This window comes from Prosthecobacter gellanilyticus (assembly GCF_007992435.1).
GTDB classification, from domain to species: domain Bacteria; phylum Verrucomicrobiota; class Verrucomicrobiia; order Verrucomicrobiales; family Verrucomicrobiaceae; genus Prosthecobacter; species Prosthecobacter gellanilyticus.
On the sequence record NZ_BKAG01000029.1, the window covers coordinates 1 to 89,076 of the forward strand.

The 89,076-nt window shown below is 59.5% G+C and carries 73 protein-coding genes, 1 tRNA gene and 1 pseudogene; 40 read left to right on the top strand and 35 right to left on the bottom strand.

All coding sequences use genetic code 11. The features are described 5' to 3' along the window. Positions 1-53: 53 nt before the first annotated feature. Positions 54-128 (top strand) — tRNA-Glu (locus tag BGE01nite_RS18080). 5 nt (positions 129-133) lie between these two features. On the opposite strand, the gene BGE01nite_RS18085 is transcribed toward BGE01nite_RS18080, so the two are convergent. The 7 genes from BGE01nite_RS18085 to BGE01nite_RS18115 are packed head-to-tail and all read right to left on the bottom strand — an operon-like array spanning position 134 to position 7,298. Beyond that, positions 134-1,366, bottom strand: coding sequence for a glycosyltransferase (locus tag BGE01nite_RS18085; protein WP_170266867.1), 1,233 nt, complete (start codon positions 1,364-1,366; stop codon positions 134-136). Continuing rightward, the gene (locus BGE01nite_RS18090) at positions 1,363-1,920 is read right to left on the bottom strand and encodes a hypothetical protein (protein WP_146852217.1); all 558 of its coding nucleotides are present in this window, start codon (positions 1,918-1,920) and stop codon (positions 1,363-1,365) included. The genes BGE01nite_RS18085 and BGE01nite_RS18090 overlap by 4 nt, the downstream gene beginning before the upstream one ends. Further along, on the bottom strand, positions 1,917-3,167 hold the full coding sequence (locus tag BGE01nite_RS18095) for a glycosyltransferase (RefSeq protein WP_146852219.1): 1,251 nt from the start codon (positions 3,165-3,167) through the stop codon (positions 1,917-1,919). The genes BGE01nite_RS18090 and BGE01nite_RS18095 overlap by 4 nt, the downstream gene beginning before the upstream one ends. Continuing rightward, positions 3,164-4,132, bottom strand: a complete 969-nt coding sequence (locus tag BGE01nite_RS18100) for an NAD-dependent epimerase/dehydratase family protein (protein WP_146852221.1) — start codon at positions 4,130-4,132, stop codon at positions 3,164-3,166. Before BGE01nite_RS18100 ends, BGE01nite_RS18095 begins: the two co-directional genes overlap by 4 nt. Continuing rightward, on the bottom strand, positions 4,129-5,424 hold the full coding sequence (locus tag BGE01nite_RS18105; RefSeq protein ID WP_170266868.1) for a F390 synthetase-related protein: 1,296 nt from the start codon (positions 5,422-5,424) through the stop codon (positions 4,129-4,131). Before BGE01nite_RS18105 ends, BGE01nite_RS18100 begins: the two co-directional genes overlap by 4 nt. Beyond that, positions 5,417-6,283: an MBL fold metallo-hydrolase gene (locus BGE01nite_RS18110; protein ID WP_146852225.1), complete on the bottom strand. Its 867-nt coding sequence runs from the start codon at positions 6,281-6,283 to the stop codon at positions 5,417-5,419. Before BGE01nite_RS18110 ends, BGE01nite_RS18105 begins: the two co-directional genes overlap by 8 nt. A 13-nt stretch (positions 6,284-6,296) precedes the next feature. Next, on the bottom strand, positions 6,297-7,298 hold the full coding sequence (locus tag BGE01nite_RS18115) for a 3-oxoacyl-[acyl-carrier-protein] synthase III C-terminal domain-containing protein (protein WP_146852227.1): 1,002 nt from the start codon (positions 7,296-7,298) through the stop codon (positions 6,297-6,299). Between the two features lie 239 nt (positions 7,299-7,537). On the opposite strand from BGE01nite_RS18115, the gene BGE01nite_RS18120 reads away from it, so the two are divergent. The 12 genes from BGE01nite_RS18120 to mdoH all read left to right on the top strand — a co-directional run bounded on the left by BGE01nite_RS18120 (position 7,538) and on the right by mdoH (position 22,443). Further along, positions 7,538-8,539, top strand: coding sequence for an AAA family ATPase (locus tag BGE01nite_RS18120; protein WP_146852229.1), 1,002 nt, complete (start codon positions 7,538-7,540; stop codon positions 8,537-8,539). Positions 8,540-8,573: 34 nt separating this feature from the next. After that, a complete protein-coding gene (locus tag BGE01nite_RS18125; protein WP_146852231.1) occupies positions 8,574-8,783 on the top strand; it encodes a hypothetical protein in 210 nt (69 codons plus the stop codon). Then, positions 8,780-9,046, top strand: a complete 267-nt coding sequence (locus BGE01nite_RS18130; RefSeq protein ID WP_146852233.1) for a type II toxin-antitoxin system RelE family toxin — start codon at positions 8,780-8,782, stop codon at positions 9,044-9,046. The genes BGE01nite_RS18125 and BGE01nite_RS18130 overlap by 4 nt, the downstream gene beginning before the upstream one ends. Then, positions 9,046-9,939, top strand: coding sequence for a DUF58 domain-containing protein (locus BGE01nite_RS18135; protein WP_146852235.1), 894 nt, complete (start codon positions 9,046-9,048; stop codon positions 9,937-9,939). The genes BGE01nite_RS18130 and BGE01nite_RS18135 overlap by 1 nt, the downstream gene beginning before the upstream one ends. After that, a complete protein-coding gene (locus BGE01nite_RS18140; protein ID WP_146852237.1) occupies positions 9,936-10,478 on the top strand; it encodes a hypothetical protein in 543 nt (180 codons plus the stop codon). The genes BGE01nite_RS18135 and BGE01nite_RS18140 overlap by 4 nt, the downstream gene beginning before the upstream one ends. Then, positions 10,475-12,601, top strand: a complete 2,127-nt coding sequence (locus BGE01nite_RS18145) for a BatA domain-containing protein (protein ID WP_146852239.1) — start codon at positions 10,475-10,477, stop codon at positions 12,599-12,601. Before BGE01nite_RS18140 ends, BGE01nite_RS18145 begins: the two co-directional genes overlap by 4 nt. A 60-nt stretch (positions 12,602-12,661) precedes the next feature. Further along, entirely contained in the window at positions 12,662-15,028 is a 2,367-nt protein-coding gene (locus tag BGE01nite_RS18150) for a VWA domain-containing protein (protein WP_146852241.1), read from the top strand. 191 nt (positions 15,029-15,219) lie between these two features. Next, positions 15,220-16,875, top strand: a complete 1,656-nt coding sequence (locus BGE01nite_RS18155) for a TolC family protein (protein WP_218033031.1) — start codon at positions 15,220-15,222, stop codon at positions 16,873-16,875. Further along, positions 16,872-18,725 carry an efflux RND transporter periplasmic adaptor subunit gene (locus tag BGE01nite_RS18160; RefSeq protein ID WP_146852244.1) on the top strand — a complete coding sequence of 618 codons (1,854 nt, stop codon included), beginning with the start codon at positions 16,872-16,874 and terminating at the stop codon, positions 18,723-18,725. The genes BGE01nite_RS18155 and BGE01nite_RS18160 overlap by 4 nt, the downstream gene beginning before the upstream one ends. A gap of 47 nt (positions 18,726-18,772) precedes the next feature. Next, entirely contained in the window at positions 18,773-19,483 is a 711-nt protein-coding gene (locus BGE01nite_RS18165) for an ABC transporter ATP-binding protein (RefSeq protein ID WP_146852246.1), read from the top strand. Between the two features lie 234 nt (positions 19,484-19,717). After that, complete coding sequence (locus tag BGE01nite_RS18170; protein ID WP_146852248.1) at positions 19,718-20,296, top strand: hypothetical protein; 579 nt, start codon at positions 19,718-19,720, stop codon at positions 20,294-20,296. Next, the gene (gene mdoH / locus BGE01nite_RS18175; protein ID WP_146852250.1) at positions 20,293-22,443 is read left to right on the top strand and encodes a glucans biosynthesis glucosyltransferase MdoH; all 2,151 of its coding nucleotides are present in this window, start codon (positions 20,293-20,295) and stop codon (positions 22,441-22,443) included. Before BGE01nite_RS18170 ends, mdoH begins: the two co-directional genes overlap by 4 nt. Before the next feature lie 239 nt (positions 22,444-22,682). Here mdoH and BGE01nite_RS18180 read toward each other — a convergent pair whose 3' ends face one another. The 3 genes from BGE01nite_RS18180 to BGE01nite_RS18190 form a co-directional block, all read right to left on the bottom strand. Beyond that, positions 22,683-23,906, bottom strand: coding sequence for an FtsW/RodA/SpoVE family cell cycle protein (locus tag BGE01nite_RS18180; protein ID WP_146852252.1), 1,224 nt, complete (start codon positions 23,904-23,906; stop codon positions 22,683-22,685). Positions 23,907-23,932: 26 nt separating this feature from the next. After that, the gene (locus BGE01nite_RS18185; RefSeq protein WP_146852254.1) at positions 23,933-24,715 is read right to left on the bottom strand and encodes an ABC transporter ATP-binding protein; all 783 of its coding nucleotides are present in this window, start codon (positions 24,713-24,715) and stop codon (positions 23,933-23,935) included. Between the two features lie 112 nt (positions 24,716-24,827). Next, positions 24,828-26,762, bottom strand: a complete 1,935-nt coding sequence (locus tag BGE01nite_RS18190) for an immunoglobulin domain-containing protein (protein WP_170266869.1) — start codon at positions 26,760-26,762, stop codon at positions 24,828-24,830. A gap of 390 nt (positions 26,763-27,152) precedes the next feature. On the opposite strand from BGE01nite_RS18190, the gene leuA reads away from it, so the two are divergent. After that, on the top strand, positions 27,153-28,817 hold the full coding sequence (gene leuA, locus BGE01nite_RS18195; protein WP_146852257.1) for a 2-isopropylmalate synthase: 1,665 nt from the start codon (positions 27,153-27,155) through the stop codon (positions 28,815-28,817). A 323-nt stretch (positions 28,818-29,140) separates the two neighbouring features. Continuing rightward, entirely contained in the window at positions 29,141-30,100 is a 960-nt protein-coding gene (locus BGE01nite_RS18200; RefSeq protein WP_146852259.1) for a Gfo/Idh/MocA family protein, read from the top strand. 184 nt (positions 30,101-30,284) lie between these two features. On the opposite strand, the gene BGE01nite_RS18205 is transcribed toward BGE01nite_RS18200, so the two are convergent. The 3 genes from BGE01nite_RS18205 to BGE01nite_RS18215 all read right to left on the bottom strand — a co-directional run bounded on the left by BGE01nite_RS18205 (position 30,285) and on the right by BGE01nite_RS18215 (position 33,671). Continuing rightward, a complete protein-coding gene (locus BGE01nite_RS18205; protein WP_146852261.1) occupies positions 30,285-31,205 on the bottom strand; it encodes a bifunctional riboflavin kinase/FAD synthetase in 921 nt (306 codons plus the stop codon). A 174-nt stretch (positions 31,206-31,379) separates the two neighbouring features. Beyond that, positions 31,380-32,246, bottom strand: coding sequence for a helix-turn-helix domain-containing protein (locus tag BGE01nite_RS18210; RefSeq protein WP_146852263.1), 867 nt, complete (start codon positions 32,244-32,246; stop codon positions 31,380-31,382). A gap of 222 nt (positions 32,247-32,468) precedes the next feature. Next, positions 32,469-33,671, bottom strand: coding sequence for an AMP-binding protein (locus tag BGE01nite_RS18215; RefSeq protein WP_146852265.1), 1,203 nt, complete (start codon positions 33,669-33,671; stop codon positions 32,469-32,471). A gap of 128 nt (positions 33,672-33,799) precedes the next feature. Here BGE01nite_RS18215 and BGE01nite_RS18220 point away from each other — a divergent pair, with 128 nt between their 5' ends. Together BGE01nite_RS18220 and BGE01nite_RS18225 are read left to right on the top strand one after the other, a co-directional pair. Continuing rightward, complete coding sequence (locus tag BGE01nite_RS18220; protein WP_246145754.1) at positions 33,800-36,094, top strand: beta-ketoacyl-[acyl-carrier-protein] synthase family protein; 2,295 nt, start codon at positions 33,800-33,802, stop codon at positions 36,092-36,094. Between the two features lie 186 nt (positions 36,095-36,280). Further along, the gene (locus BGE01nite_RS18225) at positions 36,281-36,883 is read left to right on the top strand and encodes a 3-keto-disaccharide hydrolase (protein ID WP_146852269.1); all 603 of its coding nucleotides are present in this window, start codon (positions 36,281-36,283) and stop codon (positions 36,881-36,883) included. Positions 36,884-36,889: 6 nt separating this feature from the next. Here BGE01nite_RS18225 and BGE01nite_RS18230 read toward each other — a convergent pair whose 3' ends face one another. Next, on the bottom strand, positions 36,890-37,702 hold the full coding sequence (locus BGE01nite_RS18230; RefSeq protein WP_146852271.1) for a lipopolysaccharide kinase InaA family protein: 813 nt from the start codon (positions 37,700-37,702) through the stop codon (positions 36,890-36,892). A gap of 229 nt (positions 37,703-37,931) precedes the next feature. Between BGE01nite_RS18230 and BGE01nite_RS18235 the strand changes: the two genes are divergently transcribed. Next, the gene (locus BGE01nite_RS18235; RefSeq protein ID WP_146852273.1) at positions 37,932-38,249 is read left to right on the top strand and encodes a hypothetical protein; all 318 of its coding nucleotides are present in this window, start codon (positions 37,932-37,934) and stop codon (positions 38,247-38,249) included. 138 nt (positions 38,250-38,387) lie between these two features. Here BGE01nite_RS18235 and BGE01nite_RS18240 read toward each other — a convergent pair whose 3' ends face one another. Continuing rightward, positions 38,388-40,778 carry a serine/threonine-protein kinase gene (locus tag BGE01nite_RS18240; protein ID WP_146852275.1) on the bottom strand — a complete coding sequence of 797 codons (2,391 nt, stop codon included), beginning with the start codon at positions 40,776-40,778 and terminating at the stop codon, positions 38,388-38,390. A 217-nt stretch (positions 40,779-40,995) separates the two neighbouring features. Between BGE01nite_RS18240 and BGE01nite_RS18245 the strand changes: the two genes are divergently transcribed. Next, the gene (locus BGE01nite_RS18245; protein ID WP_146852277.1) at positions 40,996-41,907 is read left to right on the top strand and encodes an RluA family pseudouridine synthase; all 912 of its coding nucleotides are present in this window, start codon (positions 40,996-40,998) and stop codon (positions 41,905-41,907) included. Between the two features lie 129 nt (positions 41,908-42,036). After that, positions 42,037-43,017 carry a permease gene (locus tag BGE01nite_RS18250; RefSeq protein ID WP_146852279.1) on the top strand — a complete coding sequence of 327 codons (981 nt, stop codon included), beginning with the start codon at positions 42,037-42,039 and terminating at the stop codon, positions 43,015-43,017. A gap of 45 nt (positions 43,018-43,062) precedes the next feature. On the opposite strand, the gene BGE01nite_RS29720 is transcribed toward BGE01nite_RS18250, so the two are convergent. Continuing rightward, positions 43,063-43,554 (bottom strand): hypothetical protein, encoded by a 492-nt coding sequence (locus BGE01nite_RS29720; protein WP_218033032.1) that lies wholly within the window; start codon positions 43,552-43,554, stop codon positions 43,063-43,065. 96 nt (positions 43,555-43,650) lie between these two features. Here BGE01nite_RS29720 and BGE01nite_RS18260 point away from each other — a divergent pair, with 96 nt between their 5' ends. From BGE01nite_RS18260 to BGE01nite_RS18270, 3 genes are all read left to right on the top strand, one after another. Then, positions 43,651-44,364, top strand: a complete 714-nt coding sequence (locus tag BGE01nite_RS18260) for a TIGR03943 family putative permease subunit (RefSeq protein WP_146852283.1) — start codon at positions 43,651-43,653, stop codon at positions 44,362-44,364. Between the two features lie 265 nt (positions 44,365-44,629). Continuing rightward, positions 44,630-45,502 carry a tetratricopeptide repeat protein gene (locus BGE01nite_RS18265; RefSeq protein ID WP_146852285.1) on the top strand — a complete coding sequence of 291 codons (873 nt, stop codon included), beginning with the start codon at positions 44,630-44,632 and terminating at the stop codon, positions 45,500-45,502. Next, entirely contained in the window at positions 45,499-50,997 is a 5,499-nt protein-coding gene (locus tag BGE01nite_RS18270) for an Ig-like domain-containing protein (RefSeq protein WP_146852287.1), read from the top strand. Before BGE01nite_RS18265 ends, BGE01nite_RS18270 begins: the two co-directional genes overlap by 4 nt. Before the next feature lie 69 nt (positions 50,998-51,066). Here BGE01nite_RS18270 and cysS read toward each other — a convergent pair whose 3' ends face one another. Beyond that, positions 51,067-52,479, bottom strand: coding sequence for a cysteine--tRNA ligase (gene cysS, locus BGE01nite_RS18275; RefSeq protein ID WP_146852289.1), 1,413 nt, complete (start codon positions 52,477-52,479; stop codon positions 51,067-51,069). A gap of 119 nt (positions 52,480-52,598) precedes the next feature. Between cysS and BGE01nite_RS18280 the strand changes: the two genes are divergently transcribed. The 3 genes from BGE01nite_RS18280 to BGE01nite_RS18290 all read left to right on the top strand — a co-directional run bounded on the left by BGE01nite_RS18280 (position 52,599) and on the right by BGE01nite_RS18290 (position 55,300). Beyond that, a complete protein-coding gene (locus tag BGE01nite_RS18280; protein ID WP_146852291.1) occupies positions 52,599-53,318 on the top strand; it encodes a 3-keto-disaccharide hydrolase in 720 nt (239 codons plus the stop codon). Positions 53,319-53,391: 73 nt separating this feature from the next. Continuing rightward, on the top strand, positions 53,392-54,102 hold the full coding sequence (locus BGE01nite_RS18285) for a hypothetical protein (protein WP_174770054.1): 711 nt from the start codon (positions 53,392-53,394) through the stop codon (positions 54,100-54,102). Positions 54,103-54,172: 70 nt separating this feature from the next. Next, positions 54,173-55,300 carry a tetratricopeptide repeat protein gene (locus tag BGE01nite_RS18290; RefSeq protein ID WP_146852293.1) on the top strand — a complete coding sequence of 376 codons (1,128 nt, stop codon included), beginning with the start codon at positions 54,173-54,175 and terminating at the stop codon, positions 55,298-55,300. 77 nt (positions 55,301-55,377) lie between these two features. On the opposite strand, the gene BGE01nite_RS18295 is transcribed toward BGE01nite_RS18290, so the two are convergent. The 3 genes from BGE01nite_RS18295 to BGE01nite_RS18305 form a co-directional block, all read right to left on the bottom strand. Continuing rightward, entirely contained in the window at positions 55,378-57,876 is a 2,499-nt protein-coding gene (locus BGE01nite_RS18295; RefSeq protein WP_146852295.1) for a CehA/McbA family metallohydrolase, read from the bottom strand. Positions 57,877-57,986: 110 nt separating this feature from the next. After that, positions 57,987-58,541: a helix-turn-helix domain-containing protein gene (locus BGE01nite_RS18300; protein WP_146852297.1), complete on the bottom strand. Its 555-nt coding sequence runs from the start codon at positions 58,539-58,541 to the stop codon at positions 57,987-57,989. A gap of 68 nt (positions 58,542-58,609) precedes the next feature. Beyond that, positions 58,610-59,644, bottom strand: a complete 1,035-nt coding sequence (locus BGE01nite_RS18305) for an alkaline phosphatase family protein (protein WP_146852299.1) — start codon at positions 59,642-59,644, stop codon at positions 58,610-58,612. An 82-nt stretch (positions 59,645-59,726) separates the two neighbouring features. On the opposite strand from BGE01nite_RS18305, the gene phnA reads away from it, so the two are divergent. From phnA to BGE01nite_RS18330, 5 genes are all read left to right on the top strand, one after another. After that, complete coding sequence (gene phnA, locus BGE01nite_RS18310; protein ID WP_146852301.1) at positions 59,727-60,953, top strand: phosphonoacetate hydrolase; 1,227 nt, start codon at positions 59,727-59,729, stop codon at positions 60,951-60,953. Between the two features lie 5 nt (positions 60,954-60,958). Further along, positions 60,959-62,236 carry an MFS transporter gene (locus BGE01nite_RS18315; protein WP_146852303.1) on the top strand — a complete coding sequence of 426 codons (1,278 nt, stop codon included), beginning with the start codon at positions 60,959-60,961 and terminating at the stop codon, positions 62,234-62,236. Continuing rightward, positions 62,233-63,258 (top strand): zinc-binding dehydrogenase, encoded by a 1,026-nt coding sequence (locus BGE01nite_RS18320; RefSeq protein WP_146852304.1) that lies wholly within the window; start codon positions 62,233-62,235, stop codon positions 63,256-63,258. Before BGE01nite_RS18315 ends, BGE01nite_RS18320 begins: the two co-directional genes overlap by 4 nt. Positions 63,259-63,270: 12 nt before the next feature. Continuing rightward, positions 63,271-64,686: an aldehyde dehydrogenase family protein gene (locus BGE01nite_RS18325; protein WP_146852306.1), complete on the top strand. Its 1,416-nt coding sequence runs from the start codon at positions 63,271-63,273 to the stop codon at positions 64,684-64,686. A gap of 61 nt (positions 64,687-64,747) precedes the next feature. Further along, positions 64,748-65,782: a BPSS1187 family protein gene (locus tag BGE01nite_RS18330; RefSeq protein WP_146852308.1), complete on the top strand. Its 1,035-nt coding sequence runs from the start codon at positions 64,748-64,750 to the stop codon at positions 65,780-65,782. A 2-nt stretch (positions 65,783-65,784) separates the two neighbouring features. On the opposite strand, the gene BGE01nite_RS18335 is transcribed toward BGE01nite_RS18330, so the two are convergent. The 14 genes from BGE01nite_RS18335 to BGE01nite_RS18400 form a co-directional block, all read right to left on the bottom strand. After that, positions 65,785-67,485, bottom strand: coding sequence for a beta-galactosidase (locus BGE01nite_RS18335; protein WP_146852310.1), 1,701 nt, complete (start codon positions 67,483-67,485; stop codon positions 65,785-65,787). Positions 67,486-67,519: 34 nt separating this feature from the next. After that, positions 67,520-68,812, bottom strand: a complete 1,293-nt coding sequence (locus BGE01nite_RS18340) for an NPCBM/NEW2 domain-containing protein (protein WP_170266870.1) — start codon at positions 68,810-68,812, stop codon at positions 67,520-67,522. Between the two features lie 239 nt (positions 68,813-69,051). Continuing rightward, positions 69,052-69,468 carry an ATP synthase F1 subunit epsilon gene (gene atpC / locus BGE01nite_RS18345; RefSeq protein WP_146852314.1) on the bottom strand — a complete coding sequence of 139 codons (417 nt, stop codon included), beginning with the start codon at positions 69,466-69,468 and terminating at the stop codon, positions 69,052-69,054. 89 nt (positions 69,469-69,557) lie between these two features. Then, positions 69,558-71,015 (bottom strand): F0F1 ATP synthase subunit beta, encoded by a 1,458-nt coding sequence (gene atpD / locus BGE01nite_RS18350; protein WP_146852316.1) that lies wholly within the window; start codon positions 71,013-71,015, stop codon positions 69,558-69,560. A 55-nt stretch (positions 71,016-71,070) separates the two neighbouring features. Continuing rightward, the gene (gene atpG / locus BGE01nite_RS18355) at positions 71,071-71,952 is read right to left on the bottom strand and encodes an ATP synthase F1 subunit gamma (protein WP_146852318.1); all 882 of its coding nucleotides are present in this window, start codon (positions 71,950-71,952) and stop codon (positions 71,071-71,073) included. Between the two features lie 46 nt (positions 71,953-71,998). Then, entirely contained in the window at positions 71,999-73,528 is a 1,530-nt protein-coding gene (gene atpA, locus BGE01nite_RS18360; RefSeq protein WP_146852319.1) for a F0F1 ATP synthase subunit alpha, read from the bottom strand. 52 nt (positions 73,529-73,580) lie between these two features. Continuing rightward, complete coding sequence (locus tag BGE01nite_RS18365; protein ID WP_146852321.1) at positions 73,581-73,976, bottom strand: F0F1 ATP synthase subunit delta; 396 nt, start codon at positions 73,974-73,976, stop codon at positions 73,581-73,583. Positions 73,977-74,019: 43 nt separating this feature from the next. Then, on the bottom strand, positions 74,020-74,577 hold the full coding sequence (atpF, locus tag BGE01nite_RS18370; RefSeq protein ID WP_246145755.1) for a F0F1 ATP synthase subunit B: 558 nt from the start codon (positions 74,575-74,577) through the stop codon (positions 74,020-74,022). A 101-nt stretch (positions 74,578-74,678) separates the two neighbouring features. After that, the gene (locus BGE01nite_RS18375) at positions 74,679-74,936 is read right to left on the bottom strand and encodes an ATP synthase F0 subunit C (protein WP_246145756.1); all 258 of its coding nucleotides are present in this window, start codon (positions 74,934-74,936) and stop codon (positions 74,679-74,681) included. A 77-nt stretch (positions 74,937-75,013) separates the two neighbouring features. Next, entirely contained in the window at positions 75,014-75,895 is an 882-nt protein-coding gene (gene atpB, locus BGE01nite_RS18380) for a F0F1 ATP synthase subunit A (RefSeq protein ID WP_170266871.1), read from the bottom strand. A 111-nt stretch (positions 75,896-76,006) separates the two neighbouring features. Next, positions 76,007-76,198, bottom strand: a complete 192-nt coding sequence (locus BGE01nite_RS18385) for a FeoB-associated Cys-rich membrane protein (protein ID WP_146852324.1) — start codon at positions 76,196-76,198, stop codon at positions 76,007-76,009. Further along, positions 76,195-77,394: a molybdopterin molybdotransferase MoeA gene (locus tag BGE01nite_RS18390; RefSeq protein ID WP_146852326.1), complete on the bottom strand. Its 1,200-nt coding sequence runs from the start codon at positions 77,392-77,394 to the stop codon at positions 76,195-76,197. Before BGE01nite_RS18390 ends, BGE01nite_RS18385 begins: the two co-directional genes overlap by 4 nt. Next, positions 77,394-77,978 (bottom strand): hypothetical protein, encoded by a 585-nt coding sequence (locus BGE01nite_RS18395; RefSeq protein ID WP_146852328.1) that lies wholly within the window; start codon positions 77,976-77,978, stop codon positions 77,394-77,396. Before BGE01nite_RS18395 ends, BGE01nite_RS18390 begins: the two co-directional genes overlap by 1 nt. A 9-nt stretch (positions 77,979-77,987) precedes the next feature. Next, the gene (locus tag BGE01nite_RS18400) at positions 77,988-79,226 is read right to left on the bottom strand and encodes a PQQ-like beta-propeller repeat protein (protein WP_146852330.1); all 1,239 of its coding nucleotides are present in this window, start codon (positions 79,224-79,226) and stop codon (positions 77,988-77,990) included. 152 nt (positions 79,227-79,378) lie between these two features. Between BGE01nite_RS18400 and BGE01nite_RS18405 the strand changes: the two genes are divergently transcribed. From BGE01nite_RS18405 to dprA, 4 genes are all read left to right on the top strand, one after another. Next, the gene (locus BGE01nite_RS18405; RefSeq protein WP_146852332.1) at positions 79,379-79,798 is read left to right on the top strand and encodes a hypothetical protein; all 420 of its coding nucleotides are present in this window, start codon (positions 79,379-79,381) and stop codon (positions 79,796-79,798) included. Positions 79,799-79,895: 97 nt separating this feature from the next. Beyond that, positions 79,896-81,113 (top strand): outer membrane protein assembly factor BamB family protein, encoded by a 1,218-nt coding sequence (locus BGE01nite_RS18410; protein ID WP_170266873.1) that lies wholly within the window; start codon positions 79,896-79,898, stop codon positions 81,111-81,113. A gap of 185 nt (positions 81,114-81,298) precedes the next feature. Next, positions 81,299-82,252 (top strand): class I SAM-dependent methyltransferase, encoded by a 954-nt coding sequence (locus BGE01nite_RS18415; RefSeq protein ID WP_146852335.1) that lies wholly within the window; start codon positions 81,299-81,301, stop codon positions 82,250-82,252. 177 nt (positions 82,253-82,429) lie between these two features. After that, positions 82,430-83,530 (top strand): DNA-processing protein DprA, encoded by a 1,101-nt coding sequence (dprA, locus tag BGE01nite_RS18420; RefSeq protein ID WP_146852337.1) that lies wholly within the window; start codon positions 82,430-82,432, stop codon positions 83,528-83,530. 138 nt (positions 83,531-83,668) lie between these two features. On the opposite strand, the gene BGE01nite_RS18425 is transcribed toward dprA, so the two are convergent. Further along, complete coding sequence (locus tag BGE01nite_RS18425; protein ID WP_170266874.1) at positions 83,669-84,769, bottom strand: BPL-N domain-containing protein; 1,101 nt, start codon at positions 84,767-84,769, stop codon at positions 83,669-83,671. Between the two features lie 79 nt (positions 84,770-84,848). Here BGE01nite_RS18425 and BGE01nite_RS18430 point away from each other — a divergent pair, with 79 nt between their 5' ends. From BGE01nite_RS18430 to BGE01nite_RS18450, 5 genes and pseudogenes are all read left to right on the top strand, one after another. Further along, entirely contained in the window at positions 84,849-85,922 is a 1,074-nt protein-coding gene (locus BGE01nite_RS18430; protein WP_146852341.1) for a dipeptidase, read from the top strand. Between the two features lie 282 nt (positions 85,923-86,204). Beyond that, positions 86,205-86,639 carry a 50S ribosomal protein L13 gene (gene rplM, locus BGE01nite_RS18435; protein ID WP_146852342.1) on the top strand — a complete coding sequence of 145 codons (435 nt, stop codon included), beginning with the start codon at positions 86,205-86,207 and terminating at the stop codon, positions 86,637-86,639. Between the two features lie 34 nt (positions 86,640-86,673). After that, positions 86,674-87,066: a 30S ribosomal protein S9 gene (gene rpsI / locus BGE01nite_RS18440; protein ID WP_146852344.1), complete on the top strand. Its 393-nt coding sequence runs from the start codon at positions 86,674-86,676 to the stop codon at positions 87,064-87,066. A gap of 287 nt (positions 87,067-87,353) precedes the next feature. Then, the gene (bioB, locus tag BGE01nite_RS18445) at positions 87,354-88,406 is read left to right on the top strand and encodes a biotin synthase BioB (protein WP_146852346.1); all 1,053 of its coding nucleotides are present in this window, start codon (positions 87,354-87,356) and stop codon (positions 88,404-88,406) included. A 16-nt stretch (positions 88,407-88,422) separates the two neighbouring features. Beyond that, positions 88,423-89,076 (top strand): annotated as a pseudogene (locus BGE01nite_RS18450) (hypothetical protein); the annotation flags it as partial.

Consider the following 89,076-nt stretch of genomic DNA (forward strand, 5'->3'; position numbering starts at 1 on the left):
ACAAGAGAGGGGTTTTTTATGTACAGCCACCAGCGCTGAAGCTCAAAGAGCACGACCCCTTCGTCTAGCGGTTAGGACACATCCCTTTCACGGATGCGACACGAGTTCGATTCTCGTAGGGGTCGCCAAATCATCAGGCCATGGCCGCCACAAGGCCGCTGATATACTGCGCGCCATCCTGCTCGGCATGGATCACTTTCAAAGCCTGGCATCGTGCCTTCAGGGCATCATCTGCCAGCGCCTGGAGCAGCACCGCTTCAATGTCCGCATGGCTGCGCGCACGCAAGGCCAGGCCATGCTCAACAAGACGCGTCGCATAATCAAACTGATCGTAATCCAGCGGCATCACGACTGCCGGTATCCCATGCCTCAGGCAGTGATTTAATATGCCCGTGCCTGCGTGATGAATGACGAGGTCATACTTCGCCACATGCCTGACATAAGAGACCAGGTGATACTCGTGAAAATTCTCCGTGCCCGGCAGCAACTTCGCCTTCCGGCTGCCATGCGTGAAATGAAACATGATCTCCGGATGCCGGGAAGCGATCTCCCGCATCGTCTGGGCCATCCCAGCTTTTGCATGAGGAAGATGAGTGCCTAGCGTGATCAGAATTTGAGGACGGCCATCCGTGGCAAACACAGGATCATGCACATCGTCTGGAGGTGTGTAGAGCACAGGCCCCGTAAATTCAAAATGCTGCGGATAAGTGCGTGGAAACTCAATCTCTGGAATCCCAAGACCAAACGTGCGGTGTGGTGAATACACCGCCTCAGATCCATCGCTGCGGTAGATCGCAGGAAAGCCAATGGCCTGCAGTTCACGCCGGAAAAGCAGATGCATGCTTCTTTTGAAGACGCGTGTGGCCTTTCGCATCAGGGCATGTTTCAGCTCCTGCAGTGATGTCTCGGCCGGTGCAAGCCCGCCAAAGTAAGATGGCGGTCCATCCACTGTCTCAAAAACGCAGGGAGATGGCACCGTGGTCCACCATTCGATCCCCATCTCTCCCGCCACAATGCCGGCCACCGGCACTGTGAAATCCGCGATGATCAGATCAGGCTTCTCCTGGCAAAAAAGTGCTTCCAGCTCCGCCTTCAGATCACCGAGCAAGGCGATGTTGGCCTTGAGCTGACGATACAGCAGCAGTGGATTGCTCTTCACATCCTTCCCGGGCTCCGCGATCGCCCACACGGACTGCTCATGCTGCGGCAGGATGGGGTGAAAAGGCAGCTGGCATGCCCTCGCTGCGCCTGGAGTGCTCAGCACCCTGACATCAGCGATCTCGCGCAGCGCCTCACCGATCCCCAGCAGCGGATGCAGGTGCCCGCTGAAAGGTGGCGCGATGAGGAAGATCTTTCGACGGCTCATGAATGCAGAATCCGTTGATAATACTCGTTCAGCAATCGCCGGGTCTCCGGCGCCTCCAGATAGCCCATGTGCGGGCATGGATAGCGATGATCCGCCCTGGGATGGTAGAATCGCGAGAGCCAGTCATGCCTGCCTTGCACGAGCAGATGAGATGCAGCCTTCGGCAATCGGCGTGAAACCGGCCCATAGGCGAAAATGTGAATCTTGCCGCGTAGTTCGTTAGGTAGCTCCAGGTTGTTGAAAAGTTCCAGACCACAGCTTCCCGCGAGCAGCAGCACGGCGTCATACGGCGTGAGGAGTTGAGTCACCGCCTCGCGGTGCTGCTCCGCAAAGACCGCCTTTCGTGAGCGGAGATAGTGCCGCACATTGTTCACGCTCGCGGAGAGCAGCCGAAACGGCTCGGGAAAAGGAAAAGTCTCATGCCAGGGAAAGTTGTGCGGCAGCCAGCACTCGGGCGGGATCTCCGACCTGCGCTGAAAGTCCACCTGCTCCCGCGAGAGCCCGGTGCATCCAGGCACGCTATGCCCGGTGATGAATCCCGCGATGAAGTTCATACAGCGGAGAAGCCATGCGTGTCCCGCACCTTGTAGAGCCGGGTCCTCCAGCGAATGGTGCGGATGGCCAGGGCATGAACGAGATGGACTGGCTGGATGAGCTCTGAGAGCACTGAGACCACGGGCCTGATGAGCGGCATGCCAAAGAACTTCTTCTGCATCTCTCGAGTGACGATTTCTCGCATCCCCAAAACCAGGAGGAGCACAGTGGCCGTGCGGTCATGTGTGAAGAAATAGGCCAGGAGGACGGTGAGGACGGGAAACAGGAGAAGCATCAGGAACAGGTGCAGTCTCATGGTGAGCAGTGTGACCAGCACCGCTAGAAACCGTACGCCGAACTCTCCGCCGGCCACCCCGAGCATCACGGTGCTCGTCAGCAAAATGGGCGGCAGCCCGTGAAGCAGGAAGATGATTGCCTGCGTCGAGATCGACTGCCGCTTGATCAGCAGCAAAGTGAAAACATACCAGCGATGCATCATCTGGAAGTAGTGGCTCAGATCACGCACTCCCGTGCGCACGTGCAGAGGTGCCTGCGACTGGTGAATGCTGCCTCCGAGCTTCAGCACGAGCGTGGCAAGAGCGAGATCATCCGTCAGTTCATGAAGGATCGGCTTGAAGTGCTCGATGCGCTCCAGCTCCTCCGTCCGCATGACATAGCCCATGCCATTCAGGGTGAATGGCGGCAGCAGTCGCGAGGTGCCCAGGTAGGTGAAGACAGAATTGTTGTTCACGAACTGCGCGAGCAAGCCTGAAGACACATCGCCACTGTCTTGATAGCAGGGCAGGCCAGTTGCCACGGTGCAGCTCTTCGCAGCTTCGACCAGCGCTGCCGCACTGGAAGTTGGGAGAGTGGTGTCATCATCGATCACCGCAAAATAGGGCGTCTTCACCAGCCTCGTCGCAATCTCCAGCTTCCACAGTTTCGGGTTCGTCGCGTCTGGGCACGGAGGACATAGCTCAACCCTTAAATGTGCGTGCTTCACACTCTGCGCGATGCGCCGCGCCTCGTCATCGCTTTCATCAATGAGCCAGATGAAGTGCTGATCGGGAAAGGTGGTTAGATTGGCCTCCAGCCGTGACTGCAGCAGCGGATCACCACTGAGGATCGCCTGCGCGATGGTCAACGTCTCTGGCGGCAAGGGCTGCGTGGGCAGCGGTGGCAGGCTCTCTGCATAGGAAAGCGCAAGCCAGCGCCTCAACAACAACGACACGGCGTAGATCGAGATGAGAGTGACGAAAAGACTCATGCGGCGAGAAGCGGTTTTTGCCAGTCGATGAAGCTGCGCAGGCCATCCTCGATGCTGACGGACGGCGGGCCAAGCACACCCAGGCTTTTGCGGACATCGAAGGTCTTGCTGTAACCCAGCACCCCCACACCGAAGCGCGTGATCGGCGGCTCCTTCCAGGGGATGAGCAGCTTGAAGACGTTTTCGATGATCGTTCCGATGAGCATGGCCTTGTCTCTCGGAATGCTGCGCCTGGTCTCGGGTAATCCCAGCTCGGCAAAGATGCGTCGCAGGAAGGCCTGAAGCTCCACAGGATCATCGTTCGTTAGGTTGAAGCTGCCAGTGACGCTGGTGTCCAGTGCGGCGCGCAGCATGTAGTCGCATAGGGAGTCGATGTGAATCAAATCACCGATGGCTGGCGGCTCTCCAGGCCGGCTGATGAAGGCCATCTTGCCCTGCTGCGCCGCCTTTAGAATGCGTGGAAACAAGACCGTGTCTCCGGCCCCAAACACGGCCCTGGGCCGCAGCACGCAGCTTGAGGCGGAAAACTGGCGCACAAGTTCCTCGCCTTCATATTTGGTTCGGGCGTAGTGGTTGACGAAGTCGGGACCGATCGGGCTCTCTTCCGTCATGCCGAGCTGGTCAGCCTCCCGGTAAAAGACGGAGCTGGAGGAGATGTAGACCAGCCGCGGCACCTTCCGCGCTTCGCAGAAGTGGATGACGTTTTGAGTGACCTCCACATTCTGCTTCCTGAACTCCTTCAAGCTCCCCCAGGGAGATGAGCGTGCCGCCGCATGGATGACCACGTCCGGCTGCCAGTCGAGCTTCAAGGGGTGGGTGAGATCCGCGCGAATGTAGTTCGGCAGATCCGTGGCCCTGCGGCCGATGCCACGAATCTCCAGGTCCTCACGCGCAGCAAAGCGCCGGCAGAAAGAGCTGCCGACAAAGCCCGAGGCACCGGTGATAAGGATTCGCGTGGGATTCATGACAGGGGAGTGATGCAGCGGAGACGCTTTTGCTTCTCCTCGGGCGGCTGATCCGTCCAGGGTAAAAAGCGCAGGATCGGTGGAGACAGTTTCAACCCATGAATGATTCGAGTGAGAGCATCACGAACCGCCGTCTCGATCACAGGTGTGGAGTCACGCAGATGAATACGCCACTCCTCGCCATGTTGCTCGATGCGGTAAAGATCCAGGGCCTGCGGAATACTGTAGAGCGCTTGCCTCAGGACATCCGGGAACACTGGCTGTGGCTTGCCCGCGGCATCACGGCACCACAGCACCTCCTCGGCACGGCCTTCGATGCTGTCCAGGCTCGTCGTCGTGCTGCCACAAGGGCAGGGACCTTTGGCTGGACGAAGGATGTCGGTCAGACGATGCCGCACAAACCACTGCGTGCGCCGTGAGAAGTCCGTGATGACAGGCTCGAAGCGGTCACGCCTCTCATCCAGCCACTGCTTCTCGATGTGCAGATCATCTTCATTCAGATGGATTCGTCCATGACGGCAGGTGGCCCCCAGGAAGCCCTCGGTTGCTTGATAGATCTGCTCCACCGGTAGATGAAAAGCTTCCTCAATCAGTGATCGATCTCGTGAGTCGAGCACCTCCGCCACGGAGATGATTTGCTGAAGATCTGAAAAGGCTGCCGAGTGACTCTGACTCTGCCTCGCGATCTCCGCCAGCACCGTCGCTGGAGCCACCAGGATGTGCGGCTGCTGTTTCGTTAGTTCGTCCAGCAGTGAAGCGAAGGGCCGTGTGAGGTCGTAATAACTGAACTGCACACGACGACTGCGCAAGGTCGTGTAGAGATTGCTGTTCGCCCTCAAGAAGAACGCGATGCGAAGCGCTGCACGAAATGGATTCGCCAGCTGCTGCAGTGAGCGTGTGGAAAGCATCCGCGCCAGCATCTGTCCGGCCCAGCGGCAGCGGTCCTCGGGTCCGACGAGAAACACATGTCTGGCTCCTGAGGTTCCTGATGACAAACCGATAGTTATACCTTTGGGGAGCTGCGGTTTGAAGTCGCGCTCCTTTTCGGCACGCAGAGCCACCGAAGTTGCCTCTTCGAGAGTGATGCCATGCCGGTTCAATGGAGCGAAGTGGGAGAGGTAGTCCCGCTTCGACACGATGGGAAAGGCTTCCAACTCTGGCTTCAGTCCCTGGTAGTGCCGACACTCGCGCACAGTCTCTTCAAGAAAGCGCCGCAGCTTAAGATGCGGACACCGCGAAGGCAGCCAGCGGGTGCGAACGAAGTGCCAGAGGATGTGGAGCGGCTCAATCACGATGGATGTGTCGTGTGCCACCCCGTTGCTTCCAGAGAGTTGAGCAGTGGGACGGAATGATGATGGGCGCTGCCGCCGAAAGATGAAGCTGCCGCAGCTTCGCGAAGGTGTCGTTATAGCTCTTCGTGTCGTGAAACAGATTGTAGGCCAGGCGTGAGGGCGGGCGGTCTTCGTTCAGTCCCTCGATCTTCCAGCAGGCATCTCCGACGAGGAAGATAGGCGCGCTTTCACCCTCCACGGCAAACATCAAGCCGAGTTGTGAGGCGGTGTGCCCTGGAAGATCAATGCCAAGCATGCTGACATCACCGAGCAGATCATGCGCAGCGCTGAAGGGTTGCCAGTCCTGCGAAAGCCTAACCGAAGGTGTGTTTTCAGCCAGGGTTATGCGCTGGTCCATGTCAGCCGGAAGCAGGTCACGCAGATAAGCCCGGCGCAGACGTCCGATGCGGCCTTTGCTCTCCACAAGACGCCGCTCTGCCGAGGTGGCGATGAATCGCGCTTTCGGAAAGTCTCGCAGGCCAGCCACATGATCCGCATGGAAGTGGGAGATGAAGATCGTCTCGATGTCCGAAGGCGAGAGACGACGCGCTTCGAGCTGGTTCAGCAGTTCATCCTCCGGCGGCAGCTGCACCGGCGTGACCATGCGATACAGGCACTCTGGAAAGCTCCGCGTGGCTTCATGGAAGTGCCGTGAGTAGCCCGTGTCATACAGCATCAGCCCATGCTGCGGATGCTCGATGAGCCCCACCAGGGCAGGGAAGTCGATCGCCCGTCGGCTGCCCCCGCGCAGCGCGGCGCATTCCGGATGCTGGCAATGGCCCACCTTCAGCAGATCAAATTTCAGGCGCGTGGTGAGCATGTTTAGTGGTGGATTAATACTCGAAGACAATGCCACCCACGCTCACTCCAGCCCCTGAGCCCAGCAGCAGCGCCTTTTGACCACGCTGCAAACCATGGCGCTGAATGGCGAAGTGCAGTGCTGTGGGCAGCGAAGCGCCGACCTGATTCCCGAACTCACCAAACACATCCACCATGCGGCCATCATCAAAGCCCAGCATCTTCGCCACATGGTCCAGGGCCTGCCGGCTGGCCTGATGCGGGATGAGCAGGCTGATGTCTTTTTTATCGACTCCGGCCTCGGCTAACAAATCATCCACAAACGCAGGGAGATGTCTCCCCACGAGAGCGAAGAGCTGCTTGCCCTTCATTTCAAAGAGAGCCTCAGAATGCTCTGGAAAACCTCGGCGATGCCAGCGTGAGCCACCGGAACGGATCTGACATAGATCCGCGCCCTCAGGCAAGGTGATGCTGCGACTTGCCAGGATGCGTGCTGAGCTACCTATTGGCGTGCGCCGCAGCACCGCTGCTGCCGCACCATCGCCAAAGATGCCGTTATCGCGCAGACTGCGGTGATCCGTGGTGAAGGTGGAGATGTCCGCGGAAGCGATCAGCACGGTTTCAAACCGCCCCGCCTCCAGAGCAAAGCTGGTTAGGTCCACGGCCTGCAGGAAGGACAGGCAGCTGGCGCCTACATCTAGGGTGGTGATGCGCTTCGGGTGCTCTCCCAGCTCCGCATGCAGCATGGCGGCATTGTAGGGCAGGGCTTGGTCCATCGTGGCAGAGGCGCAGACAAGGCAGTCCACCTCTTCCCAGCGCACCCCAGCCGTTTTCAAAGCCGCATGGCAGGCCTGGGCCGCCAGTTGGGAGGCCGTCTCACCGACTGTGACATGGCGCTGGCGGATGCCGGTCACGCGTTCGGATTCGCCAGGAGGCAGGCCTAGCTGCTCGTCCAGGGCCGCTGCCGTCAGCACTTTTCCGGGCACGGCCACCCCTGTGCCAAGGATCGAAATCGAGCGGGAGAGGGCGGCTGGCATGTCGGATGCAGGAGAAACTGGCCCATCTGCGGAGATAGACATCTGCAAATTCGCTCTCCTCCGCCTAAAGTAGGATGAAGACCGTCGCGGAGAGCTCCTGGCCGGGGGATTTGAAGTTCCTTGCAAAGAACCCCGTGATCTCTGGAAAGAACCCTGCTTAACTGGCCGTGTTCACGCGTTCCTTTTTTGCTCGCTGGACCCCATTCCGCGTTCTCTTTTCGTCCGCTCCCCCTTTTCCCATGTCCGATACCGCTGCTGCCGCCGCCCTTGTCAATGGTTTCAACAAACTCAAAACCGCTCTGAGCAAGCGCATTGTCGGTCAGGATGCCGTGATTGAGCAGGTCTTCATCGCCATGGCGGCCGGAGGCCACAGCCTGCTGGAAGGCGTGCCCGGCCTGGCCAAGACTCTCCTCGTGAAGTCGCTGGCAGATGCCATGCATCTGAGCTTCCGCCGCATTCAGTTCACACCGGACCTCATGCCGGCGGACATCACCGGCACGGAAATCATCCAGGAGGATGCCGAGACCGGCCGCCGGAAGCTGGTTTTCATGAAGGGTCCCATCTTCTCCCAGATCATCCTCGCGGACGAGATCAACCGTACGCCCCCGAAGACCCAGGCAGCCCTGCTGGAAGCCATGCAGGAAAAGCACGTCACGGTCGGCCAGGAAACCTATGAGCTGCCAAAGCCCTTCTTCGTGCTCGCCACGCAGAACCCCATCGAGCAGGAAGGCACCTACCCGCTGCCCGAGGCGCAGAAAGACCGCTTCCTCTTCCTCATCAAGGTGGACTATCCCAGCCGTGATGAGGAGCGTGATATCGTCGCCCGCACCACCGGCGGCGTTCAGGAGGAGATTGAGGCTGTGATCACCGCCGAGGAGCTTCACGCGGCCCAGCAGCTCGCCCGCAAGGTGCCCGTGCCGGATCATGTGACCGACTTCGTGCTGGATCTCGTCCGCGCCACCCGCCCGAACGAACCTGATGCCCTGCCTTATGTGAAGGAGATGCTTGGTTGGGGCGCCGGTCCGCGTGCCAGCCAGATGCTCGTGCTCGCCGGCAAGGTCCGTGCCCTCCTTCAGGGCCGCACCCATGTGACCACAGATGATATCGAGGCTCTCGCCCTTCCTGCTCTGCGCCACCGGCTCGTCCCCACCTTCCATGCCGAAGCCGAAGGCGTCTCGGTGGACATGATCATCAAGGAACTGATCCAGAAGGTGAAGAAAGGCGCGGCGAAGGTGCTGTGAAGTGATAGATTTTTATGCAAACCAACACCTTCTCATGAGTGCCATCACCATTGATTCTGCGGAGCTTCAGTCGCTCATCCGCTCGGCCGTGAATGAGGCTTTTCAGGCGCATCTGGACGAGTTGCAAAGCGACTGGGATGATGAAACAACGGACGGTGCCCTGGCACGCGCGATGGATGAAGTCCGCTATTCTCCCCGGATGTCCTCGGAGGAGTTCCTCAAACGTCTGAATTCTGCTTCGTGAAGCTCGAACTCACCGAGGCGTTTCTCAAGGATGTGAAATCTACGCGTGATGCGGAGCTTGAGCATCGTGTGCGCAAAATGATCCTCAAAATCGAACAGGCGTCTTCTCTCTCCAGCCTTCCCCAGGTCAAGGCGATGAGCGGGCACCCTGGCTATTACAGGCTGCGTTTAGGCAACTACCGTGCTGGCTTTGAGGTTGAGAACGACACCCTCGTCTTTCTCCGCTGCCTGCATCGCCGGGACATCTACCGTTACTTTCCCTGATGGCCGCCCTCTCTGACATCCTCCACGCTGAAGACATCACAAGTCTGCAACACTTGCAGCTCTTTGCTCGCACAGTGGTGGAAGGTTTCACGACGGGGCACCATGCCTCGCCGCACAAGGGTTTTAGTGTCGAGTTCCGCCAGCATCGCCCCTATGTGCATGGGGATGACATCCGTCGTCTCGACTGGAAGATCTTTGGCCGTGCGGACCGCTTCTACATCCGCGAGTATGATGAGGAGACGAACCTGCGCGCCACGCTGGTCCTCGATGCCAGCGGCAGCATGGCCTATCGCGGCACCAAGGGCGTGCTGAAGTATGACTATGCGCGAAAGCTCGCAGCAGCCATGGCCTACCTGCTCATGAGCCAGCAGGATGCCGTGGGCCTGATCACCTTTGACACCAAGATCCGCGAGTTCATTCCCAACCGCACCAAGATCACCCATCTCCATCACCTGCTGGAGACCATGATCAAGACAACACCGGGCAAGGAAACCACCCTGGCTCCCGTGCTCGAATCCCTCGCACAGCGTCTGAAGCGTCGCGGCCTTGTCATCATCATCAGCGATTTTTTTGATGATCCGGCCGCCATCCTGAAATCCATCGGCGTGTTGCGCAAGCAGGGGCATGAGATCATCGCCATCCAGCTTTGGGATCGTGATGAGCTGGAGTTCCCCTTTGGGCAGTGGTCACGCTTTGAGAACTTGGAAAAGGATGATGACTTCCTCCTCCTGGATCCCGCCACCGTCCGTCAGCGCTATCTGGAAGTACGCAATGCCTTCCAGGATCAATTGAAGGAGGGCTTTCGCAAACACCAGGTCGACTTCCTGCCTCTGCCGACTGACGAACCCCACTCCGCCGCGCTGAGGAGCTATCTGGCGTTGAGAATGAGATGATGAAAAAGATCATCCTCCAGACTCTTCAGGCCACTGCATGGACATTGCAGGCAGCTTTTCTTGTTTTTAGTGCTGGCTTTTGCGTTTGGGCTGCCTGGCATAACCTCAATGATCAGCGCTTTGTGAGTCCGACGGAAGTGCTGTATCCACTCATGTATTTCATGTTTGGCTACAGTCTCCTGGATGGCTGGCGTCTGAAATCTGTTGCATCATCACCTCCCGAATGGAGGCTGGCGCTCCCTAAATTCCCCGCTGGCTTTCGTCTCGTCGAACTGTGTGTGTTGGCTGGCCGGATCACATGGCTTCTCGCCCTTCCATATTCTTCCCTGATACTGGTCATCGCGAACAACATCGGTCGAGGTGGCTTTGTTGATTTGAAGGTCGTGGTTGGCTGGCTGCTGATGGTTGCCGTCTTTGCAGGCGGTTATTGGGTGAGCGGAAGACTCGCTCCTCGTCTCGTGACGTTTCTTGCCTCCCTATGGAGAGTCAGACCCTCGCGCACCTTTGAACTTTTAACCCCTCTCCCCGCACTCCGTTGACCTTCCTCAACGCCATTCTCCTCGCGGGCGCTGCGGCCTTCCTCATCCCGCTCCTGATTCACCTGCTGAACAAGCGCAAGGTGAACATCGTGCATTGGGGAGCCATGCATCTGCTGCAGGAGGTGATGAAACAGCGAAAACGGAAGTGGAAGATTGAGCAGTGGCTGCTTCTCGCGGTGCGCATCGCCATTCCCATCATCCTCGCGCTTTGCCTCGCGCAGCCCGTGCTGACGGCATTACGCGCTTTTGGTTTGGGCAAAACCTCGCTCGTCATGCTGCTGGATGACTCTTTCTCCATGCGTGCGCCTTCGGCCGGTGGATCGCCAGCGGACCGGGCTCGGCAGGACATGACACGGATGCTGGAGTCACAGCCGAAGGGCAGTGATGTGCAGGTCGTGCTGGCAGGCGGGAATGCGCACAAGCTCCTGGATCAATCGACCACGGCCCTTGATTTGCTGCCGAAGCAGCTCGCCGATGTGCCGACCCAGTCCGGCCCGGTGAAGGTGAATGATGCGCTGCAGGCAGCCGCGGCTTCGCTTTCCAAAGCCACCAGCGGCGCCCGTGAACTCGCCATTGTGTCAGACTTCCAGGCCAGTGACTGGCAGAGCGTGGCGGACGGTGCGCCGCTACCGGCTTTGGAGGCGCTCCTCAAGCAGGAGCCGAAACCTCAGGTGACCTTTTATCGCCTCGCCAGTGATCTTTCGGAGAACCTCAGCATCGCCAGCGCAGATCTCTCCGCGCTGGTGGTGGCAGAGCAGCAGCCCGTGGGCCTGCGAGTGCGCATCCAGAACCATGGCAAACGTCCCTGGCAGGATGTGGCAGTGCATCTCGAGGCGGACGGTGCCCGTCTGCGCACCTCGCGTGTCAGTTTGCCGTCAGAGGGGGAGGCCATCATCGCCTTCACGCATGCCTTTGATAAAGTGGGGGATCACTCCCTGGCCGTCCGGATTGAGGGAGACAGCTTCCCGGATGACAATGCCTTCTATTCCATCGTCCAGGTGCGTAACCAATTGAATGTTCTGCTCGTGGATGGTGACCCGAGTGATGAGCCTCTCGGCGGCGCTGCAGACTTCCTGGAGCTGGCGCTCACACCCTATCAATCCGCCAGCGCCACGCTCAAAGACCTCATCCGCACCACGAAGGTGGACTCACGTCGTCTGCGGGATGAGGACATGAAGGGCAAGGAAGTCATCATCCTGGCTGATCTGGAGCGCTTCCGCGGCAACCTGCAGAACCTCGAGAAATTCGTGAAGGCAGGCGGCGGGCTCATCGTCTTCGCCGGACCACATGCGGACATCAACTGGTATGGCCGCGACTTCTTCCGCAAGGGCGAAGGTCTCTTTCCTGTCGGCATCAAAGGGCTGCAACATGCCACCAGTGCAGCTCCCGCGCGCATCCTCCAGCAGCGCCTCACGCATCCGGCCACGATCTACTTCAACGATGCGCGCGGCGGCCGCCTGCAGGACGCGGAGTTCCAGACGTGGTGGGAGTTTGAGGCCAGCCCGAATGCCAAGCCCATCATGCAGCTTGATCGCGGCACGCCGCTGTTCATCGAGAAGGCAAACGAGCGCGGTCGCGTGATCGCTGCCGCAACCTCGGCGGATGCGGAGTGGTCGAACCTGCCTTTGCAGCCCTTCTTCGTGCCGCTCATGCAGCGCCTCGTCACCTATCTGGCCACGCAGAGCACCATCAGCGCCTGGGACCAGGTCGGCGCGCCGCTGCGCGTGGTGATGGGCAAGGAGCGCGTAGGCGTGGAGTACACCCTGCGTGACCCGACGGGGCAGGTGGAGACGATCAAAGTGAAGGCGGATGGTGACAAGTCACTGCTTGAGTCCAAGCCCATCGCCGCACCAGGCATCTACAAGCTCACGCAGGGCACCGAGACGCGCCTGCTCGCTTACAATCTTGATCCCACCGAGTCGAACCTCGCTCCGCTCGCCGCGGACAAGGTTCAGGAACTCGCCAAACGGCACGATGCCTCCTTTGTCGATAGCTTTGACTCATGGCAAAAGGTCGACCGCACCCGCCGCCATGGCAGCGAGCTCTGGCAGCCCTTCCTGATGGGCCTGCTGGCACTGTTGTTCCTTGAGGTGCTGCTTGAGCAGCGCATCGCCAGGGGATGATTTTTTGAAGTAACCTTTGTTAGTCTCTCGCCCCAATTTTCCCTCCCTTCGATTTCCTGAATGAACCCCACCACCGAAACCACCCTCCGCTTCGCCGGTGACTACTCAGTCATCACGGTGTGGGCGCTGGCGTTCGGATTGTCGGCATTGATGTGGTTGCTTTATCGCCGTGAGCTGAAGTTCCAGACGGGACGTTTCGCCTGGGTTCCGGCAGCATGTCGCACGCTTGCGGTGTTTATCCTCGTCCTGGCACTCTCAGGCCCCGTCTTGCGTCGGGAGACCACCCAGCGTCAGCTCGGGCGCGTGGTGCTGGCGGTGGATACCTCCGCCAGCATGAAGCTGGAGGATGACGTAGACCGAACTTTCCAGTTCGGTCCGGGTGAGGATGGAGAAGCCACCAGGAAAACGAACTCGGAAGTTCATTCTGCAGATTCGCGGCTCACGCGGGCTGAAAAGATCCTCCTCGGTGGCAACACACCGCTTTTGAAGAAGCTCACGGAAACTCAGGATGTGGAGCTGGTGCTCCTGCGCGGCCAGCAGACACAGCGCGCATGGTGGTATCGCCAGCAGGGGAAGGACACCTCGGGGGAGATGCCGCAGGCCTTCCAAACCCAGGCGGATGCTCCGATCACCAATCTCGACAGCGTCTTGCGTGATGCGCTCGGGCCCGCGACACCGGGCACGGCGCTCGTGGTGCTCACAGACGGCCAGCACAATGGCCCGGGCTCGCCTGAAGAGTTTGCCGCCACGATGAAGCAGGCGAACACGCCCATCTTCACGGTCGGATTCGGCACAGAGGTCCCGCCGCCGGACGTCAGTGTTTTGAATGTGATCACCGCCGAGTCCGTGTTCTCCGAGGAGGTCCTCCAAGGCCGCATCGTGGTTCAGGATTCGCTGCCCAATGGTACTCCCGCCCAGGTTCGTGTCAGCAGTGGTGGGAAGTTGCTTTGGGAGCTGAGCTTTAATGGCGAAGGCAAAGGCGAGCGCCGCTTTGACTTCATGTTCCCGGTGAAAAACCTGCCTGCGCCGCCGCCCACGGAACGCGACAAAACGCTGCGCCTGCTCAATGTGCAGGTGGCCGTGCAGGGAGATCGCGCGAACATTGAGCGGACCCGCGCCAACAACAGCCGTGAGGTCGCGCTGCATCTGCTCACGAAGAAGCGCAAGGCTCTGATCCTCGATGGCCGTCCGCGCTGGGAGACACGCTACATCCATAACCACTTTGACCGTGATGAGCGCTGGGAGGCGAAGCTCGTCTTCGACGACTATTCGGACAAGCCGGAGGATGGCGCCATCCAGAAAAACTTCCCCAAGACCCGCGAGGAACTGCTCAGCTATGACCTTGTCTTGTTAGGTGATGTTTCCTCCGCCCGCTTCTCTCCAGCTCAGTTGGACTGGCTGGTGGAGTTCGTGGAAAAGCGCGGCGGTGGCTTGGTTCTGATCGATGGCGTGCGCGGTTCTCTCAAAGATTGGGCCAAGGGCAAGTCATCCACGCTCATTCCGGTGAGCTGGTCGCCTAACAATGCCAAAGCGAAGGGCTACAACTGGCAGCTTGCTTCTGAAGGCGAGCGCCAGACAGCCCTGCGTCTGAGTGACAGCCCAAGCGCCAATGCCTCCCTCTGGCCAACCATGCCCGAGATGCTCTGGGCTGCGCAGGTGAAGGAGCTTCCAGGTTCGCAGATCCTGGCCGAGCTGAAAGCGACAGGGAGTGATGTCCGCACTCCTGCGATGATCTTCCGTCAAGTCGGTGCCGGGGCTGTGCTCTATCTCGCTTCCGATGATCTCTGGCGCTGGCGCTATCAGGTGGCGGATCTCTATCATCAGCGTCTCTGGATGCAGATCGCCGCATGGATCGCCGCGCCACCCTTCCAGGCGGAGGACAAGACTCTCTCCATCGGTACAGATCGCCTCCGCTACACTCCTGGAGAGCAGAGCGAACTGCGCGTCCGCGTTCGCAATGCCAAGGGCGATCCTGTGAGTGATGCCGAGCCGCGTGCCTTTGTGCTGCTGGATGGCAAGGAAGTGGCCAGCCTCCAGCTTGAGCCGGACCCCACGCACTTCGGTGTCTATCGTGCCCAGACACCGCCTCTGAAGGCCGGTGCCTATGAGATCGCCGTGGCTGAGAGCGCCTCCGCCCCTCAGAGTGACCTGCGGCTGACGCTTCGGGTGGCTGATGCCGGCAATCCGGAGTGGGCCACCCTCACAATGAACCGCCCGCTGCTTGAATCCATGGCCAATGCCAGCGGCGGCCGTTTTCTGCGTGAAGAGCAGGCTGCCACGGAGCTTCCTAACTTGCTTCAATCGATTGATCGCAAGCAGGTTACGGTGAAGGAAACCATTTTGTGGTCGAGCTGGTGGTGGTTTGGCGCCGTGATTCTGCTGCTGACCATTGAGTGGCTGATGCGCAAAGGATTGCGCTTGGTGTGAATAAAGTACTCAAAAGTGACGAAGAAAGAGCACTTCGCTGAAAGATTTGTTTCGGACGTGCTTATTAATCGTCCCCCCAATTCCTTGACTGACCGCTGCTTGCAACCTCCCGAGCGCAGAGGGTCGGTACCGTTTCTCCTACCCCTTCTTACACCATGCTTTGCTCCCGTACTACCCGCTCAGTTCTGCCCTTGGCTGCTCTGAGTGTGTTGCTGGTCGGATGCAGCCAGGGCTTCTACAAGAAATGGGCGGACAAGCAGGTGTTTGGCATCCTGAGCAAGAAATCCCAGCTGGTGGCTGGAGCTGATGATGATGTCCTCCAGAGCATCACCCCTCCTGGGCCGGCGAAGCTGGATGTCTTGATCAAGCAGTCTGAAACCGCCGACTTCCTGGGTGAGCGTGCCTTCGTTGAAAAAGGTGCCCGTGTGGTGAGCCTGCCGGGTGCGCTGGAGTTCGCCGTGCATCGCAACCGCGTGTATCTCGGCCGCAAGGAGCGTGTCTATCTCAGCGCGCTGGCTCTCACGGAAACCCGCCAGCAGTACGGCCCGATCGCCGATGGCAATGGAGGTTCCGTTTACCGCGAAACGCAGGTGCATAACCGCGTGAACGAGTTTGTCCGCACATCCACCTTGGATTCGGATGGCGGTCTGGGAGTGGATTACCTGATGAAGACGGGAGCCCGTCTGGCGCTGGATCTCACCACGGACTTCACCCGCTTCTTCACCGGCGGCGTGCGCCATGTCAGCGACTCCCGCGCTGCTGCGTCCATCACGCAGCCATTGCTTCGCGGGGCAGGGGTTCTAGTCGCTGCCGAGCCGCTGCGTCAGGATGAGCGTAACGTGCTCTATGAGATCCGCGACTTCACCCAGTATCGGAAGACCTTCGCGGTGGACATCACGCGCCAGTACCTGCGCGCCATCCAGGCCCGTGAGCAGACCCGCAACCGGTTCATCGCTTACAAGGCATCACTCGGCTCCCTGGAGCGTGATCGCGCTCTGGCAGAGGCCAACCTTCGTTCCCAGTCCCAGCTCAAGCAGATCGAGCAGGGAAGCATCACCTATGAGCGGAACTGGATTTCCGCCATCCGGACCTATGAAGAGGCGCTGGATGATCTGAAGATCTCCCTCGGCCTGCCAGTGACGGAAAAGATCGTCCTGGATAATGACGAGCTGAAACACCTGAGCGTCATCGACCCTGAAGGCAATCTGGACCAGCTCATGGACGTGGCCCTGATCACCCGTCTGGACCTCTTCAATCAGCGTGACCGTGTGTATGACACCGAACGCCGGGTCAAGATCGCCCACCAGAGCACGCTCCCCACGGTGAATGCCCTCGCCGGTTATGACATCCGCACTCCCACGGGAGGCAGCACCACGGGCTTCGGCCTCAATCACCGCCAGCGTCAGGCCTTCGGTGGCGTGGATATCGACCTCAACCTGAACACCTTGCCAGAGCGCAATGACCTCCGCGCCGCGCAGATCTCAGAGCAGGCCACCCGCCGTGCCCTGGACCTCGCTGAGGAAGAGTTGCGCAGCACCATCCGCAGTGACTGGCGTGCCCTGCTGGTGGCCCGCCGTCAGTATGATCTGGCCGTCAAGGGCCTGGAACTGTCCCAGAAGCGACTGGAGATCGAGGAAGCGCTCATGGCCGAAGGGCAGGGCACCGCTCGTGACATCGTGGAATCTCAGGACCGTTTGATCGTCGCCCGCGACCTTGTCATTTCCACCCTGATTGACCACAACCTCGCCCGTCTCCAGCTTTGGACGGACATGGGGGTGCTGTTCATCCGGAAAGATGCCCGCTGGGTAGACGTTTTAAAACAAGAAAAGCCACAAGGAAACTCATGAAGAAGAAGGCAAACTGGAAAACATGGACTTTGGGCGGCACTGCTTTCATTGGCATTGCGGCTTGGCTGCTCCTGGCTCCGGGGGGCGAAGAAGTCACCACCGTGCCGACATTCTCAGCCACCCGCGGCCCTCTTCAGGTAGCCGTGCTTCAGGGCGGCGAAATCCGCGCCCTGCAGAACTACGAGGTCAAATCCGAGATCGAAACACCCACGAAGATCCTCAGCATCATCCCTGAAGGTTACCTCGTGAACGAGGAAGACATCAAGGACGGCAAGGTGCTCGTGGAACTCGACAGCACGGACATCAAGACCCGCATCCAGAATCACGAGATCGAGTTCCAGACCACGGTCTCGAATTACATCGACGCCGACGAAGGCCGCGAGATCCAGAAGAGCGAGAACCAGAGCCTGGTCCGCGACATGAAGGAGAACAGCACCTTTGCGCTCATGGACTTTGAGAAGTACCTGGGCCGTGATCTCACGACGAAGCTCCTTGAGGATGCTGGCCTGCCGAGCTCCGTCGAGTCGCTCGACAAGTATGCCGTCATGCTGGACAACCAGGCGAACACTCCGGTGGACCCCGCCGTGGCCAAGTCCACCGCTCCGGCCGGCGGCAAAGCCAAGCCTGGAACTCCTGCTCCCGCGAAAAAGCTTACGGCCAGACCTCTGCAGACCCGTGTGGACTTCTCCCCCTTCCTCGAAGGTGCGGCTGGCGGTGACGGTGAGGCCCAACAAAAATTGCGTCAGCTTGAGGATGAGCTTCTCCTGCGCAAGTCCGAGCTCGCCGTGGCCAAGCAGAAGGTGGAGTCCTCTGAGCGCCTCGCAGCCCGCAGCTTTATCTCCAAGACCCAGCTCGAAAACGATCAAGTCACGCATGAGAAGGTCACTCTCGCCGGCAAGACCGCCACCACCGAGCTCGACCTCTTCAAGAAATACGAGTTTTCCAAGCAGTGCGCCCTGTTGCTCTCCGCCTATCGCGAAAGCCTGACCAAGCTGGAGCGCACCGTCCGTGCGAACCGTTCCAAGATGGCCCAGGCTGAGACACGCTTCCAGACCTCGAAGCGCCGCTATGACATGGAGCTGGCCCAGCGTGAAGACCTGGAGCATCAGCTCAAGGCCTGCACCATCAAGGCCACCCAGCCCGGTCTGGTGGCCTACGGTGACCTGGATGCCGGTGCCTCCTACAACTACAGCAACAGCATCGAGGAAGGTGCCACCATTCGTCTGCGCCAGACCATCCTCACCATCCCGGACATGAGCCAGATGGGCGTCAGCGTGAAGGTGCATGAGTCCCAGATGAAGAAGGTGAAGATCGGCCAGAGCGTCCTCATCCGTGTGGATGCCGAGCCCGGCAAGATCCTCGAAGGCCGTGTGGCTGAGCTGGCTCTCATGCCAGATTCCTCCAGCAGCCGCTTCACGCCGAACTTGAAGGTCTATCCCGCCAGCGTCCACATCAACGGAGCCTATCCCTGGCTTCGCCCCGGCATGAATGCCAAGGTCGAGATCGTGGTGGATCAGCTGACGGACGTTGTCTTCGTCCCGGTGCAGTCCGTCGAGGTCGAGCAGGACCAGCACTTCTGCTACATCCGCAGTGGCTCCAAGCTGGAGCGCCGCTCCATCAAGACCGGTGTCTTCAATGACGAGTTCATCGAGGTGCGTGACGGTGTGAATGCCGGTGAAGAGGTGGCTCTTTCCCTGCCGAAGAAAGCCGCGACGGATGAAGCCCGTCCTGGCAACCATGGTGCTCCTGCGGGGGATCCTGAGCAGCCCACCGAGCCGAAGGGCAAGGGTAAAGGCAAAGCCAAGGCGGTGGCAGCGGTCGCCCCAGCACCCACCACGGCGGCTCGCTGATCTCACGCTCCGTCAATTTTCTTCAGCCCATCGTTCCTGGATCATCCATGCCTGAGCCCATCATCAGCCTGCGGGACATCAAGAAGTCCTACCAGATGGGGGACATCACCAGTCATGTGCTCCAGGGCATCTCCTTTGACATTTTTCCAGGGGAGTATGTCTGCATCATGGGCCCTTCTGGTTGCGGCAAGTCCACGCTGCTGAACCTCCTGGGCTGCCTCGATCAGCCGACCTCGGGTGACTATTTCCTCGGTGGCCAGAACGTCGCCACCCTGGAGGACGATGACCTCTCCGCGGCGCGTAATCGCAACCTCGGCTTCATCTTCCAGAGTTACAACCTCATCCAGCAGCTCACCGTCCTCGAAAACATCGCCGTGCCCATGTACTACGGTGGCGCGGAGGATGCCAAGATGCGTGAGGTGGCTGAAAAGCTGGCAGGTCAGGTCGGTCTCAGCCATCGCCTGGGGCATAAACCCACCGAACTCTCCGGCGGCCAGCAGCAGCGCGTGGCCATTGCCCGGGCACTCTCCAACAACCCCCTCGTCATCCTCGCGGATGAGGCCACGGGGAATCTGGACAGCAAGTCCGGCCAGGAGATCCTGGCCATGTTTGACGATCTCAATGCCCAGGGGCGCACCCTGGTCTTCGTGACCCATGACGAGCGCATGGTGGAGCGCTGCACCCGCATCATCCGTTTGAAAGATGGTTATCTGGACCGGGACGAGCCTGGCGCCCGGGCCAGGAAGCTGGCGGCCTGAGAAAAGTACTCATGCGCTTCAGCGCGTGAGAACCTGTGAAACCCAGGGATAGCCGAGTCCTTGAGAAGTGCGGAAGTCCGTCCGTGGATCGGCCCAAGTGCGGGCTAAAGCCCATCACTACTTTTGGGCTCCACACGGCCACGGAGCTCCTCTTCTTTCAGAGAAAATCCATTTTCCACTTCCCCAGGGGCTGAATCCGCGCATTCTCCGCGCCGCTCACTGCGTTGAGCACTCATGGAAGCCGTCAACATTCAGTTCGCCCCCGAGACTGGCACCGAGGAACAGTGGAACGAGGCCTATGCGCGCCTCGCTGACTACTTTCGTTCCTACCAGCTCCACAATCGCATTCGCCGTACCCAGTTGATTCTGGAGACCCTCCGTCGTGCCGCCACGGCCCACCAGAAGGATCCCTCCCGGACCCCAACGACGCATAGCATCGAGCAGGCGCGTCTGATGCTGCGCGAGTGGCTGGCGGCGATCTACAGCGACATGAACCTGAACGAGTCCCAGCTTGAGGCCACCGGCCGTCTGGGCTTCCACCTCAGCGGCGGTCCCGCCCGCTGGCCAAACTTCTTTTTGGACAAGGACAATCTGCCTGACGCCATGCGGGAGGCCATGCGCGCCGCCGTCCGGACCTCCGGCCCCGGCATGAGCGTCAGCAAGATGACCCCGCGTAACATGGACCTGGGCATTGTCTCGGACGTGGCGGAAGACACCTTTGATCGTCTCGGCCGCCATCCGATTCTGCGTTACTCCATCCTCCTTGGCATCGTTGGTGGTGTGCTGGGTTACCTCTACCATCTTCTCGCATGAGCGTCGTCGGAGCACAGACTGCCAATATCAATCTCAATGCCGGGATGCCGCCGAAGCGCATCGCGCGCATGCGCCGCGCCACCTTCTTCTCGTTTGTGGGACTGGGCACCATCGTGGGCACCTGGCTCATGTACACCTACCTGGCAGAGCAGGGGATGAGAAAGGCGGAGTGGCTGCTTCTGGCCACTTTTCTGCCGCTTTACTACCAGCTCAATGTCGGCTTCTGGACGGCCATGTTTGGCATGTGGCTGATGAACCGGCCCAAGCCGGATCCGTTGAACCTATGGCGCACTTTGAAGCCGGAGGATCATGAGTCGGAGATCACCGCCAGCACGGCCATCATCATGCCCGTGTTCAATGAGGACGTGACGCGTGTCTTTGAAGGTTTGCGCGCCATCTACCTCTCCCTGGAGCAGACCGGCCACTCGAAGAACTTTGACATCTTCATCCTCAGTGACTCGAACCAGACGAGCCAGTGGATCGAGGAGGAAACCGCCTGGCTGGAGCTCTGCCGCCAGCTCAATGCCTTCGGTCGTATCTTCTACCGCAAGCGCCGCAAGCCCATCAACCGCAAGAGCGGCAACGTCTCCGACTTCTGCCGCCGCTGGGGCAAGCGCTATCGCTACATGATCGTGCTGGATGCGGACAGCCTCATGTCCGGCAGTCTGCTCACCAGCATGACGCGCATCATGGAGAAGAATCCAGGCATCGGCATCCTGCAGACCTTTCCGAAACAGATCGGCGCGGAAACTCTGCTCGGCCGCGTCATGCAGTTTGCCCAGAGCCTCTACGGCCTGCCCTTCATGGACGGCCTGGACTACTGGCAGTGCGGCGAGGCCAATTTCTGGGGCCACAACGCCATCATCCGTCTGGAGCCCTTCATCAAATACTGCGCGCTTCCCGCGCTGCCGGGCAAGGAACCCTTCGGCGGCCATATTTTGAGTCATGACTTCGTGGAGGCCGCTCTCATGCGCAAAGCTGGTTATGCCGTGCGCCTGCTGCCGACGAACCGCGGCAGCTATGAGGAAGGCCCGCCCACCTTGGTGGACATGCTGAAGCGCGACCGCCGCTGGTGCCAGGGGAACATGCAGCACTTCTGGCTGCTGTTTGCCAAGGGCTGGCACTTCATGAGCCGGATCAATTTCGCTCACGGCATCCTTAGTTATGCCAGCAGCCTGCTCTGGCTGCTCTTCCTGGTCTTCTCCACCTTCCTGGCGGCCACCCCGGTGGCTCACATCGATCCGCAGGCCGTGCTGGCCATGCAGATCCTGCTCGGAGTCACCGTCATGCTGATCTTCCTGCCGAAGTTCGCCATCCTGCTGGATGAGATGATCACCGGGCGCATGCACAAGACGCTCAAAGGCCGAATGCTGACCTACATGAGCAGCATGGCGGACACCGTGGTCTTCACGCTCATGGCTCCCGTGCTCATGATCTTCCACTCCCAGTTCGTGGTCTACACCGTGCTGGGCAAAGGCGTGCGCTGGGTCACCCAGCGTCGTAAAGTTGATGGGGGTGTGGACTGGGCCGAGGTGTTCTTCAATCTCTGGCCCATCACGGCCATCGGCGTGGTCTGGGGTGTCATCGCCTGGATGGTTTCGCACGGATTCCTGCTCTGGATCAGTCCCATCGTCGGTGCCTTGCTCATCTCCATTCCCGTGGGCATTCTCGTTTCGGGCAGGAGCTCCGGCCTGCGCTTCGGCCTCTTCCTCACCCCTGAGGAAACCGATCCCCCGACGGTGTTGTCCACGATGAATAGCAACCTCACCGAGATCAAAGGCCGCATCCATCTGCCGCCTGAGCTCGAGAAGTTCCACGGCCTGCTCCAGGTCTGTCTGGACCCGTATGTGAACGGCCTCCACGTCAGCCTCCTGCGCCGCCGCAAGAGCATCGACGTGTCACGCGCCTATCTCGACCAGATCGCCGACCGCCTCATCAAGCAGGGGCCGTCCTCCTTGAGCCCGCAAGAGATGAAGGCCATGATTCACGACACCGAGACCATGACGGATGTGCACTACCGCATCTGGTCCGCGCGTGACTCTGACCTCGCCCCCTTCTGGGCCACGGCCATCCGCCAGTACAACCTCGCCGCCAGCAGTCCCTTCACGCATACCCTGGCGCAGCAGACTGAGCCGGTGCTGGCTTGAGGAAGAAAGTACTCATGCGCTTCAGCGCGTGAGTACCTGGCACATCGAGGAACGTCAGAGTTCTCAAGCAGCTCGGAAGTCGATGGGTGGATCAGCACGGGTGCGGGCTAAAGCCCTGCACTACTTTGGACAATGTACTCATGCGCTTCAGCGCGTGAGTGCCGTTCCGTGTTGTCGGTAATGCAGAAGTCCATCCGTGGAGCAGTCCAGTGCGGGCTGAATCCTGCACGACTTTGCGACTACTCCTCCTCTTCTTCATCAAACTCCAGCTCGCGAACGCCGCCGCTGGTGGCCTTCTTCTTCACGGGGGAGATGTTCCGGTGCACCCACACACTCTGCATCATGCCCATCAGGAACAGCGTCACGATCATGAACGTGCCCCCGTAACTGATGAACGGCATCGGCAGACCGATCACCGGCAGCATGCAAAGATTCATGCCCGCGTTTTGGAAGGTGTGGGCGAAGAACATGGCTGTCACTCCGACGACGAGAAGCCTCCCGACCTGGTCGCGGGCACAGAAGGCCACAAACACTCCTTGAATCAGCAGGAGCGCGATTCCTGACAGCACGAGCACCGCTCCACGGAAGCCAAATTCCTCGCAGATGACGCCGAAAATGAAGTCACTGTGTGCTTCGCCTTCGGGGAAGAACATGCGGTGGATCGTTCGCTGCTCCGGCACCTTGGCAGAAAGCGGCCCCTTGCCTTCAAATCCTGCTGAAGCTACTGCGGTCTGGACATAATTTGGCACCCAGCCGTCACCCCTTGTGTCCACCTTCTCCATTTGATTGGTGAGCAGATACCATGAGGTGTCGATACGAGCCTGCTGGTAAGGCTTCAGCACAAAGAAATAGATGACGGGGATCAAGCACAGTGTCCCCAGGATGAGGGAGATGATGTAGCGGAAAGGGATGCTGCCCACCAGCAGCATGGCGATGAAGACCGGACCCCAGACAAGGCCGGAACCAAGGTCTTCCTTGATCACCATGCCGGCTGGAATCGCCGCTGCGAGACCGCCCACGATGATGCGTAGCCAGGGACGACGGAACACCGGCCAGATGCGAGGCAGTTCACCGAAGATCACCGCCAGCATCACAATGCCTGCCATGATGGCAATCTGCGAGGGCTGCATGCGAAGTCCGGCGATCTCGACCCACGCCTTGTTACCCTTTACCTCCACACCGAAGATTTCCAAATACACCAGGCTTGCTATGCCTCCCAGATACAGAGGAATGCAGGCCCAGCGGACCCATTTATAATCTAGCAGAGCGGCGATGAAGAGAAATGGAACGCCCAGGCCCACCCAGGTGATCTGATCTTTCCACTTCATGTCCAGATTCAGAGGCGAATCGATTCGAAACGACGACGCATTGAAGATCGCATACACGCCGAAGGTCAGCAGACCCACCATGGTGAGCATGAGGATCCAGTTGATGCCGAGGAACTTCTTGAACAGCGGGGTCATGAAACAGGAAAAAGAAAAGGGAAGGGCTAGCCAAGCTCAGGAATGGAGGCCAGCAGCTTCCGAGTGTAGTCGTGCTGCGGACGTTCGCAGACATCATCGGCACTTCCGTGTTCAACGATGATGCCACGATTCATGACAATGATATCATCACTCATGTGCCGCACCACTGCCAAGTCATGGGCGATGAAAAGATAAGTCAGAGCAAACTCCGTCTGCAGATCTTTCAGCAGGTTCAGGATGGAGGCCTGCACGCTCACGTCCAGGGCACTCACCGGCTCATCGCAGATCAGAAAGGTCGGCTGCACCGCCAAGGCACGGGCGATGCCGATGCGCTGTCTCTGACCACCACTGAACTCATGGGGGTAACGGGCCAGGGAATCCTCCGGCAGACCCACACGCTTCAGAAGTGCCGCAGAGGCAGCGCGACGCTGCGCACGGCCACGATCCTTGAAATGAATCTCCTGCGGCTCGCCCAGGATGGATTCGATGGTCATGCGCGGGTTCAGGGAGCCGATGGGGTCCTGAAACACCATCTGCATCTCCTTGCGTAGCGGGCGGAAAGCCGCCTCAGACATCGCCAGGATGTCCTGGCCCTGGTAGAGTGCCTTGCCTCCGGTCGGCAGGATCAGTTTCAGTAGTGCCCGGGAGACCGTGGACTTGCCACTGCCGCTCTCCCCCACCAGACCCAGGGTTTTCCCCGGCTGGATCTCGAAGCTCACCCCGTCCACCGCCTTCACGACATCACGCTTTCCCAGCCCCGAACGGATCGGGAAGTGGACCTGGAGATTTTCGACACGCAGCAGAGACATGGAAGCCGATTCTACGCGACGAACTCCGACTGTCACGCAGGCTCTTGGAGGTCTTTTTGGGGAGCGATGCTCGCTGAAGAGCGATAACCGCGAAACCTTGGCCGCTTGAGCGTCAAGGGTTCTGAAAAATGTTCACCGCCCCTGAAAGAGTTCGGTATTGAGGAGCTGGCAATGGATTGTTGCTGGGCACTTCCGTGAGGAAAAAACCAGCACCATAGTTCATGCCTGGAATGATCATGCCACGGAAGGACACCATGCGTTTTGCTCCTCCGAGACCGACACCGGCGGAGGCTGGGTCAAATTCGAACTTTCCGGTGAAAAAGCCAGTGGGACCATAAATGTCGATCTTCAGCTTGGAGAGATTAGGCTTCGGTATGATCGCAGTGCTGGCTGCGGTCAGCGTGAGTGGCTGGTTCAGAAAGGGTTTCATGTCCAGATTGGCCTCAAAGCGGGCGTTTAGATTTCCGACGGGTGTGTCAGTGAGCAAAAGTTGTCCGGGGCGAAGAGCCCGTCTCTTGTAAAAGTAAGCGGTGGAAATTGCTTTGAAGCCCTCCGGGAACACTCGCGATTGAGGATTGGGCAAGCGGAACCAGACAAAGGCGGAATATCCCGATGGCGTGCCCAAGCCAAGGAGGGTACTCATGCTTGCAGAAGCGTGGTAGAAGCATGGCAGGCCGAAGGCTGGACTATACTTATGACCGGGCTTAACAAGCTCGGTTCCTATCGTGAAGCCAGTGCCATCAGGGAGCGTGCCGAAAAAGTTGGCAGAGTGGGTGTTGGCCGAGATATGCTTTGTCCCGAAGCCCTGCCCCTTGTCGGGCGAGCCACCGCTTTGAAAGTCGAAAAAGCCCGAATGATCTCCCACATGCAGTTTCTGTTCCGCACGTGAGAGGGATTTGACCGGCCAGAGCACGCCGCCAGATGTTGGCACGGCTCCTCCCTCATCGGTGATCGTTGCGCGGATAAATCCGTCCTCATCCTTGCTCAGGCTGAGCGATGCACCTGTCACGAGGCCGGGAATTTGAACGGGTGCTACGATGCCATCTTCGTCAGGACGGAAAGTGCCGCTGAAGCGGAGGGTACCCTTTTTGCTGCGCAGCTGTCCGCTGTATCTGCCCGAGGCCAAAACTTGGACCTTCAGGTAGCCACAGGGGAAATCGGACTCCTGATAGATGAAGTCGCCAGGACCGGTCGCAAACAAGCCAGAGTAGGTTCCTGGCTCCGGATAGGGGCCGCCGGGTTGATCTTCGGCGAACTGAATGACGGTGGTCTTTGAGCTGCTTCCCAGCGCATTTTGAGCTGTCCATGTGACTTGATATGTCCCCGGCCTGAAATCGTCGACCATCCAGAATCCTTGCTCATCCAGAGACGTGCCTGGAGGCAGGCCGGTGGCCCGAAATGTGACCGGTGGATCGCTCCTGCCTGCCGCGACGACGACTCCTCCGTAGCCTGTGGAGGGCGTATACATGCCTGAAGGCGCGGACACTATTTCTGGAGGGAGGTGGTCCTCAAGGTCGTAGTGGGCGATTTCAATGCTGGCACTCCCCACGGTTAATGTTGCCGTCAGCGGGGGGAACGGATTCATGCCAGAGGGCACTAAATAGGCCGAATCGAAAAACCAGGCCGGCGACAGCAGAACGAGTGTCCGATGGAATCTGCCAGCGTATAAGGCGGGGTCATCATACACACTCCATGAAACAGATCCCTTTCCCCAAAAACGTGTCGGCAGTTCCAGTGGGGCTGAAGAGCGCAGTGGGATGACTTTGTTGATCCGCTCATACACGGTGACCTGGAAGTCGCGCGTGAAGACAACGCCGCTTTGATTGACCACCTTCAGTTGATAAGTGCCGGCATCGGCGGGTCTGGCGCTGGCAACAGAGAGGGACGCTGCTTTTTGCGCTGCTAATGCCCGTCCGTTCAAGCTCCATCGGAAGGTGGTGACGTCTGCGCTGATGCTGGGTGACAATGAAAAGCCTAAACCTGCCTCGACAGCCACAGGAGCGAGATCAGAGATAGGATGGGTGACATCCGGGGCAGCCGCCAGCAAGGTGCGGATGCACGCGATCAGGCAAAGGCTGTGGAGGATGACGGCAAGCGCTCTCTGGCGGAAAGAAGATGTCATGAGGGGAGGAGTGACTGCCCTTGTCCAGGGCGCCCGTCAATGGGTTGCTTGTTCCCGACATGAGATCGCCGTAGGCAAGTCACACCGGTCCTTGACCGCACGGCATTCCTGCCACTATTATTGGTCTCCATGACCGCGCCCGCCAAGGCTCTGCTCCTCCTTCTTTCCCTGCGACTCACGCAAGGGTAGGCGGCCCGCGTTTCCTCGTCATGCCCTTGCTGTCACGTCACAGCATTCCTCCACCAAGGATCAGGAAAAGAATCTCTTCCTGGAATCCTGTCATCTTGTTAATCCTGTCTAAAGAATCTCCGAATCATGTTAACGTCCCCTGCCACCAAGTACCAGCGCTTTGACCCCGTCAAACTGCCGAACCGCCGCTGGCCCTCCCAAACCATCGAGAAAGCACCTATCTGGTGCTCAGTCGATCTGCGCGATGGCAACCAGGCCCTCGCCGTGCCGATGAATGTGTCCCAGAAGCTCGACATGTTTGATGCGCTGGTGAAGTGCGGCTTCAAAGAGATCGAAGTCGGTTTCCCCTCCGCCTCAAACACCGAGTTCAGCTTCAACCGCCGCCTCATCGAGGAAAAGCGCATCCCGGATGACGTCACCATCCAGGTGCTGGTGCAGGCCCGTGAGGACTTGATTGAAAAGACCGTGCAGAGCCTGATCGGCGCCAAGCAGGTGGTCATCCACATGTACAACTCCACCTCGCCGGCGCAGCGCAAGTATGTGTTCGGCAAGTCCAAGGAGGAAATCATCGCCGTGGCCAAGAATGGCGCGAAACTGATTAAGGACCGCCTGCATCGCCTGACGGAAAGCGGCACCAAAGTGACCCTGCAATACTCCCCCGAAAGCTTCAGTGCCACCGAGGTCGAGTTTGCCAAGGAGATCAGCGAGGCCGTGATGGAAGTCTGGCAGCCCACGCCGGAGAACAAGATGATCCTGAACCTGCCGGACACCGTGGAGGTCTGCATGCCGAACGTCTATGCCGACCAGATTGAGTGGATCTGCACGAACATCAAAAATCGCGAAAGCCTCATCATCAGCCTGCACACGCACAATGACCGTGGCACCGGCACCGCTGCCACAGAGCTCGGCTTGCTGGCAGGCGCGGATCGCGTGGAAGGCACACTGTTTGGCAATGGCGAGCGCACGGGTAATCTGGACATCGTCCAGGTGGCCATGAACCTCTACATGCACGGCACCGATCCGAAGCTGGACTTCAGCAACATGAACGGCCTGATCGAGATGTATGAGCGCACCACTGGCATGACCGTGCCACCGCGCCATCCTTACTCCGGCGAGCTGGTCTTCACCGCCTTCAGCGGCAGCCATCAGGATGCCATCAAGAAAGGCCTGAATGGTTACGATGATCACAAGACCATCTGGGACGTGCCCTATCTCACCATCGATCCGCATGACATCGGCCGCGAGTATCACGAGGTCATCCGCGTGAACAGCCAGAGCGGCAAGGGCGGCGTCGCCTACCTGCTGGAGAGCGAGTTCGGCATCGAACTGCCGAAGGACATGCAGCGTGAGTTTGGCCCCATCGCCAACGACATTGTGGACTCTCTGGGTCGTGAAGTCAGCGGTGCGGAGTTGAAGCAGATGTTCTGGAAAGAATACATCGAGCGCGAAACACCCTTCTCCCTGCATCACTTCCACGCCGATGGCGTGGACGGCGTCTTCACCTGCCGCTGCAGCATGGTCAAAGACGACCGCGAGATCGGCATCACTGGCGAAGGCAACGGCCCCATCGCCGCCTTTGTGGATGCCCTCATCAAAGATGCTGGCGCACCGAAGTTCGAGGTCGTCTCCTACCGCGAGCAAAGCCTCAGCAGCGGCACCGGTGCCAGCGCCCTGGCCTACATCCAGATCAAAACCGGCAACGGTAAGCTGGTCTGGGGAGCCGGTGTCGACACCAACATCGAGCTCGCCTCCATCAAGGCAGTCGTCAGCGCGGTGAACCGCACAAAGTAGTCATGCGCTTTAGCGCGTGAACACCCGTCATACCGTGAGATGAGGTTCTGGGAAAAGAATCACGTCTCACGGCGGGTGCGGGCTGAAGCCCAGCACTACTTTGCCGTGAACCGGCCTTGGTTATCGTTCTTACCCTCTTGCGTTATTCTTTTCTCTCGCGGTGTACCTCTTTGAGCCTGCGCAGGCCCAAACTTTGCACCGCAAGAGGAAGGAGGAACGCAAGAGATGGGACGCTTTTCTGGTAAACGCTCTTCTAGAAGGAGGGCGGAGGCGGGATACTTTCCCTTTGCCACCGGCCCTGCCGTGTCTAAACAAGGCAGGACATGTCTACCCCTAAATCACCCTTCCGCATCGGCGTGGCCGGTGTTGGTGCCATTGGCAAGAACCACGCCCGCATCATGGCGGAGATCGCGGCGAAGAGTGATGGCGCGGTGGTCTTTGGAGCCGTCTATGACGCAGACCCGGGCCGCGCGGCGGAGTTTGCGGCGCAATACGGCACCTATGCGGCGAGTGATCTGGCAGATTTTGCCTCCCGTGTGGATGCGGCCACTATCGCTGTGCCGACTATCTATCATCGTCCTACGGCCGAACCATTGATGCAGCGCGGTATTCATGTGCTGGTGGAGAAACCCATTTCGGAGAGCTACTCGGAAGCGCAGGCCATGATTGCCTTGGCGCAAGAGAAAAATGTCATCCTTCAGGTGGGGCATATCGAGCGCTTCAATCCCGTGCTGCGTCAGCTTGAGGAGCGCATGAACCAGCCTCGCTTCATTGAGGCTCATCGTCTTTCCCCCTTCCCGAACCGCAGCATGGACATCGGGGTCGTCCTGGATGTGATGATCCATGACATCGAGATCGTGCTGCACCTGGTGAAGTCACCGCTCGTGCAGATCGATGCCGTGGGCATCAACGTGCTGACCAAGCGCGAGGACATTGCGAATGCGCGCCTGAAGTTCGCCAACGGCTGCATCGCCAACATCACTGCCAGCCGCATCAGTCCGGAGAAGATGCGCAAGATCCGCGTGTTCCAGCAGGACAGTTATCTCAGTCTCGACTACCAGGAGCAGAGCGGATGGATCTACCGCAAAGACGGCATGCAGATCATCCGCGAAGCCGTGGAAGTGGAAAAAGACGAGCCGCTGAAGCTCGAGATCGCCGCCTTCGTCGAATGCGCCCGCCTGGGCAAAGGCCCCGTCGTCAGCGGTCAGGAAGGTGCAGAGGCCGTACGCATCGCGTTGGAGATCACCGACCAGATCGAAAAGAACGCGGCCCTGGCGGGATAAGGCTTCCGCAGTCGCGATAGCGTCCCGGAGTGCGGTGGCAGAGATGCACGGGCCGCCGTGCATCGTCGACACCGCTCTCGTGCGCACTTGGCGCTGCCTAACAACGAAGACGTTCGCTGCGCACACAGCGGTGTCGCGCTTGAGCGCTTCCCACCGCATTCCACGACGCTGCCGCGCCTTCGCATCACATGCTCCGTGCCAGCGTCACATCCGCTTCGATCTGCTTTTTCAGCTCCTCGATGCTCCCAAACTTCTGTTCGGGGCGGATGAAGTCACCGAGCTTCACTTCGAGGTTTTGGCCATACAGATCTCCGCTCCAGTCGAAGACATGCACTTCGAGCGATGGCGATGTTTCTCCCGTTTCCACCGTGGGTCTCACGCCGAGGTTGGCGATGCCGGAATACTCCTGCCCATTGATCTCAGTCTTCACGGCATAGACACCGAAAGGCGGCAGTAGATCCACCTCAGGTGCCACATTCGCAGTTGGGAAGCCCAGCTGGTTCGCGAGCTGACGGCCGCGCACGACTTCTCCATACAGCGCATAGTCTCGGCCTAACAAACGACCCGCTTTAACGAGGTCACCGCTGGACACCGCGTCACGGATCAAGGTGCTGCTGACCACCACACCATCCACGCGGATCGGAGGGACTCCATAGACGGCGAAGTCCTCACGCTCGCCATGCTCCATGAGCAGGTGAATGTTGCCGCTGCGGCCTTTGCCAAACGTCCAGCCATACCCCACGGAAATGCAGCCCAGTGGACGGCAGTCGCGCACAAGGGTATCGATAAACAGGGAAGCTGGCGTGGCGGCCGTGGCTTCATCAAAGGGGCAAAGTAAGGTGGTGGAGATGCCCATGCGTTCCAGCAGCACCTGCCGGTAGGCCGCGCCGCAAAGTCGCCTCGGCTCGGAGCCCGGACGCAGCACGGACAGCGGATGCGGATCAAAGCTCATGACCACGGCCGTGCCGTGATGTTGCGCGGCATGCTCCTGCGCAGCGCGGATGACCTCCTGATGCCCCACGTGCAGCCCGTCAAATACGCCGATGGCGAGTGCCACGGGGCCTGGAACGGAAGCGAGTTGGTCGAGCGAACGGAGGACTGTCATGCTGACGGGGATTTACCCGTGCATCACACGACGTGCAACGCACGGCTGACCAAAGTACTCATGCGCTTCAGCGCGTGAGAGCACGTCACGGGGCAAGATGGAGCATTTCGGAAAGGCCGAATCGCACGGAAGATCAAGGTGGGTGCGGGCTAAAGCCCTGCACTACTTTGCCAATCACCGCCCGCCACCCAGCACCCGCATTTGCGCACGGTACTCACGCGGCGTGCTGCCCACCACTTCACGGAAGCGGCGGTTGAAGTTCGCGAGGTTCCGGTAACCGCAATCCAGCGCGATGTCGGTGATGTTCTGCTGATCTTCTGCGATCATTCGGCAGGCACGGCCGATGCGCACTTCGTTGATGTATTCGGGCACGGTCTTGCCGGTGCGGGAACGGAAGAATCGGCTGAAGGCGCCTTCGCTGAGATGCGCGAGCTTGGCGAGCTGCTTGCGGTCGATGTCCTCGGTGAGGTTTTGATGAATATGATCCACCACGCGCTGCATGCGGTCCTGGTCACCGGAATGCAGAGCAGGTTCATAGCTGGCACTGGCGAGCGTGTTGAGATCCTTGGAACGGGCGAGCGTATCGAGGATGCCGAGCATCTCAACGACACGAGTGAGGCCGGTGGCATCGGCCATGCGGCGCATGCGCGCCGTGATGTCGGCACGGGTGGCTCCCTTCACTTCAAGACCACGTGCCGAGCGGCGCAGCAGGCTCTTCACGTTTTCCATCTCTGGCAGGTTCATGAAGTCAGAGCCGAGGAAGGAATCCGTGAAGCGCACGATGATGGCATCCACTGAAGCACCGGCGACTTCGTCCTGGTGCCAGACGTGAGGCAGGTTGGATCCCAGCACCACGAGGTCACCATCACGCAGTGGCGAGATGTTGTCTCCGACGACGCGATGTCCGCGGCTGCGGATGGCGAGCGTGATCTGATACTCGGGGTGAAAGTGCCAGCGTGTGCCGTAGTCAGGGCCATGCACGACTTCGCAGTGGAACGACTCCCAGTCGCGGCGCGGGACTTTTTCAAAGACAGGCTTCATGGTGGTGGCGCTATTAACTGCGATCCAGCCTCCGAACTCAAAGCAAAATGCTCACTTTGCGCTCTTTAGATGGAATGAGGGCGGGATAGGGCAGGGCGGCAGCCCCAAAGTACTCATGCGCTTCAGCGCGTGAGAGCCCCGCAAGCCCAGGAATGGCCGAGTTCTTGGGGGAGTGTAGAAGTCGGTCTGTGGATCCTGGTGAGTGCGGGCTGAAGCCCTGCATTACTTTTCTTGGGCCACCCAGCGCCGTGGAACCTCCCATGGAGCCAGGGCTGCGCAGGCCCGGGCCTTAAAATCGTGAGTCAGTTCTGACTTCGGCACCCCGATCGTGCATTCCACGTCTTGTACACGTTCAGGATCACGGCTTGGTGTGCCGCTGATGGTCACTGGAGAGATGCCTGTGGCCTCGCGGATCTTCGCGGCGATCTCACCCGGGCTCAGCTTGCGGCTGGCCACATTGATGCCTGCCCCGACACAGCGATCCAGGACCAAACGGCCATCACTGACCTCGATCACATCCCAGGTCAGATGCTCAGGTGTGGAAAAGACCTCGCCAGAAAGCTCTTCATCATAGCCCATGCCTACCGCATCACTGATCACTCGCAGGCGGCCTTCCATGTCTGTGTGCGCCTTGATGTCCGGCAGCAGATCGCCCAGATCCTGGGGGGAAGTGCGGAGATCCAGCGATCCGTCGTAGCTGATGGCGCCACATTCGCTGGTCCCATAGAGATTGTGCAGCTTCAGGCCAAAGACTTCCTTCACGCGGCTTTCCAGCTCCAGTGAGAGCGATGAACCTGCGGAGACCGCCAGGGATACGTGGTTGAGCTCCAGCCCTGAGATAAGCCAGGCCTTCCACATGGCCGGCACGCCGGGCAGGAAGACCCGCTCATGCTGGGCCAGGGCCTCGATCATGCCCGTGGGGAAGGGGGTGGGCAGCCAATGGGTCGGCACGCCATGAAGCAGGGTCTGCAAAACGGTGGTCGTGAGCCCGAAGGAATGTGCCACGCTGAGAGGAGCCAGCGCCACATCGTGATCACCCAGGCCCAGCGCTGCATGCAGGCGGTGCACGTCAGCGGCGATCTGGTCAAAGCTGAAGAATTGGCAGCGCCGCACCCCTGAGCTTCCCACGGTCTGCTTGATGAGGGCGGCTTTCTCCTCTGGCACGGAGTGCGGCACCCGGCGCTGGCGGTCCTTTTCCACCACCTGCACGGGCTTGTCGGTCAGGAAGCCCGCCAGCAGGGCCAGCATCACGTCCAGGCCATCTCCCTGGGCCAGGTGGTATTCGCCGAGCTTGGGGCAGAGCAGGGGAGGCTGAGCACGCGCCCGGTCCTCCAGCTCGCGAAAGGTGAGCGCGCCCTCAGGATGCCAGAGGGCGGTTTCACCGCCTTTCTGGCTCAGGATTTGTTTCCAGCGTTCACCAAACATTTGACACTCAGGGCCTCGCGTCCTTAAACCGAAGGAGCAGGGAAGTGATAGTGGCAAGTCTGGTGCATGGCTTCAAGCGCTGGAATCCATTCTGCTTTCGTGGTCGTTCTCTTTTTTTCGTTTTGATCGTGTCGGCATCTTCTCCTCAACGCATCCTGGTCACTGGCGCGGGCATCATCTCGCCGCTCGGGCTGGACTGGCGGGAGAACGAGGCCTCGTTTCGCGCTAACCGGATGAACTTCACTCCGGTGACCGCCTTTGATGTCAGCCAGCGCATCGCGAAGACGGCCGCGCAGGTCACTCTGCCGGACGAGCGCTTGTTTTTAAAGATGCCACGCCGCCGTGATCACCTCATTGATCGTGGCACGAAGATGCTTCTGCTAGCCATTCGAGAGGCTCTGGCCATGGCGAAGCTGCCGGGACTGCAGGGCATTGATGCGATCATCATCGGCACCTCAGCGGGCGCGATGAGTGTGGGGCAGGACTACTTCCGCACGGCCATCAGCAGCTCCAGCCGCGTGCCGGGACAGCTCTCACGCGTGGAGTATTACCAGCCGCAAAAGCAGGTCGCCGCGATCGCGGCCGAGTATGACTGGCACGGTCCCATCATCATCGTCTCCAATGCCTGTGCCAGTGGGGCGAATGCCATCGGCGATGCCATGGCGATGATCCAGACAGGCAAGGCTCGTCGCGTGCTTGCGGGTGGCTATGATGCGCTGGCCGAACTGGTGTTTGCAGGTTTTGATACCCTGCGCGCCCTGGCCCCCAGCGGCATCCCGCGGCCATTTGATGCTGCGCGCGATGGTCTCGCTCTCGGTGAAGGCGCGGCCGTGATGCTGCTGGAGAGTGAAGCGGCCGCTGCCGAGCGTGGTGCCGAGGCTCTCTGTGAAGCTGCAGGTTATGCCACGGCCACGGATCTGCACCACCTGACCCAGCCAGACCCGGAGGGCAAAGCCGCCATCCGCACCATGGCTGGCGCTTGTGCCATGGCAAAAGTGAATGCCTCACAGATCGACTACATCAACTCTCACGGCACCGGCACGCCATACAATGATGTCGCCGAGGCCAGTGCTATTCAGACCTGGGCTGGCAGTGATGCCGCACGCATCGCGCTGAGTTCCACGAAGTCCGCCATGGGCCACTTGTTAGGCGGGGCAGGTTCGGTGGAGGCTGTGATCTGTCTCATGGCCATGCGTGGCCAGTGGCTGCCTGCCAGCCTGAATGTGCGTGAAGCCGATTCTGCGGTGTGTTTCGACCTCGTGCGCGAGTGGCGTGAAGCTCGCGTGAAGGTGGCGTTGACCAACAGCTTTGGTTTCGGCGGCACGAATGCCACGCTGGTGCTCAAGGAACTGTCTGAGGCACCCGCATCGCCATCTCCGAAGCATCCCGCGACGGAAGCGCCTTCACTGCTCATTCTCGGCACGGGCGCTGTGTCTCCAGCAGGCTGGGGCACGGCAGCGCTTGTGAATGCGGTGACGGAAAAAACGGAACTGCCAGCCACCGACGATCCTCGCACTGTGGGCTCCAGAGACTGGGAGTGTCTCTCCCTCAGCGTCCCAGCGGCACCACCCGAGGCGCTCCCCAAATTTGCGCGCCTGCGTCGTGCCAGCCCTGTGACGAAGTTCGCCATGGCTGCTGCTCTGGAGGCTCTGGAAAAAGCAGGCTTCCCGAATGGCCAGGGCGTCGGACGGCTGGGCATCATCCAGTGCATGTTCAATGGCTGCGTGCAGTTCAGCGGCCGCTTCTATCATGAGGTCATTGAGACTCCGGCGCTCGCCAGTCCGCTGATCTTCCCGGAGACTGTCTACAATGCACCCGCATCACACGTGGCGGCCTTCCTCGGCGTGGATGGTCCTGTGACCACATTGGTGGGTGAATCCAGCGCCATCATTGAAGGTGTCTTCATGGCGCATACTTGGTTAGTCCAAGGGCTGGTCGATCGCGTGCTCGTCATCGGTTCGGAGGAGGGAGACTGGGTCGCTTCTGAAGCGGTGAGCTATTATCACCCGGATTTGAAGGCTTCCGAAGGTGCCGGTGCCTTGCTGCTGTCCCTCGGAGATGTGGGGTTAAAACTCACCCCGACGCCTGCTCGTGCTTTCTTGAGTGAGGCTGAGCGTGCTGCAGGTTTGCGGGACATCGTTCAAAACTTGGCCATGCAGACGGAGGGGCAGTTCGTTCGCGTGAGCGGGCTGTCGGGCGTGAATATTCTCGATGAGTCGGAGAGTGCAGCCTGGAGCACTGCTTGTGAACCTGTGGTGACGACCATCCATCCGCGCTCCGTTCTCGGAGAAAGCATGGGCGCCGGTAGTGCCATCCAGCTCGCCCTCGCAGCAGAAGTCGCCCGCCAAGAAGACTGTTCCGTGCAGGTCATTCTGCCAGGCAGCCTCTGCGCGGCTTATGGAAGTGTGATTTCACCCGCCTAAAGTAGTGCTGGGCTTCAGCCCGCACCGATCTCGAACAACACGCTGGACCTGGATTGTCCGAAGACATGGATCCCGATCTCATGGCCTGACTGAGCTCTCACGCGCTAAAGCGCATGAGTACTTTGGCGGCTGGCGCAAGTCTGACTCGCTGGCGGCGTTAAATGCGTTCTCATTTCGTCACCGACCATGAAACGCATCGCCATCGCCTCTCTCCTTCTCGCCACCACCTCTCTGCATGCCGATGACTGGCAGCCAGAAGCAGGTTTCAAAAGCCTCTTCAATGGCAAGGATCTCACCGGCTGGTGCTTCCGCGCCAAGACAGACCGCAAAGATCCGAAGATTGGCGAGGTGACGGAGAAGTTCGATGGCAAGACCACCTCCAGCGACAACTACTACAGCGCGAAGGACGGTGTCTTCTCCGTGAACTTCCCCACGGAGATGGACAAGCTCACGGGCCAGATTTACACCGTCGAGGAGTTTCCAAAGAACTTCATTCTGAAGCTTGAGTTCCGCGCCAGCGTGAACGCGGACAGCGGCATCTTCATCCGCAAGCCACAGCTTCAGTGCCGTGACTACCTCGTGGCCGGTCCTTATAAAGAACTGAAGCAGTACAAGCCCCAGGAGTGGAACCAGGTGGAGGTCGTGGTGAAGGACGGCGTGGCCCGCTGCACCTGCAATGGCGAGGTCCTGGAAGCCGAGTTCAAGCTGCCCGAAACCGGCCCCATCGGCCTCGAAGGTGACCGCGGCCTCATGGAATACCGCCACATCCAGTTGAAGGCGGTGGAGTAAATCTGGTTAGGCCTTTTTAGCCCTGGGAACGAACAGCTCGCGGCGGGCGGCGGCGAAGGCGCGCCGGTTGCCGCGGGGTTGTTCGCGCAGGTAGAAACGCCAGAAGGTGGAGAGCACGCCGGCGGCTGGCTTGACACCGCAGCGCCGGAAGTTGCCGTAGAGGGAGCGCAGGTCGCGAATCACACGCTCAGGCTTTGAGGCGAGCTGCACGCGGATGCCTTCCATGTCGATGAACCAGAACTTGCCTTGTTCATCTTCGAGCAGGTTCTCGCAGCGCAGGTCACGATGGCGCAGGCCGCCCCCGTGCAGCCGTCCGATCATGGTGCCGACAGTCCTGGCATGCTCCAGATCACCACCCGTGGAAAAAAAGGTGCGGTAAGTCTTTGCCCCCGGCACGCGCTGCATCACAAGGTAGCAGTGCTGGATCAGTCCGCGTCTCGGCGCCACTCCGGAGGCAATGGCGGCAGCCACAGGCAGCCCCAGATCCTCCAGCAGGCGGGCTTTGCGGAAGGCGAAGGTGGCCTTGGACGGCCGGATGAGATCCAGCAGCGCATCAGTCGGCTGGCGCACGTTGTAGCGCTTCACCACCAGACGGTCGTGGTAAACGAAATCCGACTTGCCGCCGAAGAGCCCGCGCTGCCGGCTGATGATGTTCTTTTCCGGCTCCTTCAGGATGCTCTCCAGCTCAGGATAATCTACCGCCTTCGGGTGCATGCGCCAGTTGATAGGCCCGACCTGCAGCCAGTGCGCAGGCACACCTGCTCCGGTGCATAGGCGCCAGCAGATGGTTGCGATCCTGGAGAAACCTGGGGAGGGCATGGGTGGAAAGCCTTCGAAATAGGTGAGGCCAAAGGTTCAAACAACTATTTCTTCACAGGACCGTCACAAGTCCGCCTTTCATCCCGGACACGTCAGGGGGCAGAGTTGTGTGAAATCAAAAAAATAGGCTTGCCTGCCAAACCGGCGGTCTGCTAAAAAGTATGACAATTCCGCGTTCCCCCCAGCGGATGGTCAGGCTGAAGTTCAACCTTCCACCCTCCCCATCGACATGCTGACACCCACTGACATCACTGAATATGGAGAACGCCACGTAGAGAAATGGCTGACAGGTCAAGGCTACCGCTGCTTCCACAACACCCAGCGGCACGGCACCAAGGACCTTGAGGCCCGTGGCGGCGAGAACAACATGCTGATTCACGTGCTCGCAGGACTGGCATCGCACTCATTGCCAAACCTCTCCCAAACGGAGCACGACAGCGTCTGTTCACGCGCCATCATGCTGGGCTTTGATGCCTGGCTGGCAGAGGTGCAGATGGATCGCCATGGCGACCAGGTGGGCGACATCCAGTGGAAGCAACTCACCTGAGCTTGCCTGCGGCACCACGCTGCACTTGTGCCGCCGGGCCAGCTAAGCAGCCATCTCGCAGTGCGAGATGGCTGACTGCTTTTTACATCAAACCAAGAGGGGAAAGATAGCTGACAGGGGGGGCGGTTGTTCGCTCCCTCACTGCGCCACCTTCAGCCAGCGCTGGCGGAAAGCACGGTTCTCTTCCATAAGCTGGGCGGCCACCGTGGCGGAGAGATTTGTCAACCCGGCCACGCGGGCAAATGCGGCGATCTCCTCCTGGCGCAGGTAATACTCCGTGCTGTCCGTGGTCTGCGCGGCGAAGTACTGCGCGGCATCCAGCAGCGTCTGGGCAGACACATCTGCCAGCGGGAGTGTGAGCTCGCCCCGGCTCAGGGAGATGGTGACGGTGTCGAGCGTGCCAGCCGTGAGCTTGCCCTCGATGCTGCCGCCTCCACGGCGATGCAGAGGCCCCGAGTATCCGCCGCGGGTTTCCAGGTCCGTGAAAAGCCGTGTGAGGAAGTTGCCAGCCTGGGCATGCAGATAGCGCTGTCCATCCAGGGCGGACTGAACTTCGGGACATTCGAAGCGCATGTCACGCAGCATGGTCGTGACACGCTTGTAGTTATACCCTTCGATCAATGTCGGGATGGTGGCCAGGATCTCATGCCACTGCCCCAGCTCACGCTCACGGAGCACGCGGTCCGTGGCGATCTGCCGGTCCTCCTGCTCCAGTTTCAACCGGGACAGCTCGCTCTTGATCGGAGCTTCCCATCCTTCGATCAGAGCTTTCAGGCTGGGCACTTTCTCAAGCTGTTTGCGCTGGGTGCGCAGGGTCTCCAGCACCTTGCGGCAGTCATCAATGGTCTTCGGCAGCGCTGGTTCGACCAGGGCCACGGCGAGCGCCATGTCCGCCTCATGCTGGGCCACGAGCTGTGCATAGGGCGGGATCCAGTTCAGGGTCACCAGAGCCGTGTCAGCGCTCTTTTGGAGATCACCGAGATGAGATTTGAAGTGACTCAACAGACGGGCGCCGAGGCGGGCATCACCGAAATGCCACTCCGCCAGACCATGAATGAGATAGCCCAGGATGGCTTCGTTCTCCGTGGAGTAGTCCAGTTCGTCAAGGTCGATGCCCGGGGGCATGTTCTTGGTGAAGCGCTCGCCCAGAGTGCGGAAAAACCCGACGAGGTTTTCACTCACCAGCATGCTGCTGCCGCTGCCCGTGTTCTGGCTGAGCGCGGTCAGATGCTTGGCGGCATCAGGCTTCCTGTCGCGCATGATGTCACAGATCGCGGCGTTCACATGAGCCCAGTTCAGCGTTGGCTGGCGCAGGTCGTCACGGATCAGGCGCTCGAACTGATGGCGCGCTTCTTCATACTGGCGTTTTTCCAGCATCAGACTGCGCGCGGCGATGAACCTCTCCGCCACGGTGCGTTTGTCATCCGCCGGCACCACCACACCATCACCCGCGAGTTCCTGGCTGCTGGTGTCCAGCCTCTGGGTGACGGATGCTGCCTTGCGCTGACCTGCGAACTGCACGGTCCAGCCCACCAGGAAGGCCACCAGCATGGCTGCGGCGGCAGTCATGGCCCAGCGCATGCGCCGGCTGGTTAGGCGCCAGCGGGTGACGTAGCCTTGGTTCAGCAGACCTTCCGCGAGACGCAGCTCGTCCACGGTCTCATCATAGTTCGCGCAGCGTTCCTGGGGGCGGAAAGCCAGCATGCGGTTGATCGCATGAATGGTTCGCGGGGCGAAGCGCATGCCGCTGTCTTCCAGTGCTACACGGCGGCATTTGATCATGCGCAGTTGCTCGATGCTGTCCGTGTCCGCCTTGTGCGGGGGCTTGCCGGTCAGGGCATGATAAAGGGAGGCACCGAGGCTGAAAATATCGCTCCGATAGTCTTCGCGGTTATCCAGCACCTTCTCCGGAGCCACATAGTAGGGCGTGGCCCAGATCTCGCCAGAGTTGTCTCCGCCTCGGTCGACGAAGAGCGCCAGGCCAAAGTCCACCACCTTGGCGGTGCCGGTTTCGGTGAAAAGGATGTTCGCTGGCTTCACATCGCGGTGAATCAGGCCCATCTGCTGGGCGGCGCGCAGGCCCTCAGCCACCTCCAGGCCGATGCGCAGGGCCTCGGTCTCCTTGATGCGGCCATCCCGGCGGATGCGCTGCTCCAGGTTCCCGCCGTCCACCAGCTCCATGGCGATGTAGAAGTAACCCTGGTCATAGCCCACAGAGTAGAGCTTGATGACGTTCGGGTGGTTCACATTGGCCGTGATCAGGGCCTCCTGGCGGAACTGCTCGATGCGGGTGGCATCGCGGCTGTAGCGCTGGTTCAGGATCTTCAGCGCCACGCGCCTGCCCAGGGTCTCGTCTTCAGCCTCGAACACCCGGCTCATGCCACCCTCGCCGATCTGGCGGATGATCATGAAGTGGTCGAACTTCCGCCGCACGCGCACCATCTGCCCGCAAAAGGGGCATTTCAGCTTGGTGAAGGGGTCCAGGGAGGTCACATCGATCTGGTTTTGGCAGACCGGACAGGTGCTCAAGTAGGACTGTTCAGGGACGGGATACACTCGGGAAGGGTAAAAAAGAGAGGATGTCTGGAGTTTCTAGAGGAAGGAACGGGCCAAGGTGAAGAGGAAAAAAGCGTTGATTTTGGAGTCAGGTGTGGGCTTTTGACTCATCTGTGGCGTTTTTGTTCACGCTTGTCGTATGCCAGAAATTACAGATTGCTAAATTAATTCGAAAATCGACTTTCAAACTGTGGAATGGACCCTCTCTGATGCCGCCGAAGCCGGCTCCCGACTCGACAAACACCTTGCTGGCCGCTTTTCCGACCTCTCCCGGGCTCGGGTGCAGGACCTGATCAAGGACGGCCATGTGAGCCTGAACGGCCGCCCAGCGAAGGCCAGCGCCACCCTAAAGCTGGGGGACCAGCTCACCATGACCATCCCCGAGGCTGTTCCCGTGGAGGTGGTGGCCCAGGACATTCCCCTGGACGTGCTTTTTGAGGATAGTGACATCCTGGTGCTGAACAAGGCCCCCGGCTTGGTCGTCCACCCCGCCGCTGGAAACCCGGATGGCACCCTGGTAAATGCCCTCCTCCATCATTGTGACGACCTCAGCGGCATCGGCGGGGAGATGCGCCCCGGGATTGTGCACCGTCTCGACAAGGATACCTCTGGCTGCATGGTCGTGGCGAAGAACGACATCGCCCACCGTCGCCTCACTGAGGCCTTCGCGGAGCGTCGCTTGAGCAAAATCTACCTCGCCGCCATCAACGGCCTGCCGAAAGAGCAGGGGGGGCGCGTGCAAAACATGATCGGCCGTCACCCCGTGGACCGCAAACGCATGGCCATCCTCTATGACGGGGCAGGGAAGGAGGCTGTGACCGAATGGGAGCAAGTCGCCACTTATAAAGGCAGCGCCCTCATCCGCTGCAAGCTCCTCACCGGCCGCACTCATCAGATCCGCGTGCACATGCGGGAGAGCCTCGGCCACCCCATCCTCGGGGACCCGATCTATGGTAATCCCAAGCGCCAGATCGTCCCCGTGACCCGCCTCATGCTCCACGCCTGGAAGCTCAGCTTTCATCACCCGATCCATGATCAGCCCATGAATTTCGAGGCCCAGGTGCCGGAGGAGTTCAAGCCGTGGGTGGCAGGGATGCAGTAAAGAAAGAGGCCGGTGACGATACCTTGACTTGCACAGGCCGTTTGCTTGCGGCTTCCCTGCTTCATATCGGCTCAGGTGTTCTTTCCCGCTTGAAGCGGCACCCTCGTCACGTTTAAGACCAGATCCCCCATGTTTTTTGTCGCCCAGCCAGAGCCCAGCCGTCTTGGAGATGTCTTGATGGCATTCCTCAGCATCGTTTTTGAAGGTGCCCCTTACATCCTCGTGGGCACCGTCCTTTCGGGCCTGATCGCCGCCTTTTTAGACTCGCGGTTGCTGGACAAGGTGCTGCCGAAAAACGGCGTGCTCTCCACTCTCGTGGCCGGGGTGCTGGGGCTGGTGTTTCCGGTCTGTGAGTGTGCTGTGGTGCCGGTGATCAAGCGTCTGGTGCAGAAGGGCCTGCCGGTCTCCTGTGCGGTGACCTACATGCTGGCTGCGCCGATCATGAACCCGATCGTGGCCATCAGCACGCTCACGGCGTTCAAGGAGTTCCAGAAGGTCACAGGCTGGGAAACTCTGGGAAATGCCACCATGACCATCTCCCGCCTTTCGCTGGGTTATGCTGTGGCGGTGATCGTGGGCCTCATCGTGCTTCGCTTCCGGCCTGATCAGATCTTGAAACCCAAGGTGGTGGAAGGCATCGCCAAGGCGAATCCGGATGCCGGGCATGCGCACGCTCCAGCCTCCAGCTTCAATGCCAAGCTGGTGCATGCCATGCGCGCTGCCATGGGAGATTTCCTGGACACGACGATGTACTTCACCATCGGCGTCATCATCACCTCGGTCTTCAACACCCAGGTCGACCAGTCCATCCTGAACACCGTCGCTTCGAACGAATGGCTGGCTTTGCCGTCTATCATGGGGCTGGCCGTCGTATTGTCCCTGTGCAGCACCTCGGATGCCTTCATCGCCGCGCCCATGGCAGTCTTCTCCATGGCGGCGAAACTGGCCTTCCTGGTCTTCGGCCCGATGATGGATATCAAGCTGCTGTTTATGTATTCGGGCGTGTTCAAGCGCCGCGTTGTTCTCGCTCTCCTGATCGGTCTGTTCTTCCTCATCGGCGTTCTCTCCGAGCCGTGGATGATGATGATCCAAAAGCTGGCTGCCAAGTAAGTCCCCGCCCGCTGCTCCCGGTTCACCGTTTTCTTCCTCTTTGCTCTAAGCCCTCAGCTCTTCGCTTCTATGTCCGGAACTCGCACCACCATCCACTTCATCGGCGTCCTGATCATGCTGATCTGGAGCGCCGTGCTCCTCTATTTCCACATCAGCGGCCGTGTGAACGCCTATCTGCCGCCGGACGGCATTTTCCGCCAGATGGTGCTCATCGCCGGCATTGGCATGGGCGTAGTGGGGCTCTTCAATCTCTTCACCACCCAGGCAGATGACGGCGGTTGTTCCAGCCATGATTGTGATCACGATCATGGTCACGGGCATGATGATCATCACCACCACGACCATGGGCACAGTCATAAAGAGGGCTGCTGCGGCCATGATCACAATCACGATCATGGGCATGCAAAGGGGCACGTGCACACGAAGGATTGCGGACATGATCATGGTCACGACCATGACCACTCGCACAAGGATTGCGGCCACGATCACGGTCATAAGCACGATCATGAAGGCTGCTGCGACCACGATCACGACCATGGTCACGCACACTCTCATCAGCACGCACATTCTCATGACCATGGTCACGGCATCCTTGAGGAAAGCGCCTGGCCGGGACGCATTGCCGCCATCTTGATGCTTATCGCTCCGCTGACCTGGGCCGCCTTTAAAAGCCCGGATCGCTATAGCGGCAACGCGGTGGTGAACAAGGGGCTCTACAACCCCAATTACGAAGACAAGACCAACGCGGAGAAGTTTGCCCTGCGTCCTGTGGACAAATCGGCGCCTGCGGCTGCCACTGCCGCCGTGAAGACGGAGCGTGCTGCGCCGAACCCAACTCCGATGCCGGACTCGGCACCGCCTCCACCGGCCCAGTTCAAGGATGCGGACAAGGTCGCCAAGGCTGCGCCTGCACCTCCAGACAAGGCACAGAGCTTCGGTAGCTTCACCCTGGAAGACTTGAAGAAGCAGGTGCCGCAAAACAAGAATGGCGACTTCGTTCTCGAAGTGCCTGAGATCTACTACACCGGCGGCGATCTGGAAGTGCAGAAGGTCATCACCGGCCAGTCGGTGGAAACCACGGCCCAGGTGCTGCCTGAGAAGGTGAATAATGCGGATGGCCATCGCCTCCGCATCTTCCGCCTCATGGTGCAGTGCTGTGCTGCGGATGCGCGTCCTTATTCCATCCCCGTCGACTTCGGCAAGAAGGCTCCTGAGTTCAAGGAGATGAGCTGGGTGAAGGTGGTCGGCAAGATGTCCTACAAGAAAGAGGGCGACCAGGTCGTGCCGATTATTGAAGCCACCAGCATCGAAGAAACACCCGCTCCGGCGGATGCGATGATCTATTGATTCATCACGAGGGCATGTTCTTGGTTTCCTGAAAGGAGCCAGGAGGCTCCGAGTGTCTGGCAACGAAGAACCATGAACAACGAACCGTGAACGGTTCGGTTCGAGGTGAATTCTTTGTCACACTTTGCGACATGGTGGTCGTGGGTGACGCTACAGGCCTGTAAAATCAAGGCTTCCAGCGTCATGACATGATTTGTGACGGCCGCGTCACTGTCGGAATCGTTGCTTGGGATTCGAGTCTGGCAGCGCTTTGGGCGCGGCGTTCATGCGACGTCTCGCGTTCATTCTCACCCTCATGCTGCCGCTTTCCCAGGCCTCAGGCCATGGGGCTTATCATGATGAGTTGCTGCGCATCGGTCATGAGCTGGAAACGAAACCGGAAGACAGTTCGCTATACCGCCAGCGGGCTGTGTTGCACATGGGGCACGAAGACTGGCAGGCAGCGTTGGTGGATCTGGAGCGGGTAGATCGTCTGCAACCTGACGCATCTGACACGAATGGTTTGCGCGGTCAGGCGCTGAATCTCGCCAAGCAGTGGGCGGCAGCACAGGCTGTGCTCTCGCAGCATCTCACCCTTCATCCGGATGATGGTGATGCCTTGTTTCAACGCGGACGTGCGCGCCGGCATCTCGATGACAAGCAAGCGGCAGTCACTGACTACCGTGCAGCCTTTGAAAAGGAAGGGGCCCGACAGACCGAGCAGGTGAGCGAGATCGCCGAGGTCATCGCAGAGCAGGATGGTGCAGATGAGGCCGCGTTTTTCCTGGAGCAAGTGTTGGTCAAGGCAGGCAATGAGCCGGGTCTGCTCCAGCAGGTGATCGATCTGTATCTCCGCAGTGGTCAGGTCGAGCCTGCCTTGCGTCACCTTGAATCACTTCAGCGTGTGATGCCGAGGCCTGAGCCCATCATGGCGCGGCGCGCTCAGATTCTATCAGAGGCAGGGCGTCAGGCTGAGGCCAGGGAGGCTTGGACGTCTTTGCGAACTCATCTGCTGGCACTGCCCAATCTCGACCGAGGCACCGCGGCCATGAGCCAGCTCCTCCAGCAGGCAGATCAGGCCCTGGGCGTGACCACCCTCGCGCCGGTCAGCGCGCCTCCTGCCGCACCTGCACCCTCTCCCTCACTCCCGAAACCATGAAGCTCCCATCCTTCTTCACTGCCTCGTTACTCTTATGCCTGCCGACGCTCACCCTTGCCCAAACGACTGAGTTTGGAACACTGAGCGTGGTGCAGAACGATGGGGGTGATGCCACCACTTCCGTGACGGTGACGAAGCTGGCCGGGAGTTCACCGAACTTCGCCGTGCGCAGTGGCAGCACGAAGGGCGACTTTAACATCACTCTGGGATACACGAACGACTACAACACGGGTGTGCTCATCAGCTCCGTGGCGCAGAACGGACGCAACAACAATGCCACGGGGGACACGATCGGCCAGTTTTACGCAACCAGTGCCGTTCAACTCGACAGCACCACGACGCCTAACCGGTTTTATATTCCGGTGACCAATTGCTCCAGCGCTGCTGAGGAGGTGAACATCAACGTCGCCGCGGCGCATTTCCCCTACACGCAATGGATGGGGGGACTGGGACGTAACAGCGCGGCGACGAACGGTGGTGTCACGAACACCTTCATCGGTTCGGCAGGCATCACACTGGGCACGCAGTTCACCACGACGGGCAGTGGTTCGTGGGGGCTGAATCTCACGTCCGTCAATGCCGCTTACACCGCGCAAAACGGCATTCTGCTTGTCAGTCACGTGAAGGATGAGGACAACTTCGCGCTCTCCAAGGCCAACGCTGATGGCAGCTTCACCCTGTATGTGCGTGACAACTACGCGGACGGCAGCACTCTGGAGCAGGACCCGATCGCCTTCGTGTATCTGCCTGCGGCGGATGTGGGCACGAAACGTCTGAAGGCACTGGGCCGTGTGAACAGCAATGCCACCACGGATGTCAGCGGCGGTACCTTCACAGTGACTAAAGGCAGCACAGGGCAGTGGCACCTGAGCATTCCTGGCCAGAGTAATGCCACTGGCACTCTCATCATCAGTCATGAGGGCGGCGGCACGAACAACTCCGACAACATCATCTCTTATCAATGGGACGCGGGGAACTCGCGCTGGACCATTGAGAGCCGTGACATCCCGACCTCAGGGCTGGCCGCTTTGCAGGACGGTTCCGCTGGCACGGATGACATGTTCAGCTTCGCCTTCTTTGAGGCTCCTGGCGCGCCTGTGGTGTCCATCACCAGCCCAACCAACAATGCCACCATCTACACCGGCACGGCCTTCACGGTGGATGCCACAGCCACAGATGCGGACGGCACGATCACACAAGTGGAGTTCCTTCGGAATGGCGCCGTCATCGGCACGGACACCACAGCTCCATTCAGCGTCGCTGAAACTGCTCCCTCCGTCGGCGCTTATGCCTACACCGCTCGTGCCACAGACAACAGCGGCATCAGCACCACCAGCGCCGCTGTGAACGTCACGGTCACCTTGGATCCAGGCAACATCCCGTCTAACACCGCGCTCTACTTTGACGGCGTGAATGACTATGTGACCATGGGCACGGCCCTCGAGCTCGGTGTGGGCGGGCCTCCTTCCAATGGGATGACGCTGGAGTGCTGGTTTCGCAAGGAAGGCGCGGGTGTGACCTCATCCTCTGGCAATGGCGGCGTGACGGCCGTGCCTCTGTTTGGCAAAGGTCGCGGTGAGGCGGAGAACAGCAATGTGGACTGCGACTACTTCTTTGGTATCACCACCGCTGGCATCCTGGTGGCTGACTTTGAAACCTATCCGGCCACAGGTTTGACCGCCGGTCAGAACTACCCCATCACCGCCACGAACACACCGATCACCAATGGCGTGTGGAACCATGTCGCGGTGACCTATGATGGTCCGACAGCGACTTGGAAGATGTATCTCAATGGAGTCCAGGTCGGCTCCGCCACTGCGGCCGCAGGCGCCCTGCCTCGCTACGATAGCATCCAGCATTTCGGTATCGGTGCCGCCATGACTTCCACCGGCGCGCGTGAAGGTGCTTTCGCGGGCACGATTGATGAAGTGCGTGTCTGGAACTATGCACGCAGTGGTGAGGAAGTCGCCGCGACCAAACATCTGGCCATTGCCACCGCTCCCGGCCTCGTCGGGCGTTTCGGTTTGAACGAAGGTACGGGCACGACCACAAGCAGCAGTGCCGGTGTGACCGTGGGTTCCCTGACCAATGGACCGCTGTGGACCGTGGGTGGGCCTCTGACAACGAATGAAGCTCCGACGGTGGCTCTCACGGCTCCTGCAAATGGCAGCAGCATCGCGGCTCCTGCTACAGTCACAATGACGGCCAATGCCAGTGACACGGATGGCTCGATCACAAAGGTGGAGTTCTTCGTCAATGGCACGGAAGTCGGTGAGGACGACACCGCACCCTACAGTTTCCAAGTGACCGGTCTCGCCCAGGCGGACTACACGCTGACCGCGAAGGCCACGGATAACTTCGGTCTGAGTGTCACCAGCGCTGCTGTCACGCTGCATGTCACGCTGCATGTCACGCCGCCGCTCACCACACCTCCGACAGTCTCCATCACCGCGCCGGCAAACAACAGCACCTTCCTGGCTCCGGCGATGGTCAACATAACCGCCGATGCCGGGGACAACGATGGCACCGTGACCAAGGTGGAGTTCTTTAATGGAGCCACCAAACTCGGCGAAGACACTTCAGCGCCCTATGCCTTTGCATGGGGTAACGTGCCGGTCGGGAACTACGCGCTTACGGCCAAGGCCACGGATGACATGACCGCCACCACGACATCCTCTGCCGTCGCTGTGCAGGTCGTGGTGAACCAGTCGCCATCCATCACGCTGACTTCACCAGCGGATGCTGCGACAGGCATTGGCGCTGGTGGCACGGTGACTCTAAATGCCTCCGTCTCGGATCCTGAAGGCCAGCCGCTCACGGTGACCTTCTATGGCCGTGAGAAGTCTCCGGCTGCAGGTCCGGATTTCACGCTGATGACACTGCCTGACACGCAGTTCTATTCTGAGAACCTCAACAATCGTCTTACTCAGTTCACCAGCCAGACGAACTGGATTGTCTCCAGCCGCGAAAGTCTGAACACAGCCTTCGTGGCGCACATGGGTGACATGGTGAACACGGCCACCGTGGATCAGGAGTGGGTGAATGCCGATGGTGCGATGGACATCATTGAGAACCCGGTGACCACCATGCTCACCCACGGCATTCCCTGGGGCGGTGCTCCCGGAAACCATGACGTGCAAAGCGGTGGCAACGTGAAGTGGAACCAATACTTTGGCACCTCACGCTGGAACGGCCGCCCCTATTTCCTGGGCAACTACGGCACGAACAACGACAACAACTATCAGTTCTTCAGCGCCAGCGGGCTTGATTTCATCGTCATCAATCTGGTCTACAATGCGAACACTGCCGGCACACAGGCGGTCATGGATTGGGCGGATGCCTTGTTGAAGGCTTATCCGAACCGTCGCGCCATCGTGACCAGCCACTGGCTCGTGAATACCGGCAATCCGGCCTCCTGGGGAGGTCATGGCCAGGCAGTGTATGACAACCTGAAGGACAACCCGAATCTGTTCATGATGCTGTGCGGCCATGTGCATGGCGAAGGCCAGCGCGCGGATACTTTTGAAGGCCGCACCGTCTACACCATCCTGCAGGATTATCAGGGACGTTCCGGTGCTCCCGGTGGCCTTGGCGGAGGTGATGCCTGGCTGCGCTACTACACTTTCTCGCCCGCGAACAACATGATCTATGCGAAGACCTATCGCACCACCGCGGACACTTATGAGACAGACACCGACAGCCAGTTTACTCTGCCTTATGACATGAGTGATGCCAGCGGCCCCTGGGTGGCGCTGGGCACAGTGAGCGCCACGGGCGGTGCGGCCACGCTGAACTGGACGGGTGTCCAAGGCTCAAGCGAGTACGAATGGTATGCTGCGGTGAGTGATGGGAGCAACGCCACAGGCAGCACTTCACGCATCTTCACCACGGCGGGGAACACCGCGCCAAGCGTGAGTCTCACCTCGCCTGCGGAAGGCGCGAGCATCGCGCTTCCAGCGCCAATAAGCTTCGCTGCAAATGCGACGGATCCAGGCGGAAGCATCAGCAAGGTCGAGTTCTATGCAGGAGCCACAAAAGTGGGCGAAGACGACACTGCTCCCTATGCTTTTGGCTGGACCGCCGTCTCTGGCAGCTATGCGCTGACTGCAGTGGCGATCGACAACCAAGGCGCAAGCACGACCTCGGCAGTGGTGAATGTGACCGTCACCAATCCGTCGAACGTGCCACCGACTGTGAGCATCACCTCGCCTTCTCATGGATTCACGACCGAGGACACCAGCCTAACCATCAATGCCACGGCTGGCGATGTGGACGGCTTCGTGACCAAGGTGCAGTTCTATCGTGGTGTCACGCTGCTGGGGGAGGACACGACCGCACCTTATTCCTTCAATTGGACGAACCCGGCGGTGGGCTCTTATAGCCTGACCGCCGTGGCAGTGGACAACGACACAGCATCCACGACATCATCCGTGGTTAGCGTCACCTTCACACCTCCGGGCAACTTCACCGGTGCCTACTCGCAAGACTTCAATGCCATGGGCTCTGCCGGCACAGCGCTTCCTGGAACCTGGAGCGTGAAGAATGCCGCGAGCACCACCAGCAACACCACCTGGGCTTCCAGCGTGTCCGCGAGTGATGTGGCAGCCATGACCAACGTCACCGCTGCTCTGACTGTGATCACGGCGCCGGCAGCGAACAACCTCAATGGTTACAATGCCGCTGACCTGGTGCCAGACACTGCGAATCGTGTGCTGGCCAGCGCACCCACCACCGTGGCTGGCATGGCCTTCCAGTTGCTGCTGACCAATGGCACGGGAGGTTCGATCGACGCCCTGAAGATCAGCTATGACACACTGCGCTACACGGTGGCTGGCGCTGCGAATGAGCTGCCGGGCTACTGGCTTTTCTACAGCCTGGACAACGGCACGACCTGGACGAATGCCAGTGCCTTCAATCCTACCATCACCACGGTCCCGAACACGGTGGGTACCACCGTCACGCCGCAAACCACGCTCGTGCTGAACGGCAACTGGAATGACGGCGCGCCACTGCTGCTGCGCTGGGTGGATGACAATGCGAGCCAAAGCTCCCCGGACCAAGTCGTCGGCCTCGACAACGTCAGCATCGTGCGCACGTACGCGGACACCGATGGTGACGGCATTCCGAATGCCTGGGAGGTCGCGAACGGCACGAATCCAAATGGTCATGATGCGGCTGGCAACGATGATTACGATGAGCATGATGCGTATACGGAGTTCCTCTTTGGCCTGAATCCGAATGCACCGGACCGCTATGAGTGGACCAGCACACCACAACCTGGAATAGGGCACGTCTCCGTGCAGTTCCCGACACTGCCCGGACGTTTGTACCGTATCCGCTGGAGTGATGACCTGAGCACCTGGCAGAATGCCACGGTCTGGATCGCGGGTGATGGAACCACCAAGTCCTTCCTGGATGATGGCAGCGCCACGGGCACACCGCCTTCCGCAGACGGCACCCGGTTCTATAGAGTCGAGGTTGTGCCTAACTTTTAATGAAATAAATGGATCGGGCGGAGGTGAGATGGTCTCGCCTCCGCCCGATGTCGTTTGGCAGGTGCTCCCCTATTTGGGGATCACCGTATAACCTTCTTTGCTGTCCTTGATGATCCAGCCGAGGGCTTCGAGCTCCTTGCGCAGGGCATCCGAGGCAGCCCAGTCTTTGGATTGCTTGGCCTGCCAGCGTTTTTCAGCGAGCTCGGCGATGTCAGCGGGGACCTCGACCGACCCTTCCTCGATCAGCGGTGGCAGCTTCACACCGATGGCTTCGAGCATGAAATGCAGTCCGCGATGAGCTGCGATAGCTTCGTCGGCAGAGATGGTGGCGGGCTTGGTCTTGTTGATCGTGCCAAAGATGGCGCCGAGGGCACCGGGCACATTCAGATCGTGGTTCAGCGTCTCCCAGGCATCCGTGAAGGGGCCTGGAGCGAGATCTGCGCGGGCCGGGACTGCAGGGCAGCCGCGATCTTGAAGAGCCTTGTCAAACTTCGCCAGTTTCTGCAGCGCCTGACGAGCCGAATCCAGGGAGTGCACAGTGAAGCTTAGCGGTGCGCTGTAGTGGCCGCTGATGAGCACATAGCGAACTTCAGAAGGATGATAGCCGCGTTTCTGCAGATCCTCGATCGTGTAGAGGTTGCCGAGACTTTTGCTCATCTTGCCGCCGTCCACCATGAGATGGGTCACGTGGAACCAGTGATGAGCAAATTTGCCGTGCGTGGAGCAGCAGCTCTGTGCGATCTCATTTTCATGATGCGGGAAGATGAGGTCAATGCCCCCGCTGTGGACGTCAAACTCCTCGCCGAGATACTCCAGGGCCATGGCACTGCACTCAAGGTGCCAGCCGGGCCGGCCTTCGCCCCAGGGGCTGGGCCAGTAGTTCGGGCCATCCTCAGCGCGGCGTGCCTTCCAGAGCGCGAAGTCAGCCAGGGAGTCCTTCGTGTATTCGTCGCTGTCCATGGCACCTGCCGAGGTCGAGGCACCGAGCTTCAGTTCACGATCTTCCAGATGTGAAAGGCGGCCGTAGTCGGCATAGGAGGACACTTTGAAATACACGCTGCCATCTGGAGCCGCATAGGCATGACCGCGCTGGATCAGCGTCTCGATCATGCGGATCTGATGCGGGATGTGCTCCACGGCGCTCGGCTCCACATGCGGAGGCAGGAGATTCAAAGCAGCACAGTCCGCGTGGAATTTTTCAGTCCAGAAGCGGGTGAAGTCGGTCAGGGACTGGCCGGCCTTCTGGGAGTCGCGGATGGTTTTGTCATCCACATCGGTGAGGTTTCGCACATGCAGGGTGGGCAGGCCGCCCATCTCGAGGACTCGGCGGAACACGTCCTGCGCCACGAAGGTGCGGAAGTTGCCGATGTGGGCAGGACCATAGACCGTGGGGCCGCAGCAGTAAAAGCGCAGGGTTTTGCCGTCCAGGGGCTGGATCGGGTGGGACTCGCGGGTGAGGGTATCGTGCAGGGTCAGGGCCATGAAGGGGCGCACTCTGCCGGGGGATGAGCCATGAGCAAGCGCGGCCTGATGTCCCAGTCTCTCTCCAATCCGATAGACAAAACCTGGGTGGCGCGTTAGAACCGGCCCAATTACCGACCATGAAACCCTTCCGCACCCTCGCTCTCCTCGCCGCCCTGACCCTGCCAGCCTTCGCCGCTGACGAAGTCACCATCTTCAACGGCACTGATCTCACCGGCTGGGAAGGGAACAAGGACCTGTGGAGCGTGCAGGATGGCACCATCACGGGCATCACCCCTCCAGACCCTGCCAATCCTGAAAAAGGCATCATCAAGCACAACACCTTCCTCGTCTGGAAAGCTGGCAAGGTGAGTGATTTCGAACTGACCTTCCAGTACCGCATCGAGAAGGGAAACTCCGGCGTGCAGTATCGCAGCAAGGAACTGGCCCCCGGCGAGTTCGGTCCCATCATCACCGGCTATCAGGCCGACTTTGAAGCTGGCGACAAATACAGCGGCATCCTCTACGAAGAGCGCGGCCGTGGCATCCTGGCCCTGCGCGGTGAGAAGACCACCATCAAGCCTGGTGCTGACGGCAAGAAGCCCGTCGTGGAGAAAGCCGGCACCACCGGTGACAGCGCCGCCATCCAGGCCAGCATCAAGAAGGAAGACTGGAACGAGTACAAGATCGTGGCCAAGGGCAACCACGTGCAGCATTTCATCAATGGCATGCAGACCATCGACGTGACGGATGAAGACGCTGCCAATGCACCGAAGGAAGGTCTGCTGGCCCTCCAGATCCATCAGGGCCCGCCGATGAAAGTTCAGTTCAAAAATTTCAAGCTCGTCCCGCTGAAGTAAGATCTCTCTGACGAAAGCACCTCCGGCACGTTCTTTGCTGCTTCCATCCATGCCCCCAATGCGTACTCGCTTCATGAAAAGTCTGCTGTCTGTCCTCCTGCTCTGGAGCGCCTCCGCCGCGCTCGCTGATACCACCGAGTACATTGTGTGCTCGGGCGGTCCGGCCCTGAGAAAGTGGGAGGACCTGCGCCAGAGCTCCATGCAGCATGACCGCTGGTGGGGAAACTTTGTGCGCACGGCGCGCGTGCGCATGCAGGAACTCCAGAAGCAGCAGCCTCCGGGTACCATCATCACCTGGCTGGTCTACCGGGACGCTTATCTCCGCCGTGCCAGTGAGGATCATGATGCGCTCACCGCGCATTGCGAATCCGTGCGTGACACCTACAAAATCAACCTTGTATGGTTCCGCACGGGGGATGATGTGATCAATTACATCAACCAGGGCGGCGGCCAGGTTTCGCGCAGGAGTGCCAAGATCAGCGGCTTCGAATACTTCGGTCATTCAAACAAGTTCTGCTTCCTCTTTGACTACAGCAGCGATGTCTACGCCAGCTCCACAGCTTGGCTTCATGAGGCTGAGCTCTCCCGGATCAATCGTGGCGCCTTCACCCGCAACGCCTATTGCCAGAGCTGGGGCTGTCACACGGGAGAAAGCATGAGCAAGGCCTGGAAGAAGGCCACCGGGGTGCCCATGGTGGGGGCCGTCGGGAAGACAGACTACTCCTTCATGCACCTGCGAAACTGGTCCGTGGCGCTGGGAGACGGGGCACGCTGGACCCGATAAAATGCCAGTTTTGAGCCTTTAGGTTCGTTCCAGCGTCTCACCATTCTCTTCAAAGACGTACTCTCCTCCTATGATCCGCCTGTCTTACGCTGCTTTCCTTGCCACCATGCTGGCACTCTGCGTGCCATCTTCCCAAGCCCAGAGCCAGGCTCCGAAGCGAGGTCCGGCCGCAGCTGATCTCGACACCTGGGCGGAGCGTGGTGACGCTGACGCTCAGTTCGAGCTCGGCCTCCGCTACCTCACCGGCGAGGGCATGAAGAAGGACGAGAAGGTCGGCAAGGAGTGGATGGAAAAAGCCGCGAACCAAAAGCATCTGCGTGCGCAGTTTGTCATGGGTTCTCTCTACGCGGATGGCGTGGGCGTGAAGAAGGACGAGGCCAAGGCAGTCGAGTGGTATCGTAAAGCCGCCGAGAACGGTTTCGCTCCAGCCCAGTTTGCCACGGCCATGGCGTATGATCTCGGGCAGGGCATCAAGCAGGATCCCGCAAAAGCCACGGAGTGGCTGGAGAAGGCTGCTGAGCAAAATCATCCTCAGGCCCAGACAGCTCTCGCCTCCAAGTATGAGCGCGGTGTCGGCACTCAGAAGAATGTCTCCAAGGCAGCTCTCTACTATCTCAAAGCGGCGCAGCAGGACTTCGTGCAGGCCATGAGCCGCCTGGCCAACCTCTACTACACGGGCAATGGCGTTCCTCTCGATTACCGCCGGGCCGGTGCCTGGTATCAGCGTGCGGCGAAGAGTGAAGATCCCTGGGCGGCGAACAACCTCGCCTGGTTCCTGGCCACCTGCCCGGATGAGTCTCTGCAGAATGGTGAGCAGGCCGTGCTGCATGCCTCCCGTGCTCTGCGCATGATGGATGAGTCTGGCGAGGATCAGCGCTACGAGATGATCGACACCAAGGCTGCCTGTCTGGCCCGCAACGGCGAGTTCCTGGAGGCCATTCTCTGGCAGAAACGCTCGCTGGCCCTTCTGGCGGAAGACAAGGACATCACCGAAGATGAGCGCAAGCAGCTCAAGAACGAGTTTGATGGTCGTTTGAAGCTTTATCAACAGGAGAGCCCCTACAACGAGCCCGAGCCCAAGTCTGACGTGGAAGCCGCCCCTTTGCCGCAGGACACCATCCTTCAGGACGAAGGCATTCCCGGCAGTGACTCCAAGCCCAAGAAGAAAAAGGGCAGCGGCAAGGGCACCGTGGTTTGAGTTGAGACCCTGGTTTAAAAAAAAATGAGGCAGCGAGCGCACGGCCCGCTGCCTCGGAATTGACTGGCCCTAGAGTTTTACTTCTTCTCTGAAAGCGCTCTGACCTTGTCAGGAGTCATGCCCATGGCAGGGAGGTCATAACCAAGAGTATCGCCATTCGGTTTGAAGCCGCTGCCATCCGCATCCACATAGATGGGGTTGTTGTAGGCGCAGGGGCGCATCTTGGCGTAGTCGCTGGTGCCGAAGCATGTTTTTGAGTCGCCGTCTTCATCAATGGCCACCACGATGAGGTGGGCATCATGCTGGATCGGCACATGGATTGTCTGGTCAAACTTCACGACACCGTCCTGGAACATCTTGGGATGAGCGGCGCGTGTGAAGTTCAGCTTTTCATCAGCGCGGCTGTTTACCAGCACCTGCACGCGGTCGATGTCCATCCAGTCCGTGCACTGCACACGCACCTTGAGGTCGATGCCACCGAGGGCGCGGTCGTCATCACCGGCGATCTTGCCATTCTGCGTGGTGACTTCAAGGAAGGGGCCGGTGCTGAGAATGAGATTACCCTTCTTCACGCGCGGGCCAATCTCCGCCCAGTCGATCTTCGCCGGCTCATCGGTACTGCTGGGGATGTAGCCGCGCCAGCAGCCCACCCCATTGCCATAAACGCTATGCGCATCAGCCACGCCGACAGCGGTCACGCGCAGACCTTGGTTCAAAAGCTGGCGCCAGATGAATTCGCGCACGGGATTGGCCTTCATCGCGAGGCTGCCCTTTGGGCGGTTAAGCTTGAAGGGCGCATCTGCGAGGATGTCAGTGCCTGGACCGTTTTCTGTTTCGCTGCCATCGATCATGGCACCCACGCCGACAAAGCCGCCGTCCTCGATGCCATCCCCATCGCGGTCGATGAACATGTTGGAGAGATCAGGATGGTTGAACTGGATCCAGCGGTCTGCGCGCTCGCCCTGCCAGCGGCGGAGCGTGAGAGCCGTGATGCGCGGGTCATCATTCCAAACCGGTGCGCCGCCATCTTGAAGGAAGGGTTCAGGCTCGAACGGGAAGGCATTGAAATGCTGGCGGCTGCCGGTGAGCTCCATGCCTTTCACGGTCTTGATGTAGGGATCGAGACCGAGTGACTTGATGATCGGTTCCCAGTCATACAAACGGTTATGCTCAGAGGTGGGAGCGAACTCGATATGCTCCACGGCGAGGTTGATCAGGCGCCCATCAGTATCGCAGACGTTGTCACCGCTCGGAGTGCTGTGGTTGTGGAAGTCACTGCTGATCCATCCTTTGGTGTCCACAAGGCGCTTGAGGGTGCCTTTAAAAACATACTCCTGCTGATTCGCCAAGGTGACTTCCTGGGACAGATGACTGTACTCCGGACCACGAACCACGACGACACGGTATCTCCCCGCTGGAAGCTGCTGGGTGAAGTGCCCATTCTCGCTGTGATACTGGTCCACACAGCCGTGAGCGCGCCATTTGGGTCCCAGGTCCAGCTTGGCAGCTTTCTCATCCAACGGTTCAAAGTGTGCCTTACAGGGAAGGGGCTTGCCGTCCTCTCCCGTGATCTCAAAACGAATGCGTGAAGCTGGGTTGAGCACAAGTTTAGGAGCCGTGAAACCAGCCTCTGTCACGGTCAGCGGCAATGGTACGCTGCCACGGCCGAGATCCTCAACTGGCAGTTCAACAGGGCCAAGCGGCAGCTTGAGTGTGTAGAAGCCTTTGGTGTCGGTATAACCAGGGATGGTCTTTTCACCGTCCGGAACAAGGATGGTTGTCGTTGTCACCGGCTCGGTTTTACCATCGATGATCTGACCTCTGATCAAGCCGACCTTGGTGCCTTTGGCGGCACGAACCTCGCCCACTGCCTCGGCCGGAGAAATGCCGACGGCAAAGAAGCGCTCGATCACGACCTCCTGCTTTGGAGCCATCTCGATGGTCTCCTCCAGTTTCTCAATGCCGGTGAGCTTCAGGCCGCTGACGGCATAACCACATTTGTGGGCAGGATTGATCGCGTCCACCCAGAAGATGCCGTCAGAAGTCATGCCGGTGTTGTCAAAGCGGGTGAAGTCACTCTTCGTGTTCACCTTCTGTGGCTTGTCCGTTTCATTGCGCAGCGTGGTGGTGATGAAGATGCCCTGCACACCGTCTTTGACCCGGTACTCATGGCGCTTGAAGACACCTTCATTTTTTCCGGCTGTGGTCACAGACTCCACGATGGCTTCACTGGCATCCTTCGATGGCACGATTTTCACATACGACACCTCGCCATGACCACAGGGGCCGTAACAGACAAGCTGGTCGTTGTTGGCACCACGCAGAGTCAGATCATAGAGGCAGCCTGGTGACACGCCATCGGGTCCGTAGAAGGTGCTCATGTTTGCGCGGCGCAGTGGAGCGTTCTGGGAGACCAGTGCTTCGACCTTGTCACTGCGCAGCACGAAGTCGCCGCGGATGCCATCGGCTTCCTTGCCTTTGGGGAGTTCTGTTTCGCGGCCCAGGGAGGCCTCGAAGACTTCGGCACCCCATGCTGGCGCACAGGAAAGTAGAAGGAGAGGGAGGAGTGATTTCATGGTGTGGAGTTGGGGGGAGTGTCTGAGACCGCTACGGGGTCGCACAGGGTGATTTTCCAAAGGATCACGAATGGATGACGATATCGTCACTCGCAGATCCATCGTGATGATCAGCCCTCCAGGAACACGCACATGACCTGGGCGGCTTTCTTATGAGGGTTGTGCAGCCGGTGCGGAGTGTCGGCATCGAAGTAGAGAGAGTCGCCCTCTTCGAGGCGGAAGGTTTCTTTGCCATATTCCAGCGTGACCTTGCCACCCAGCACGATGAGAAATTCCTCCCCCTCATGGGGTCGTGACACGCTGCGGCCTCCCCCCGCGGGGATATCGAGGATGAAGGGACTCATGCGGCGGTTTGCACGCCCGGTGGTCAGAGTGTGGTAGATGATGTCCGAGTTCTGCGGATCACGCTGGATGGCCTTGCGATCCTTCTTCTTGGTCAGCACGATCTGTGGCTTGGAGTCGAGTCCCTCTAGGAGAGTCGCCAGTGATACTCGCAGCGCCTCAGCCACGCGCGCCAGGGCTGGCAGGGAAGGGGTGATGCGGAAGTTCTCCACCTTGGATAACCAACTGCGTGTTTGCCCGGCGGCCACGGCCACCTCTTCCAGGCTCATGTCGAGATCAAGGCGGCGCTGTTTGATGCGTTGGGAGAGCTCGACAAGGTTCATGCGGGAAAGGAGGTGGGTCAGAAGCTGATGTTTACGCCGGCTGGCTTGAGCGACGGGTGCCGCTCAGTTCAGTGATCGTCCACTTTCAAAGGCGCGCTTTCGAGTCCCCACTCAGCCTTGATCGGCACCTGGAGATAGTCCAGAACGGTGGGTGTCACAAGACTCTGGAAGACCCGGCCTTCACGTTCCTCAGCCGGCTTGAAACCCGGCCCTCTGAAGAAGCCAAAAATGCTGCGCTCCTCAGGCGACTGGCCTCCGTGACCTTTCTTGAGTCCGCCGTGGTCAGTGCTCACGATGATCAACCAGGATTCTTCCTTCGCCTGCGGACGCTTCTCGATCGCTGCGATGACCTCTCCCATGTATTGGTCCAGCTTTTCCAACGTGCTCAGATACTGTGGAGTGTCCGCTGAGAAGCCGAACTGATGCCCGGCATGGTCCACATCCAGGAAGTGCAGGAATAGCACATCAGGATTCTGCATCTGCAGGCAGCGGATGGCTTCCTGGGTCACCTTGGCATCATTCAGCTTCCGCTGCTTGCCGCTGTCGGTGACGATCTCGTGCGGCACGACGGTGACATCATTAGCCAGATGTTCACCACTGCCTGCTATGAGGATGGTGTTCACCTCGGGCCAGGTGTCTCCGACGATCGAGCCGAGCCAGGCCTGGGGCTTGGCATCACGGATGTAGCGAAAGAGATGTGGATGATCCTTGAAGTTGCCAGCTGAGAACTTCTCACCGTTTCCCAGCACGCTGTGCTTGCTGGCAAACACGCCCGTGAGCAGAGTGCTCCAACCCGGACCACTGATCGTCGGCTGGTTGAGCCTGCCGATCGGCTGCCCCCCGGCCTCCATGTTCCAGAAGGCATGTCCCTCAGACGAGATCCGGGCCAGTGTGGGTGCCTTGCCGCTCTGAATCACCTGCGCCATCACATCACGCCGGCAGCCATCGATGCCCATGATCAGCACGCGCCGCCCTTGAAAGTCATTGGTCTTTCCCGGGCCCTCCGCATTTGCTTCCCCGATGCCGAAAGCGGCCAGGGTAAGGAGTGACAAGGCGTGGCAGAGAATGCGGTGCTTCGACAGTGGCAGGGGTGCGGTAGTCATGGCGTGCGATGAAGGGGTGTTTCTTGATTGTCACAAATGTTGACTTGCAGGCAACATATTCTTTTGCCAAAAATGTGTCGCCATGTTCACCGTCAATCATCGCACCTACAATCCGCCCGCCCAACCTGTCGTCGTCATCTGTCTGGATGGCTCGGCGGATGAATACCTCGACTGCGCCATCGCCCGTGGCCGCATGCCGAATCTCCTCAAGATGAGCCAGGATGGCTGGCGCGGCTTTGCTCGCGCTGCCATGCCGACCTTCACCAACGTGAACAACAGCAGCATTGTCACCGGCGTGCCGCCTTCAGTTCACGGCATCGGCGGAAACTTCTTCTTCGACACCGCGAGTGGTGAGGAAGTGATGATGAACTCATCCAAGTTCCTGCGCGCTGAAACGATCTTCCCTCATGCCCAGCGCTCCGGGCGCAAGGTGGCGGTAGTCACCGCCAAAGAGAAGCTGCGTGACATCTTTGCCAGCGGCCTCATCAGTGAAGGTGGCATTGCTTTCTCATCCGAGAAAGCCAGGCATGCGGTGGTGGAGACACATGGCATTGGCGATGTCGAAGAACTTGTTGGGCCGACGCCTGAGATCTACAGTGGCGATGCAAGTCTCTATGTTTTGAAAGCCGGTGTGGCTCTGATGAAGGCGGGGCGTGCCGACTTCCTCTATTTGAGCACCACAGACTACATGCAGCACAAGCACGCTCCAGAGGAGGCCGAAGCGCTGGATTTCTATGCGGCGATTGATGCGGAGATCGGTCGCTTGCTCGCACTTGGTGCCGTCATTGGCATCACGGCGGATCATGGCATGAATGCCAAGCAGCGTGCGGATGGAACGCCGAACGTGATTTATCTCGAGACTGAACTTGTGAGCACTTTTGGCGAAGGCTTTCGCGTCATCCTGCCCATCACCGACCCGTATGTGGCGCATCACGGTGCCTTGGGTTCCTTTGCCCAGGTGCATCTGCCTGCGGGCATGGATGCTGTGAAGGTTCGTGACTGGTTGCTCAAGCGCACAGGCATCACGGAGTGTCATGAGCGCGCCACGGCGGCTCTCTTGATGGAACTTCCGGAAGATCGCATGGGGGATCTGGTGGTCTCCAGTGCGCGCAATGTGGTGCTGGGCCGCACTCCGGCATACCATGATCTTGCCGCTCTTGCTGGGGCCTTGCGCAGTCACGGCGGCCGTTATGAGGAGATGGTTCCACTCGTCTTTAGCTCTCCTCTCAATGAAGCCTATGCGGTGCGTGCCTCGGGTGACGTGCGGAACTTCGACATCTTTGAGATCACCTGCAACGGCACTCGCTGACCTGCATGCCCGACTCGCCACACAGCGATCCTGCTTTTCTCCGTACTCGTCGCACAGTGCTGGGGTCGGTGATGTTTTGCTATCTCTTCTACTACACCGGCAGGCAGACTTTTGGTTTTGCCATCCCGGGCATCGAGAAGGAGTTCGGCCTGGATAAGCAGACGGTGGGCTGGATCAGCACGGCGATGCTCTGGGCCTATGCCTGCGGACAAATGATCAATGGCAACCTCGGTGATAAATTTGGTGGTCGCCGCATGATGTGCCTTGGAGCTGTGGTTTCTTTTGTACTGAACTGGATCACCAGTTTTGGGGTCGGATTCAAATCACTTTTCACTGCCTGGGGTTTGAACGGTCTGGCTCAGAGCATGGGCTTTGCGCCTGGCAGCCGCCTGGTGTCGAACTGGTTCAGTGCGCGTGAGCGTGGTCGAGCCTTTGGCTTGTACATCCTGGCTGCCGGCCTGTCTTCGGTGCTGTCTTACATCACATCGCTGTTGGTGCTGGATGTGCTGCATCTGAACTGGCGCTGGATCTTCCGCCTCCCGGTGTTCTTGATGCTGCTCGGTGGATTGATTGTCTGGCAAGTGGCACGTGATCGACCCAGCGCGGCAGGCTTCGCGGATCTGAAAGACGAGAGCGATGACGGGAAGGAGACTGCGAATGCTGCGACCGAAACTGCGTGGCAGCGCTATGCGGTGGCCTTGCAGAATGGCCGGCTGTTGCTCGCTGGCCTTGCCATCGGTTTCCAGAACACCGTGCGCTATGGGCTGCTCATCTGGGTGCCTGTATATTTCCTCGGCAAAGACTTCAAAGACGCCTCTCTTGGCAAGTGGATCAGCATTGCCCTGCCTGTGGGCATGGCGCTCGGCGCGGTCACAAGCGGTTGGATCTCGGACCGGTTCTGCAACTCGCGGCGGAGTGGTGTCATTGCTTCCTTCATGGTGCTGGCTGCCGTGGCTGCGATGGGAATGTATCTCCTGCCTCCGGGGCACTTGCTCGGCCTGCCGGTGTTGTTTCTGGCGGGCTTTTTCGCTTATGGCCCGCAGTCCGCTTTCTGGGCTTTTGCTCCGGATCTGCTCGGTCGTGCCAGAGCAGGGACCGCCGTCGGCGTGATGAACTTCTTCGCGTATGCGATGGCTGGCCTGGGCGAGCCGTTCATCGGCTGGATGATCCAGCACAATCCTTTTGCCGCTGCGCCTGCGGCTGAAAATGTGGCGCTCGTCTTTCCTGTGGTGGCTGTTGCCGCCCTTTGCAGTGCAGCTCTTGCCCTTTTGATCCGCCGATGAAATCCTCCGCACGCATCCAGCTTTTCCAGGGGCCCAGCATGCCCTTTGAGATGGCCTTCGCATCGCTGCCAGATGAATTGAGAGCGGGGGAGGTACTGGTGCAGATCTCACTCGCGACCATTTGCGGCTCTGACTTGCATACCACAGAGGGGCGACGTTCGGCCCCAGTGCCCTGTGTGCTCGGCCACGAGGCAGTGGGGCATGTGGTCAGCAGTTCACGCGAGGGTGTTGCTATCGGTCAGCGTGTGACTTGGACACTCGCAGACTCCTGCGGTCACTGCGCCCCGTGCACCAGCTGGCATCTGCCCCAGAAGTGCGAGCATCTTTTCAAGTATGGCCATGCCGCACTGAGCGATGGCAGTGGACTCAATGGTTGTTATGCCAGCCACATCGTGTTGCGCCCAGGAACCGAGATCATGACCGTGCCTGCGGCACTTCCGGATTGCATTGCTGCTCCCGCGAACTGTGCACTCGCAACCATTGTGAATGCGCTCGAAACCTTGCCTGATCCCTACCATAGCGCACTAGTGCAGGGCGGGGGACTGCTTGGCATCTATGCCTGTGCCTGGCTGAAGCATCGTGGCGTACAGGAGGTCTACTGCACGGATCTCAGCCCTCAACGGCTTGCGCTGGTGGCGGAGTTTGGCGGCATTCCAGTGATGCCTGGGGAGAGGATGCCGCAGGTGGATCTGGTGCTTGAGGTCACGGGAAGCTCAGCCGTGATTCCTGATGGCGTGAAGGCCCTGCGCCCTGGTGGTCATTATGTCTGGGCAGGCATGGTCCATCCGGAGACAAAACTCGATCTGACGGGTGAGGCTGTACTGCGCAAGTGCCTGACCTTGCGTGGCGTGCATAACTATGCCCCTGAGCATCTCAAGGCGGGGCTCGACTTCCTCGCGGCCAATCATACTCAACTCCCCTTTGAGAAGCTCACAAGCCCGGCCCTCTCCTTGGAGAAGCTCAATGAAGGCTTCGAACTGACCCGCAGCCGCCAGTGGCAGCGTGTGGCCATCCAACCCTGATCTCATCATCTCATGCTTTCACTCCCTAGCTACATCGCCGGAAAAGCCGTCACTTCAGATTCATGGATCGAGGTGACAAATCCATGGAATAACGAGAAGGTAGGTCGTGTCGCCAGCATCAATCGTGATGCTTTAGAAACCGCCATACAGGCTCATCTGGCATCAGCCACACCGCTGACCCGTTATGAGCGCAGCCGCATTCTGAACAAGACACGCGATCTGCTGGATGCTCGACGAGAGGAGCTGGCTCAGCTCATCACCGCAGAAGCCGGGCTCTGCTTGCGCGAGACACGCTATGAGGTCGGTCGCGCCTGTGATGTCTTCGCCTTCGCTGCCATGGAGGCACTGCACGATGACGGCCAGACCTTCTCCTGTGATATCTCGCCCACCGGCAAGGCGAGGAAGATTTTCACCTTACGTGAGCCGCTTTCGCTGATCGCGGCCATTACTCCCTTCAATCATCCGCTGAATCAAGTGGCGCACAAACTGGCTCCAGCCATTGCTGCAGGTGCGCCGCTCATTCTGAAGCCATCAGAGAAGACGCCTCTCACCGCGGTGCGGCTCACAGAGCTGCTTTATGAGGCAGGACTTCCGGGCCATATGCTGAGCTGCATTCATGGTGACCTGGATGAGATCACTCGTCCGCTTATTCGTGATGAACGTGTGAGCCTGGTGACCTTCACGGGCAGTGCGAAGGTGGGGAAGGAGATCGCTCATACGGCTGGCTACAAGAAGACCTGTTTGGAGCTGGGCGGCCATTCACCGCTCATCGTGCTGGAGGATGCGGATCTCGATCTCGCGGCGAAGCTGGCTTGCGAAGGCAGCTTCCGAAACAGCGGCCAGCGCTGCACTGCCGTGCGCCGTATTTTGGTGCAGGAGAGCGTGGTGGAAGAGTTTACTCGTCGCTTTCATGCGCTCGCAAAGAGCTATGTGTGCGGCGACCCAACCGATGAGGCGACGATGGTCGGCACGGTGATTGATGAAGCCGCTGCCATCAGTCTCGAGAAAGCTGTGCAGGATGCGGTGAATCGAGGAGCCAGTCTCTTGCTTGGTGGCAAGCGGCATGGCGCTCTGCTGGAGCCGACGATTCTTGCGGACGTCTCGCGTGAGTCCACGCTGGGCACCTGCGAGTGTTTTGGCCCTATCGCTCCGATCTTCCGGGTGCGTGATCTGGATGATGCCATTGCGTATACCAATGCCACCCCTTATGGGCTCTCGAGTGGTGTGGTCACGACCAATCTGGAGTCTGCGATCAAGGCTGTGAAGGGCATCAAGGCGGGCACGGTGAATGTAAATGAGATCCCCGGCTATCGTCTCGAACTCAGCCCCTTCGGTGGAGTGAAGGATAGCGGTCTAGGCATCAAGGAAGGTGTCATCGAAGCCATCAAATTCATGACCACGGTGAAGACCTTTTCACTGCCTTGGTAAGAGTGCGTGCGCTTCGGATTCCGTGAAACAAGCGGCCTGCCCGTGTGTTTCCATGGCCTCCATGCTGACCCCATCCTTTTCCAGATACCTCGTTCGCCTCGCCTGGGTTGGTTGTCTGGCTTTATCGTCATCAGCATGGGCGCAGGAGGTCGAAAAGCAGACGCAGCAAGCTCTGGATGGGCTGGTGATTCGTCCGAGCGCGACGGAGTCGGCTATCAAGAACTTCGATGATCCTCACTGGGTGTATGTGAACCGCGACATCGTGGTGAAGCAGGATCCGAAGCTTCCCAAGGATCGTCATGAGCTGCTGCTCTGGATTCCGGGCACACGTCCACCGAATCTACCCGAGGCAGAGCCTGGCAAGGTGAGGCGCGGTGCATCTCATGAGTTTTGCAAGCTGGCCGCGACTCTGGGTTATCATGTCATCGCGCTGAGCTACCCCAACACCATCTCGGCCTCTTCCTGCAACAAGGAGTCTGAGCCTGCAGCCTTTGAGGAATTTCGCATGGCGGTGATCGAAGGCGGTGACACGAAGCATATCAAAGTGAGCAAGACGGACTGCATTGAGAACCGGCTGATCAAGCTGCTGAAGCTACTCGTCGAGAGACGAGCACGTGAGGAGTGGGCTCAGTTTCTGAATGAGGATGGCAGCATCAAGTGGGAGCGCATTGCCGTTGCGGGCCAATCACAGGGCGGGGGACATGCGGCTTTGATTGGCATTCATCATCAGGTGACACGCGTGCTGAGCTTTGGGGCGCCGAGAGACTTCAGTGTGACGCTGCAGGGACCTGCCGCGTGGTATCAGAAAGAGTCGGCCACACCGAAGAGCCGCTTCTTTGCCTTCAATCATGAGCAGGACCGGCAGGGATGCACACCGGCGCAGTTGCTCGAAAATCTGCGTGCGCTGAAGCTGGATGCCTTTGGGCCTGTAGTGAAGGTGGAAGACAGCAAACCGCCTTATGGCAACAGCCGCATGCTGATGACCAACTATCCAGGGGAGAAGGTGGATTCATTGACGGCTCATGCGACGATGCTGAGCCCAAAGAATCGGGAGCTGTTTGAGCCTGTTTGGCGTTACATGCTGTTGCATGAGTGACCTCACTCGCGCTTCGTGACAGTCACGCTTTGGAGATAATATTGGTTAAACTGGCTGCCATCGGATTCGAGGGCGAAGTTGTAACCCCAGTAGTTCACGAACTGGGCATCGTCGATCTGCCAGCGGACGGTATGCCACTGCTTGTTATCGGGAACCGTGAACCAGCCACTCTTGGCGGTTTTGAAGCCTTTGGTAGATTCATAGACGAGTTTGAATCCTGCGTTGTCATTGCCTTCATTCCGGCGCACCACGGCGGTGATCTCAATGGGCGTGCTGGTGTAGGAGAGGAAGGTGGGATCGACGATGAAGAGATTACCTCCTGGTACATTGCCAGCACGCGCTGAACCGCCGTAGGCGACCACGGCTCCTGCCACACTGTCGCCTGACAAGGTGTGCAGGCCTTTCTCGATCTGTTTGCCATCCACGGTGACAGATATGGATTTCGCTTCGGCGTAGTCTCCGCCCCAGGTCAGTGGTTTGCCTTTGTTGAGCTTGGCTTGGTTAACGATCTCATCGGGGGCATCGAGAACGAAAATGGGAGCCACAGTGAGGGATACGTTCTCGCTGGAAGTCACTCCACCGGTCAGTGGGTTCCCTTGTTGAACAGGCTTTGTGAAACGCACTTCATCAGCCGGGCCTTTGTGTCCCCAGGTGATCATCACAGTGCCTTTGTCTCCCTGGAAGACGAAGCTGTAGTGCTTTTGGTTCAGCAAGGTCCAGCCGAGGTATTCGGGATGCTGGCCTAGATGCTGGATCATCTGGGCCATGGCGGTGTAGGAAGGGCGCTGCACGCCTTTGCGATCCAGCAGGCCAAGCGGACCACTATCGCCATCCATGCCCTCGAACCATTGGATGCAGGCCACCCCCTGGGCGATGCCCATGGTGTAGGCCTTGATGAGGGCATGGGCCTGCGTGTCCGCGCCTTTCTTCACATCACAGCCGATCTCAGTGAAAAGGATGGGCACATTGACCTTCTCGGGATTCAGCGCGGCGAGCATCTTGCGCACGACGGGGACGATGTTCATGTAGACGGCCTCCGTGCCGGCATTGTCGGCGATGCCGTTCAGCACCTCATAAGGATGAAGCGTGATGTAGTCGAAGTGATCCTTGGCTTCGGCGCGGATGGCTTGATCGAGGTAGTTGATGTGCACGGACTTCGTGGCGAGTCCGATCTGGCAGGTGGGATCTGCGGCCTTGGCGGCATCATAGGCACTGATGACGATCTTCGCGTAGTCTGCAGGCGTTTGATCCTTGCCGGTTCCGTTCGGAGGCTCGTTCCAGATCTCCCAGCGCTTGATACGGTCCTTGCTGTGTTTGACGATCTCCGAGACATAGCGTGACCATGCAGGGAGATTGTTCACCGGCAGCGCGCCAGATTTGTCCAGCGTGTTCCAGCGCACGCCACCATTGAGCAGACCTCCAGTGATGAAGCCGTGCTCTTGAAGGTAAGCAATGTGCGCATCGAGAGCCTTCCAGTCGAACTTTCCTTCTTCAGGCTCCACCTGTGCCCAGCCGGTGCAGCTGGAGCGATAGTAGCGCAGCCCGATGGCCTGCATCTGTGGCACCCAGCGCGCGGCATCTTCCGGCGAGCGATTGTTGATGTGGCAACTGCCGATGCCAAACGGGCCAAGCTCCAGCGGATCTGCGGCGTGAAGATTGGTGAGGCATGCCAGTGCTGCGGCCAGGCGAAGGAAGTGTTTCATGCGCTAGTTCTTGATGCAGGATGGAGGTCGAAGACTATTTGCGCAACACAGGCTCCGCCCACACTGCATAGTTGCTTTTGGGATCGAGGCCACGGTTCACAGCATTCAGTTGAAGCAGTGAAACCGTCGATACATCACACTCAAAGGCATGGGCTGGATCACCGCCATTGACGATGGCGGAACCTAGTGGCTTGCCATCGCCGAGGAGGGTGAACTCCACGCGGCCTTTGGCACCGATGCCGCTCTGGAGTCCGGCGAGAACGATGAAACGTTTGTACACACTTTTGGGTAGGTGAAAGGTCAACGCCTTGCCCATGCCGGTGCCGATACCTTCGGTGAATGTTTTCTCTTCGGCATCAGCAACACGCAGCTTGATGGGAAGCTTTTTGGCCCCGCCTTCCATGACGGCATCACTGCAGGCATGGCCCCAGTAGGGAGAGCTGAAGAAGTGTGACTGAGGGTAATACAGGTGCACGGCTTCGATGGGCCAGAAGGTCGAGATGCTTGCCCGATCACAGGCTTTCCGGGCTTCGGCATCGAACTTGTCAGCGCCGAGACAGAGGATGGTGTGCATGGCATCCGCGACGATTTGGGCGTCCTTGGTGGCGGCTTTCAGTTGCTGCGTGAGTTTGGCCTGATCATCGCCCGCATAGAGTGCCTGGATGATGGGAAGGGTGGTGCTGCGGGCGTTGATGATACCTTCATGCACGCGATGCAGCAGACGCCAGCTGGCTTCCTCGATGCTGGTGCCTAGTAGACGAGGCTGGTAGCCTTCGATGCTCACGGTGAAGTCGCCGTTCTCGATCGGGCCATGGAGAAGTTTGCCTTCCATGACAGTAGTCGAGGGCATGAACTGCTGGAGCAGCGTGAACTGATTATCGCCGGGGATGGTGTGCGATGGGCTGCCGAAGTCTTCGAGGACGTGGCAGATCGTGCCCATGTAACGAGCGGCCTCGTTGACCTTGCCTGCCTTGAAGGATGTCACGGCCTTTTCCATGAAGTAGCGCAACGACTCGCGGTTCACGGTCTGCTCGGCTTGAGGGAGATGGAGTTTCTGCAGATACACCTCGCCCGGACTGCTCTCCATGGCGGCGTACTTGGCGTTCTCTTTGTCGGTGTAGACGTTGTCAGGGATCAGACAGTGTTTGGCGGACAGGTCTTTGAATTCTGGGCCGAGGAGGTCTTTTTGCCAGGAGGGAAGGGTATCGAGCGCTGCCTTGGTGATGGCGAGGTGTGGCTGGCCCCAGGCTTGGGCTTCATGTGGCATCAAGGCTGGAATGAGCAGCGCGGTGATGAGGGTGATGCGGGGGAGAAGACGCGTGGTCATGGAGAGCGAGTAAACGCGGGTGTGAGTGGTTTCCTGGCGGAGGTCGTCTCGCGTTTCAGGGTGGAGGGGGGCTTGTGGGTTCATTGAAGCTCCGCGCCGCCTTCGCGGACAAATGGGCTCCGACGCAGTAGAGCCCTACCGGGGGTTGGGGGCGTTGCCGCGCCTGTGAGGCTGCGGGGAAAAACAAAAGCCCGCTTGTGAGCGGGCTTTTGGGAAGATTGAAGTTGAAGCGTTTTCGGTTAGACCGTGCGGCGCTTTTTCTTGAGCTGGAGCTGGGCGGTGTTGCGCTGGATCATGGCCATGACAGCGGCCACGTCTTCCTGCTTCTCGCCGTGCTTGATGCTTTCCAGGGAGTGCTTGGCGCGCTCCAGGGCTTGCTCCACGGCCTTCTCGTCGATCTGGTCGGCGTCGATGGCCATGTCAGTCAGGATGCGGGCATAGGCACCGGTCACTTCGACCAGGCCTTCACCCACAGCCATCTCGGTGGTCTTGCCACCTTTGGTGATGCGCAGTTCGCCGACCTGAAGAGTCGTCACCAGCGGAGCGTGAGCAGGCAGGATGCCGATTTCACCTTCAGCGCCGGGAAGGACGACAGAGTCGACCTCATCGGAGAAGATGCGGGCTTCGGGAGTGACGATTTCCAGTTTGAGAGGCATGAGCGATAAGTTGTCGGTTCTCTGTTCTCAGTTAGCCAGTTCACTGCACGGTCCAACCGGGAACAGTGAACTGCGAACTGTGAACGGGTTTACTTCTTCTGCACAGTGTCGATGCCACCCTTCATGTAGAAGTTGGCTTCCGGCACGTCATCGTGCTTGCCATCGAGGATCTCGGCGAAGCCTTTGATCGTGTCAGCGACTTTGACGTACTCGCCTTTGGTGCCGGTGAAGATTTCAGCGACGTGGAACGGCTGGCTGAGGAAACGCTGAAGCTTGCGTGCGCGGAACACGGTGAGCTTGTCGTCGTCAGACAGTTCGTCCATGCCCAGGATGGCGATGATGTCCTGAAGGTCCTTGTAGCGCTGAAGGACGCGCTGCACACCACGGGCGACGCGGTAGTGCTCCTCACCGACGATGTCCGGGGCGAGAGCCTTGGACACGGAAGCGAGAGGATCCACAGCTGGGTAGATGCCGAGCTCAGCGAGGGAACGCTCAAGCACGACGGTGGAGTCAAGGTGGGCGAAGGTGTTGGCCGGAGCAGGGTCAGTCAAGTCATCCGCAGGGACGTAAACGGCCTGGAAGGAAGTGATGGAACCGCTCTTGGTGGAGGTGATTCGCTCCTGCATGGCACCCATTTCAGAGGCCAGTGTCGGCTGGTAACCCACGGCGGAAGGTGTACGACCCAGAAGGGCTGACACTTCAGAACCGGCCTGGGAGAAACGGAACACGTTGTCGACGAAGAACAGCACGTCCTGGTTCTTCTCGTCACGGAAATACTCAGCCATGGAGAGGGCGGAGAGGGCGACGCGGAGACGGGCACCTGGAGGCTCGTTCATCTGGCCGTACACAAGAGCCACTTTGGAGCCGGGTTCGCTGATGTAGCCGCCCTGGGCATTCTTGGCGATGTCGTGACCGTTCTTCTGAACCTTGATAACGTCAGACTCGATCATTTCATGGTAAAGGTCGTTACCTTCACGAGTACGCTCACCCACGCCGGCGAACACGGAGTAACCACCGTGGCCCTTGGCGATGTTGTTGATGAGCTCCATGATGACCACGGTCTTGCCCACGCCAGCACCACCGAAGGCGCCGACTTTACCACCCTTGGTGAAGGGGCAGATGAGGTCGATCACTTTGATGCCGGTCTCAAGGATCTGAGCAGAAGGATTCTGGTCCACCAGCGCAGGAGCAGGGCGGTGGATTGGGTAGCGCTTGGAGACGGTCGGCGCGGCCTGGTCATCAATGGCGTCGCCGGTGACGTTGAAGATACGGCCGAGCACTTCGTCACCGACAGGAACGGTGATCGGGGTGCCAAGGTCGGTCACAGGGATGCCGCGCTTCAGACCTTCCGTGCTGCTCATGGCCACGGAGCGGACCCAGCCATCACCGAGGTGGCTCTGGACTTCGCAGACGAGACGGGTCTGCTTGCCGCCGAGATCGTAGTTGATCTCGAGCGCATTGTAGATCTCAGGCAGCTTGCCGCTGGCGGAGAAATCCACGTCCACCACGGGACCGATGATTTGAACGATGTTGCCGATGTTGCTCATGGTTTGAAAAAGGGGGTCAAGATGGGGTCAAGGAGTCAAAAGAAGGTCAAGAAGACTATTCGAGGGCCATCTTGGCGGTGGTGATTTCGAGGAGTTCGTTGGTGATCGCGGCCTGGCGGAGCTTGTTGTATTCGAGGGAGAGGTCCTTGAGCATCTGCTTGGCGTTGTCGGTGGCGTTTTTCATGGCCACCATTCGGCTGCTGTGCTCGGAAGCACGGGCTTCGAGAATCATCTGGTAGATCGTGCCGTTCACATACTGCGGAAGCACGGTTTCAAAGACGGTGGCAGCACCGGGTTCAAAGGTGTATTGCGGAAGCTCGGAAGCGTCGACCTCCTTGGAGGTCTCGTCAAAGCTGCGCTTGCCACCGAGGGTCACGGGATTCACGGGGAGGATCTGCTCCACGGAAGGGATGGTCGTGACGGTGTTGATGAAGTTGTTGAAGGCGACGTAGACGGACTTGTATTCACCCGAGCGGAACTTGTCCTGGATGAACTTGCCGACGCTGTGCACTTCCGCGAATTTCACCGGATCCTTGATCGGGAAGTCAGCGATGAGTGTCTTGCGCAGACGGGCGAGACCCTGGGCGGCCTTACGACCGATGGTCACGAACTCAACTTCACCTTCGAGGTTGGTGCTCACGACCTTCTTCAGAAGATTCGTGTTCAGAGCGCCGCAAAGACCCTTGTCCGTGGCGATGACAAGAACGAGTGTCTTGTTACCCTTGCCTTCGGAGAAGTAAGGATGAATGCCTTCCTCAGCGCTCTCTTTGAGAGCGACGAGGATCTTGTTCATGAGCTCGGCGTAGGAGCGGCCGTTGGAGGCCTGGTCCTGCGCCTTCTTCATTTTCGCAGCCGCGACGAGCTGCATGGCCTTGGTGATCTGGGCCGTGTTCTTGACCGATTTGATTCGGCGGCGGATGTCGCGGGTGGAGGGCATTGGAGCTTAGAGCGAAGGGCTACGGAGCAAAAAAGGAACTGAGGAATTACTTCCAGGAGGACTTGAAGTCATCGAGGGCGGACTTGATGTCGCCTTCGACGTTGTCGAGCTTCTTCTCGTTGCCGAGTTTCTCGAGCAGGCTGAGCTTGCGCTCACCGAGGTAGGTTTCGAGCTTGGCCTGGAATTCCTTCACGCGGTCCACGGACACGCTGTCGAAGTAACCCTTCTGCATGGCGTAAAGGGTGATGACCATGATCGGCAGGCTCTTCGGCTGATACTGCTGCTGCTTGAAGAGTTCCACGATGCGAGCACCGCGGTCCAGCTTGGCCTTCGTGCCGGCGTCGAGGTCGGAACCGAACTGGGCGAAAGCGGCGAGCTCACGGAACTGGGCGAGATCGAGCTTCGTCGTGCCGGAGACCTTCTTGATGGCCTTTGTCTGAGCGGCGGAACCCACACGGGACACCGAGAGACCCACGGAGATGGCGGGACGGATACCCTGATAGAAGAGGTCGGTTTCGAGGAAGATCTGACCGTCCGTGATGGAGATCACGTTCGTCGGGATGTAAGCGGACACGTCACCAGCCTGCGTTTCGATGATCGGCAGAGCGGTCATGGAACCACCACCGTAGTTTTCGTTCACGCGGCAAGCACGCTCAAGCAGGCGGCTGTGGAGATAGAACACGTCACCCGGATAAGCTTCACGACCGGAAGGACGCTTCAAGATGAGGGACACCTGACGGTAGGCCACAGCCTGCTTGGAAAGGTCATCAAACACGATCAGGACGTCCATGCCCTGGTCCATGAACCACTCACCGATGGCGCAACCGGTGTAAGGGGCGAGATACTGGTTCACGGCGCTGTCGGAAGCGGAAGCGTTCACGACGACGGTGTATTCCATGGCGCCAGCGTCTTCGAGGGTCTTCACCACACGAGCGACGTTGGACTGCTTCTGACCGACGGCGACGTAGATGCAGTAGAGAGGCTTGTGATCAGCCAGCTTGCCCTGCTCAGCAGCCTTGTTCTGCTGGGCCTGGGAGATGATGGTGTCGACCGCGATGGTGGTCTTGCCAGTGGAGCGGTCACCGATGATGAGCTCACGCTGGCCACGACCGATCGGGATCATGGCGTCGATGCTCATGATGCCGGTCTGCACCGGGACGGAAACGGACTTACGGGCAATGATGCCAGGGGCGATTTTTTCGACCGGATACTGGGCGTCACCTTTGATGTCGCCTTTGCCGTCGACGGACTGGCCGAGGGCGTTCACAACGCGGCCCAGGAGGCTCTTGCCGACAGGGACGGAAAGCAGGCGACCGGTGGTGCGGACTTCATCACCAGCGCGGATCTTTTCACCGGAACCGAGAAGCACGCAGCCGACTTCGGTTTCTTCGAGGTTGAGAGCCAGGCCGTAGAGACCGCCTGGGAACTCGATCATCTCGTTGAGCATCACATCGCTCAAGCCTTCCACTTTGGCGGCGCCGTCACCGATCTCGCGGACCACGCCGACGTTGGATTTGGTGACCGCCGTTTTGAGTCCGGCGATTTGGGATTCGATCTCCTGGAGGATGTTGCTCATGGTATTACGGGTGACGGGTAAAGGCTAGGGGCTGGTGACGAAGGGCGGGGACTTATGACAGGGAGGCTTGCAGGGCTTCGAGGCGGGCTTTGACAGAGCCATCCCACACATCACTGCCGACTTTGACACGGATGCCACCGAGAAGCTCGGGGCGGGTTTGGAACTGAAGGGTCAGTTCACGACCATACTTCTGGGAGAGGCTGGTCTTGAGATTGGCCTGAAGATCAGATGTCAGAGGCGTGGCGCTTTCCACGATGGCGCTCTGGCGCTCGAGCTCCGCACGGATGAGGGAGCTGAAGTTGTTCAGGATGCCCATGTAGGCGCGTGGCTTGGCCTGGGAGACCTTGGCCACCACGTCGCGCACACGCGCCTCGTCGAGCTTGCCATTGACGAGGCAGGCTTTGAAAAGCTGGCGGGCACTGCGGCGGGCTTCCTTGCTGATTTTCATGGGATAGAGTTCGCGTTTCTAGGTTCGCGGTTCTCAGTTCAAATTAGAGGGAGACCTGGGCGGAGGTTTCCTGATTGATGCGGGACTGGTCGTCGCTATTGAGGACCTTGCCGGTGACGCGGCTGGTGGCATCAGACACCATGCGGCCGAACTCACGCTTCAGCTGGGAGAGAAGCTGCTCGTGCTCGAGCTTGGCGGCTTCACGGGACTTGGCGATGATCTGGTTGGCCTCGTGGATGGCTTCCTGCTGGCGCTTTTCAGCGAGGGACTTGGCGCTGTCACCCGCTTCCTTGATCAGGCGGGACGCATCGTCATTGGCCTTGTCGAGCACGGCTTTGGCGTTCTTCTCGGCCTCAGCGAGGTCGCGAGCGATTTTTTCAAGCTTGGCTTCACCATCGGCGATGCGCTGGCGGCGCTGCTCAAGCATGGAAAGGATGGGGCCGAAGGCGAACTTCTTCAGGATGGTGTACACCAGCACGAAGATGATGACCTGGGCGATGAACTTCGGGAAATCGAGGCCGAACTTGTTCACGATTTCGTCCACAGCACCGGCGCCAAGCACAGGGGTGAGTTTACCAAACATGGGGGAAAGCAGATCCATAGATGATTGAGTGAACGAGAGGTGAGCGAAACTGGCGAAAATCTGAGGGGGAAAGGGAGAGGAGCGGCGGGGCTTTTCCAGCACCCGCCGCTCGCAGGGAATTAGCGGGCAACGAAGAAGGCAAGAATGCCGAGACCTTCAGCAAGAGCCATGGCGATAATGCCAAGGGTCAGGATGTTACCGAAAGCGCCTGGGTTACGGCCGACGGCTTCCACAGCCTTGGAGCCGATGAGGCCCACGCCGATCGCAGCACCAGCGCCACCGACGGCCTGGGTGATGTTACCAACGATGCCGGAGGAGGCGACAGCAGCGCCGTGAGCGGCAGCTTCCTGGGCCATGGAGATGAGTTCCATTGTCATAGTAGTTGTATGTCTAGTTGTGTTGTCTCGACCACATCCACGCGTTGCGCATGGTCCCGCGGTCAAATGGTTGAAGATCAGTGATGGTCGCCCTCTTCATGACCATGGTCGTCATGCGTGGTGGAGAGCTGGATATACACGGAGCAGAGAAGGGTGAAGACGATCGCCTGCAGCAGGCCGACCAGGAGCTCCATGAAGTAGAAGGGGAAGGGGATCAGGACGCTGCCGATCATGCTCCAGGGCTGGCCAGCCTTGTCGAGAAGGCCACCGAGAGTGTGAAGCACGCTCTCACCGGCAAAGATGTTGCCGTAGAGTCGGACGGAGAGCGTCATTGGACGCAGGACGATGGAGACGATTTCAATGACACCCACGAAGAGGAACACCGCGCCGACCACCAGGCCCATGAAGCCTTTAAGGCCGCCCTTAGGACCGAATGTGTGGACGATGAAGCCCCAGACACCGACTTCCTTGATGGTCAGAACGAACCAGACGAGGAAAGCGGAAACGGCGAGAGCCAGAGTGGCGTTCAAGTCAGCGGTCGGCGGACGAAGAATCGGGTGGAAGGCGTGGTCACTGCTGGTGACGCTCAGAGCGCCAGTGGAGGGGCCGAAACCGATGGTGCCGACGCCTGGGATGAGGCCGAACCAGTTGGAGACGAGAATGTAGATGAACAGCGTGCCGAGAAGCGGGAAGGCCAGCTTGACCTGCTTGGGACCGACGATGCTCTCAACGCGGTTGTAGAGGAACTCGACCAGGAATTCGAAGAGGTTCTGCGCCTTGTGCGGCACCAGGGTCATGTTCGTCGTGGCCTTCTTAGAGAAGAGGAAAACGAGGCCCAGAACGCAAAGCGCCACAAGCACCGAGTTGGTGATGAAGCCGAGCACGCCATCGCCAAGAAGTTCCGACGCCTCGGGGTGTACAGCCAGCATGGGCGTGAGGAGGTCGGAGGAGAAAGACAAGGCCATACGTTGGTCAGTTCGTGAAGGTTGCGGGAGTGGTGTTTACCCGGCCCAGGAAGAGAGGCAAGACTTATTTGTGAAAAATTTCACAAAGTCGTCCGTGCCTTGATTTTACAGGCTTCCAGAGGTTTTCGTGTCGGCTTTTTGGTTGGGCTTCACAGAGCACCCGCAGCCCCCTCCGCAGCCCGTCTTTTTGCGCCGGAAAGCCCGCCAGACAAAGGCTGCGAGGGTGATGCCGACGATGATGATGGCGGCGATGGATTGGAAGTCGCCGGACGGGACGGATGAAAGGACATTGTTCATAACAAGATGATATTCACAACGGCACCTGCGGCCAAAGTCTGGCCTTCCTCCAGCCTCAACAGTGCGTCCGTCTGGCTTAGGGCAAAGAGGGCGTGGCTTTGCTGCAGTCCCGCCACATGAAAGACACCGTTGCGGAGCTGGCCGCGGAGGTAGTGGGGGCGATTGCCATCATTGGTTAGCCCAGCCGCTGTCACCGCTGGCACGGCAGACGGAGCGGTCTCTGCTGCGCCCATGGCCCGCAGGAGGGCCGGACGAACAAAAAGTTGAAACGTGACGAAGGAGGAGACGGGGTTTCCGGGCAGGCCGAAGATGGAAACCGTGCGGCCATCGCCAGAGCGGGTGGTCTGGGCGAAGAGGAAGGGTTTGCCAGGCTTCACCTTCACCCGCCAGAGGTCGGGCTGGATGCCCAGGGCCAGCAGGGCGGGTTTGATGTGATCGTGGTCGCCGACGGAGACGCCACCGCTCAGGACGATGACGTCGACTGTGGCGATCAGACCACGCAAGGTGTCGGTGGTCGCAGCCAGGGTGTCACGGCAGTGCAGAGTCTGGCTGTCGGGAAGGCCGAGTTCAGAGAGCAGAGCCTGAATCATGAGCCCATTGCTATTGTAAATCTGGCCTGCCTGGAGCGGACCGCTGCCGGGGAGGATCAGTTCGTCCCCCGTGCTCAAGACGGCTACTTTCGGGGTTTCATGGACTGGGACGTTTTCCAAGCCCTGGGAGGCTAGGAGGCCGATGCGACCGGGGGTGATCTTCTCGCCCCGGCGAAGCATGAGTTGCCCTGGGCAAAGGTCAGCACCGGTGCGGCGGACGTTTTCGCCCTGTTCGACAGGTTCCTGGCAAATGATGGCGTCTCCTACGCGAGACACGTCCTCCTGCATGATCACGGCATCGGCTCCGCTTGGCATGGGCGCACCGGTGAAGATGCGGATGGCTTCTCCGGCCTTGCATTGAAGGCGGAGGTCGAGTCCGGCGGGCTGCTCGCCGGTCACTCGGATGGGCTGCTGGCTGCGTGTGTCAGCTGCGAGGACGGCATAACCATCCATCATGGAGTTATCGAAGCCTGGAATGGGCACCGTGGCCAGGATGTCCTGGGCGGCAAACCTGCCCAAGGCATCTGGCAGCGACTCTGAGACGACAGGGCCGGGAGACATGCGGCTCAGCACCTGGGCCAAAGCCTCGGACTCACTGAGCATCATTACGGGCGGCCTCCGACGGGTGGTTCGAGGTCTCCTAGGCCGCCACCGCCACCTGAGGGAGCCTGGGGCTGTGGCTGAGCCGGAACCGCGGGGGGGGGCGAAGCCGGAGTGGGGGTAGGAGCCGCAGACGGGGAACCTGCGGTCGCTGGGATGAACCCAGGCAAAGTGGGAAAGGGCTGGTAGGAGCTTGAGGAGGAGGCTGATGGTGGAGGCGTCGGCGGAGGAGTTGCAGGTGGGACGACGAGGGGATCCGTCGTCGCAGCCTGGCTCCGCGGCACCAGGACGAGATGGTGGACTTCCGGATGGCCTTCCTTGATGTCAGCCGTGACGTAGTAGCCTTTCTTCTCGGGAGTGAGGACGAGCTTGGATTTCGCGCCTGTGGAACTCAGTGCGATGAGCTCAGTCCCTGGGGCAATGGATGGCATGGGCTCGCAACGGATGAGCACGTAGTTTTGCTCGGGGTTCACCATCTCGACGATGCCGATCAAGGTGGCCGCTCCGGTGGGCTGCGGTTTGGGTTTGGCTTTGGATTTGCAACCGGTCACAAGCAGCAGGCTGAGGAGCAGGAGAAGGACGTGTTTCATGTCGATCAATCAGCGTGCTGCGGTTTTCACGGTTCGCTTGCCCAGGCACATCAAGGTCTTTTCACCGCGGATGAAGACTTGGCCTTCACTCAAGGCTGGCGAGGCGAACACCTTTTCTTCCAATTCGGCTTCGACGACTGTCTTGTAGGACTTGCCGGGCTTGACGAGACGCAGGGTGCCGAAGTCATTGATGAACCACACCTTGCCCTCTGCGCTAACCAATGATGCGTGATGTTCCTTCATACGCTCTTCCCAGGCGATATCGCCCGTCTTGGCATCAAAGCAATGTGCGATGCCGGAGTCGGAGACAATGAGAAACCAGCCGTTTTCACAGATGGGCGATGGCACATACGACACGCCCTTGTTGGTGCGCCAGACGATGTGCGTATCGGTCACATTACCAACGCCATCGGGCTTGATGGCGAGGATGTGATGCTCGGGAAAGCCGCCGGTGAGCATGAGGTGATTCGACTTTGCGTCATGCACCAGGGAGGCCACGAACTGCTCGGTGGGACCATCCATCATCCAAAGCAGGCTGCCGGTGCGCGGATCATAGCTGGTGACGCATTTGGAGCCTGACAGCACCATCTGCACTCTTCCGTCCATCTCGCGGATGATGGGGACGCAGTAACTACGTGTTTGGTTAGGCCGCTCGATGCGCCAGAGCTGGCGGCCGTCCGTGCGGGAGAGCGCCACGATGTATCCGGGGCCGTCGTGGTCGCAGTTCACGATGACTTTGTCATCAAAGAGGATGGGGCTGGAGCAGAAGCCGTGCTTGCTGGCGAAGACACCCGGGCGCACCTGCCAGACCTGCTTGCCGGAGAAGTCGTGGGCGCTCACCACCACCTCGGTGCCATCAAGGAAGGTGGTGAAGACTCGCTCGCCATCGGTAGCAGGAGTGCTGGAGGCGTGGCTGTTGAGGCGGTGCTTGCCTTCGAGCGGGGACTTGAGCACGGCGGTCTGCCAGAGGACCTTGCCATTGGAACGGTCCACGCTGAGCAGAGTGCGCTCGGATGTGTCTGCGTCCGTGGCCACCAGGAAAAGGCGGTCATTCCAGACGATGGGAGATGCGTGACCGGAACCGGGCAGCTCAACACGCCACGTGATGGTGTCCTTCTCCCATTTGGAGGGGAAGCCCTGGTCCAGGCTGGTGCCGTCCATGCGCGGGCCACGCCACTGTGGCCAGTTTTCAGCCTGGAGCAGGGCTGGAGCGATGAAGAGCGGCAAAAGAAGGCGGTGCCAGAGCATAACGGAGAGACTATCGGCACCCCCGGAAAAGTTCAATCAGCAAACGGAAGGGTTCTTGTCAGATCCTGGCATGAGCGTGTGTGCGGAGCTGGAAGGACGAATGAATACGCTGGCGTCCGCTGGGTGGTCCGGCTACTCTCTGAGGCACTCGCATGGAATCTCAGCCAACCGGTCATCCGATTCTTCTCTCGTCTGGCGATTTTGCAGGGCGTCAGGAGCTGGCTCTGGCGCAGCTCACAGGGTTTGAGGAGGATCTGGCTTCCGCACGGGCCTTTGAGCGTCGTTATCTCCCTATCGCGGTGCTGACGGTCTTGCTCGCTGGCGCTGCTTTCTATATTTTCTTCACGGAGAAGGCGAGTGTGTGGGTCGGAGTGGTTCTATTCATGGCGGGATGGCTGACGGGGCTGGGCGCAGTCGTTCATGCGAGATTCGCCACACCGACCAGTCTTGTCAGCGGTCAGCCGATGCTGCGCTTTCGCCGCAGTGATGGCTCGAATGAAGAGACTGAGCAGATCTATGTGTGCCCTGACAGCCGCACTTACTTTCGTCGAGTGACCAGCGGTCCGGGTTAATCTCGACGACGGACCGAGGAAGCGCTTTGAAACGGAATCGATGCATGCCAATGCCGACGAGAGGCGTTTGTCTGATGAAATGATTTCAAAGGCGCTGATGCTCTCGTTTCTCTTCTCGGCAGGCTTGCTCGCGGCAGACTGGCCGCGCTGGCGCGGACCGACGGGCGATGGCACGTGGAATCCCCCTGAAGTGCCGAAGGGCTTTGCGACTCGAGAGCCGGAGCGTTTGTGGAAGGCATCCATCGGCGCGGGCTATGGTGGTGTGACGATGAGGGACGGTCGTGTCTATGTGATGGACCGGCCCAAGTCTCCGGAGAACACGGAGCGCGTGCTTTGCTTCGATGCGGAAACGGGTGAGCCGCTGTGGTCCCGTGAATGGACGGCGGACTATGGAAGCATGGAGTACGGCACGGGGCCGCGTGCGTCCGTGACGATTCACGAAGGCCATGCCTACACTCTAGGCGCGGTGGGCATGGCGATGTGCCTGAATGCAGAAACGGGAGAGGCCGTGTGGCAGGTGGACACCGTGAAGGACCACGCGGCCAAAGTGCCGACCTGGGGTTTTGCGGCATCGCCCGTGATCGAAGGCGAGAAGGTGCTGCTGCATGTCGGCGCGGAGAGCCAGGGCAGCGTGGTGGCGCTGGACCGGAAGTCTGGGACGATCGTGTGGAAGGGCGGGCCTGATCCAGCAGGCTACTGCACGCCAGAGGTCATCACGCACACGGGCCGGAAGCAGTTGATCACCTGGGGGCCGGAGCACATCCAGAGCCTGGATCCAGAGACGGGTGATGTGTTTTGGACCTGGCCCTACAAGATCACGTATGGCGTGAGCATCGCGCAGCCGTTGTATCGAGACGGGCTTCTGCTGGTCTCAGGCTACTGGCACGGCACAAAGGTGCTGAAGCTCGGCGAGAAGCCGCAGGATGTGTCTCTGGCCTGGGAGAATGAGAAGGAGATGTGCGGGCTGATGTCGGCACCTCTTTATAAAGACGGCGTGGTGTATCTCCTGGATAAGAACAAGGGACTGCAGGGCGTCGATCTCAAGACCGGCAAAGTCCTGTGGAGCGATGACAACACGCTCACGCCGAAAGATCGCAATCCACAGATGAGTCTCGTGTGGTTGAAGGAATCCGAGGGATTGGCGAGCCTGCTCAATGCGAGTGGTGAGCTGGTGCACGTGAAGCTGAGCAAGGATGGCTTTGAAGAGCTGGTGAGACATCAGATCATCGGCAAGACCTGGGCTCATCCGGCCTTTGTCGGCAGCCGGATTTGGGCGCGTTCTGACACAGAACTGGTCGCTTGGGCTCTCTGGTGAGCTGTGGATAAGTGGAGCGAGTCCGTAAACCGCGAGGCTCCGCAGGGACTCAAATTATAAGAAATAAAGTCTGATATCTGGGACCTGTCTAAGGTTGTTCTCCCCCGACAATTTGCTTATTTTAATAAATCATCTCCACAAACTGTTTGCGGAGCGTGATATTTTAAAATTCCCCCGTCTTTCCCGTGTCGGCCCTAGCTCCCATCATTCTGCCAGACGCCCCTGTCTCCCGCCGGCGCGAGGTGCATCTGCTCAATAAGTTCGATGACCTGTTTCAGGACTTCCTCGCGAAGGGAGGACCGCTGCCGACGGAATACTCCGTTCTGAACCGCGCTATCCGTCATCTGGGCGATGCTCTGCGAGCGGGAGTCGTGGGCCGGGCCGAATTGCTGACCTATGTTCAAGAGACGACTTTGCGCCACCTGCCCAACACGATGCAGGCGGAGGCTCTCGAGCGGAAGTATGGCTACAGCGGCGATTTTGAGATCATCGACCATATCTACAGCCGCCATACCTCCTCTGACCCGAAGCAGCGCCTGTGGGACCTTTATTTCCATGCTCAAGCTGCCCCGGTGGCCGTGAGAAATCGCAAAGCCTACTTCCTGCAACTGATGCGCGATCATCTGGCCGCGTCGGCCGGCCGGATGGATGTGCTGAATGTGGCCTCGGGGCCGTGTCGTGACCTGCGCGAGTTTTTCCTCGATCACTCCGACTCTGCTGTGACAGTGGACTGCGTGGACATGGATGCGCGGGCGATCGAATACGGCAGCCGTCTCTGTGCGCCTTGGCTGGACAGGATTCAGTTTCATCATCGCAATGTGCTCAAGCATGTGCCGACCCGGGCCTATGACCTGGTGTGGTCAGCGGGCCTCTTTGATTATCTTTCCGACCGCCTTGTGGTGCATCTGCTGGGAGCCTTGCTGAAGGTGGTGAAGCCCGGAGGAGAGGTGGTGATCGGGAATTTTTCCGACTTCAATCCGAGCCGTGACTTCATGGAGCTCTTCGGGCACTGGCATCTGCGCCACCGCAGCAAGGAAGCGCTGCTGGCGCTGGCGGCGCAGGCCGGGGCGACACCCGACCAGACTCAGATTCTATGGGAGCCTGAGGGCGTGAACTACTTCCTCCATATCAGGAGGTGAGTGAGAAGTCTTTGACCACTGATGGGCACTGATAGTCACTCATGACCAAGCCCTCAGAAGGCTTGGTCAGTATCAGTGGTTATCAGTGCTGATTAGTGGTTAAAAAGTCTGGTTTAGGACGAAGCAGCTCGAGTTTTAGCTTGCCGAGATGGGGTGGGGTATGGAATGCGTGTTCAAATGACACGTACTGAGGCTTGGATTGCACTGAACCTGATTCCGCAGGTGGGGCCGGTGCGCGTGCGGAAATTGCTGGAGCGGTTTGTGACCCCTGAACGCATTTTGATGGCCAAGGCCTCAGAGATCGCTGGGGTCGAAGGTTTTGGCCGCAAGCAGGCGGAGGCGCTCGCAGGTTGGGAGGCAGAGATCGATCTGGAGGCGGAGATGCGGAAGATCCGGGAGCGTGATCTGACGATTCTCACGCAGGAGGATGAACTGTATCCTGAACTGCTCAGAACGATCTATGATCCGCCGCTGGTGCTCTATGTGTGGGGTGAGCTCAAGAAGCGGGATCATAATGCCATTGGTGTGGTCGGCAGCCGTCATGCGACCATCTATGGCATCAACGCGACGAAGAAGATGAGCTTCCAGATTGCTTACGCGGGTTACACGGTGATCAGCGGTCTGGCGCGTGGCATTGACACGACGGCCCATGAAGCGGCGCTAGCTGCCAAAGGACGCACCGTGGCGGTGATCGGCTCAGGGCTTGGGAAGTTGTATCCTCCGGAAAACATGGCGCTGGCGGAGCGCATCGCGCAAAACGGCGCGGTGATCAGCGAGTATCCGGTGGACCGCATGGCGGACAAACAAACGTTTCCGTACCGGAATCGCGTGGTGGCAGGCTGGAGCAGCGGCTTGCTGGTCACCGAGGCACCGCTGAAAAGCGGCTCGCTCATCACCGCGCAACAGGCCACGGAGCAAGGCCGGACGGTCTATGCGGTGCCTGGTCCGATCGACAAGCCGACATCGGCGGGATGCAATCGCCTCATCCAGCAAGGCGCGAAGCTGGTGATGGATGGCGCGGATGTGCTGGATGATCTGATGACTTTATTTCCCACCGCGCCCAAGGCGCCGGTGGTGGAGGCGACCAAGCCCAATGTCATGCTCACTCTGGATGAGGAGATCCTCTTCGGAGCCATTGATACCGAGGAGCAGCATGTGGATGAGCTGATCACGCGCTCTGGACTCACGGCGGCGACGGTGAATGTGACGCTCATGCGGTTGGAGATGAAGCGCGTGATTCGTGCGCTGCCGGGGAGACGGTATGTGCGGCTGGTGTGATCGGTTGAAGCACCCAGCTTTTAAACCACGAATTGACACCCATGAATACGAATGACCAAGGCATCTGTGGCTTCAGTTTTCGTGTCTATTAGTGTCATTCGTGGTTAGAGATCTGAGCAGAGGGATTCGATGGTATGCCTACTTGCCTCCAGCGATCCATCTCACGGCGCGCTCGACGAAGGGTTCCATGCCGGCTTGCTGCTCGGGGTGGGGGCTGCTGCAAAGGACGCGGCCTTTGCCATAGTTGCCGATGACCATGGCGGGAGAGTTCACCTGGGCTCCGACGGGGGCGCCGTTTTTGGCGAGCTCGCTGCGGAAGTAGGCGAGAGGTTCGAAATCACCGATGTCGGCGTCTTCGGCGGGATTGAAGACAGGGCCGTTGGCATAACGAATATCCAGGATGCCTTCAGGCATGCCGAGGATCTCGCGGCCTTTGGGAGTGAACTCGATCTTCACATCGCCTTCACCGCGTGCCCATTTGGAGGACTTGGTTTTGGCATCCAGAATGTGCACGCCCCAGGAGAAGCCTTCGCAGGCGAGGTAGTTGCCGGCGCAGATGCCGAGATAACCACCACCGGCCTCGACAAAACGGCGAACCTGCTCGCGGCCGATAAGACCCAATGAGCCAGCTTGTTTGCCACCGCTGCCGCCGGTGAAGATGATGACATCAAAGTCCTTCAGGCCGCCTTCACGGATGAGTTCGGGCTTAACCAACTTTACGGTCACGCCTTCGGCCTTGCCGAGCAGCTCGGTGCAGCGTGGGATGCCTTTGCCAAAGCTGCCGTAGTCATCAAAGAGCGCCACGCGGATGTTCTTCGGATCAATCTGGCGCGGGGCGATGGGTGCCGTCTCCTGCCAGGTGATCAGGGCTTTCTGCGGAAGCTTGAGGCCCGGACGCTGGCCCACCACGAACCATTGGTCACCCTTTTGCGTGATCATGCCGCCTTTCACGGGCAGCTCAGCCACCAGGTTCAGGGCCTTCACGTTGACCTTCGGATCATCGACTTTGAAGGCGGTGTTGTCGGTGGTGTGGTAGACCGCTGTGACTTCTGGATCCTTCGCCGCGGCGACCCTGTAAAAGTGACCGGGGCTGTGCTGGGCCACGGGCGGGCAGGCCATGGCCAGATCACCCGCATCCGTCCATTCGCCTAGTTTGGGGTAGAGTACTCCAGTGGCGAGATTCTCCTCGGCAGGCAGCAGGGAGGTGGTAATGAGGAGGGTTGCTATTAGGCGGAGCATAAGGGTATTAGAACTGGCTTCGTGCTTGAACGTCCTCCCCGCAGGATTCATTCCGCCAACCCCGTAGATTCGCCCACTCATGCTTACTTTTGATGCTCATCTCGACCTCAGTCTCAATGCTCTCGGCGGTTTTAATCGTGATCTTCGACTCCCGGTGCACGAAATTCGCCGGCGGGAAGAGGGGATGACAGGAAAGGGGCGTGCGGGAGGCACCACGGCCTTTCCTGAGATGCGAAAGGGCAGGGTGGGCATCTGCGTGGCCACACAGCTCGCGGGTTGCATGCCGGGTGTGTCGCCGATCGCGAACTGGATGTCCCCTCATCAGGCCTGGGCTGAGACGCAGGGCCAGCTGGCTTGGTATAAAACCATGGAAGAAGAAGGGCACATGACGCAGATCACGAATCTGCAGCAGCTCGAGGCCTCCGTGGCGCTGTGGAATGACACAAGTATCCCAGATGAGACGAAGCCGATCGGCTACATCCTCAGTTTGGAAGGCGCGGACAGCATCCGCACCGTGGGCCACCTGGAAGGCTGCTGGAACCAGGGGCTGCGAGCCATGGGGCCGGCACATTATGGCGTGTGTCGTTATGCCATGGGGCATGATATGCCTGGTGGACTGCCGCCGCAGGGCAGGGAATTGATCAAGGAAATGGACCGCCTGGGCATGATCCTGGATGTGACCCATCTTTCGGATGAATCCTTCTGGGAAGCCCTGGACATTTTTGGCGGCCCGGTGTGGGCCAGTCATTCGAACTGCCGTGCCCTGGTGCCGGATGTGCGCCAGTTCAGTGACGAGCAATTGAAGGCACTGATTGCCCGTGGAGCGGTGATCGGCGCAGCACTGGATGCCTGGATGATGATCCCGGGCTGGGTCCGCGGGAAAACGACGCCTCAAGAGACCGGGCTGAAGCTGGAGGTGATCTGCGACCACATCGACCACATCTCCCAGCTCGCCGGAAATGCGAAGCACAGCGGCATCGGCACCGATCTGGATGGCGGTTACGGTATCGAGCAGACCCCTGAAGACCTGGACACCATCGCCGATCTGGCCCGGATCCCGGACATGCTTGCCAAGCGCGGTTACACTCAGGCCGACATTGAAGGAGTGATGCACGGGAACTATCTCAACCTGCTACGGAAAGCCTGGGCTTGAGAATATTTAAACTTTGTTAACCACTAATAAACATTCATTTACACTGATGACCAGACCTCAGAAAGGCTTGAAAAATAAGTGCTCATCCGTGCCTATTAGTGGTATAGAAATCTGGCCGTTGCCGACGGAAGCAAGACTCATCTCCCCCTATGGTTTTGATAGATCGTAAAAGCTTGTGTGAATAACTGGACTTTCCGGTTGACACCCTGCCGCACTCTTCTATTCTCGCGGCCCTCTTTCCCCCGCAGGTGTTCATCATCTGCCCCTACTTAAAAGCACCTTATGAAGACATTCTCTGCGAAAGCCGAATCCGTGAACCGCCAGTGGTGGATCATCGACGCCAAGGACCAAGTCCTGGGCCAAGTGGCTGTGGCTGCCGCCAATCTGATCCGTGGCAAGACCCGCCCAACCTTCACCCCGAACGTGGACACCGGCGATTTCGTGGTCGTGATCAACGCTGACAAGGTGAAGCTGACCGGCAAGAAGGAAACCCAGAAGATCTACACCAGCAAGACCGCCGTCTACATCGGCAACCAGAAGGTGGAAACCGCTGAGAAGGTGCGCCAGCGCCGTCCAGAGCTTCTCGTCCATCGCGCTGTGAAGGGCATGGTCCCGCACAACCGCTTGGGCAACAAGATCATCACCAAGCTGAAAGTTTATGTGGGTGAGGAGCATCCTCATGCGGCCCAGAACCCGAAGACCTTCGCTGTCGCCTGATCGATCCCATCCACCTTCTGACTGATCCAAGTTCATGAGCAAGCCCCTCACCACCGCCACCGGCCGCCGCAAGACCAGCGTTGCCCGCGTCAGCATCCTCCCAGGTTCCGGTTCCATCACGGTCAATGGCCGTGACTTCGAAGAATATTTCCCCACGGTGACTCTGCAGAACCAGATCATCGTCCCTCTGGCTCTGACGAACAGCCGCCAGACCTATGATTTCAAGATCAACGCCTCCGGTGGTGGCGTGACCGGTCAGATGGGTGCGGTGCTTCTCGGCATCTCCCGCGCTCTGATCACGGTGAATCCTGAGCTCCGCGCCACGCTGAAGAAGGCTGGCCTCCTGACCCGTGACTCCCGCGCCAAAGAGCGTAAGAAGCCAGGTCGTCCAGGTGCTCGTAAGCGCTTCCAGTTCTCCAAGCGTTAATCGCTGGATTGGTATCTGGTTATTGGTTTCAAAAAACCCGTCTCGAAAGAGGCGGGTTTTTTGCATTCGGAGAGTGCGCTGTTTTCGGTTCGCGGTTCTCGGTTTGTCAGAGGAAGGGGCCAATAGGTCTGATGTGTCTCACGTGACCTATTGGAGGCAAACTTGGTGGGAGCGAACCGGGAACTGGGAACAGAGAACCCTGAACCGTAAAACCATCTGTGAACAAGTCTCCCTTCGCTCTTGCTGCCGCGTGGGTTTCGTGGCAAAACCGTGGCATATCCCCACGCATGAAATACGCCGATCTGCATCGCATCTACCACCAGCCGTTCTTTGACCTTCTGAAGCAGGCCCGCGCCGTGCATGAGGAGCACTGGACTGGCAATGAGGTGCAGCTCTGCACGCTGCTGAGCATCAAGACGGGTGGTTGCAGCGAAGACTGCGGCTACTGCGCGCAGAGCGCCCGCTATACCACGGGTGTGCAGGCTGAGAAGCTGATGCCGAAGGAGCAGATCATGGAGCGCGCGCTCGCGGCCCGTGCCAGTGGTTCCACGCGCTTTTGCATGGGCGCTGCCTGGAAAGGTGTGCGCAAGGGCACGCAGAAGTTTGACCAGGTGCTGGATATCGTGCGTGATGTCTCCAAGCTCGGCATGGAAGTCTGTGTGACGCTGGGACAACTGGGTGCTGAAGAAGCGCAGGATCTCAAGGAAGCCGGTGTCACGGCCTACAATCATAACGTCGACACCTCGCCAGAGCATTACCCGAACATCGTCAGCACGCACACGTTTGAGGATCGTCTCAGCACCATCCGTCATGCGCAGGACGCAGGCATGTCGGTCTGCTGTGGTGGCATTCTGGGTTTGGGCGAGACCATTGAGGACCGTCTCAAGATGCTGGAGGTGATCTCCAACTTTAATCCGCATCCGGAGAGCGTGCCGATCAATGCGCTGATGCCGATCAAGGGCACGCCGCTGGGCGACAACGAGGTGGTGGATTCCTTTGCCTTCATCCGCATGATCGCCGTGGCGCGCATCGCCATCCCGCGTGCGAAGGTGCGCCTCAGCGCCGGCCGCACGAACCTGAGCCGCGAGGCACAGACGCTGGCCTTCTTTGCCGGTGCGAACTCCATCTTCTACGGTGACAAGCTGCTCACTGCCGCCAATCCTCGCGCCAACGAAGATCTGCGACTGATCCGTGACCTTGGCCTCAGTGTCCAGGCTCCAAATCCTGCCATGGGCGCCCCTGGCAGTGATGAAGTCCGTCCGCTTTCGCCTACCATTGAAGGTGTGAACGACGGCAGTTCCTGTGAGCTCGCTGGCTGCGGATCTGGCTGCGGCGCCTGAGCGTAAAGTTTTTTGAATGACCACCCAAGAAAGGCAGGACGCCAGCCGTCCTGCCTTTCAAGTCCCACCACCACCCAACGCCATGTCTGACACACCTCCGCCCGGCTCCCCGCAAGCTCCGCTGCCTCCGGATCAGCAACCAGGCATGGCCACGCAGCCGCTCGGACATCCTCCGGGTTATCCCATGCATCCTGGCATGATGCCGCCGCAGGGCTATCCGCAGCCGATGGGTTATCCCCCCGGTTACCCGATGCAGCCCGGCATGATGCCGCCTCCGACGGGGGCGATGCCGATGGGCTATCCTCCAGGCTATCCGCAGCAGCCGATGGGCTACCCTGGCCAGCCCATGGGCTACCCGCCGGGTTACCCGCAGCAGCCGATGGGGTATCCGGGTCAGCCGATGGGTTACCCTCCGGGGTATCCGCAGATGCCGATGCCGCAGCACCCTGGCATGATGCCACCTCCCCAGGGCATGCCACCTCAGGCTGCGCCAGGACCAGTGGCAGCTCCGGTTCCTGCTCCTGCCGCCATTCCGGCACCTTCTGCCATTCCTGCTCCTTCTGTCGCTTCAGCCGCTCATGCAGCGGCTCCGTCAGACAGTTCCGGCGCGGTGGCCGCAGCGATCGATAGTGATGAGGCTGCCGCGCTGACGATTGAAGGGTTTCCCCAT

Coding starts and splice junctions, on each gene's coding strand:
- BGE01nite_RS18265 (WP_146852285.1), top strand. CDS start 44,630: ATGCGACGTCTCGCGTTCATTCTCACCCTCATGCTGCCGCTTTCCCAG.
- BGE01nite_RS18330 (WP_146852308.1), top strand. CDS start 64,748: ATGCTGACCCCATCCTTTTCCAGATACCTCGTTCGCCTCGCCTGGGTT.
- BGE01nite_RS18160 (WP_146852244.1), top strand. CDS start 16,872: ATGAAGAAGAAGGCAAACTGGAAAACATGGACTTTGGGCGGCACTGCT.
- BGE01nite_RS18300 (WP_146852297.1), bottom strand. CDS start 58,541: ATGAACCTTGTCGAGCTCTCCCAACGCATCAAACAGCGCCGCCTTGAT.
- BGE01nite_RS18165 (WP_146852246.1), top strand. CDS start 18,773: ATGCCTGAGCCCATCATCAGCCTGCGGGACATCAAGAAGTCCTACCAG.
- phnA (WP_146852301.1), top strand. CDS start 59,727: ATGTTCACCGTCAATCATCGCACCTACAATCCGCCCGCCCAACCTGTC.
- BGE01nite_RS18100 (WP_146852221.1), bottom strand. CDS start 4,132: ATGAATCCCACGCGAATCCTTATCACCGGTGCCTCGGGCTTTGTCGGC.
- BGE01nite_RS18260 (WP_146852283.1), top strand. CDS start 43,651: ATGCTTATCGCTCCGCTGACCTGGGCCGCCTTTAAAAGCCCGGATCGC.
- BGE01nite_RS18205 (WP_146852261.1), bottom strand. CDS start 31,205: ATGACAGTCCTCCGTTCGCTCGACCAACTCGCTTCCGTTCCAGGCCCC.
- BGE01nite_RS18270 (WP_146852287.1), top strand. CDS start 45,499: ATGAAGCTCCCATCCTTCTTCACTGCCTCGTTACTCTTATGCCTGCCG.
- BGE01nite_RS18410 (WP_170266873.1), top strand. CDS start 79,896: ATGCTCTCGTTTCTCTTCTCGGCAGGCTTGCTCGCGGCAGACTGGCCG.
- BGE01nite_RS18115 (WP_146852227.1), bottom strand. CDS start 7,298: ATGCCAGCCGCCCTCTCCCGCTCGATTTCGATCCTTGGCACAGGGGTG.
- BGE01nite_RS18200 (WP_146852259.1), top strand. CDS start 29,141: ATGTCTACCCCTAAATCACCCTTCCGCATCGGCGTGGCCGGTGTTGGT.
- mdoH (WP_146852250.1), top strand. CDS start 20,293: ATGAGCGTCGTCGGAGCACAGACTGCCAATATCAATCTCAATGCCGGG.
- BGE01nite_RS18340 (WP_170266870.1), bottom strand. CDS start 68,812: ATGACCACGCGTCTTCTCCCCCGCATCACCCTCATCACCGCGCTGCTC.
- BGE01nite_RS18305 (WP_146852299.1), bottom strand. CDS start 59,644: ATGACTACCGCACCCCTGCCACTGTCGAAGCACCGCATTCTCTGCCAC.
- BGE01nite_RS18215 (WP_146852265.1), bottom strand. CDS start 33,671: ATGTTTGGTGAACGCTGGAAACAAATCCTGAGCCAGAAAGGCGGTGAA.
- rplM (WP_146852342.1), top strand. CDS start 86,205: ATGAAGACATTCTCTGCGAAAGCCGAATCCGTGAACCGCCAGTGGTGG.
- BGE01nite_RS18325 (WP_146852306.1), top strand. CDS start 63,271: ATGCTTTCACTCCCTAGCTACATCGCCGGAAAAGCCGTCACTTCAGAT.
- leuA (WP_146852257.1), top strand. CDS start 27,153: ATGTTAACGTCCCCTGCCACCAAGTACCAGCGCTTTGACCCCGTCAAA.
- BGE01nite_RS18210 (WP_146852263.1), bottom strand. CDS start 32,246: ATGAAGCCTGTCTTTGAAAAAGTCCCGCGCCGCGACTGGGAGTCGTTC.
- BGE01nite_RS18365 (WP_146852321.1), bottom strand. CDS start 73,976: ATGAAAATCAGCAAGGAAGCCCGCCGCAGTGCCCGCCAGCTTTTCAAA.
- BGE01nite_RS18400 (WP_146852330.1), bottom strand. CDS start 79,226: ATGCTCTGGCACCGCCTTCTTTTGCCGCTCTTCATCGCTCCAGCCCTG.
- BGE01nite_RS18110 (WP_146852225.1), bottom strand. CDS start 6,283: ATGCTCACCACGCGCCTGAAATTTGATCTGCTGAAGGTGGGCCATTGC.
- BGE01nite_RS18180 (WP_146852252.1), bottom strand. CDS start 23,906: ATGACCCCGCTGTTCAAGAAGTTCCTCGGCATCAACTGGATCCTCATG.
- BGE01nite_RS29720 (WP_218033032.1), bottom strand. CDS start 43,554: ATGGTCGTGATCGTGGTCGCAGCAGCCTTCATGATCGTGCTTATGACC.
- BGE01nite_RS18225 (WP_146852269.1), top strand. CDS start 36,281: ATGAAACGCATCGCCATCGCCTCTCTCCTTCTCGCCACCACCTCTCTG.
- dprA (WP_146852337.1), top strand. CDS start 82,430: ATGACACGTACTGAGGCTTGGATTGCACTGAACCTGATTCCGCAGGTG.
- BGE01nite_RS18090 (WP_146852217.1), bottom strand. CDS start 1,920: ATGAACTTCATCGCGGGATTCATCACCGGGCATAGCGTGCCTGGATGC.
- BGE01nite_RS18170 (WP_146852248.1), top strand. CDS start 19,718: ATGGAAGCCGTCAACATTCAGTTCGCCCCCGAGACTGGCACCGAGGAA.
- atpA (WP_146852319.1), bottom strand. CDS start 73,528: ATGAGCAACATCCTCCAGGAGATCGAATCCCAAATCGCCGGACTCAAA.
- atpC (WP_146852314.1), bottom strand. CDS start 69,468: ATGCCTCTCAAACTGGAAATCGTCACTCCCGAAGCCCGCATCTTCTCC.
- BGE01nite_RS18425 (WP_170266874.1), bottom strand. CDS start 84,769: ATGCTCCGCCTAATAGCAACCCTCCTCATTACCACCTCCCTGCTGCCT.
- rpsI (WP_146852344.1), top strand. CDS start 86,674: ATGAGCAAGCCCCTCACCACCGCCACCGGCCGCCGCAAGACCAGCGTT.
- cysS (WP_146852289.1), bottom strand. CDS start 52,479: ATGGCCCTGACCCTGCACGATACCCTCACCCGCGAGTCCCACCCGATC.
- BGE01nite_RS18135 (WP_146852235.1), top strand. CDS start 9,046: ATGGCCGCCCTCTCTGACATCCTCCACGCTGAAGACATCACAAGTCTG.
- BGE01nite_RS18285 (WP_174770054.1), top strand. CDS start 53,392: ATGAAAAGTCTGCTGTCTGTCCTCCTGCTCTGGAGCGCCTCCGCCGCG.
- BGE01nite_RS18085 (WP_170266867.1), bottom strand. CDS start 1,366: ATGAGCCGTCGAAAGATCTTCCTCATCGCGCCACCTTTCAGCGGGCAC.
- bioB (WP_146852346.1), top strand. CDS start 87,354: ATGAAATACGCCGATCTGCATCGCATCTACCACCAGCCGTTCTTTGAC.
- BGE01nite_RS18095 (WP_146852219.1), bottom strand. CDS start 3,167: ATGAGTCTTTTCGTCACTCTCATCTCGATCTACGCCGTGTCGTTGTTG.
- BGE01nite_RS18120 (WP_146852229.1), top strand. CDS start 7,538: ATGTCCGATACCGCTGCTGCCGCCGCCCTTGTCAATGGTTTCAACAAA.
- BGE01nite_RS18335 (WP_146852310.1), bottom strand. CDS start 67,485: ATGAAACACTTCCTTCGCCTGGCCGCAGCACTGGCATGCCTCACCAAT.
- BGE01nite_RS18295 (WP_146852295.1), bottom strand. CDS start 57,876: ATGAAATCACTCCTCCCTCTCCTTCTACTTTCCTGTGCGCCAGCATGG.
- BGE01nite_RS18395 (WP_146852328.1), bottom strand. CDS start 77,978: ATGAAACACGTCCTTCTCCTGCTCCTCAGCCTGCTGCTTGTGACCGGT.
- BGE01nite_RS18235 (WP_146852273.1), top strand. CDS start 37,932: ATGCTGACACCCACTGACATCACTGAATATGGAGAACGCCACGTAGAG.
- BGE01nite_RS18385 (WP_146852324.1), bottom strand. CDS start 76,198: ATGAACAATGTCCTTTCATCCGTCCCGTCCGGCGACTTCCAATCCATC.
- BGE01nite_RS18230 (WP_146852271.1), bottom strand. CDS start 37,702: ATGCCCTCCCCAGGTTTCTCCAGGATCGCAACCATCTGCTGGCGCCTA.
- BGE01nite_RS18150 (WP_146852241.1), top strand. CDS start 12,662: ATGAACCCCACCACCGAAACCACCCTCCGCTTCGCCGGTGACTACTCA.
- BGE01nite_RS18405 (WP_146852332.1), top strand. CDS start 79,379: ATGGAATCTCAGCCAACCGGTCATCCGATTCTTCTCTCGTCTGGCGAT.
- BGE01nite_RS18375 (WP_246145756.1), bottom strand. CDS start 74,936: ATGACAATGGAACTCATCTCCATGGCCCAGGAAGCTGCCGCTCACGGC.
- BGE01nite_RS18185 (WP_146852254.1), bottom strand. CDS start 24,715: ATGTCTCTGCTGCGTGTCGAAAATCTCCAGGTCCACTTCCCGATCCGT.
- BGE01nite_RS18250 (WP_146852279.1), top strand. CDS start 42,037: ATGTTTTTTGTCGCCCAGCCAGAGCCCAGCCGTCTTGGAGATGTCTTG.
- BGE01nite_RS18125 (WP_146852231.1), top strand. CDS start 8,574: ATGAGTGCCATCACCATTGATTCTGCGGAGCTTCAGTCGCTCATCCGC.
- BGE01nite_RS18280 (WP_146852291.1), top strand. CDS start 52,599: ATGAAACCCTTCCGCACCCTCGCTCTCCTCGCCGCCCTGACCCTGCCA.
- BGE01nite_RS18290 (WP_146852293.1), top strand. CDS start 54,173: ATGATCCGCCTGTCTTACGCTGCTTTCCTTGCCACCATGCTGGCACTC.
- BGE01nite_RS18390 (WP_146852326.1), bottom strand. CDS start 77,394: ATGATGCTCAGTGAGTCCGAGGCTTTGGCCCAGGTGCTGAGCCGCATG.
- BGE01nite_RS18430 (WP_146852341.1), top strand. CDS start 84,849: ATGCTTACTTTTGATGCTCATCTCGACCTCAGTCTCAATGCTCTCGGC.
- atpF (WP_246145755.1), bottom strand. CDS start 74,577: ATGGATCTGCTTTCCCCCATGTTTGGTAAACTCACCCCTGTGCTTGGC.
- atpD (WP_146852316.1), bottom strand. CDS start 71,015: ATGAGCAACATCGGCAACATCGTTCAAATCATCGGTCCCGTGGTGGAC.
- BGE01nite_RS18320 (WP_146852304.1), top strand. CDS start 62,233: ATGAAATCCTCCGCACGCATCCAGCTTTTCCAGGGGCCCAGCATGCCC.
- BGE01nite_RS18140 (WP_146852237.1), top strand. CDS start 9,936: ATGATGAAAAAGATCATCCTCCAGACTCTTCAGGCCACTGCATGGACA.
- atpG (WP_146852318.1), bottom strand. CDS start 71,952: ATGCCCTCCACCCGCGACATCCGCCGCCGAATCAAATCGGTCAAGAAC.
- BGE01nite_RS18315 (WP_146852303.1), top strand. CDS start 60,959: ATGCCCGACTCGCCACACAGCGATCCTGCTTTTCTCCGTACTCGTCGC.